Raw genomic sequence first — 115,343 nt, forward strand, 5'->3', positions numbered from 1 at the left:
AAAGTTATGCCTCGCTAGACATGATTACACAGATACCTGTGAGTGTTATCGACAGCGATTTCGAGCAGCAGGAGATTGCAGCTGCAGGAGATTGCAGCTGCAGGAGATGACGCCGAGCTGGTGGCAGCCCTGCAACAGTGGCAGCGCGAAGGCAGCGCTTGGAGCGCTGAGCAGGCCAAGATTTCTGGCGGGCAGTATATTCCGTTGCCTGATAGTGACCATTTGGTGCCGCTACAACACCCACAGGTTGTCGAACAAGCTCTGACTAAGCTGCTCAACGCCGACGGCGATGATCATTAACTACACAGCAACATCTTGATGAGGAGCTTGAGCGATCAGCTACTCGAGCTGGTATTAATGAGTCTTTAGTGTCTGGTTAGCCTTTGGTGAGCCTGTTATAATCGCCGCTTTGTTAATCATTTACGTTAATCATTTACCGAATCACAAGTAACGATAGGCTCACTACGTTCTCATGCAGTTAATTCGCGGAATACATAATATTCGCTCTATCCACCGTGGGTGTGTGCTCACTATTGGTAATTTTGATGGGGTGCACTTAGGCCATCAAGCGGTGCTGGCGCAAGTTAAACAACAGGCGCAAGAGCGCGGTGTCGCAGCCACTGTGATGACCTTTGAGCCACAGCCGCAAGAATTGTTTCAGCCGGATAAAGCACCGGCGCGCTTGACCAATCTGCGCGAAAAACATCAAGCGTTGCGAGCCCAAGGGATTGATCGCCATATTGTGATTGAGTTTAATCGTAAGTTTGCTAATTTGCCGGCGGCTGATTTTATTGAGCAGGTGTTGGTGGCAAAACTCGGTGTGAAATTTTTAGTGGTGGGTGATGATTTTCGCTTTGGCCACGGGCGCACAGGTGATTTTGCGATGTTACAGCGGGCTGGCGCTGAATTTGGATTTGCAGTGGTCGATACGCAAAGTTATCGGCAGCAGCAACAGCGAGTGAGCAGCACCGCCATTCGTCAAGCTCTCACGGTAGGTGATTTTGCAGCGGCCGAGGCCATGTTAGGTCGCCCCTTTGCTTTTGCTGGGCGGGTGGTGCATGGTGAAAAAAAAGGCCGGACGATAGGCTTTCCTACTGCTAATCTACAACTGAAGCGTTTACACTCTCCATTACGAGGTGTTTTTGCCGTGCAGGTGCAAACCAATGATGGCAAAATGCATGCTGGCGTTGCTAATATTGGGCGTAGACCGACACTTAATGGCGAGCGGGTACAGCTTGAGGTGCACTTGTTTGATTTTACCGGCGACTTGTACGGGCAACAGTTGCAGGTGGTGCCGCGGCATTTTATCCGTGCTGAACAAAAGTTCGCTGACTTTGCTGCGTTGCAGCAACAAATAGAGCGTGATGCTCGCGCTGCGCGAGAGCTTCGGCCGTGATTCGGCGGTGATTCGGCCGCGTTGCTGTTCGTGCTTCGTCCGCTTCGCTGTTCGAACAGTGCGAAGCACGGACGAATATCGAACAACGAACAGTGAACGAAGTGAACGCACGAACAACGAACAGTGAACGCACGAACAACGAATCACGAACAGTGCGAAGCACGCACGAATCACGAACAGTGAACGAAGTGAACGCACGAACAACGCTTCTCAAACCCAAAAATTGAAATAAGTCATGGGGCACAAAACACCCCGGAAAAAGGAACAGAAATAATGACCGACTATAAACACACGCTGAATCTGCCGGAAACTGAGTTTCCGATGCGCGGGAATTTGGCGCAGCGCGAGCCGCAGATGCTAGAGCAGTGGTATGCCGACGACTTGTACGGCAAGATTCGTGCCGCTAAAGCGGGTAAGCCGGTGTTTATTTTGCACGATGGCCCTCCGTATGCGAACGGCAGCATTCACATTGGTCATGCGGTTAATAAAATTTTGAAAGATATGATCGTGAAGGCGAAAACCCTTAGCGATTTTGACGCGCCTTATGTTCCTGGCTGGGATTGTCATGGCTTGCCGATTGAGCTGCAAGTAGAGAAAAAGTATGGCAAGCCGGGTAAAAAATTGACCGTTGCTGAGTTTCGGCAGCATTGTCGCGACTATGCGTTAACGCAAGTAGATGGTCAGCGTGAAGATTTTAAACGTTTGGGTGTGTTTGGTGATTGGGATAATCCTTATCTAACCATGAACCCGCAACAAGAAGCGGATAGCATTCGGGCGTTGGGCAAGATCATTGCTAATGGTCATTTACAGCAGGGCTTTAAGCCAGTGCATTGGTGTACGGACTGTGGTTCAGCCTTGGCGGAGGCCGAAGTAGAGTATCAAGATAAGCGTTCACCAGCTATCGATGTAGGCTTTGCAGCGGTTGACCAAGCCCAGTTAGTAGCGGCTTTTGATCATCCGCAAGACCACGCCGGTGAAGGCGAAGTGCAGGTGGTGATTTGGACGACCACACCTTGGACTATTCCGGCCAACCGAGCCATTTCGTTGCATCCAAGTTTGGATTATAGCTTGGTGCAGGTTGAGGCTACGGCAGAGCGGCCGGCGCTGCGCTTGGTGTTGGCTGATGATTTGGTGACCAGTGCGATGGCGCGTTGGGGTATTGAGCATTACCACAAACTTGGCTTTGCCAAGGGCCAGGCGCTAGAAAATATGTTGGTGCAACATCCGTTATTTGCGGACGTGCAGGTGCCTTTGATTTTGGGTGAGCATGTCACCACTGAATCGGGTACGGGTTGTGTACACACGGCACCAGGCCATGGTGTGGATGACTTTATTGTTGGTCAGCGCTACGGCATTGAGGTGTATAACCCAGTGGGTGACAACGGCGTCTATAAAGATGACACACCGATGTTTGCTGGTCAGCACGTGATGAAAGCTAACGACAACATCGTTGAGGCGTTAAAAGAAGCCGGCAAGTTAGTTCACCATGAGGCCTATCAGCACTCGTATCCGCATTGCTGGCGGCACAAAACCCCGATCATTTTCCGTGCTACGCCACAGTGGTTTATTAGCATGGATAAGCAAGGGCTGCGCAGCACTGCGTTAGAGCAAATTAAACAAGTACGTTGGGTGCCAGAGTGGGGCCAAAGCCGTATTGAAAGTATGGTGGAAGGTCGTCCGGACTGGTGTATCTCGCGCCAACGCACCTGGGGTAACCCGATTGCAGTGTTTGTGCGGCGTGACAACGATGAGTTGCACCCGCGTACACTGGAACTGATTGAAGAAGTCGCTAAGCGAGTAGAACAAACTGGTATCCAGGCTTGGTTTGATTTAGATGCAGCAGAGCTACTCGGTGACGAGGCAGCGGATTATCGCAAAGTAACAGATACCTTGGATGTATGGTTTGACTCGGGCGTAACGCACGAAGCCGTCTTGAATAAGACACCAGGCTTACAGTGGCCAGCTGATTTGTATCTGGAGGGTTCGGATCAGCATCGTGGTTGGTTCCAGTCGTCGTTGTTAACGGGCGTGGCTATGTATCAACAAGCGCCTTATAAGCAAGTGCTGACCCATGGTTTTACCGTAGATGGACAAGGACGGAAAATGTCCAAGTCGATCGGTAACGTGGTAGCGCCGCAAGAGGTCATGAATAAGCTAGGTGGTGACATTCTGCGCTTGTGGGTAGCGGCAACGGATTATTCCGGTGAAATGACGGTATCTGATGAAATCTTGAAGCGTGCAGCCGATAGTTATCGACGCATTCGTAATACGGCGCGTTTCTTGTTGGCTAATATCAATGAGTTTGAGCCAAGCCAACACGCGGTCGCAGCTGCTGAGATGGTTGCTATTGATAAATGGATTGTGGCGCGCGCGGTTAGTTTGCAAAATGAATTATTGGCCGCGTTAGACGATTATCAATTTCATGTGGTGGTGCAAAAGCTGATGCACTTCTGCTCAATTGAACTTGGTAGTTTCTACTTAGACGTGATTAAAGATCGTCAGTACACGGCAAAACGCGACAGTGTAGCGCGTCGTTCATGTCAGACGGCCTTGTATCATATTGCCGAAATGCTGGTACGCTGGTTAGCACCGATTTGTAGCTTTACTGCCCAAGAAATTTGGGATGCCTTGCCGCGTCAATTAGCCGATGGCGAGGCTCGTCAGCACTATGTCTTTACCGAGAGTTGGTATCGGGCTGCTGAATCTATCACAGTGACTGCGGCAGATAACGAATTGTGGCAGACCGTGTTGGCGGTTCGTGATGAAGTGAACCGTACCCTTGAGCAAGCGCGTCGCGACGAGGTCATTGGTGGTTCGTTGCAAGCTGAAGTAACGGTTTATGCGGTAGCGGATATTGCCAGCCAGTTAGCGAGCTTAGGTGATGAGTTGCGATTTGCTTTCATTACCTCTGCGGTGACTGTCGAAACCGTGACCTCTGCCCCAGCGGGTGCAGCGGCTACTGATTTAGCAGGGGTGTGGGCGCAAGTAGCGAAGGCAGCAGCACAGAAGTGTGACCGTTGTTGGCACCACCGCCCTGAAGTGGGCTCCATTGCGGCGCATCCAACCCTTTGTTCGCGCTGCGTAACTAACGTTGAAGGTGCAGGTGAGGAGCGTCATTTTGCCTAGTAAGCCGATAGATTTGCAAAAGCGGGCCAGTGGCTTACGCTTTTTGTGGTTAACCTTGCTACTTATTGTGCTGGATCAATTTACTAAGCAGTGGGTGATCCGGGTGTTTGATTTGTACGAAAGCATAGAGATAATGCCGTACTTAAATTTCACCTACGTGCGCAACATGGGTGCAGCTTTTAGTTTTTTGAGTGATCAAGGTGGTTGGCAGCGCTGGTTATTCACCGGCTTGGCTATTGCCGTGAGCTTGGTGTTATTGGTGTGGTTGCGCCGTAATCCGGTCGGGTTATGGCGGCAGAACCTCGCCTTTACGCTGATTTTAGCGGGCGCTATTGGCAATGTAATTGATCGCATCATTTATGGCTATGTTATCGATTTTATCGATGTTTATGTGAATGAATGGCATTGGCCAGCATTTAACATTGCCGACATGGCCATTACTATTGGGGCTGTATTGATGTTGCTAGAAGCGTTTTTTGAACAGCGTCAAGAGCCCGCGGGGCAGGAGTCAAAATAATGATCAGTCGTCTCCCGATCGAACACGGTCGTGAAGTGATTATGCACTTTACCATTAAGTTGAGTGATAACTCAGTTGCCGATAGCACCAAGATGACCGGTAAACCGGCTAAGTTTCGGATGGGCGATGGTTCGTTAACTGAAAATTTTGAAGCCTGTTTGGTTGGGCTCAAAGCAGGCGATGAGCGTGAGTTTACGCTCGAGGCCAAAGATGCCTTTGGCGAACCTAATCGCGACAACTATTATCAAGTGGATACCACTAAGTTTGGCGCTGAGCGACCCGAAGTAGGAATGATTTTTACGTTCCCGCAACCCGACGGCACAGAGTTGCCTGGTATTGTGCGTAGTATCAATGACCAGTTTGTGACCATTGATTTTAATCATCCGTTGGCGGGCCAGCAGGTACGATTTGCGGTTGAGATTATTGAAGTGAATCCTTAAGAACAACGCACTTGGAGTTTAAAATGAATATTGTGCTGGCGAATCCGCGTGGGTTTTGTGCTGGGGTAGATCGAGCCATTACTATTGTAGAGCGCGCGTTGGAAATTTTTGAGCCGCCGATTTATGTGCGTCACGAAGTGGTGCACAACAAATACGTGGTGGACTCGTTGCGGGCTAGTGGCGCAGTGTTTGTGGATGAATTACATGAAGTGCCAGACAACAGCATTGTGATTTTCTCTGCGCATGGGGTCTCGCAGGCGGTACGCCAAGAAGCCAAAGACCGCGGCTTGCAGGTGTTTGATGCCACTTGTCCATTGGTCACCAAAGTGCATATGGAAGTAACGCGGGCGAGCCGTAAAGGCCATGAGTGTGTGTTGATAGGTCATGCTGGGCACCCAGAAGTAGAAGGCACCATGGGCCAATACAATAACGCCAAAGGCGGTATTTATTTGGTTGAGTCTGTTGCTGATGTGGCAACCCTTGAGGTGAAAAATCCACAGCAACTCCATTACATGAGTCAAACCACCTTATCGGTAGACGATACCGCTGATGTGATTGATGCGTTGCGGGCCAAGTTTCCGGATATTCAGGGGCCGCGTAAAGATGATATTTGCTATGCCACGCAGAACCGGCAAGATGCAGTGCGTGAGTTGGCTGCCGAAGTTGATTTGTTATTGGTGGTGGGCGCGCGCAATAGCTCCAACTCAAATCGCCTGCGCGAGCTGGCTGAGAAAATGGGCACAGTATCGCATTTGATTGACGATGCCAGCTGTATCGATAAGGGCTGGTTGGATGGCGTGCAGGCGGTTGGTGTGACTGCTGGCGCTTCGGCCCCCGAGGTGTTGGTGCGTGACGTGATCAAACAGCTACAAGCTTGGGGTGGCAATCAGGTTGAAGAACGCAGTGGCCGCGAAGAGAACATTACTTTTTCTATCCCTCCTGAATTACGTGTGGTTGAAGTAAACTAACAGCTTTGCCGCTAGCCTTGTGCTAGCGGCCCAAACTCCGTGGGGGAGGTGGCAAAGATGGGATCGGGCTTTAAAGAAGACCATTGCAACCAACCTAAAGCTTCCCACCAACGCCCTTAAACTTATCAACAAACGCCGAAATCTTCTGGAATACTGTTTGCTTCTTGGTACGGTATTCCGGGTTCAGCGGGCTTAGTTTTGGTAATGTTGAATTTAGCTCGGTGCCATTTTCACTGGCGTATTCGCGGCGTAAAGATGCGGCGATGTAGCGCTTGGCAGCATCGGCGTTGAGGTTCTCTGAACGAATAAGTTCTTCGGCTTCGCGCTGCTGCTCGGCTTGAGCGAACTTGAAGAACTCATCAATGATGCCCGCTTTGTCGGGCATCTCATCTAGGTCGGTTTGGTTAATAAAGTCGACAATTAAGCTTTCTTTAGCGTGGTTACCAAGGCTGGCTCGAATCAGACGGCGAACTTCTTCAATCAAATCACCTTTGCTTTTGTTTTTCTTGTTCTGCTCGAATATCAGCTCAAGAATGTAGTCGAGGTTAATCTCCTGCGACTTCAGCAAGTCGATTTCAAACTCGATATCGTCCCAGTCAATCGTTGACTGTGCTTGGTTCTCGGCTGATTTCTCGCGGCGTATCCAGTCGCGAATATCGTTATAGGTCGAGCGATAATCCTGCACCTTGCGTTCAGGCGGTATGCGAATCGTTTGTAACGTCGCGATATCGTCGTCGCTTAAATGGTGCTCAATCTTGAATGCTTCAACAGCTTCCGCATCGCTCGTATCTATGGTCTGCAACGCTTTTAAGCTGGCAAATTCATCGTAGTTTTGCAGGATATTTTCAACACGCAAATACTCGCCAAATAACTTGGCGAAGTCTTTCTTGTCTTTCTCGAGCTCAATTTCATCGGGGTTCGGGAAGCGTTGCTCAAGCTCAGAAACTACTTCCATAAAGCCGCGTCGTGCTTGCCCTGTCACGAGGTCCGTGAAGCCCTCCATGTACTCTGTGTAGCTCTTTTCGAGCACCACGTTCTTGGTATTTTTATCACCAAACAAAGTGATGGCATCAATCGTCGCTTTCTCTAAATCACGGAAGGTCACGATATTGCCGAAAGTCTTCGTAGCATCGTAAATACGATTGGTGCGCGAATAGGCTTGAATAAGTCCGTGGTAACGCAGGTTCTTATCCACAAACAGCGTATTCAATGTCGGTGCATCAAATCCAGTGAGGAACATACCCACCACAATCAGCAAATCAATTTCTTGGCTTTTCACGCGCTTGGCAAGATCGCGGTAATAGTTTTGGAAGCCGTTACTGTCCACACCGTAGTTGGATTGGAACATGGCGTTGTAGTCTGCAATCGCGGCGCTTAAAAATTCTTTGCCGCTGCTGTTCATAGCAGACACTTCAAAGCTTTCATCCGGTATCTCACCGATGAAATCTTGCTCCTCATTCGCGGCGAACGAGAAAATGGTCGCGACACGCAGAGGTCGCTCAGCGTCTTGCTGCAGTTGTTTAAACGCCTCGTAGTAGGCTTTTGCGGCATCAACGCTGCTGACCGCGAACATGGCATTGAAACCTCGCCCGCCCGCCTTCATACGGTGCGTTTTTTGGCGAAAGTGCGTCAGTATGTAGTGGGTGATTTCCCGAATACGTTCCGGGTGTAGTAATGCCTGTTTATTTTCCGCTGCGCTAAGTTTTTTCTCGTCCTGTTCGGTCTCAATTTGACGGAACTGGGGGCGAACGTCGTTGTAGTCCACTTTGAACTTAAGCACTTTATCGTTGCGAATGGCATCAGTGATGGTGTACGAGTGCAATTCGTGGCCAAACACTGATCTAGTAGTCTCAGCGCCTAGTGCATTCTGTGGAAATATCGGCGTTCCGGTAAAACCAAACTGATAATAGCGCTTAAATTTCTTCTGTAAGTTCTTCTGCGCTTCACCAAACTGGCTGCGGTGGCATTCGTCAAAAATAAACACCACCTGCTGACGATAAACCGGTAAGTCACGCTCGGTTTTCATCAGGTTATTCAGCTTTTGAATGGTGGTCACAATGATTTTGTTGTCATCCAAACTCAAATTACGCTTAAGCCCTGAGGTACTATCCGAGCCATTCACGCTATCAGGCGAGAAACGCTGATATTCCTTCATTGTCTGGTAATCGAGATCTTTACGGTCCACCACGAAGAATACTTTGTCGATAAAATCGAGTTCGGTCGCTAAGCGTGCTGCTTTAAAGCTGGTTAATGTTTTCCCCGAGCCTGTGGTGTGCCAAATATAGCCGCCAGCATCGGTTGAACTCCATTGCTTGGCCTGAAATGCGCTCTTGATTTTCCATAAAATGCGCTCTGTGGCGGCAATTTGATAAGGCCGCATCACCAGCAAGGTGTCGCTTACATCAAACACTGAGAAGTGCAGTAATACTTTGAGCAACGTATCTTTTTGAAAGAAGGTCGCCGTGAAGTCTTTAAGGTCTTTAATCAAACCGTTGTCGGATTTCGCCCAGTTCATGGTGAAATCAAAGGTGTTCTTGTTCCGCTTCACGGTGTTAGCAAAGTAACGCGTGTCGGTACCGTTTGAAATCACAAATAGCTGCAAATATTTAAACAATGAGCTTTCTGCATTGAAGCTCTCTTTGCTGTAGCGGTGCACTTGGTTAAAGGCTTCACGAATGGCCACACCGCGTTTTTTCAGTTCAATTTGAACGAGTGGCAGGCCGTTCACCAAAATGGTGACGTCGTAACGATTCGCATGCGAACCCGTTTGTTCAAACTGCTTGATCACCTGTACTTTGTTACGTGCAATGTTCTTTTTATCGACCAGATAGATGTTTTGAATACGGCCATCATCAAACACGAAATCTTCAATGTAATCGTCGTGAATTTTGCGGGTTTTATCGGTGATGCTGTCGCTTGGTCTATCAAGGTAGGTTTCAACAAAACGCGCCCACTCGCCGTCTGAAAATTCAACGTTGTTCAACGTTTGCAACTGTACCCGCACGTTGGCAAGCATCGCCATTGGGTTATTCAGGCCGGGCACGTACTCATAGCCCTGATTCACTAAATCTTGAATCAGCTCGCGCTCTAAATCACTCTCGCTTTGATAGCTTTCAGCAACTTCATATTGCTTGGTGTACTTATCCAAAACGATAAAGTGTTTTGACTCGGCTATGGGTTTGTAGGTGGTCATTCCTTTGTTTCCTTTTTCTGCAGCAGCTTTTTCACTTCGCGGTCGAAATCTGACTCAATTTTCTGCCGCTTATTAAACTGTTCGTATTCTTGGTAGGCCTTCTGCTTAGCAATTGCGCGCGACACGCTGCCATAACCTTCCAGTATCTGGTATTCGTTAAAGGCCAAGAACTTATCCACACTGGCGGCAAAGGCTTCCATGGTAAAGGTATTGCGCCGTTCAATAATGCCCTCAATGTAATCAAAAAACGACGATACCGCGCGTTCTAGCTGTTTAATTTCCGTTTCTGATAAGTAGTTCTTAGCGATAGCCGTATCCGATTTCAGCACGCGACCTTTGGGGGCATTCTTATAAGTTGTCATTCCCATAAGCGGCTTACTTGCATCCGCTTTCAGGCTAATAATTTCAGCCGAGGTATGCCCGGTAATGGCATAGTGGAATTTATCTTGCACGTGGGCGTAGAACTGGCGCGTGGTTTCTGATTTTGGGTCGTAGTCGATACTGCACTCAGCAAAAATATCGGTGATCTGCTGATAAATACGCCGCTCGCTCGCGCGAATGGAACGAACGCGCTCGAGCAGCTCTTTAAAGTAGTCTTTGCCAAAGTACTGGCCATTTTTCAGACGCTCATCATCCATGGCAAAGCCCTTGATGATGTATTCTTTGATCAGTTGAGTGGCCCAAATACGAAACTGGGTAGCTTGTGTTGAGTTAACGCGGTAGCCGACCGATATCACGGCGTCAAGGTTGTAGTATTCAAGCTTGCGCTTAACCTCTCGACTTCCCTCTTGTTGAACTGTTTCCAAAATGGAAATAGTTGCCTCACGCTGCAGCTCACCTGATTCATAAATGTTTTCAAGGTGCTTCGATATTGCAGGAACCCCAACACCAAACAACTCCGCCATGCGCTTTTGCGTAAGCCAAATGGTTTCATCGCTTAGTAACACCTCAACTTTAATGTCGCCATTGGGCGCGGTGTATAGCAGAAATTCAGAGGTTTGGTCTTTGACACTTAGTTTATTGGTCATCGGTTGCCTCCGGCAGACACAGAGCAATATGCATCTTTTGCATATTGGTTGCATTCGTAATACGAGACTCGCCAGTATGTGCAAATTTTGCACATACTGAATATCGCCCTAACTTACCGTCTGTAAATTGGTAAATCTCACTATTGTTGGTCATCGGAAATTCCTTTTCCTTTTTTGGTTAAACTTTGAACTACCTAGGAATCCTCGGTAGTTGTCTGAGATACTTCGCTGAATATGAATCAATCGATTAACGATTTGAGCTCCTAAGAAATTCTTATAAGTTGTGGTTGGCAACTGGATTTCTTTGAGCCGAGGTGTCTCAGTCGCTCGGTAAACAACGTGTAATCGGGTTACTTTACGTTGCGACATACACATATCAAGCCACCTGCTCACCTGGTTTGGGAAAACTTAGCAGCAAATCACGGTAATACTCGTACTGCTTTTGCCGCAGCTCGATTTCTCGCGGAAGGCCCTCGGTGATTGAGTTGGTTAGGGCGTCGAATTTGTCGAGAATAGATACAATTCGTTCTTGTTCTTGCATACTTGGCACCGGTACTAGTATTTTCGCAAGGTTATCAGCATTAACTCGTCTTACTTTCGTGCCAGTTATAAATGGACGTTTTTGTTTTTGAAAATGCTCGGTCTGAAAGAAATAAGACACATATTTCGGATTTAGGCTGTGCCGGTAAATACATGCATCACTACTGACCGCAATATCCTCATTGCCAAGCCAAGCAACCGCTTTGCAAACGTCGTCATCATTTTCGCTTGTAGTTGCAATGACTAAATCGCCGCTGTGTGCTTTCTTCGCTTTCTGCGCAAATGCTTCAGAAACACAAGTTTTTGTTGTATTCGCATATGTACCATAGTGCGTATAAATTTGCCCATAGTGAATACAGCCAACGCCAGTTTCAGTGAAGTCTTTTTTCTGTAAACCACCACCGCGAATAAACTTTCCGATATCCTCAGCCCCCAAAGGCTTCCACTCCACCTCGCCGCCTTCAAAGCTGAGCAATTTATCGCGGTAGTAGTTGTATTGTTTTTTGCGTGCGGTAAGCTCGGCGGTAAGCTCGGCGGTAAGGGAGGTAAATGCGTCCAAAATTCGGACGATTTCCGCTTGGATTTGAAGCGACTTTTCTGGGTTTTCAGGGCATGGAATTGGGATTTCAATTTTCGCCATTAGTGCATTTGAACTAAGGTTTGGCTGTGCGCCGCCACCCGCAATCACATAAATTTGCTCTACTTTAGAAAGAAGATAGTGATACAAATATCTATTGTTAAGGATTTCTGCCTTGGGTAAGAACTTACCTACTCGTTGATTCAGGTACGCGGGGCTCTCGTGAGCGTAAAAGCCAATTTTCCCTGTAGTAGCACCAGACATCGCAATTAAAATATCGCCTTTGCGAATTTCATAGGAGGCTGTATTTTCCTTATAGTCAGACGGGTCAAAATACTTAACATCGGCTAGGGATATGTTTTTCCCATCGACATTAGTAATTCTAATTATCGGTAAACCAGCTTCTTTAAATAAGCTACTCTTAAATGCGAACCCGTTCTTGAAGTCGCATACTTCTCCTAGCGCCTTCCACTCAACGTCAACCCCATCAAGCAACTTCTCCATGTAGCTCAGACTACTCATCGTTCAACCTCCGCCCCCTCAATCTCCGCCACAATCGCATCTATTTCCGCACGCAATTGGTCAATCTTGGCAACGGTGGTTTTCAGCTCAGCGTTTAGCTCGGTAATGTCGACAACTTCGCGGTTGTCTTTGGCTTCGACATAGCTGCTGACGGAGAGATTGTAGTCTTTAGCAACTTCTTCGTATGGAACAGAGTGAGAAAAGTGCGGAATTTCCTCTTTGCTAGAGAATGCTGCCATTATCTGTTGAATGTGCCCCGGATCATTTGGGTCGTCGTTATCCGTAAGGGTGTTGTTGTTAGTTTCTTTCTTGAATAAACCACTGGCATCGATGAATTGCACGGAAGTATCTTGCTTATGCTTGGAGAGCACCAAAATGTTGACGGCAATCGTGGTACCAAAGAACAAGTTTGGCGCTAACGAAATCACGGTTTCAACGTAGTTGTTATCCACGAGGTACTTACGAATTTTCTGCTCAGCACCGCCGCGATAGAAAATACCGGGGAAACAAACAATGGCTGCACGGCCTTTGCTTGAAAGGTAACTGAGTGCGTGCAACACAAAGGCAAAGTCAGCTTTTGATTTGGGGGCTAGTACGCCTGCAGGGGCAAAACGCTCGTCATTAATCAACGTGGGGTCATCGCTGCCTATCCACTTCACCGAGTAGGGTGGGTTAGAAACAATGGCATCAAACGGCTTGTCATCCAAAAAATGTGGATTAGTGAGCGTGTTCCCTAACTGGATATTGAACTTATCGTAGTTGATATTGTGCAGAAACATGTTCATACGGGCAAGGTTGTAGGTGGTATGGTTAATCTCCTGCCCGAAGTAACCGTCTTCAATACGATGCACGTCGATGTGCTTCCTCGCCTGCATCAGCAAAGAACCCGAACCCGCTGCCGGGTCATAAATTTTATTGATGCTGGTTTGCCCATGTATAGCCAGTAACGCAATGAGCTTCGATACATGTTGTGGCGTGAAGAACTCGCCACCTGATTTCCCGGCATTCGCTGCGTAGTTTGAAATTAGGAATTCATAAGCATCGCCGAACAGGTCGATTTGGTTGTCTTCAAAGTTGCCGAAGTCTAACCCGGCTACACCCTTTAATACCGCCGCTAAACGTAGGTTTTTGTCTTTGACGGTATTACCCAAACGGTTGCTGGTGGTGTCGAAATCTGCGAACAAGCCTTTAATGTCATCTTCCGATGCATAGCCGTTGGCTGAATTTTCAATTTCACCAAAGATGCGGGCAAGGTCGGTGTTCAGGCTCTCGTTGTTGTTCGCGGTTTTGGCGATGTTAACGAATAACTGGCTTGGGTAAATGAAATAGCCTTTGGTTTTAATGGCATCGTCTTTGATGTCGTCAGTAATCACCGAATCATCAAGCGATGCATAGTTAATGCTTTCGTCACCGGCTTCAATGTAGCTAGCGAAGTTTTCGCTGATAAAGCGATAGAACAAGGTACCGAGTACATACTGCTTAAAATCCCAGCCGTCTACAGAGCCACGAACGTCGTTGGCAATCTGCCAAATTTGGCGTTGGAGTAGGGCGCGCTGTTGGGTACTTGTCATCATTCTTTCCCTGTTTTAGTCCATTAAATAAGCGTCAATTTTTGTCGCTTGGTTGGCTTGGAATGCTTGCCGTTGTGTGCTCAAAAGAATATCACAAGGTGATGGCGATTTGGGAGCTTTGAATGGGGTATTTGAGTAGAGAGAGAGTATGCGGTAGTCGCATGCGCGGACCACCATTTTTTCAAGTAACGCTAGTTTTTACAGCCGTTTTTATCGCAGGTGATCTTGTCGTGCGTATTCGACCAATGCGAAGGGTTTACCTTCGTATCTATGCCGCAACCCGTTTTTCCGCCTTTTTGCTCTTGATGAAGAATGAGGTTGCCGCTTGGAGGTGAATGTTTAACAGCCATCATCGTTTCCTCTTTTTGGTTTGCAGAATTGGAATATTCATTTTAGTTTAAATTTTGAGCGGGTGGGGCTGCTTTGAGCGAATTGCGGACCAACTAAAGCCCAAGTAGCAGCCCCACAATTGCTCAATTTGAAGCCTTTAATCTAAATTCTAACAAAGGTCTATTCGTTAGAAGGTTCAGCTAAATGTTCTGGGACAAAATACGCTCGGTGCTGATATAGCCAAGAAGGCAATAATGCATGAGCTAGTGCCTCATTACGCAACTGTTGATTGATATTTGGGTCAGCCACAAATTTTCGCTCTTCGAAGTCATAGTGGCCGGTTTTATCCTCTCCAGGAGTTAAAATCGCTACTCCTTTGGGTGTCATCCATGCGTAGTTATTACCAAATTGCATCATGGCACGATTAGCCGGTGGCACGCTATCATTCGAAATATCCTGACCTATCGCCGGGGTCCAAGCTGAAATGCCTGCAAGCGAGATAACCGTGGGCATTAAGTCGATCTGACTGGTAATTTCATTAATCTCTTTGGGTTGAATAGAGCCTCCCAGAATGAGTCCTGGGATGCGGAACTTTTGGATGGGAACTAATTCGTTTCCATAGACGCGCGTATCGTGATCAGCAACAATCAAAAAAATCGTATCTTCCCAGTAATTACTCGTCTTTGCTTTGTCGATAAACTTACCCAGCGCAAAGTCAGCGTATTTGACAGCGTTTTCTACCGTGTTTTTGGGCGTAGAATAGAGCTCGACTTCATCGTCCGGAAACTCGAAGGGTTCGTGGTTTGACGAAGTAAATACCAAGCTAAAAAAGGGCGTATTCTTTTTAGCTAGTTTCTCAAACCTTTTATCAGCGGTGTCAAACAGGTCCTCATCGCTCGCTCCCCAGCTACCGACAAACTTGGGGTTATCAATGTCACTCTGTCCAAGAATAGACTGGAAACCGTTACTTGCGAAAAAGCTCCCCATGTTGTCAAAGTGGGTTTCACCACCATAAAGAAATTCAGTGAAATATCCCTCACGCGACAACAGATCAGCAGCGGTATAAAAATCTTGCTGAGACAATGATAGTTTCACTGTACTCCTTCCCGGAGTGGGTAAGAAGCTGGAAATAACCGCCTCAATACCACGAACTGACCGAGTGCCTGTTGCGTAAAGCTGCTGAAACCACCACCCTTCCTTCCTAAGTTGCTGTAGGTTTGGCGTGACATTAATACCACCGAGATCTTCAACAAAAGTCGCGCCTAGGCTTTCCTCCAAAATAACGACGATATTTTTGGGCTTGTCGAAGGTCCGGGAAGCTTTATTAAAGTGCACTGTGGGGTAATCGTCAGATGGAAATGCCTTGCCTGCTAGGTGTGGCTGGTTTTTAACTGTTTTAAGAATTTTCTCTATACTGGCATCACCGTATATACGAGAGGCATTTTCCTCGTGCCTCATGCTGTAAATTGCGTATTCAAGCGAATAGGCTGAACTGATAACTAAACTATTCACCAAAGCATCCGATGTCACAGCAAAAAATGCTGGGTTCGCCGGGCGATGCGCTAAAGTTGAACGCACGCCGGCAAAAACAAGTACCATCAAAAGCGGCCAAGCAATAAGCGCCCTGCCAGCGTATTGTTTATGACCATAAGGCGCCTGGTTCAGTCGCTTAGCAAGCTTACCGAGTCCGTACAGGCAAATACTCAACACCACCGCGGTCAAAAGTAACCAGATTTTAAACCCTCCCCAAAGGGTACTTAGCACTTCCCGCGGGTACTCTAAATACTCAACAAACAGACGGTTTGGTCGCAAGTCGTATTGCATAACAAAGGCAGGCGTTGAGACCTCCATAAACGTGATATAGGAGATAGCAATAATCAACCACGCGCTTTGAACTGTTTGCCAAGCCCTCACACCCCAGCGATTTAAAAATAATGGCGCGAATAGCAATAATGGTAGCGTCAGATAACCCATCTGAACGACGTCTGCTCTGAGGCCCATTAACATCAAGTAACTGAGCTCTCCTGCCTCAGTTACGCGCTCAAACTGCCATATAAATAATAGTAAGCGACTAACACTCAGGATAATTAGACCCAGCGAAAAACCCGCTATAAGCGTCCGGTATTGGAATAGCGACGACTTCAGTTCTTTTAATAAAGGTGTATTGCTCATTAGTAGCCCAACTTAGCTCTGATAATGAACGCGATACTAAAGAACGAACCTTAAGCTGAACTTAATATTGACTGTTTACTATGCAGTTTTTATTTCTAAAGAGGTGACTATGAAACCAGGAAAAACTGGCATAGCCCGAATCATCGACGCAACGCAGTATTCCATGAAAGGGCTTAGAGCGGCGTGGCGTTTTGAAGCGGCTTTTCGACAAGAGGTACTTTTATTGTTGGTGTTGCTGCCAGTTTTAGTGATAGCAGAGCTTGAGCTTTCAGAGCGGTTGCTACTGCTTATGTCATTGCTTGGTTTACTTATCACAGAGCTACTGAACTCCGCTATTGAAGCAGTTGTCGACCGCATTGGCGCGGAATTTCACGAGCTGAGCGGTCGAGCAAAAGATATCGCGTCGGCTGCAGTGTTCATTGCTATCTGTCAGTTCATCATTGTTTGGGGCGCCGTATTGTGGCCTCTATAAAGCTCAAAACTGTTTGGAAGCGTTGGCTAAGTGTTCTGGCACTTTTCGTTGCCCTAATGGTGATAACGGAATTTCTGGAACTTAAGTTTTTAGTTGCCGACGGGTTATATCAGCTCGAAGGAGGACAGTGGTCTTTACGGCACCATTTTATCACTGAAACGATTCTTCATGACGGTATACGGAAGCTTAATCTCGCATTTGTAGTGTTTGTCCTATTCCTAACCGTGGCTCAGTTCTTACCAACCAAAAGGGACAGCAAGCGGCGCCGGTATGTATTGTTACTCTTATCGGTTTTGTTGTCTTTTGGTTTAGTGAATTACCTTAAGGCTATGCTTGGTATGGACTGTCCTTGGGATTTGCAATTATACGGAGGAGCCAAACCATATATCAGCTTATGGTCGTTCAACGACACTCATTTTGGGTCGGGTCGGTGCTTCCCTTCGGGACATTCAAGTATTGGCTTTGCCTGGATTGCTCTGTACTTTTTCTGGCGTAAAAGCAGACCTTTTCTTGCGAGAGCTTCGCTGACTCTGTCACTTTCTTCCGGCTTTGTACTTGGAGGTGTTCAACAGCTCCGGGGCGCACACTTCTTTATTGATGACATAACAACAGCATTCATCTGTTGGAGCGTTTCTTTATTTATCTTTCATATAGGTGAGCAATATGCAGCGACTGACGCTTAATTTTCCAGCTCTATTAATACTCGTTGCGGCTTGGCTTGCTCTTGGATACACGGGTCCTCTTATGAGTGCGTTGAGTGAATACGGGGTTCATGGGTTCACGCAAGTCAAACTGGTGGTGTTCATTGCTTTTTTCTATACTGTTGCGCTCGCCATCAGCCGATGCGTTAATGCTTTCAAGCCATTCGCAATATTGTTGTTTGTTCTTGCTGCTCCTGCACTTTTTTACATGTCGGAATATGGCATTATCATTGATGCAGATATGATAATTAATGCAATTGAGACCGATACGGCTGAGGCTCGCGACCAACTCTCTGGGAGTTTTTTTGAAACCTTCATAACACTTGGTGTTATCCCTTCGTTATTGCTGGCGTATATAAAACTCCCCCCTTCCAGTACGGCAACAAAAATAAAACAAGGCATTGCAGCGGCGACTTGCTTTTCAGTATTAGCGGTCGGTATCGCTTACACCAGTTATGACGACTTCGCTTCTTTATTTCGCAACCATCGAGATGTGAAGTACAGAGTCGCTCCTTTCAACGTCATATCAGCAACCGTCTCGGCTTTGAAACGAAAATTAGAGACCCCAACTCAATTTATAAGATTAGGGCAAGATGCCTTTCAGGTAAGTACGTCTGAAAAACCGAGAGTCATGGTAATCGTTTTGGGTGAGACAGCGCGAGCGGACCATTTTTCAATCAATAACTATGCTCGGCTGACAACGCCTTCACTGAATGCGCTCATGACATCAGAGCCAATATTCAGCTATAAAAGCGCTACATCGTGTGGAACGGCAACTGCTATTTCAGTGCCGTGCATGTTCAGTTTTTTAACAGCTGATAATTACTCGGATGTTGCTAGAAACTCGAGTAATGTATTAGATGTTTTAGAAACTGCCGGTATTAATGCAACATGGATAGAAAATAACTCTGGCTGCAAAGATGTCTGTAATCGAATTAAAACCGTCAAAATGAGTGAGTCCCGATGTGGGGAGTTGGAATGCTATGATGTAGATATGCTCGAACAACTCAAATCTTGGTTAAGCAATTTGCATCAGGACTCAATTATTGTGCTTCATCAAATGGGAAGTCATGGGCCTGCCTATTACGAACGGTCGCCTAACGAAATGAAACGGTTTTTACCCGAATGCAAAAGTCAAGAGCTGTCGAATTGTTCTGTGGATGAAATTACTAATGCTTATGACAACAGTTTGCTCGTCACCGACCAACTTGTAAGTCAGGTCATAAAGTTATTGAAAAGCCATACTGAACTGGACAGCAGTATGATGTATGTATCTGACCATGGTGAATCACTAGGGAATAACGGTATCTATCTGCATGGCTTGCCTAACTGGATAGCTCCAGAAGAACAACGTCACATACCCTGGATAGTATGGCCATCCGACACATTTAATGTAAGTAAACACGAAACGGGCGCTACTATCAGTCATGATAATTTTTCGCATACGATCCTGGGCTACTTTAATGTTGAAGCCTCTGTTTACAACGAACACCTTGACTTAACTAAACCTGATGGACGGTAAGCACATGCGTTTGCTACTCCTAGAAGATGATAAATATTTGGCTGAAGGAATAATCAAGGGGCTAGGCCGAATGGGATACCTGGTTGAGCTAGCGGCAAACTTGTCTCAAGCTGAGACCGCCCTTAGGACAGATCAATTTGACCTTGCAATATTTGATCTCGGACTGCCCGATGGAAATGCCGTACCACTGATTAAAAAGTTAAGGAAAGCAGGCCAAGAAATCCCGATTCTCGTACTTACAGCGTGGGATGATATTGATACTAAAGTACTGGCATTAAACGAAGGCGCCAACGACTATGTGGTTAAGCCTTTTGAATTACGCGAATTAGAAGCGCGTATTCGAGTGCAGGTTCGCAAAGCAAACCAACACTTAAACGATATTATAACCTGTGGGCAACTGACTATTGACCTATCATCGCAGGAATGCCGTTTTCGTGACAAAACAATTAATTTGACTCGGCTTGAGTGGCTGTTGCTGAAACAGTTAGCGCTGCATAAAGGAAAAATAGTGAGTAAAGAGCAATTAGCGAGTGCGTGCTATGGCTGGGGAGGCGAACATGAGAGTAATTCGCTAGAAGTACACATTCACCATTTACGCAAGAAAATCGATGGTAATCTTATCTCAACGATAAGAGGCCTAGGTTATCGCTTACAAGATGAGTCATCATGAGCCTGTGGTCACTTCGTCGCTCATTGGTTGTTGGCATCAACTTAGCCGTGGTGACTGTACTTGCCGTCACGGCTTGGGCGAGTTACAGAGATATTCTGCATGAGCTGGATGAGGTTTTTGATGCGCAACTTGCTCAGACCGCAAAGTCGCTCGCAACGTTTTATGCGCCCGCTAAAAATAAACTGTCTGTCACTCAAATAATTCCGATATCGCAATATGATGATACCGGAGAGGATAGCTACGCTGAAGAAAAAGGTCCCAGCGGCCATAAATACGAGTCTAAGATTGGCTATCAAATTTACAATGTCGACGGTAATTTGCTGGCTTCAACAAACCAGGCTCAATCATTGAACCTTAAGGGCTTAGAAGCGGGTTACCATACATTAAAGAGTGACAAAAACACGTGGTTTATCTTTAGCTACTTCGAGGAATCCAAAGGCATATGGGTTCATACTTTTCAGCGTCAGGATGTTCGAGGTGAGCTGAGTGGCTACTTGGCCTCAGAGCAACTCTATCCACTATTATTAATGTGGGTTCCAATTAGCCTAATAATACTCCTCATCGTTTATATTGTCCTAAAACCCGTAAACCGTTTTGCTGCAGACCTAAGAGCTAGGGAGTTAAATAATTTGTCGCCAGTTGAGTCCGAACTGCCTAATGAGTTGGTTCCGATCCGGCAAGCACTCAATCGGTTGTTGCATCAAATTAAAATGTTCTCGGAACGCGAAAAGCGGTTTGTCGCTGATGCTTCTCACGAACTGCGCACACCGTTAAGCGCAATCCAAGTACACGCCGAAAATGTCATTTCAGCTGATTCACTTGACGATGCCAAGCACTCTGGCAGGTCCATTTTTAACTCCGTGGAGCGAATGTCACGCCTTGTTAATCAACTGTTGTTGTTGAACCGGCTTGATAGCCTAAACTTTACTGAAAAGTTTGAGGAAGTTGAAATCAGTAAGTTGGTCTCTTTGGCGCTAAATCACTTACCAATCAATAAAGTGGAAAATCACCAATGGCACATTGATGTTTCCTCTATTCGAATAATTTGTGACGAAACTCTTATCGTTAGTGTTTTAACCAACCTGTTGTCCAATGCAATGAAATTTTCGCCGAAAGGTTCGAAAATACAGGTAGTCGCGCTCGAGACTGCTAACAGAGTCATTATCAAGGTTGCTGATGAAGGCAAGGGTGTCCCTAAAGAAACACTTGAGCGGTTGGGGGAGCGCTTCTATCGACTTCAAGAGCATAGTGCTGTATCAGGCGCTGGTTTAGGCCTGTCGATTACACAAAAGATAGTGCAACTGCACCATGGAAAAATTTCATTCAACAACTCATATCCCACGGGGCTTGAAGTGCACATAGAGTTACCTAAGTGAAACCTTGGGAAGTGCTCGTATTTTACTGTTGGTGCCTCTAACAATTAATATCATGAGGTGCTAGCGTCCGCTGTTGGCACAAAGCAGACCAAACCACCCGCTTCATCAAGTTCATCTGGCAGATTCAGAATGTTATCAACCTCGAAGTCGATATTTAAATACTCTCACAGTACTTCGTAGCATATTTATGCGGGTTTTCGTTACTCACATGGTGTCATGTCATTGAGTGGATCGGTAACTTGCGTGCTCAGATTTTCGGTTCTGCCACAGCAGCTAAAGCTTTTCTATGATGTCTTCTTGCATCTGTGACTTAAGGCTCAACTCAGCATACATCTACTTGAGCCGGCGGCTTTGTCGCCATGCTTTGCATGAACTTCAATCAATACTTTAATTATTGTTGCGTCGCTAGCGCCAGCAATCGGCTGGCGTTTTCGCATCATTCTGATCAATACTCATAGCAGCACAATCGGTGTCCAACGCCTGGGCACCTGTGGCTGTGGCCGTAAGCGTATAGGTTTCGGCGCCGATATTGCTGGCACTAAAGCTATAGAACTCGCTGCTGGGGTTGGCGCCGAGATCCGCTATGCTGGCGTAGCTACTATTTCTTAAGCGATATTCTTCTTGCGCGAGCTGTAATTTCAGCAGTTCAGTGATGGCGTCGGCGCGGCGACTTGCTCTAACATAGTCGACGTAGTTGGGGTAGGCGATGCTGCCGAGGATGCCGAGAATAGCAACGACGATCATGAGTTCGATGAGGGTGATGCCGGCCAACGTTTTTTTAACTTGCATTTATTACAACCGTCCATACTATGCTAGGTAAGATACATCATTAGTATTACACTTTTAGGCGAAACGCAATGCAGCGTGGTTTTACTTTATTAGAGCTGTTGGTGACTGTGGCCATTCTCAGCATAGTGCTGGGAATGGGGGTGCCGGCTACGCTCGATTTAGCTCGGTCGCTACGCTTGCAGGGGGCGGCACAGGATACCTATGCCTTGCTGCAGTACGCGCGATCGGATGCATTGGCGACTGGGCAGCAGCGTTTTGTGGTGTGGGACGATGAAGACGGCGCCTGGTGTGCGGCGGTAGCCGACACGGCGGACTGTGATTGTCTGGAAGAAGATTGCGCGATTGATGGCGTACTACGGCAAATCTCCAGTGCTGACTATCATCAAGTAGAACTGCTCAGTAGTACCTTTGCGGCTGGCGAATTTACCGCCTTTGATGGCATGCGAGGCTTGGCTGAAGGCAATGCGGGCACGGTCATTTATCAGTTGAGCGACAGTACCGGGGCGATGGAAAAACAAGTGCAATTGGTGGTGAGCTCGTTGGGGCGCATTCGCTATTGTCAGGTGGGCGATGTGGGGAGTTATCCGGCATGTTAAAACAACGCGGCCTGTCGCTGATTGAACTGATGATTACTATTAGTCTGGGGCTGGTGTTGATGGCTGGCTTGGCGAGTGTGTTCTCAGCCACGCTTGGTACCAATTCAAACAGTTTGCGCTTAAGTCAGTTGCATGAAGAAACCACCGCGGTGATGGATTTACTGGTAGGTGATGTGCGTCGCGCTGGGTATCGAAGCGATGCACACCTGTTAGTGACAGATGCCGAAAATGCTATTACGGCTTTTAATGAATCCGTGCTAGTGAGCGCTCACCCTGATGAAGCAGCAGCATCCTGCTTGTTGTTTGATTATGATGCGGATGCCGATGGCGTGCATGATGGTAACGTGGAGCGATTCGGCTATCGGTTACGAAACGATCAGATTCAGCGCCGCCAAGGCGGTGCCGGTTGTGATGAAAACGGATGGGAAGGTTTAACCAGTCCTGATTTGGTGCGGGTTGAACAACTGCAGTTTGTGCTGACGGAGCGCATGTTGGATGAAGTTACCGAACAGGTCGTGTTTATTGAAGCGCGGTTGAGTGTGCCTAGTGATGCCGCGCTGGATCGCGAGTTTATGACCGAGGTGGTGCTACGTAATGCGTTCTAAGCCAGTGTTGCCACCACAGCTGTTACGATATGGCTACCAAGCTGGCTATGCCACCTTGACGATCTCGGTGATGCTGTTGGCGATTTTGATTTTGGTGACCTTGTACACGGCTCGTTTTAAGGTACAAGAGCAGCGTATTATGCGTAATCATTTAGCCGCGCAAGAGGCCACTATGGTGGCCGATGCAGCGTTAGAGCGAGTTATCAGTGAGCTAGATGATGACAAGACTAACTTGGATCGAACGCTGAGTGGTACGCTAGGTGGCGCCAGTTATACCGCGACCATAAGCAGCCAACGTTTTGACGATACCCTACGTGGGGTGGTGGATATCGTTGATGTGGTGATTTCCACACGTTCGGCTGATGGGCGAGGGCAGCGTACGGTGCGCCAACAACTAGCTGTATTGCCGATCATTCGTTCCGCACCTGATACGCCAGTGGCAGTTCGTGGCTCGATGAACGTCTCTGGTAACTTTAAAGTGGCGGCGAACCCGAACGGCGGTGGTGATGGGGTGCCATTATCTATTTGGACTTCAGGTGATGTGGATATCAACGGTAGTGGCAGCACCTGTGGGCAACAAGAGTTCGAGGAAGGACGCTGTGATTCTAACCCCTTTAGTGAGCGGGGTGACCACGGTGTCGATATTTTAGATAACGACCCGAATTTTCCTGATGACTTGCTGGAGTATTTGTTTGGCGTGCCCTCGTCACAGTGGCAATCACTTAAAGCATCAGCCAGCCAGATTGTGCCTAATTGCAGCAGTCTAGATGCAGACAGCACTGGGTTTATTTGGGTAACAGGCTCTTGTGCCCCTAGAGGCTCTATTGGCAGCCCGGAGAACCCGGTAGCAATAGTGGTTGAAAGTGCCGATGTGCAGATTAACGGCAATGTGGTCATTCATGGCTTGTTGTTTGCGTTTACGCGACCGGATGACTTAAATACGTACGACTTAAAACTCAATGGTGGTGCTCGTATTGAAGGGGCGGTGATGGCAAATCGTGACCCTAAGCTCTCTAACGGGAGTTTGGAAGTACGATACAGCCAAGAAGTACTGACCAATATTGTCACCAACGATAAGTTTCGACGGTTATTTCGCATAGGAGGAAGTTGGCGTGATTTCTAGACAACAACGCGGCTTTACCTTTGTTGAGGTGCTGGTAGCGCTGGTGATTATTGCCGTAGGCGTTACCGGTTTAGTGAGTTTGCAACGTACCTTTACCCAAGGTTCGGTGCGTGCTGCTGAGCGCAGTGCCGCCTTAGAAATCGCCCAGCATCGATTGGAACTGCTTCGCTTTAATGAATACGCCGATATTGTTTCTGGCAGTGCGACTGTGGCTCGCGATGGCAAAGATTATCAAGTGGTGTGGACGGTAAGCCCGCAATATTACCACAATGGCTGGAAAACCAGTGGCGATGTAGGCTTACCCAACCCCTTGCCCAGTGAACCCGATGCCAAGGCGGCTTTGGTACAGGTGAGTTGGACCAGTCGTGGCGGTGAAGCCGATGCTGCTAGTGTCGAAGGCTGGTTAAGTAAATTTAATATGCGTGATGGCGGCTTGGTGATAACCAATCCACCGCCCCGCAGCGAACCCAAGGTGACTTATAACCCGGGCGCAGCGCCTGAGGTTATTGCTATCAAATTAACCGACGATAGCAATGCGACCTTGTTTCAAGTAAAAGAAACGACCCGGCCGACGCCTTCGGTGCTGACCAAAGATGGGCGACGTATGGTGACCTTTGATACGGTGACCTATGACCAAGCCACGCAAACCCAACGCGTCGAAGACTTTGCCACGGTGGAGTGTTTGTGCAAATTTGTGGGGATACAGGATGATGCGGGGCGTACTCCCCAACGGTTGATCTTAAAAGACGACCAATTAACGCTAGACCCCGATGGCGGCAAGTTGGTACGTAAAATGGTGGGGGCTCCAGCGGATACCAATCAACCTGAGCTGTGTGTTGAATGCTGTCGCGACCATCATGACAACGAAGAGATGGTAGCCAGTGGAAACGTCTATCGGGAAGAAAGCGCAGCGGCCCGGTTGCCGAGTGGTGACCATCGACATTTTAGAGCATCGAGTTTTATTTTGGGCACTGGATTAGCCCAAGCTAGTCTCAATGAAAACTATTTGGAAGTATGCCGGATGCGGCGTATTGACGGTTGGTATGAAGTGTATCCCGATTGGGAGATGCAAGCCGTTACTGTCTCCACCTCAGAGTACTTAGTGGATGAAACCAGTAACGAGACCTATGCCAATTATGTGCGCGCGGTGATCCGTGCCTTGGTGTTAGGCGAGGCGCTACCGGCGGCTCCTAATGATCGTGATGCGACGCTGATGAATGGTTCTTATCAGCTGATTGGGCGCGCTATTTATCTAGATAAAATGAGTGATAGCCATCTGCAGGCGGTCATTAGTGCGATTCAGAACGGTGAAGATGATTGGCTCACTAAAGTGCCCTTTTATGAGGTTAACAACACGCTGTTAGGTGATTGGGATTCGTCTAATACTGGCGTGGCCACAGTCACCAATGATGAAATAGAAACTATCGTCGATCCTGATCGTAATTATTACGGAAACTACAGTCGTGGGCGCTTAACCACGGTGGCTGGTGGCACCACCCAGGTTACAATGCTGAGCCAAGGCGGTAATACCGGAATTATCGGGCGACCACCGATTCATGTGCGAGATATTGGCCGTGATATCAGCAGTGCCATGAACATTACCGTAGAAGAGCGTAGCGGCGAGACTACTTATTTTGCTGTCTCGGGTGAGTTCCATTGTTTGTTTAACAAAGTAACTGGTAATACTGCTAGCTGGCAAGACTGTAAGAAAAACGATTACAACGGCTTAACTATTAGCGCGTCTGATTTAAATGTGACCTGTTCTTTTAGTTTTGTGGGCAAATCAGCCACCCCGATTTATTCCTGTAATGGGATTCAGCAGGGTAGCTCATTAAGCATTCAGTTTGGCTCGTCAAATCCGGGCATGGTGTTTACTCCGTCGGTGATTTCGGTATCGAATATTCAGGCTAATGACCCAGGGCAAGATATAGATATTCGTATCAACAACTGATCCAATCCACGGCTAACCTGTGGTACTATCGAGCCAATTTTAATTAACGAGATAGGCCACTAGCTGACATGTCTGTTGTGATTCAAGCTGATCAGCTGACTTCTGTGCGTGCCGGGCGCACGTTGTTTGCGCAGCTTTCGCTGCAATTGAATGCAGGCCATATTCTGCATATTGAAGGCCCTAATGGGGCCGGCAAATCAACCTTATTAAGAATCATTGCTGGGTTATTACGTCCGCAAGAGGGCCAAGTGCGACTGTTTGGCCAACCGCAGCGTGATGATCCCGAGTTATGGCAACGACAAACCCTTTTTATTGGCCATAAACCTGCGGTAAAAGCTGAGCTGACAGCGCTGGAGAACTTGCATTTTCAAGCTCAATTAGATGGCGCTGGCGCTACAGACTCTTGGCAGCTGTTAGAAACCGTTGGCTTGCTTGGCCTAGAAGATATTCCTGCGCAACAGCTATCGGCTGGGCAGCAACGCCGAATTGCGTTAGCGCGGCTATGGTATAGCCCTGCGACTTTATGGATCCTTGACGAACCCTTCACCGCCCTAGATACTCGCGGCATTGATATGCTCCATCAGCGTTTTGCTGAACACTTAGAGCGTGGTGGCGCGTTATTGCTAACCTCGCATCAGCCGTTAACTTGGTCGGGCGAGCGCTTGCAAAAATTACGGATTGAGCCCCAAGACGAGGAGTTTGTCGATGAGCTTAGTTGAGACCAACTCGCGTTGTAGTAATCAAGCATCAACCTTTGCGTTATTGCGCGTGATCATGCGCCGTGATTTAGCGGTGACCTTGCGCCGCCGTAGCGATGTGATTAACCCATTGCTGTTTGTGGTGATCGTGGTGACGCTGTTTCCATTGGCGGTAGGGCCTGGGCCGGATATTTTAGCGCGTATCGCCACCGGGGTGATTTGGGTCGCTGCTTTGTTGTCGGCTTTACTCGGCTCTGAGCGCTTATTTCGCGATGATTATTTAGATGGCTCGTTAGAACAAATGACGTTGCTGCCGGTGCCGTTGGCGGTGCTGGCATTGGGCAAAATTCTGGTGCATTGGTTGTTAAGTGGCTTGCCACTGGTGATCTTAGCGCCGCTGTGTGCGTTATTATTAAAGTTACCGTTTGAGGCGTGGGGCGTGCTGATGCTCACCCTCTTATTAGGTACTCCTATGTTGAGTGCCATGACTGCGATAGGAGCTGCGCTGACGGTTAGTTTAGGCCGCGGTGGGGCATTATTGAGCTTATTACTGCTGCCGTTGTTTATCCCTTTGTTGATATTTGCAGCGGCCGCCGTTGAAAGTACTCTAGTAGGTACGTCCGCGCTTGGCCAAGTGTTACTCTTGGCGGGGCTTATGGTTTTAACGCTGACTTTGGCACCGCTTGCGGTGGCAGCAGCAATCCGAGTGAGTGTGAACTAACAATGTGGAAATGGTTACACCCGTATGCAAAAGGTGAGGCAACCTACCGGTTGCTAGGCGCTTGGTTACCTTGGTTGGCTGGCAGTGCCTTGGTGACCTTAACGGTTGGCTTGGTGTGGGGAATGCTGTTCGCACCTAGCGATTACCAGCAGGGCGATAGCTATCGCATCATCTTTATTCATGTGCCATCAGCGATGTTCTCGATGGGCGCTTACACGGCGATGGCGATTACCGCTTTGATTGCTTTGGTGTGGCAAATTCGCACCGCGGAATGGGCCATTGCGGCCATAGCTCCGGTCGGTGCCGTGCTGACTTTTATTGCGCTCTTTACCGGTGCCGTCTGGGGTAAGCCCATGTGGGGAACTTGGTGGGAATGGGATGCGCGTTTAACCTCACAACTGATTCTACTGTTTTTGTACATCGGGGTGTTGGCACTGTACTATGCCTTTACCGATGCGCGTACTGGGGCTAAAGCGGCAAGTGTGCTGGCGTTAGTCGGGGTGGTGAACGTGCCGATCATTCATTTTTCGGTGTACTGGTGGAACAGCCTGCACCAAGGGGCCACAATCACTAAATTTGAAAAGCCGTCGATGGCCCCCGAGATGCTGATCCCATTGCTGATTAGCATTTTGGGCTTTGCGCTCTTAACCGGGGCGTTAGTCTGTCAGCGGTTACGCAACGAAATTTTGAAGCAAGAAATACATCGGCCTTGGGTTCACGCCCAACTCGACGTGGCTGAGCAGGAGCGGTAAGATGGCATTTGACAGTTGGTATGACTTTATTGATATGGGTGGCTATGGGTTTTATGTATGGCTGGCCTATGGGGTGACCTTATTAGCGCTCACGATCTTAGTGATGCATGGCTTACGCACCCGTAAACAATTGCAACAACAAGCGGTGCAGCAACAGCAACGGCAGCAGCGCTTAGCCCGACGTAAACAGCAAGAACGAGGTACCGCATGATTCCACGACGTAAGAAACGCTTAGCCTGGGTATTGGCTTTAATCATAGGGGTGGCAGCGGCGCTGAGCTTGATTTTGTTTGCGCTATCAAAAAATATTGATTTGTTTTATACCCCAACAGAAGTGCTAGAAGGCAAAGGCAAAGACCTTACCAAGCCTAGCGTAGGACAACGGATTCGGGTAGGCGGTATGGTGGTTGAGGGTTCGGTTAGTCGAGATCCTAAAACCCTAGAAGTGAGCTTCCGAGTCACCGATACTGGGCCTGAAATGACCGTGTTGTACCAAGGTATTTTGCCTGATCTGTTCCGCGAGGGGCAGGGCATTGTGGCGCAGGGCACCTTGATCGAACCTAGCGTGCTCAAAGCTACGGAAGTGCTGGCCAAGCACGACGAAGAATACATGCCGCCAGAATTGGCTGAAGCTATGAAAGGCATTAAACATGTCAACCCGAATGCACCTGACTACACCGGTGAAAAGCCCGAATCTAAAGAGCCAGAGGGTTACTAACAATGATTGCTGAATTAGGTCAAGTTTCATTAGCGTTAGCTTTGGCATTTTCCGTGTTGCTAGCGGGGTATCCGCTGTGGGGCGCGTGGAAAGGTCACAGCGGAGCTATGTTGTTGGCGCGACCCCTAGCTTACGGTCAGTTTTTGTTTACTGCGGTAGCCTATGCAGCGTTAACTTGGGGTTTTGTGGTTAACGATTTTACTATCGCTTATGTGGCGCATAACTCGAATACCGCGCTGCCCCTGATGTATCGTATTACTGCGGTGTGGGGCTCGCACGAAGGCTCATTTTTACTGTGGATGCTGATGCAAGCGGGCTGGATAGCTGCGGTGGCAATGTTCTCGCGGCGCATGCCGTTAACCATGATGGCGCGCGTGTTGGCCATTTTGGGGTTGATCAGCATTGGCTTTTACCTGTTCATGATGAGCGTATCGAATCCGTTCGATCGAGCGCTTCCTTTAATTCCCGTGGATGGTCGCGATTTAAATCCGCTGCTGCAAGATCCTGGGATGATTATTCATCCACCGTTGCTGTACATGGGTTACGTTGGTTTCTCGGTGGCTTTTGCCTTTGCCATTGCGGCACTCATCAGCGGTAAATTAGATGCCTCATGGGCGCGTTGGTCGCGACCTTGGGCTACCGCAGCTTGGTGTTTCTTAACCTTGGGTATTGCTATCGGCAGCTGGTGGGCTTATTACGAGCTTGGTTGGGGCGGCTGGTGGTTCTGGGATCCGGTCGAGAATGCCAGTTTTATGCCTTGGTTGGTTGGTACTGCCTTGATTCATAGTTTGGCAGTGACAGAAAAGCGCGGTGCCTTTAAGTCTTGGACCGTGTTACTCGCTATTTCCGCCTTTAGTTTAAGCTTGCTCGGCACCTTCTTGGTGCGCTCTGGGGTGATCGTATCGGTGCATGCTTTTGCCACCGACCCTGCTCGAGGTCTCTTTATTTTAGGCTTACTGGCGATAGTGATTGGCGGCTCGCTGCTGCTGTTTGCCTTACGTGCTGGGGCTGTAAATAGCACCACCAAATACGACGTTAACTCGCGTGAAGTGATGCTGCTAGGCAACAACATCTTGTTAGTAGCAGCTACCGCTGTGGTGCTGATCGGGACCTTACTGCCACTGGTGCACAAAGAGCTCGGTTTAGGCTCGATTTCAATCGGTGAACCCTTCTTTAATCAGATGTTCACTTATTTGATTGTACCTTTCGTGGTGTTTATGGGCTTAGGGCCATTGATGCGCTGGCGTCGCCAAGAGCTGCAACCCTTGTTAGGTAGTTTGGGTTTGGCCTTAGTATTGGCATTAGCGTTGGGCTATGTGATTCCGTGGGTGGTGGCTGATCAAGTGATGGCCATGACGGTACTAGGGTTAGTGTTAAGCTTATGGATTGTGTTGACCTTGGTGGCTGAATTACGTCAGCGGGTGCAGCAACGTGGCCAAGGCTTAGCGAGTCTTACCAAGTTAGGTCGCAGTCACTGGGGCATGGTGCTTGGCCACTTAGGCTTTGCCATTACTATTGTGGGGATTGCTGCGGTGAGCCAATACGAGATTGAGCGCGATGTACGGTTGGCACCAGGTGATCAGGTTGAGGTGGCTGGATACACCTTCCGCTTTGATTTGTTGAGCGAACAACCGGGCCCGAACTACACTACCGACCATGCAGAGTTCAGTATTTTGCGCGATGGTAAGCTGGTCAGTGAGCTGGTGACTGAAAAACGTTTCTACACCGTGCAAAAAATGAGCATGACCGAAGTTGGCCTCGATGCTGGTTTCTTGCGTGACTTGTACGTGGCCTTAGGCGAGCCACTAGGTGATGAGGCTAGCCCCGATGCTTGGGCCGTACGGATTTATGTGAAACCTATGGTTCGTTGGATCTGGCTAGGGGCCATTCTAATGGCCTTAGGCGGTGCTTTAGCGATGAGTGATAAACGTTATCGGGCCAGCCGCAAACAGCCGGCTCAAGGAGTTGCTCATGGCTGAAGCTCAAACATCTAAGTCGTCGCTACGCTGGTTGGTGTTAGCGTTACCGCTGGTAGCGTTTTTAGCCCTGACCGTGTTTTTGTTAAGGGGCTTGTTTTCAGACCCCACCGAGTTGAGTTCGGCCTTGGTGGGCAAACCTGTGCCGGCCTTTAGCTTGCCGGATATTTACGATACCTCAACGGAGCATACCGAGGCAGTCCTAAAAACCGGCGAGCCTCTGTTGTTAAACGTGTGGGCTACTTGGTGTCCAACCTGTCGAGCTGAACATGCCTTTTTGAATGAGCTAGCAGCGCAGGGTATTCCGATTGTGGGGTTAAATTACAAAGACGATTCGCGTGCTAAAGCAGTGAATTGGCTCAATACCTTAGGCGATCCTTACGTGGTTAACCTGTTTGATGAGCGGGGCATGGTCGCCATTGATTTCGGCGTGTATGGTGCGCCAGAAACCTTTTTGATTAATCATAAAGGCGAGGTGGTGTATCGCCACGTTGGCGATGTTAATGCTCGCAATTGGAGTCAGTTGTTGGCACCGATGTTCCAGCAGTTACAGCAACAGGCCAAAGCTGCAGCGGGCGAACGAGGAGGTGAGCAATCATGACCACAGGCACATTATCCATTCCACCGCACAGCTCGTGGCGACAGCTGTTCAGTAGCCTGTTCGTAAGCTTCAGCTTGGTGCTCGTGTTAGCTCTTAGTAGTCAAGCTCAGGCGCAGGTGAGTTTAGAGCAATATAAATTTGACGACCCGGCGCAAGAAAGTTTGTTTAGAGAACTAATTAACGAGCTGCGCTGCCCTAAATGTCAGAACCAAACCATTGCTGACTCAGATGCTCCGCTGGCCAAAGATTTGCGCGACCGCACTTATTTGATGGTGAAAGACGGTGCCACTAAGCAGCAGGTGGTAGATTACATGGTGGCAAGATACGGTGATTTTGCCTACTATCGGCCGCCGGTGCGCACCAGTACCTTGGTGCTTTGGTTAGGGCCGTTGGCAGTGGTGCTAGTAGGCGCAGCAGTGGTCTTGTGGCGCGTACGTTCAGGCTCTGAAGAAGCCCAATTAAGTGACGCAGAATTAGCCCAGTTGGCGCGTCTGCAAACCGAGAAGCAGGATAAATCAGAATGATTGCTCATATAGCGATGATCTTGGCCGTGGTAACGGCGGGCGGCTTATTTTTAATGGTGACCGGGCGGCGCCAACGCGAACAGCAGCGCACCCGTTTGGATGTTAATCGCGAACTCTATCAACAACGCAAATTAGAGTTGGTGGCCGAGCGCGATGACGGCTTGCTCACGATGGAGGCGTTTGCCCGTGCTAATGATGAGTTAGACAAGCGCTTTGTTACCGAAAACAGCGAGTTAGAACAAGTGGCCGACCGCCAGATGGGCAACGCCGTGTGGGTACCTGCGGTGGTGGTGATGGTGGCTGCGGTGGTCCTTTATTTTACCTTTGGTAGCTGGCAGTTGCAGCGCCAAGCGGATGAGGCCTTAGCGGCGTTGCCTGACTTAGGTCGTAAAGTGATGTCGGATCAGTCGGCGCAAACCACCCGCGAAGAACTTGAAATCTTTGCATTAGGTTTACGTCAGCGCCTCGGCCAAACGCCCGATGATAATGGTATGGTGTGGCAAATTTATGCGCGGGTGATGACTCAGTTAGGGCAGGCTGAGCAAGCGGTGGATGCCTTTGAAAAAGCCCTCGCGATTAACCCGAGCAATCAGCAGGCTCAGTTAGGTTACGCTCAGCTGTTAGTAAACTTTGGCGAAGAACAATATTTAGCCCAAGCAGCACAATTGTTGGTGCAAGTGTTGCAACAAGATCCCACGCAACAAGAAGCTTTGTCATTGTTGGGCCTGATTGCTTATCAACGCGGTGACTGGCAGCAAGCACAAACGGCGTGGCAATTGTTGCAAGACCAAATTGCCCCGGCGGATGAGCGCTATGCAGCCATTCAACAAGCACTGGACGATGTCGAACAGCGTTTAGTGGCGGCGGAGGCTAGTTTGAGTGTTACTGTCACTTTGGCGCCTGAGTTGCAAGATCAAGTGCCAGCGGGTGGCACCTTGTTCGTCTACATTACCGATCCTGATGGTAGTAGAATGCCGGCGGCTGCAGTACGTCAGCCAGTAGCGAACTTTCCGATAACGATTGAGCTATCGGATGCCAATGCCATGTTGCCGGAATTTGTGATGAGCGGATTGAACCGTTGGCAGGTAATGGCACGTATATCAAGCGATGAGCAGATTGAAGCTGCACCTGGTGATTTAGATGCCGAGCCGCTGGTATTAGAAGCTGGTTCTGCTACGTCAGTGCAGCTAGAAATTACCAAGATAGTGAACGATTAACTCGTTAAAACCAACAACATTGAGGTGATGGTGAAGAAGTACTTACTGATTGTATTGGCGGGATTAACCTTAGCAGGCTGCGCTAGCACGCCCGAAGACGAGTGGGCCGACCCACGCGATCCCTTTGAAGATTTTAACCGCGACATGTGGGATTTTAACGAGCAGCTAGATGAAGCTATTCTGTGGCCAGCCGCCAAAGCTTATGGTGAAATTCCGCAGCCGGTCCGAACCGGCTTACGCAACGTTGCCGATAACCTTGGTGAAGTGTCGTGGTTTGTGAATAATCTGCTGCAAGGTAAAGTGATGGATGCCGGTAGTACCTTTTGGCGCTTCTCGATTAACAGTACTGTGGGTGTGTTAGGTATTTTTGATGTTGCCACGCCACTCGGGATTGAGGCAAAAGAAGAAAGCTTTGGCGAGACGCTAGCGAGCTGGGGTGTTACGGAAGGCCCTTATGTGATGTTGCCAGGTTTAGGTCCGACCGTGCCTATCGATCGCGGCGGTGACGTGGTGGATGGCATGTACTTTCCGATTGATAACTTAAATGGCCCTACCAGCATCGCGCGATTACTGGTGAAGGCACTAGATACGCGGTTACGCCTGCAAGAACAACAAGCGCTGATGGAGAACTCGTTAGACCCTTACGGGTTTGTAAAAGAGGCGTATTTTCAAAATTGGCAGCATAAGGTTTATGATGGTAACCCACCGCAAACCGAAGCGGATGAGCTGGACGACGACTTTTACGACCAGTTTTAAGCAACCATTCAGCCCAGAAGCCTTGCAACATGCAAGGCTTCTGCGTTATAAAAGCCCGTCACAGTTACGTTCTGTATAACTATAACTATATTTAACCGAGGAATTTGTATGAGCCAGGCGCCTTCAAAGTCAGAACTTTGGGGTCACCCCAAGGGACTGTACGTGCTTTTTACTGCCGAAATGTGGGAACGTTTTTCCTACTACGGCATGCGTGCCCTTTTAGTGTTAACTCTCGTAGCAGCTACTGAAGCCGCAAACCCAGGTTTTGGCATGAGCGATGCTGAAGCTTTATCTTTGTACGGTACCTATACGGCGCTGGTTTATTTCACCCCCTTGATTGGTGGTTGGTTGGCCGATAACTACTTAGGCCAACGCAACTCGATTTTACTTGGTGGTATTTTAATGGCCGCAGCGCAATTTACGCTGTTTGCCGCCACACCTCACAGCCTCGACTTGTTTTATATAGGTTTGGGTATCTTGATTGCCGGTAACGGTCTGTTCAAGCCGAATATTTCTACCATCGTTGGCGATTTGTACAGCCAAGGTGATGCGCGTCGGGATAGTGCGTTCTCAATTTTCTATATGGGGATTAACTTAGGTGCTTTCTTAGCGCCATTGGTAACCTCTACTTTGGGTGAAAGCCCAGACTACGGCTGGCGTTGGGGTTATTTTGCCGCTGGCGTAGGGATGACCTTAGCAGTCGTTACCCAAGGCCTCTTCTTTCAACGTTACTTGGGCGACATCGGTAAAGTCCCTGGCGCTAAACGTGACCGCGAAGCTTCGGGCGGTGTGAAAAAGCCACTGAGCAAAGTAGAGCACGACCGTTTGCGCGTGATTTTATTCCTGTTTGTGTTTGTGACCGTGTTCTGGTTAGCGTTTGAGCAAGCCGGCGGTTTGATGAACATCTACGCCGATCGCTACACCGACCGTAGCTTTGGTGACAGCATTATTCCGGCGGGTTACTTCCAATCACTTAACCCGTTATTTATTTTGATCTTTGCGCCTATCTTCTCGGTGTTGTGGGTATGGTTGCATAAGAAAGATAAGAGCCCGGATGCACCGATTAAGATCTTTGCAGGTTTGGTGCTGACGTCAATTGGTTTTATTTTCTTGATCCTTGGCTTATTTGAAATTCAAGTCACCGGTCAAGCCAACATGATGTGGTTGGTACTGGCCTACTTATTCCATACCTTGGGTGAGCTATGTATTTCACCGGTAGGCTTGTCGTTAATGACTAAACTAGCCCCACTGCGCTTAGCTAGCTTGGTGATGGGGGTGTGGTTCTTGATGCCGGCTATTGCTAATTATTTAGCGGGTATGGTGGGTGCCTTCAGTGAGAACGCCGATAAGTACGATTTCTCAATCAACCTAGCGCAATCGATTGGCCTAGAAGCTCAATATTCTGGTCTGTTGGTGGTGTTTGGTGGGGTTGCCGTAGGCTTGTTGGTGTTCGCAGTTATCTTATGGGCTATTTCTGGCATGCTAGTGAACTGGATGCATGGTGCCGAAAAAGCTCAAGCCGCGCCGGCCGATTTAGCCGAAGGCGTTGAACAAGAGTTACAAGCAGTTGCCGAACATGAAGGTTTAGGCGAACAATCTAAAAAATAAGGACGCAATACCATGGTGAAAAAAGTCGTTATCCCGGTAGCAGGGCTAGGAACACGCATGCTGCCAGCTACCAAGGCCATTCCGAAAGAAATGTTGCCCTTGGTAGATCGACCGTTGATTCAGTTTATTGTAGAGGAGTGTGCTGCGGCAGGCTTAACGGATATCATCTTGGTGACCCATTCGAGCAAAAATTCGATTGAGAACCACTTTGATACCAGCTTTGAACTTGAAGCAACGCTTGAGCAACGGGTTAAACGACAGCTGCTGGCGGAGGTACAAGCTATATGTCCGCCAGGAGTCACCATCATGCATGTCCGCCAAGGCGTTGCCAAAGGTCTTGGCCATGCGGTGTTGTGTGCGCGTCCATTAATTGATGACCAGCCGTTTGCGGTGGTGCTGCCGGATGTTTTGGTGGATGCCCAAAGCTGTGATTTAAAACGCGATAACTTAGCCGAGATGATGCGTAACTTTAACGCCACGGGTGCAGCCCAAGTGATGGTAGAAAAAGTACCGCACGAGCTTACCAATCAGTACGGTATTGCTGATTTAAATGGTGCAGAATTAGCGCCCGGTGAGCAGGTTGCGATTAAGCAATTGGTAGAAAAGCCGCCGGTGGATGAAGCACCGTCGGATTTAGCCGTGGTGGGGCGTTACGTGTTCCCAGCGGCACTTTGGAGTCTGTTAGAGAAAACTCCAGTGGGCGCTGGCAATGAAATTCAGTTAACCGATGCCATGGCCATGTTGCTCGAGCAACAACCAGTAAATGCGTACTACATGAAAGGCCGCAGCCATGATTGTGGTAACAAGCTAGGTTATGCCCAGGCCTTTGTTGAACATGCTTTGCGTCATCCGGCGTTAGGCGACGACATGCGTGCTTGGCTGAAAACTATCGTGTAAATGGTGCAGCCACAGTAACGAGGATTACTGTGGCTGTTTCTTATAGATGACCGCTGCTGCTAATTGGTAGCGTATAAAAGCGTACCCCCAAAGATTCAGCGCTAGCCGGCTTTAATTGTTTGAGCAGGGTTAGCACGCGCTGTTTTTCTGGCTCAGTTACCATCACTTCTAGTCGTAACATACGGCGATATCCAACCACCTGTTCTAACCTATCTAGTTGACTATTCTGGCGGCTATGGCCATCAATTTCGGCGAGTGAAAAGCCACTGAGTTGCTCATCAGCTAGCAATACATCGACTACATGGGCGCGCAGTTTAGCCGGAAAAATCACGTGCAGTAGTTCATACTCGGACATGGCGACCTCGCAATAGCTTGTACATTAATGGAAGAATAAATAAGGTGGTAAAAGTAGCGGTAACCAAGCCACCAATTACGACAATCGCTAGCGGGCGTTGAATTTCTGCGCCAGGGCCAGTGGCCAAAGCTAAAGGGAGGAGACCCAGCATCGCTGTGGTCGCAGTCATCAGGATGGCGCGTAAACGATCACTGGCGCCAACGATCACCAATTGTTCTAACTGTTCATGTTGATGTTCTATCGCTTGAAAGTGAGTTAGCATGACCACACCGTTGAGTACAGCTACCCCTAATAAGGCAATAAAGCCCACCGAAGCTGGCACCGACAAATATTCGCCGGTGATAAATAATGCCAGCACACCGCCCATCAGAGCGAAGGGAATATTGGCGAAGACCAGTCCCGCTACGGCCAAAGATCGGAAGGTGGCGAATAGAATGAGTCCAATAACTAAAAGAACGACAGGGACAATCGTCAGCAGGTTATTGGTTGCTCTTGCTTGATTCTCAAATTCACCGCCAAAGTTAAGATAATACCCACTAGGTAGCTGTAACTCACTCGTGAGTTGTTGCTGTAGTTCTTCAACAAAACTAACCACGTCACGGCCGCTAACATTGGTGGTGACGACCGCAAAGCGACTGCTGTTTTCTCGCTCAATGAGGCTCGGGCCTTCGTCACTACTTATGGTTGCGAGGGCACTTAACGGCGCCCAGTTGCCGTCAGGTAAGCTGACAGGCAAGTCTTTTAATTGCTGTAAGTAACTCAGCTTGCTGCTGTCACTAGCGGCAAAGACTAACGGTGTTTTAATGCGGCCATGAATAACGTCACCCACGTGCAGACCATCAACAAACAATCGAATAAGACGTGACAGTTCTGCCGTAGTGAGATGGTAGCGCGCCGCAACATCAGGGCGTAATCGAATGTTGATGTATTCGCCCCCGTCAATCAAGGTTGTTTGTACATCGACGCTCCCGGCCACGCCAGTAGTTATCTCAGCGATCTTCTGGGCCGTGCTACTAAGAGTGCTAATGTCGTCACCAAACACCTTGATAGCTACATCGCCAGAGCTACCGGTAAGCATTTCAGCGACCCGCATTTGAATGGGTTGAGTGAAATTAAAGTTTATTCCTGGGTAGTCTAGGAGTACCTTCCGAATGGCATCAATCAATGCAGCTTTGTCACTCACTTGCCAGGTGTCACGCGGCTGTAACTGAATAAACATATCGGTTTCGTTGAGTCCCATCGCATCCATACCTAATTCATCTGAACCAATGCGAGCAACGATTTGCTTAATTTCTGGGATGTCAGCGAGTAGTCTTTGTTCTAATTGTGCATCTAAGGCCAAAGATTCAGTTAAGTTAATGCTGGGATGCTTTTCTAGCTGCACAATGAGATCGCCTTCATCCATCACAGGCATAAAGGTTTTACCCGTAAAACTGATAGCTACTGCTGCCACTGCCAGTAGTCCTACGGCGCTGATAAGCCATGCAGCAGGACGTTGGATAACTCGTGCAAGTAGGCGTTGATAATGCGCTATAAGCCATTGGATTAGGTGTGGGGTAGGTTTAGGCTTAGCGCTGATTAAGGTAACCGCCAACACTGGAATAACTGTTAATGCCACTAGCATGGAGGCTAGCATCGCAAAGACAATAGTTTGCGCGACGGGGGAAAACAGCTTGCCCTCTAGACCACTCAGAAACAAAAGTGGTGCGAACACGATAATCACTATAGCGGTACCTGAAATCACCGGCTGCGCCACGGCCAGAGTGGCCCGATAGATTCGATGAGCGCGCGGTAAATAGGCCTGTTTCTGACTTTGTGTGACGATGTTTTCAACAACGACCACAGCAGCATCTACCAGCATACCGATGGCAATAACAATGCCACCAAGACTCATGAGGTTAGCCGTAAGACCTACTTGGTCCATAGCTAAAAAGGTGATGGCTACGGCCAGTGGAATGGATAAGGCGACCACTAAAGCGGCGCGAACATCGGCTAAAAAGATGAAGAGAATTAAAATAACAAGTAGCACTGCAGCAAGTAGTGCTTCGATGATGGTGCTCACGGCAGTACTAATAAGATCCGCACGGTCGTAGAAGACATTAAGTTCGCTACCGGCCGGCAGGGTTGGCTCAAGTTGAGCCAGTTGGGCTTTAACAGCAGCAACTACCTCGTTCGTATTAGTATCTTTTAAGGCAATGATCATGGCTTGCGCCGTTTCTTCACCGTTATGGGTTACGCCACCAAAGCGCGGCAGGTAACCGTTGCTGATCTCGCCTAATTGCGCCAAGGTGATAGTTTCGCCCGTTGCCGTGGGGAGTTTCAGTTGCGCCAGGTCATATTGGTCAGCGAGTTTGCCTTCGGTACGCAGGATGAGACTGGTGGAGCCGTTATCGATGCGTCCCACGCTACCATTTAGATGATTTTGTTGCAGCCACTCAACCAGTTGCGCTAGGGATATTCCGGCTTGCTGGAGACGACCTAGATCAGGGGTGAATTGCAGCGTTGTAACAAAGCCGCCCATAGTGGTGACCTCGGCTACCCCAGACACGGTACGCAACAACGGCCGTACTTGCCAATCTAGCAGGTGCCGACGTTCGGCTAAGGTTAAATTGGGATTGCTGTAACTCAGCATAAAGATTTCACTAAGTGGGGTGCTCATTGGGGCTAAGCCACCATCAATGCCTTCGGGTAAGCTGCCCCAGACGCCGCTGAGGCGCTCGCTTACTTGTTGCCGAGCCCAGTAGATATCCACACCTTCTGCGAAATCAATGGTGATAGAAGTGATGCCATACTTGGTGGTGGAGCGCAAAATCGCCTGATTTGGAATACCTAGTAGTTCGGTTTCGATAGGTTGCGTGATTTGCGCTTCGATTTCTGCGGCGGTCATGCCCGGCGCACGAATAATGAGCTTGGCTTGGGTTGGAGAAATATCTGGGAAGGCGTCAATCGGCAGGCGCTGCCAAGCCTGCACCGCTAGCGCCAAGACAAGGGCGGTAAGAGCTAAGATAAACACCCGTTGAGTGAGCACAAAACGCAGAATGGCTGCCATCTATTACTCTCCCCCTAGCCCAATAAAGTGGCCGTAAACAGCGCCTACGGATTGCTGTAACACTTGGCTGTTAGGTGCTAGTTGGGTACTGGTGATCTGTAAGTAAGCTGCACCGTTGGCCGTGTTCATCGCTTGCTTACCAATAATGTCGACCGGTACTAGCACCAATGCTTGCTGCACTAATTGCCACACATAGGTTTGCTGTTGATGCCGGATGATACTACTGGCGGGTACGTTAAACACCGTCTGTTGATAATGCGGCGTAACGCTTAGCTGGCTGCCTAGCGGCGCTTGACAGTGAGCGGGTAAATCGGTGAGCGGAATGCTCCACCAGGTTTGGGTAAACCCCTGACTGGTTTGCTCGACATAATCGATCGCTAGTTCGCATTGCTGCCAGCTGACACTGGTTGGTTGCTTACTAAAGGTGGCCAGTTGTCCGCGTAATCTTGATGTTGCCGCAGCACTGACACTAAATAGTATCGTTTGGTTGGCGACAATGTCTATGTGTCCCGCTTGCGGAGCCGCTAAGGTGATGCTGTTGTTTGCCTTATTGATTTGAACAATATGCTGGTAAAAATGGTCGAGGTGCTCAAATGCTAACAGCGTGCTGTGGTAAGCCGCGCTGATCTCCTGCCACTGGGCGGCACTGATGGCTTGCTTTTGAAACAGCTGTTGATTGCTCTGATAGCGCTGCGCTACCACCTCTAGCTGCTGTTGTTGTGCTTTGTATTCAGTAAGAAAATGTTCGACGGCATCGCCACTTAATTGCACTACCGGTTGTTTATGGGTTACCTGTTGCCCTTGCTGCACTAGCCATTGCTGTTGTGATACTTCGAGCATATTGGCAACGGGATAACCACTTTGCACAAAGTTAGTAACTCGTGCGGTAAGCGCGGCGCCGGTATAGTGAGATTGGGGCGTCACCTGGTGATAACTTAAAGAGAGCTGTCCGAGTTCGCTAAGCTCAACTTGGTCTGCCGCTACCTGACTTGTGGTGGTGACAGCCAGAAGCAGCACGGAAACGCGGCACAGCTTTAGGCAAGCAGCTTGCTGGTGTTGATAACCCTGATTATTGAATCGATTGATAAGGCTCATAAGGGTACTCCTGCTGCTTGTTGAAGTTGGGCATAGGCTTGTTGGATTTGTTGTTTGAGTAACTGCACTTGGCGTTGCTCGGCAAATAACTGTTGCAACCTTTGTTGTGCGATATCTGGATTGATCTCTTGCCGCTGCAACAACAGAAGCAGCGCAGATTGGGCCTGCTGGCGCAACTGTTGATGTGGTTGGAGCATTTGATATTGCGCCTCTAACAGGCTTAGCTGGGCTTGTGCTTGCTGATACTGCTGGATGATCTGCTGACGACTTTGTTGATAGTCTTGTAGCCATTGTTGCTGACTTATCTGATAATTGCTTTGTTCGGTTTGGCTCAGTTGCGCCCCCAACGACAGCGGAATATCGAGCTGTAAGCCAATTTGATTTTCTGAGATGCCGGCAGTATCTATCCGTTTGAAGCGGGTGGTGACCTGCCATGGGGTATTACCGCTGAGATTTTGTTGCTGTTGTAAGTAGAGTTGTTGCTCGTGCAATTGTAGTAACGCCAACTGCGGATGCTGTTGCCATGCTGCAGCGTCGAGTTTAGTGGGGTTGGCATCTGCTAAGTTAGTTGGAATTTGGCGGGTGCCAGTGAGTTCCATAAGCTGTTGCTCAGCGGCTTGCTGATGTTGTTGGTGCTCTAACTGCAACATAGCTAATTGAGTTTGTGCCTGCTGCAATCCGTAGCGAAAATAGGTATCAGCCTCGGTGGTTTCAGCTTGCTGTTGCAATGGTGCCATTAAGCCCTGATAGGTTTGTAGTTGTTGCTGTAACAGCTGCTGCTGTTGTTGATGCTGAGCAATGGTCCAAACTAAGTTGCGTACTTGGCCACTGGCGTACCAGCGGCGTAGTTTTAGCAGCTGCTGCTGATAGTGCTGTGCTATCGACTGCCATTGCTGGTTCAGTTGGTGGCCACTCGGACTTGTAAGAGGCAATGACAGAGCCAGTTCAAGTTCATCGGTTCCTTGGTCGGCTTGGCTTTTCAGGGCCGCTATACTTACCGTAGGTGCCGCTGCTAGCCAACTAGATACCCAGGTTTCGGGACGTTGCACTAGATCCGTTTGCAGCCTGGCTTCAGCGGCGTCGGTTAAGCTACTTAAGCTAGTGTTAGCGGGTGTTTGAGCATGTGCTGTTGGGCTGAGCAAAAGCAGGTTTAGCAGCAATAGACTGATGGCTAAATCGCGCTTACCCCATGCAGGTAAATTGAGATGTTGTTGAACAAAGTTGTCGATCCACACGATAAAGCTCCTTATTACTGCAACTAGCAGTAACACTCTATGAGGGCTTGCTTAAGGAAGTCTTAAGAAAGCTTAAGCTTTGTGTGGGAATTATGCCAAGTTTGCGATAATTTGCGCTAAATCAATTCTTTTATTAGCAACTGATAAAGCATGCGGGCACAAGGGCCGGTGGTATCGCCTTTGGGTAAGGTGAGGTACATCGAGCCGCTGCGCTTGCTGCTACCAGCTAGGGTTAAGAAGCACAGGTTGTCAGCATAGCGGGTAACGTGAGGTGGCAACCAACTAAAACCTAAGCCATTTTGCACCAGCTGTAGTGATTCGTTAAAGTGATTCACCGTCCAGCGTTGTTCAGACTTAAGCCAGCCCTCTACTTCTATCGGCTTTTTGGCCGTATCACGAATCACGATTTGTAAATGTTGACTCAACTCATCGGCACTAATGGGGCCTGGCTGTTGGGCCAGTGGATGCTCTTTGCTCACCACCAAATCTAGGCGATAGCCGCTGATGGGCTCGCCCACATGACCTTTGGGGAGTTGGTGGGTGATCACAATATCTGCGCTTTGGTCTAAAATATGTTCAATGGAGCCGGTTAATACCGTGTCTTCAATGACTAAGCGAGTGCCCCGACTGAGTTGTTGAAACTCATGCAGCACAGGCACCAGTAGCTGGCGGTCAAAGACCATTTCTACGGCCAAAGTGATTTTAGTTTCCCAGCCCTGCTTGAGGTTCACCGCTAACTGTTCGAGTTCAGTTACTAGGCTAGTGAGCTGGCGTGAGCGGCGCACCATGGTTTCGCCGATGGGCGTGAGCTGAGCCTTACGGCCCACCACTTCGAGCAGTTCAACTTCGAGCGTATCTTGCAGTTTAGCCACCGCATGATTGAGCGAGCTTTGGCTTTTATTCAAGACTTGCGCGGCATGAGCGTAGCCGCCATGGTCCACTACGGCCTGTAAAATACGCCATTGTTCAAGTGTGGTTTTGGGGCGGTAGGGCGTACTCATGCAATCTCCAACGGGATGATTCGGCTAGGTGTTAGCAATAATAACGGCTCGCAGGGGGGCTGGATAGCCCTCGATGGTTTTGCTGGTATCGTGCGGATCTAAAAAATCTACTAACGACTGACCAGGCATCCATTCGGTGGCACGTTGCTCAGCTAAGCTGGTGACGTTTTCATCCACCACGCGGGCGTTTTTAAAGCCACAGCGTTCAAGCCAATGTAACAAGGCTTTGGTACTAGGAATAAACCAGACGTTGCGCATCTTGGCATAGGTTTCACCCGGTACTAAAACGGTCTGCTCATCACCTGCCACTACCAGCGTTTCTAACACTAACTGGCCACCTGGCTTGAGCTGGGCTTTAAGTTGGGTGAGAAAATCAATGGGCGAGCGCCGATGGTAAAGCACGCCCATGCTAAAGACGGTGTCAAAGGCTTTTAGTTCGGGCATATCTTCTATGCCCAGCGGGAACCAGTGTGCGCGTGCTTGTAGGTCAGTCGGCATAAAGCTGCGCACCGCCATAAACTGCGCCATAAATAGCTGGCCGGGGTCGATGCCCCAGACTTGCTCGGCGCCGCTTTCAAGCATGCGCCAGAGGTGATAACCACTGCCACAACCCACATCAAGCACCTGTTGCCCGCTTAAATCACCGATATGGGGTGCCACTCGTTGCCATTTAAAATCTGAGCGCCATTCGGTATCTATCTGCACCCCATGTAAATTGAACGGGCCCTTGCGCCATGGGGTAAGTTGCATCAGTAGCCCTTTGATGCGTTGCTGTTGGCCGTCGCTGATGCTGTCATTCAGGACGCTCACAGTGGCGCCCAAAGCTACCGCTGTAGGTTCAAGCTGTGGCAATTGTGCGACACAGCGTAACCATTTGGGTAACTCGCCATGTTGTTGCTGTTGCTGCCACTGTTGAAGTTGCGCGGGGAGGCTCGTTAACCAATGTGCCAACGGCGATTGGGCGACAGCGATTAAATCCTTGGTAAATAAAGTCATGATATCCCTTGAGCGTAGGTTAAGCGGCGGTGACTATTTAACAGCAATCAGTGCGGCAAAATTGTAACACTGAAACCACACTTGCGATTGGCTAAAGCCAACCTGCTGTAATCGCTGATGGTGAGTTTCTAAGGTATCAATGCGCATCACATTTTCGATGGCCGCACGTTTTTGTGCTATTTCGAGTTCACTGTAGCCGTTGGCGCGTTTAAATTCATGGTGAATATCTACCAACAGCTCGTTCATGCTGGGGCTATTGCTGCGAAATTTTTCACTGAGTAACAGCGCTCCGCCCGGTTTCAGGCTGTCATAGATGCGCTGTAACAAAGGCTGGCGCTGCTCTGGTGGCACGAACTGTAGGGTAAAGTTCATGGTGACGACCGAGGCATCCGACAACTCACTGTCGAGAATATCTTCACAGCGAATGCTGACCGGAACCGTGCTACGATAGCCTTGTAAATGCAGCTGGCAGCGTTCAACCATAGCGCTGGAGTTATCAATACCAATAATCTGCACTTGCTCTAAGTGGCTTACGTGCTGGCGCATGGCTAAGGTTGCCGCACCTAACGAACAGCCCAAATCGTAAAGGTTACTATGGCTTTGGGCGAAACGTTTGGTTAACTGGCCAATACCTTGCAGAATACTTTGATAGCCAGGTACCGAACGGTTAATCATGTCTGGAAACACTTCAACCACGTTTTGGTCGAAGACAAAATCACTGACTTGCGGTAAAGGTTCGGCAAAGATGGCGTCTTTTTTGCTCATGCTGATAACTCGGGCTGGCGTTTAACATGGCCGCTATTTTAGCGCATGCAGGTGCTAAACTAAATTTTTTCTCAAAAGCGGGCTAGTTGCTGACAATCAGCGCCAGTCCGTTATAATGTGCAGCTTTGTAATTTCTTAATTTGTGGTAGGGACAAACCCATGCGTAGCCATTATTGTGGACAGCTAGAAACAAGCTTAGTAGACCAACCTGTAACCCTTTGTGGATGGGTCAATAAACGCCGTGATTTAGGCGGTTTGATTTTTATCGATATGCGTGATCGCACGGGCTTAGTGCAAGTGGTGTTTGACCCGGATCAACAAGCGCTGTTTGAAACTGCGAATAAGCTTCGGCAAGAGTTTTGTATTCGTTTAACCGGCACGGTGCGGGCGCGTCCTGACAGCCAAATCAATAGATCAATGGCCACGGGTGCGGTAGAAGTGATGGCTACTGAACTGGAAATCATCAGCCGAGCAGAGCCACTGCCGATTGATTTTAACCAGCAGGTAAGCGAAGAGCAGCGCTTACGCTATCGTTATCTCGACTTACGCCGTCCGAACATGAGCCACAACTTACAATTTCGGGCTAAAGTGACCAGTGCGGTGCGCCGTTTTTTAGACGATAACGGCTTTTTGGATATAGAAACACCTATGCTAACTCGTGCCACGCCTGAGGGCGCGCGCGATTATTTGGTGCCGAGCCGTACCCATAAAGGCAAATTCTTCGCGCTGCCACAATCCCCGCAGCTGTTTAAGCAACTGCTGATGATGTCGGGTTTTGACCGCTACTATCAAATCGTGAAATGTTTCCGCGATGAAGATTTGCGTGCCGACCGTCAGCCTGAATTTACCCAAATTGATATTGAAACCTCGTTTATGAGCGCTGACCAAGTGATGGCGGTGACCGAACAGATGGTACGCGGCTTATTCCAGCAGATGTTGGATGTGGATTTAGGTGAGTTTCCACGGATGACTTGGCATGAAGCGATGCGTCGCTTTGGTAGCGACAAGCCTGATCTGCGTAACCCGCTGGAGTTGGTTGATGTTGCTGATGTGCTGCAAGAGGTTGAATTTAAAGTGTTCTCTGGCCCAGCTAATGATCCTAAAGGGCGCGTGGCTGCGTTAAAAGTGCCCGGTAAAGCAGATGCTATCTCACGTAAAGCCATTGATGAATACACCAACTTCGTGGGTATTTATGGAGCTAAAGGCTTAGCTTGGATGAAGATTAACGACCTAGCGGCCGGCCGTGAAGGCGTGCAGTCACCGGTGTTGAAGTTTATTCCTGATGCTGCTTTAACTGCGATTTTAGAGCGTACCGCAGCAGCCAATGGCGATATTATTTTCTTTGGTGCGGACAAAGCGAGCGTGGTGGCTGAAGCCATGGGCGCATTACGCTTAAAAGTAGGCCAAGATTTTGATCTGGTCAGTGATGAGTGGCGCCCGTTATGGGTGGTTGACTTCCCCATGTTTGAAGAAGCCGATGGACGCCTTTATGCGATTCATCATCCTTTTACTGCGCCAGTGAATGTCACCGCAGAAGAACTCAAAGCAAACCCAGAAGCGGCGCTGTCTAATGCCTACGATATGGTGTTGAATGGCGTTGAAGTAGGTGGTGGCTCGGTGCGTATTCATAACAATGATATGCAGCAAGCGGCGTTCGAAATCTTAGGCATTGGTAAAGCTGAAGCACAAGAAAAATTTGGCTTTTTACTCGAGGCACTTAAGTACGGTACGCCACCCCATGCGGGCTTAGCCTTTGGTTTGGACCGCTTGGTGATGTTGATGGTGGGCGCAAGCTCCATTCGTGAAGTGATTGCCTTTCCGAAAACGACCACGGCGGCTTGTGTGCTCACTGATGCCCCAGGTGTCGCTAACCCGGAAGCCTTGGCAGAGTTACATGTTGCTGTTACGGTAAAGGACAGCTAAGTTAACGTCAGACAAGTCACAGGAGCGAATCATGGCGATTATTCTGGGCATTGACCCGGGGTCTCGGTTAACGGGATATGGCCTGATTCGCCAATCTGGGCAACGGGTAAGCTATTTAGGTAGCGGCTGCATTAATGTGATGCGCAGTCTCAAAAGTAACAGCGAACCTTGTTTGGCGGATAAATTAAAGGTGATTCATGATGGCGTCTGTGAGCTGATTACTCAGTTTCAGCCGACCGAGTTCGCCATTGAACAAGTGTTTATGGCACGCAACCCTGATTCAGCCTTAAAACTTGGCCAAGCCCGTGGCGCTGCAATAGTCGCGGCAGCTTGTGCCGGCTTACCTGTGGCTGAATATGCCGCGCGTTTAGTCAAGCAGGCGGTGGTGGGTACTGGCGCCGCTGATAAAGCGCAAGTACAGCACATGGTGATGGCCATGCTGAAGCTAACCCATAAGCCGCAAGCCGATGCTGCGGATGCTCTAGCCGTGGCCTTATGCCATGCTCACACCCGCACCCAACTCATTTTAACCGCAAGGGGACGTGCGTGATTGGACAATTAACGGGTACCTTAATAGCTAAGCACCCACCGGAAATTTTGTTAGACGTGAACGGCGTTGGCTATGAAGTACAACTGCCGATGACCTGCTTTTACGAACTGCCAGAACTGGGCGAACGAGTAACCTTGATCACGCATTTTGTGGTGCGTGAAGATGCCCAATTATTGTATGGTTTTAATACTTTTGCCGAGCGCATGTTATTTCGTCAGTTGATTAAAGCCCAAGGCGTAGGCCCGAAGCTGGCCCTAACTATTATGTCGGGCATGACTGCGCATCAGTTTGTGCATGCCGTAACCCACGATGACGTTACCAGCTTAGTGAAGCTACCAGGGGTGGGCCGTAAAACGGCGGAGCGCTTAGTGGTAGAAATGCGCGACCGGTTGAAAAACTGGGGTTCAACCACTCCGGCCACGGATGCAGCGCCCATTGATTTTGGTGACTTGACCCCAACCATAAGTGCGGATTCACCGCGCGATGATGCCCTGAACGCCTTGCTGGCGCTGGGTTACAAGCTTGCGCAAGCGGAGAAAGCGGTAGCCGCGGCACTGAAAGCGGAACCCCAAGCGTCGAGCGAGCAGCTGATTCGGTTTGCGTTGAAGAATATGTAGGGAAGAGCAAAAGCGTTATTAGCTGTTGGATATTGGATATTAGATAAGACAATGGGGATGAGTGAGTAGGATGATTGAGCCAGACCGGATAAACCAGCCCCATGCTATTGCCGAAGACGAGGTTGTGGATCGTGCGATACGGCCCAAGCAGTTAGCTGATTACACCGGGCAAAAGCATGTTGTTGAGCAAATGGAGATCTTTATTCAGGCGGCCAAACAACGCTCTGAAGCCCTTGATCATGTGCTGATTTTTGGTCCGCCAGGTTTAGGGAAGACAACCCTTGCGAATATTGTCGCGAACGAACTAAACGTAAATATCCGGCAAACTTCCGGTCCGGTACTAGAAAAGGCCGGTGATCTTGCGGCATTGTTAACCAACCTGGAAGAACACGATGTGTTGTTTATTGATGAAATTCATCGCTTGAGCCCGGTGGTTGAAGAGATTTTGTACCCAGCGATGGAAGATTATCAGTTGGACATCATGATTGGCGAAGGGCCTGCTGCACGGTCTATCAAGTTAGATTTGCCGCCCTTTACCTTGATTGGTGCTACAACGCGAGCTGGCGCTTTAACCTCACCCTTGCGTGATCGGTTTGGGATTGTGCAGCGCTTGGAGTTTTACAACGTTGAAGAGCTTACTAGTATTATTAAGCGCTCAGCGAGTTACCTGAATTTACAGTTAGAGCCGCTTGGCGCGTTAGAAATTGCACGTCGTTCGCGCGGTACGCCACGGATAGCTAATCGCTTGTTACGGCGAGTACGCGATTTTGCTGAGGTTAAAAATAACGGCCATATTGATCAAGCCACGGCTGCTGCTGCCTTAGCTATGGTTGATGTGGACGAAGCCGGTTTTGACTACATGGACAAAAAATTGCTGTTGGCAATTATTGAAAAGTTCATGGGTGGCCCGGTGGGGCTCGAGAATTTAGCCGCAGCCATTGGTGAAGAGAAAGACACGATAGAAGATGTGCTGGAGCCCTATTTGATTCAGCAGGGGTATTTGCAGCGCACGCCGCGTGGACGGGTAGCTACTTTAAATGCCTATCGCCATTTCGGATTGGATAAAGAAGGGCAAGAGCGCGGTTAGCTAATAGCGTATTTGTTGTTACCAAAAAAAAGCCCGCTCAGGGAGCGGGCAAAATACAGAACAACAAGGAAGTTAAATCCAGGGAACAATAACAGGAAGAAGTGACAACCGGTCTCTTCGTATCTGGTATATGCTGCGCATTATAAAGAGGCTGGACCAGTTTTCAAACGAGAAAAATTGTGCTTCGCATTACTTTTACTAATATCAAATATTCGATGATGCTTAAAAATTAGGCTTGGTAAAATTGGTAAGACCAAAAATATCGTTTATAAATAGTATCTTAGTGATTTTTGGTCATATTTTAATGATAAAAAAATTTTTGGTGTAAAATTGAGCAAATCAACATTTCAATGGCCCATTCGTGTTTATTATGAAGACACAGATGCTGGCGGTATCGTTTATTATGCGAATTATCTCAAATTTCTTGAGCGGGCCCGTACAGAATGGTTACGCTCGCTAGGAATTGAGCAGGACACTTGGTTGGCTCATCGGGTTGGCTTTGTGGTGCGGCAGGTGCAGATGGATTTGTTGCGGCCGGCTAAATTTAATGATGAACTGATAGTGACGGTTAAGGTCGAACGGCTAGGTCGGGCATCGATTGTGTGTCACCAGCAAGTTATGCTGCAAGATGGTACGGTATTATGTGAGGCTGTGATTAAAGCAGCCTGTGTTCATTTGGGTGAGGCTGGCACTGACGTTCGTGCGGTGCCTATGCCTGCTGAAATAATTGAGGTATTAAAACGTGCAAGCTGAATTGTCTATCACCGCATTAATTTTAGAAGCCAGTGTTGTGGTGCAGTTGGTTATGCTCTTACTGCTGGCATTTTCGGTGGTTGGCTGGATGATGATTTTTCAGCGCCGCAATGTACTTAAAGCCGCTAGCGCCGAAGCTTTGGCGTTTGAGGACAGATTTTGGTCTGGCGTTGATTTAGCGCGGTTATTCCAAGAAGTGACAGCGAAAGCACAAAACGCCGGTGGCATGGAAAAATTATTTCATGCGGGCTTTAAGGAGTTTGCGCGGTTACGCAATAATCCGGCGGTAGGACAGCAGCAAATGTTGGAGGCTTCGTATCGCGCCATGCGGGTGGTGCACTCGCGTGAAGTGGATAACATGGAGCAGAATTTGAGTTGGTTGGCGACCATAGGTTCGATCAGCCCTTATGTGGGCTTGTTTGGTACCGTGTGGGGGATCATGAACGCATTTATCGGCCTGGGTGCGGTGCAGCAGGCGACCTTGGCGATGGTTGCGCCAGGTATCGCGGAAGCTTTGATTGCGACAGCGATGGGTTTGTTTGCGGCGATTCCGGCGGTGATTGCGTACAACCGTTATACTTATCAAGTGGAAAAGATTGATAACCAGTATTTGAATTTTATGGATGAATTGTTGGCTATTTTACAACGGCAAACGGCTCAATCTGCAGCTAAAGCAGGTGCGCCGGCATGATGAGCGTGGTGCGTAAGCGGCGTAAGCCGGTGGCCGAGATCAACGTGGTGCCCTACATCGATGTGATGTTGGTGCTGTTGATTATTTTTATGGTTACGGCACCGTTGATCAGTCAAGGAGTGAAAGTTGATTTGCCCAAGGCCTCAGCGGAGCCGCTTGATCCTGAGAGTGAGCCACCGATTGTGGCATCAGTGGATCAGCAGGGGCGTTATTTTCTGAGTACCCATCCGGAGCCGAATACACCGCTCGAGGTGGTGGATTTAGCGGTGATGGTTGCAGCCGAGTTGCGCATCAGCCCGGAACGTCCGGTGGTGGTTAAAGGAGATGGCGCTGTCAGCTATAATCAGGTGATTCAGTTGATGGTATTGTTGCAGAAAGCTGGTGTGAGTCAGGTTGGTTTGATGACCGATAGTTCGTTGGCTGAAACGGCGGGGGCAGGGCGATAGCATGAGTGACATCAAGCCATCGCAAGATGGAGCCAAAGGTACTTCAGCTAAGTCAACGTCAGCTGCTAAAGCCACGGCTACGCAAGCAGGAGCACGGCTGCCAGCAAAAGGCAGCGAGCTAGGTAAGCCTTTGCTGTGGTCGGTGTTAGTGCATGTGGGCGTTGTAGGTGTGTTAGCAGCGGGGATGGTGTTTCAACCCCAGCTGCCAAACACGCCCATGCAGGTGCAATTGTCGGATCCTAATCTGAGCCCAGATGAAGAAATACCGGCGCCGGATGATTTTGAGGCGGTACAGGCCGTAGCGGTAGATCAAGCCGCGGTAGAACGGCAAGTGCAGGCGATTAATGAGCGTAAGCAAGCGCAAGCGGCGGCGGAGCAGCAGCGCCAAGCAGAATTAGAACGCCGAGCGGAAGCTGCAAGAAAGGCGCGCGAACGTGAGCTACGTGAGTTGCGTGAACTAGAAGCCAAGCAAGAAGCGGAGCGACGTAAGTTAGCTGAAGAGCGAACCAAAGCACAACAAGAAAAGGCAGCGGCCGAGAAAGCGGCAGCAGACGCAGAAGCCCGTCGTAAACGCGAAGAAGCGGCAGCGGCAAAGGCTGAGCAAGAGCGTAAAGAACGAGAAGCTGAAGCGAAGCGATTAGAGCAGGAACGGCTAGAGCGTGAGCGCGAAGCAAAAGAGCGTGCTGAACGCGAACGGCAGTTGCAAGAACGGTTAGCGGCTGAGGCAGCCGAACGTGCTAAGGCACGCCAAGCGCAGATGCAAAGCGAGATTCAGCGCTTTACGGCGTTGATAACCGGGGCTATTCAGCGCAACTGGATCGTGGATGATTCGATGCGTGGTAAAGAATGTCAGCTAACCATTAGCTTGGCTCCGAGTGGCTTTGTTAAATCGGTGGACCAAGGCGTTGGCGATGAGCGGGTGTGTCAATCAGCTCGGACTGCGGTGCTAAAAGCTGGTACACTGCCGGTATCGAAAGATCCTGAAGTGTATAAGCAGATGGAAACCATTAAATTGACGGTTAGACCTAATTTGTAACACTAACGTGTAGTTGAAGAGCTTATGATGAAAAAACTGTTTGCCTGTGTTTTGACAGCGGCGCTAAGCCTGATGGTATTGACGAATTCGGCCCGAGCGGCGCTCGAAATCGTGATTACTGAAGGTATTGATAGTGCCCGGCCGATTGCGGTGGTGCCGTTTGCCTGGAAGGGCGATGGTCCGAAGCCAGAAGGATTAACCGAGGTGGTGGCTGCCGATTTAATGCGCAGCGGCAAGTTTAATCCGATTCCAGTAGCGGCAATGCCACAACGACCTAGTTCGTCGGCTGAGATTGATTATGCCGCGTGGGCTGCGCTGGGTGTCGAAGCCGTGTTGGTGGGGACGATTGAGCCTTATGCCGTAGACCGTTACACGGTTTCGTTTGAAATCGTCGATGTGTTGCGCGGACAAATTACTAGTGGCACGCAAGTGCTGCGTAATGGCCAGTTGGTTAACTCGCAAGATCATATTCTCGATGCACGTAGCAGTGTGATTGACCGCAATCAGTTTCGGCAGTACTCGCACCGCATCTCTGATGTGTTTTACGAGACTTTAACGGGGCAAAAGGGTGCATTTATGACTCGTATTGCTTATGTTACGGTGAACTATAAACTGGATAAGCCTTACGAGTTAGTGGTAGCAGACTACGATGGTTTTAATGAAAAGGTGCTGTTGCGTAGCCCTGAGCCATTAATGTCGCCGTCCTGGTCACCTGATGGTAATAAATTAGCTTATGTGAGCTTTGAGAATAAAAAGCCACAGATCTTTATTCAGGATATTTATACCCGTAGTCGTGAGCAAATCACTGATTATAGAGGCATTAACAGTCGGCCAGTATTCTCGCCCGATGGTAAGCAGTTGGCGATGGTGTTGTCGAAAGATGGCAATCCAGAATTGTATACCATGGAGCTGGCAACGAAGAAATTGAAGCGAGTTACGAATCATCATGCTATCGATACGGAGCCAAATTGGTCGCCGGATGGTAACTCGCTGATTTTTACCTCAGAAAGGGGTGGAAGACCGCAGCTTTATAGCGTAAATTTAAGTTCAGGACAGGTTCGTCGCTTAACTTTTGAAGGTGAGCAAAATTTAGGTGGAACCTATACGCCAGATGGAACGCAAGTGATTATGGTAAACCGCACGCAGGGGAATTATCATATTGCGCGGCAGGATTATCCCAATGGCAATATGCAAGTGTTAACGCAGACAGCCTTGGATGAATCGCCGAGCTTGGCACCGAATGGAAGTATGGTGATTTACAGCACCACCCATAATAACCAGCAAGTACTAGCGTTGGTATCGTTGGATGGGCGGTTTAAGGCACGGTTACCGGCTCGTGAAGGTGAAGTTAAATCGCCCTCATGGTCACCCTTTTTAAGATAGTTTTACACACACACATACACAGACAGATTTCATTTGATCGAAAGGAACGCGGATATGAACGCAAATAAAGCCCTGAAGAGTTTGTTCATTGCAGTACCTATGTTGGCATTGGCTGCTTGTAGCTCTAACCAAGCTGCTGAAGAAGCAGTAGATCAACAAACCAATCAACAGCAACAGGGTCAAGGCTCTGGTTCTGGCGTTGATGTTGGTGGCATTGAGCGCCCGAAAACGCCTGAAGAGATTCGTGCTGAAAAAGTAGCTGAATTACGTCAAGCAAACACTGTATTCTTTGCCTTTGATGATTCACGCATCAGCTCTGAGTACGCGCAAGTGTTAGCAGCTCATGCGGACTTCTTGGTTCAGAACCCAGCGGTCTCTGTTACTGTAGAAGGTCATTGTGACGAGCGTGGCACCCCAGAGTACAACATTGCTCTCGGTGAGCGTCGTGCCAAAGCGGTTGCTCAGTATCTGCAAAACTTAGGCGTAAACTCAAGCCAAATCAACACTGTGTCTTACGGTGAAGAAAAGCCTCTGATCAAAGCGTCTAACGATGATGCTTATGCTAAAAACCGTCGTGGCGTATTAGTTTACTAAGTTAGTTACTTTAACCAACGGTTAAGCCAATGCAAAAAACATTACTGGTATTGGCCTTACTGATTCCCGGCGTTCTGCATGCGCAGGCGCCGGTATCTAAGTTAGGCAGCGGTTCAGTAGAAGAGCGTTTGGCGCAGCTTGAACGAGTGATGGATGCTCGTAATGCGGCGCAAATGGCGTTGCTGGACCAGATGGGGCAGTTGCAAGACGAGGTCGCAAATCTTCGCGGTACCACTGAAGAGCATGCCTACCAAATTGAGCAGATTTTGCAGCGTCAACGTGAAATCTATCAAGAAATCGATCGTCGTTTGGCGACTAATCCACAGCCACTTCCGGTTGCTAGTGATACGAATGCCACCGCAAATTCTGGGGCGTCTGCAAGCTATTCAACTAACCTCAGCGAAAACGAAGCCTATGAGCAAGCCATTCAGTTGGTGTTGCGAGATAAGCGCTACGATGCTGCGGTGCCAGCGTTCAATGCTTTTATCGAGAATTTTCCGCAATCAAGCTATGTCCCCAACGCGCATTATTGGTTAGGGCAGTTACTCTTTGCTGAAAGCAATTATGACCAAGCTAAAGTGCATTTTACGACTGTCATGAATGACTTCAAAGATAGTAACAAGCGCGGCGATTGTATTTTGAAATTGGGTATTATTGCGCAACAGCAAGATGATACAGCTACTGCTCGCCAGTATTACAACCAAGTCATGCAAGAGTATCCAAGTAGCACCGAAGCTGGTTTGGCCAAGAAACGTCTCGATAATTTGTAAGTATTCTGTAGAAAATTCGGGAAAACGTTCGCAATTTGAGCAAACAGACCCGATTGATGCAATTTACAGTTGCAACGAGCGGCTTTTTCAGTAAACTATGCCGCCGTTGCCACTGATAAGTGTGCAGCACGACAGTGATGGGTTGTTAGCTCAGTTGGTAGAGCAGTTGACTTTTAATCAATTGGTCGCAGGTTCGAATCCTGCACAACCCACCAATCACCGTCACCCTTTCAAAGTTTTAGCGTGGGTTGTTAGCTCAGTTGGTAGAGCAGTTGACTTTTAATCAATTGGTCGCAGGTTCGAATCCTGCACAACCCACCACTATTTTCCCCCAGTCTGTTTTAGTCTATACTACCGCAACTTTTATTCATGTATTGAAGTGGTACCATGAGCATAACTGCAGAAATTCAAGCACGTGTCATTGATCAGTTGGATTATCCGTTTCCTGCTAAACCCAAACCGTTAAGCGATGCTGAAAAAGCAGCGTACACTGCCCGTATTAAAGAATTATTACGTGAGCAGAATGCGGTGTTGGTAGCACACTATTACACCGACCCAGAAATTCAAGCTTTAGCCGAAGCAACCGGCGGCTGTGTAGCTGACTCGCTAGAAATGGCGCGATTTGGTGCACAACATGAAGCCGATACGCTGATTGTGGCTGGAGTAAAGTTTATGGGCGAAACCGCGAAGATCCTGACGCCTAACAAACGTGTGTTGTTGCCTACCTTAGAGGCCACCTGTTCGTTAGACCTCGGCTGTCCCATCGATGAGTTTTCAAAGTTCTGTGATGAGCATCCAGACCGTACCGTGGTGGTCTATGCGAACACTTCGGCGGCAGTTAAAGCGCGCGCTGACTGGGTTGTTACCTCAAGTATTGCACTAGAAGTTGTGGACCACCTAGATGCCAACGGTGAAAAAATTCTGTGGGGCCCTGATAAACACTTAGGTGCTTACATTCAAAAGCAAACGGGTGCTGACATGCTGATGTGGCAGGGCGCTTGTATTGTCCATGATGAATTTAAGACAAAGAGCTTGGAAGATCTCAAACGGGTGTATCCAGAGGCTGCCATTTTGGTGCATCCAGAATCGCCCGCGGCCATCGTTGATCTAGCTGATGCTGTAGGCTCAACCTCACAGTTGATTAAAGCGAGTCAAGAACTGCCGAACGAGACCTTCATCGTCGCCACCGATCGCGGTATTTTCTATAAAATGCAGCAGTTGTCGCCACACAAGCACTTTATTGAAGCTCCTACGGCTGGCAATGGTGCTACCTGCCGTAGCTGTGCGCATTGTCCATGGATGGCAATGAATGGCTTGGTAGCTATCACGGAAGCCCTTGAAAAGGGCGGTGCTGCCCATGAGATTCACGTGGATGCGGCACTCGCGGAACGCGCGCTTCGCCCACTCAACCGCATGCTCCAGTTCAAAGGCTAATCATGATTCGTTGTTCGTTACTCGTACCATTACAGCCGAGTAACGAACAACCCCCACTAATATCTAATATCTAATAGCTAACATCACTCTTGCTCTCCCACTAATATCTAATATCTAATATCTAATATCTAATAGCTAATAGCTAATATCCAACAGCGCTCTTGCTCTCCCCCCCAATATTCATTCATCAATATAACGGATATATTTGCCATCAAGCCAATAGCTGCCTATGTTGAATTGTTAGCTATCACAATGAGGCAGGTAGTATGGCTTTTTATTCTCATGACGATGTTCGTGATAACTGTGGTTTTGGGTTGATTGCACAAATTGATGGTAAACCTAGCCACGACTTAGTCACTCGGGCGATTACCGGGTTGGCCAATATGCAGCACCGCGGCGGGATTAACGCCGACGGTAAAACGGGCGATGGTTGTGGCTTGTTGCTGCAATTGCCGGAGCAATTTTTTCGGGACTATGCAGCGCAACAAGGCTGGCACCTGAGCAAAAAGTTTGCGGTGGGCATGGTATTTCTAAGTGTTGATGAGCAGCAAGCTGCGGCACAAAAAAGTGTGCTAGAGCGAGAGTTGGCACAAGAAACACTTACCGTTGAAGGTTGGCGCGAAGTGCCCGTTGATGCTGATATTTTAGGCGAGTTAGCGCAACAAACGCGACCACAGATTGCCCAAGTTATTGTTAGTGCGCCACCGGGTTGGCGTAAAAAGGATTTAGAGCGACGGTTGTTTATGGCCCGGCGGCGGGCTGAGAATCGGTTAGCCGGCAATAGCGATTTTTATGTGTGTTCGTTGTCGTGTCTAGTGATTGTTTACAAAGGCTTGATGCTAGCCAAAGACCTTGGCCATTTTTATCTGGATTTAGCGAATCCGGCGTTAACTACGTCGAACTGTGTTTTTCATCAGCGTTTTTCTACCAATACCCAACCCCAATGGCGATTGGCGCAACCTTTCAGATTTTTAGCGCATAATGGTGAGATTAATGCCATTCGTGGCAATCGCCAGTGGGCGGCAGCACGCCAGTACAAGTTTCACTCGCCACTGTTACCTGATTTGCAGCAGGCGGCGCCGTTTGTGAATAGCGACGGTTCAGACTCGTCGGCGCTGGATAACATGCTGGAGTTGCTGTTAGCAGGGGGCATGGATTTGTTTCGGGCGCTGCGTTTATTGATTCCGCCGGCTTGGCAGGGCGATCCGACCATGGATGATGCTTTGCGAGCGTTTTACGAATTTAACTCCATGCACATGGAGCCGTGGGATGGGCCGGCTGGAATTGTCATGAGCAACGGGCGGCATGTGGCTTGTAGTTTAGATCGGAATGGGCTACGTCCGGCGCGATTTATTTTGACTGACACCGGCGTGCTTACGATCGCTTCTGAAGTAGGGATCTGGGACTACGATGAAGCTACCGTGATTGAAAAGGGACGCTTAGGTCCGGGCCAAATGTTGGCGGTAGATACTTACAATGGTCGAATTTGGCGGAGTGCTGAAATCGACCAAGATTTGCAGGCTCGTCATCCTTATCGAGATTGGTTAACCAGCCATGTGCGAATCTTGCAACCGTTTCGTGAGTGCGCGGCTGAGTTATTGGGGCAGCGCTTGTTTGATGATGCGCAGATGTTGGTGTATCACAAGTTGTTTTTGTACAACCGTGAGGAACTGCAGCAAGTGTTGGCAGTGTTAGCCAGTGATGGCCATGAGGCTACGGGTTCGATGGGTGACGACACTCCAATTGCAGTACTTTCAGCCCATCAGCGTTCATTGTACGATTATTTTCGGCAGCAGTTTGCGCAGGTCACCAACCCACCTATCGACCCTATTCGCGAACGTCATGTGATGAGTTTGGCTACCTGTTTAGGGCGTGAGCAAAATGTCTTTAGTGAGACGTCAGGTTATGCCGAGCGTGTGGTGATTGAGTCACCGGTGTTGATGTATACCGATGTGAAGCAATTACGCCAGTTACCTGCAGAAGGCTACAAGTTAGCCAAGCTAAGTTTGCAGTTTTCTGCACAGCAGGACAATTTAGAGCAAGCACTGACGCGTTTGTGTCAAGAAGCCGTACGTCTGGTGCGAGAGGAGCAGGTGGTACTGTTGCTGCTAAGCGACCGTGATATCGACCGCAACCTATTAACCATCCCCGCGGCATTGGCCGTGGGTGCCGTGCAGCAAGCGCTAGTGCGCGAAAACCTACGCTGTGATTCAAATATTTTGGTGGAAACCGCATCGGTGCGCGATGCTCATCAGATGGCGGTGTTGATTGGGTTGGGTGCGACTGCGGTGTATCCGTTCTTAGCCTATGAAAGTATTGAACAATTAGTAGAACAAGGGGTGGTTAAGGAAGAGGTGCGTACCGCCCTGACGAATTATCGCGAGGGCATCAACAAGGGTTTGCTTAAGATCATGTCGAAAATGGGCATTGCCACCGTTGCCAGTTACCGCGGTGCTTGTTTGTTTGAGGTGGTGGGACTCGCCGATGGGGTGCGCCAACGTTGCTTTGCTCATGCGCCTGCCCGCATTGGTGGTGCTGAGTTTAGTGATTTGCAGCTGCAGCTTGAACAGGTTCGCCAGCGAGCCTGGTTAGCGCATCAACCGTTACCCGCAGGGGGCCTGTTAAAGTACGTGCATGGTGGCGAATACCATGCCTATAACCCGGATGTGGTGACCAGCTTGCAACAGGCGGTAAAGACGGGTGATAGTGCAGCCTATCAGCGTTTTGCTGACCATGTTAACCAGCGTCCAATTGCCTTTATTCGTGACTTATTGCAACCCCAGCCGGTAGCCAAACCATTACCTTTAGCCGAAGTAGAACCAGCAACTGCTTTGTTTCATCGCTTTGATAGCGCCGCCATGTCGATTGGCGCGCTTAGCCCCGAAGCCCACGAGGCTTTGGCTGAGGGGATGAATAGCATCGGTGGACATTCAAATTCAGGTGAAGGTGGGGAAGATCCGCGCCGCTTTGGTACCCCTAAAAACTCACGGATTAAGCAAATTGCTTCAGGCAGATTTGGGGTAACACCACACTATTTGGTAAATGCCGATGTGCTGCAAATCAAAATTGCGCAAGGAGCAAAACCTGGTGAGGGCGGACAACTGCCCGGTGAAAAGGTATCTGCGGAGATTGCACGGCTTAGATACGCAGTGCCGGGCACGACGCTGATCTCACCACCACCGCATCATGATATTTATTCGATTGAAGATTTGGCCCAGCTGATTTTTGATTTAAAGCAGGTGAATCCTCAGGCTTTAATTAGTGTGAAATTAGTATCGTCGCCGGGCATTGGCACCATAGCTACTGGGGTGGCGAAAGCCTACGCCGATTTGATCACCGTATCTGGTTACGATGGTGGCACCGGCGCAAGCCCCTTAACTTCAGTGAAGCACGCCGGTTCGCCGTGGGAGTTAGGCTTAGCTGAAGTGCAGCAAGCCCTAGTAAGTAATAACTTACGCCACAAAGTACGAGTACAAGTAGATGGCGGCTTAAAGACAGGTTTAGACGTCATCAAAGCGGCGATTTTAGGGGCCGAAAGTTTTGGCTTTGGCACCGCGCCTATGGTGGCGTTAGGCTGTAAGTATCTGCGTATCTGTCATTTGAACAACTGTGCGACTGGGGTGGCAACTCAAGACGAAACCTTGCGTCGCGAGCATTTTAGTGGCCTACCGGAGCGGGTGGCGCAGTACTTTACCTTTGTGGCTGAAGAAGTACGTTATTGGTTAGCCCAATTAGGCGTAGCGCAGTTAACGGATCTTATTGGCCGGGTGGATTTATTGGAACGCGTGACTGGAACCACAGCCATGCAGCAACGGTTAGATGTGTCGGGGCTATTAGCCGCAGCAGGTACAGATAATGGACTGCCTCGTCATTGTACCGAGCGCAACCCGGCCGCTGACCAAGGCCAGCTTAATCAGCAGTTGTTGAGCTTAACCGAAGCTGCTATCGCCGCCGGTAGTGGCGGCCATTGGCACCTGCCGGTACGTAACTACGATCGTGCCGTAGGGGCTGCCGTAGCGGGGCAAATCGCGCGCAAATACGGCAATCAAGGGATGGCTGGTGCGCCTATCACCATTACTCTTGAGGGTTCGGTCGGGCAGAGTTTTGGCGCCTTTAATGCTGGCGGCTTGCGGCTTGAACTTACCGGTGATGCTAATGACTATGTCGGCAAAGGCATGGCTGGTGGACGGTTGGTGATAAAACCGCCACGAGTGGCGACATACGCAAGTAATCAGGCCATTATCATGGGGAACACCTGCTTGTATGGGGCTACTGGCGGCAAGTTGTTTGCCGCCGGCTGTGCCGGTGAGCGCTTTGCGGTGCGTAACTCAGGCGCAACGGCCGTGGTCGAGGGCATCGGTGACCATGGCTGCGAATACATGACTGGCGGTATTGTGGTGGTGTTAGGCCGCACTGGCATTAACTTTGGTGCTGGGATGACCGGCGGCTTTGCTTATGTGTGGGACCAAGATGGCCAGTTTAAAGCGCGGCTTAATCGTGAATTAGTAGAGCCTTGCGCAGTAGATTCGCCGATGTTGCAGGAGCATCTGCGAGGGCTCATTCATGAACATTATGAACGCACCGGCAGCGAACACGCACACCAGTTACTGCGGCGCTTAGAGCAGCATTTTAGTGAGTTTGTGATGGTGAAGCCGAAGGCCGCAGACTTAGCTGATTTGGTCGGGCATCGAGCCCGATCGACCGCTGAATTGCGCGTGGAGGTGATGTAATGAACAAGAATATTTATCAGTTTTTGGATGTTCAGCGCATCGATCCGCCGAAAAAATCTGTCCGCGAACGGCAAATTGAGTTCGTGGAAATCTATGAACCTATGGCTGAGCATCAGGTGAGTGGTCAAGCCGATCGTTGTTTAGATTGTGGTAATCCTTACTGTGAATGGCAGTGCCCGGTGCATAATTATATTCCGCAGTGGTTAGAGCTGGCACAGCAGGGGCGTATTTTCGAAGCCGCTGAGTTATGTCATCAAACCAATAGCTTACCGGAAGTTTGTGGGCGTGTGTGTCCACAAGATCGGCTCTGTGAAGGCGCTTGCACGCTGAATGATGAGTTTGGTGCGGTGACCATAGGCAGCATTGAGAAGTACATCACCGATACTGCTTTTGCACAAGGCTGGCGCCCGGACCTATCGCAGGTACAGAAGCTTGATAAGCGGGTGGCAGTGATTGGGGCCGGACCGGCTGGGTTAGCTTGTGCGGATGTGTTGGTGCGCAACGGCGTCAGTCCGGTTGTGTTTGACCGCTATCCTGAGATTGGTGGCTTACTCACGTATGGGATCCCACCTTTTAAGTTAGAAAAATCGGTGATGCAGTTACGGCGCGAAATTTTTACCGAGATGGGCATTGAGTTTCGCTTAAATACCGATATTGGTAGCGATGTGCAGTTCAGTGAGCTGTTACAACAATTTGATGCGGTATTTGTGGCACTTGGCACCTATCAAGCCCTCGACGGTAAGCTCTCAGGATTGGATGCAGAAGGTGTGCATCATGCCTTGCCGTATTTGATTGGGAATACGCAACGGTTGTTGGAGCACGCCCCGATGCCGGCCTATCCTTGGTTAAATTTGCAGGGCCAGCGCGTGGTGGTATTAGGCGGTGGTGATACGGCGATGGATTGTGTGCGGACTGCTGTGCGCCAACAGGCGGCTAGCGTGATCTGTGCTTATCGGCGCGACGAGCAAAATATGCCAGGTTCGCGGCGTGAGGTGCAAAATGCTCGAGAAGAAGGGGTGGTGTTTGAGTTTAACTTGCAACCGTTAGCGATTGAAACCGATGCGAATGGCAAGGTGAGCGGGGTGCGGATGGTGCGCACGCAACTCGGTGCGCCCGATGCGCAAGGCCGACGTCGCCCCGAAGTGGTGGCAGACTCAGAATTTGTCTTGGCAGCAGATGCCGTGGTGATTGCGTTTGGCTATCAGCCTAATCCGCCTAGTTGGCTTACTGAGCAAGGCGTAGAATTGACGGATTGGGGCACGGTTGCAACTCAAGAACAGCAAACCTACGCCTTGCAGACCAGTCATCCGCAGATTTTCGCTGGCGGTGACATGGTGCTGGGGGCCGATTTGGTGGTGACCGCAATAGCCCAAGGGCGCAAGGCTGCCTTGGGCATTTGTGATTGGCTACAACGGGCCGATTAGCGCTCGGATCTGCTAGCTAATTCAGGGTGTAACAGCTGATAGCCGGTTGCCAATAGCCGTTGATTGCTTAAGCGCTTGCTACCGCGGGCGCCGACTTTATCGCTACGCGGCAGCTCGGTAATAGCAACCCCGAGTTGTGCGGCGATGCGAGCATAGGCATCTTGCTGTAACAGCGGCTGACTATCGGTGACCAAGTAGACGTCTTCGCAATGTTCAGGATGAGCCAATAAGTGGCCAATAAAACCAGCCACGTCGTCACTGTGAATGCGGTTGGTCCAGGTAGGAGAAATAACCGCTGTACCCGCTTGAATTTGCTGGCGCAGGCGCTCCCGACCGGGGCCATAAATGCCTGAACAGCGCAACACACTTACCGTAGCGGCGCTGCCTTGAATCACTCGCTCGGCTTGCAGCAGCATCTCGCCGCTATCGCTGGTTGGCTCGGTAGCGCTTTCTTCATCGACCCACTCGCCATGGGTTTGGCCATAAACGCCGGTGCTAGACACATACAAGACACGAGGCGGCTCGGCCAATTGATTAAAGACCTGCTGTAAATGCCGACATGGCACCACGTAGGCTTGATGGTAGCCATCACGCGAGTAGTCATTTGGTGTTAGGGTGATCACTACGGCTGCCACCGGTTCATCAAACAAGGCTTTAAGTTCAGTTTCGTTGTTGGCACTGGCTGCTACTAATTCTACCCCCGCTGGCGCGGTTTTGCGTTCGGGTTGCCGGCAGACGCCAACCACCTGCCAGCCTTGTTTAACTAATAAAGGTGCGGTGCGTTGGGCGATATCGCCATAACCTATCCAAAGTAATCTCGGCTTCACTATACGGCTCCTAACCAAACGTCTAAAAATAGCATCAGTACCAAGCCTATCATTAAGCCACTGGTGGCGCGCTGATGATGGCCATGGCGGTGTGTTTCTGGGATGATTTCGTGACTGATTACAAACAACATGGCCCCGGCGGCAAAGACTAAGCCCCAAGGAAGTAACAACTGTGACAAGTTTACAAAGATGCCGCCAACCAGGCCGCCGAGAGGCTCAATAAGGCCGGTTAAAGAGGCTACTACAAAGGCTTTGAGGCGGCTGTAGCCCACCGCCAAAAGGCCAACTGCAACCGCTAAGCCTTCGGGTAGGTTTTGCAGGCCAATCCCTAATGCGAGCGAAAAGGCGCGCTCTTGGTCTCCACTACCGTAGCCTACGCCAACGGCGAGGCCTTCGGGGAAATTGTGAATAGCAATGGCAAAAACGAATAGCCAGATACCTGCTACTTTGTCGCTATCACGGCCTTCGGGGCCACTTACAAAGTGTTCATGGGGTAACAGTCGGTCAAGCAGAGCAATCGCTAGTGCTCCCATTAAAATACCAACCACAGCAATGGTAGCCGGCCAAGGACCAGGACCATAGATTTCGGTGGATATATCAATGGAGGGCACGATCAAAGAGAAAAATGAAGCGGCTAACATGACCCCAGCGGCAAAGCCAAGCAAGGTGTCATTAAAGGCTGCGGAGGGTTGTTTACCTATCAGAATGGGCAGTGCCCCGATCGCGGTAAGGCCGCCAGTTAGGGTACTGGCTACTAAGGCCATCCAAATCAATTCCATCGGCTCGCTGACTCCTACGATGCGATAACTTGTTGACTAGTATACGCCATCTGCGGGGTTGCGCTAGTAGACAAAAAAACCGCCACAAGGGCGGTTATTTTGTATCTGGCTTCGATCGAGGGATACACTCGGGCCATCCATGGCCCTCGCCCTGCGGGCAGCGCTGGCGCGCTGTGCCAAACGGCTATCCTGCCGTTTGGTCGAACCCTTAGGCTTCTCATCAAAGCCGCTCTCTCCTTCACATACAAAAAAACCGCCACAAGGGCGGTTGTTTTGTATCTGGCGGAGAGAGAGGGATTCGAACCCTCGATACGCGGTTAGCGTATACACACTTTCCAGGCGTGCTCCTTCAGCCACTCGGACACCTCTCCAGAAGTGGCGGTATGATAGGGAAAAGCTGGGGGTAAATCAACAGACTTGTGGTGATCCGGAGCGATTAACTCAGTCTTTGCACTTTTTCATACCTAAGTCGAATGGGAATATTTACTGGCTGGGCTACTCTAGGGGCATTGCAGTACAAACTTTGAGAGGCCTAGCATGAGTTACCCCCGAGAATATGAGTCATCGTTGCAACACCGCGACGCTTTTTGGTTACAGCAAGCGAAGAAGCTGCATTGGTTTAAAGAGCCGCAGCACGCTGTATCGCTCAAACCTAATGGCTGTGCGGATTGGTTTGCTGATGGTGAGCTGAATGTGTCTTTCATGGCGTTGGATTATCACGTGGATAATGGTCGTGGTGATCAATTGGCGTTGATTTATGATTCACCGGTGAGTGGCGCTAAAGCAAGCTACACCTTTCGTGAGTTGCGTGATCAGGTAGCGCTATTTGCTGGTTTGTTGAAAAAGCAGCATGTGAAGAAAGGCGACCGGGTGGTGATTTATATGCCGATGATTCCGCAGGCGGCGATTGCGATGTTGGCCTGTGCGCGGCTTGGAGCAGTGCATTCGGTAGTGTTCGGTGGATTTGCACCGCATGAATTGGCGGTGCGGATTGATGATGCGACACCCAAAGTGATAGTGACGGCGTCGTGCGGCATTGAGGTGAATCGAGTGATTCCTTATAAGCCGATGGTAGATAAAGCCATTGAGGAAGCGAACCACAAGCCGGCGCAAGTGATTGTGTGGCAGCGCCCGGAGTGTCAGGCTGAGTTGTTGCCAGAGCGTGATATTGATTGGCAGCATGGGCTGCAAGGGGTGTCGCCGGCGGAATGCACAGTGGTTGCCGCGACAGATCCGTTGTATGTGTTGTACACCTCGGGCACTACGGGTAAGCCGAAGGGGGTGGTGCGAGACACGGGTGGCTACGCGGTGGCGTTGCATTATTCGATGAATTTAGTGTACGGCTTAAAGCCCGGGCAGGTGATGTTTACGGCCTCGGATGTGGGTTGGGTTGTGGGGCATTCTTATATTGTCTATGGGCCCCTGCTGGCTGGTGTAACGACGGTGCTGTACGAGGGTAAACCCGTGCGTACGCCGGACGCTGGCGCGTTTTGGCGGGTGTGTGCAGAGTATGGTGTCAATGTCTTGTTCTCTGCTCCTACAGCGTTTCGGGCGGTGAAAAAAGAAGACCCAGAAGGACTGTTGTTAGCAGGCTACGATTTATCTAAGTTGCAACGTATTTACATGGCGGGTGAGCGGTTAGATCCGGCCACCTATGAATGGACCACAGCCATTACCGGTAAGCCGGTGTACGACCATTGGTGGCAAACGGAATCAGGCTGGCCAATTTGTGCTAACCCGGTGGGCGCGGCTGAGCATCCGATTAAACCTGGTTCAGCCACCTTGCCACTACCTGGTTATGATGTGCAAATATTGGATTATAAAGGGCAACCGGTAGGGCCTAACGAGCAAGGTGCGGTAGCGATTAAATTGCCGTTGCCGCCAGGGTGCTTAACCACTATTTGGAATAACGAAGAGCGTTTTGTCAGTGGTTATCTGAGTGAATTTGAGGGCTACTACAGTACCGGTGACGGTGGCTATAAAGACGATGATGGCTATGTGTTTATCATGGGGCGTACCGATGATGTGATAAACGTTGCCGGGCACCGTTTGTCTACCGGTGAGATGGAAGAGATTCTGGCGCAGGACAATGCCGTGGCTGAGTGCGCTGTGATTGGTGTGCATGATGAACTGAAAGGACAAGTGCCGGTGGGGCTGGTCATCACTAAAGATGGGGTACAGGTGAGTGCTGAAGAACTCACGGCTCGGTTAGTGCAGCTGGTGCGGGATGAGATTGGTGCGGTAGCTTGTCTGAAGCGGATTTTAGTGGTGCCGCGGTTACCGAAAACTCGTTCTGGCAAAATTTTACGCCGGGTATTGCGCCAATTAGCCGATGGCGAGCCGGTACAAGTGCCATCAACGATAGATGATCCTAGTTGTATTGATGAATTACGCGAACAGCTAGCGGGCTAGCTGTTCTGCGGGATTATTCATTAAAGATCCTTAGCAGCGTCATTTTCTGGACGCTGCTCGGGGTCGGTACTGGGCTCAGCGGTGGCACCAGCTTCTTGTTGCTGCTCTAATTCTTGCTGTTTCTGTAAGCCGCTGGTGCTGGCGCGGCTGTGTGGCATCACCGCATGTTCAGACCAACTACGAATATGCAGATCCCGTTGCGGGAAAGGCACTTCAATCTTGTACTCTTCAAGTGACGTATGGATTTCCCACAAGAAGGCGGCTTTAACGGCGCCAGGGCGATTAACGGCTTCGGGTTTCAGCCAGGCCACCAACTCAAAATTAAGTGAACTATCACCAAACTCTACGAACCACACTTGGGGTGGTTTATGGGTGCCATCCTGTAGGGTATGAGGCACTCGTTCTGCGGCTTCTAAGACAGCCTTTCGTACCAGTTCTTTATCGGTTCCATAGGCGACGCCAAAGGGCACATGAATACGCCGATAGGTGTCGCGCATGGTCCAATTAGTCACGCGGCCACTGACAAACTCAGAGTTTGGCACGATAATATCAATGTTGTCGTTGGTGGTGATGATGGTACTGCGAATATTGATTTCTTTCACTTCACCGGTCACGCCAGATTCGAGTTCAACAAAGTCGCCAACCTTTAGCGTTTTTTCGAACAGCAACATGATACCGGCGGTAAAGTTGCTGATCAGGTTCTGTAAACCAAAACCGACACCAATACCCAGTGCACTGGCAAAAATGGCAAACTTAGTGAGATCGATCCCGACGGAAGATATGGCCACTAAAAAACCAACCAGCATTACCACATAGTGGGTGATGCGAGTGAGGGCGTATACGGACGATTGCGCCATCGATTTACGATAGCTAGCAAAGCGCCGCAAGGCGTTTTGGAGTACTCGCGACACCACGTAGGTGATGATTAAAATGAATAGCAGTCGAGCTACAGAACCGTAGGTGATAGCGGTTTCACCTACGGTAAAGATTTCGTGCTCAAACCAATGAAAAAAACTACTTATTTGGTTTAGTAGTTGCTCCATAGGCTTAGCTCATGCGGGCTTGCAAAAATAGCGCTAACCCCAGTCGCTCAATCAGGCGCAGCTGTTGGCGCAACCAATAGGCATGGTCTTCTTCGGTATCTTTGAGAATGCCGACCAGCATGTCACGACTTACAAAGTCACCCTGTTGCTCACAAAATTGAATGACCTCACGCAGTGTTTTGGCGTTGTTGTGCTCCAGTTCTAAATCGTTAGCCAGCATAGTGGGTACGTCGGTGGCTATGGTGTGTGGTTCGCGTTGCTCTAAGTTAGGTTGTTCACCCAAAAATAAAATTCGGCGAATCAGCAGGTCTGCATGACCACGCTCATCATCCACTTCATGGTTAATTCTTTCATACAATGCATTCAAGCCCATATCTTCGTAAATGCGTGAATGGGCTGTGTATTGGTCAATGGAGGTTAACTCAAAGGCCAACAGACGATTTAACTGCGCGGCTACAGCGCTTGCATCAAAGCTCATGATCACTACTCCTAGGTTCTGTTAATCTGATAGTTTGGTTTGCAGATACATAGGCACGCCAAGTTTGCCTAGCAGATCGAGTTGGGTATCTAACCAATCTAGATAATCTTCTTGTTGTTCTAATATCTCGGTGAGCAGATCTCGGCTAACGTAGTCTTGGGCTTGTTCACAGTGTTTAATAGCGCTGCGTAGCTCAGTCACATCGGCGGCTTGCACTTGCTGATCAAGCTGCAAGGACTCTTCAGGATCTTCACCTATGTATAATTTGCCTAGGTCTTGCAGGTTAGGTAGGCCATCTAAAAACAAAATACGCTCGATGATTTTATCGGCGTGTTTCATTTCATGAATAGAGGCTTTATAGGCGGCTTGGTTGAGAGCTTCGAAGCCCCAGTTGCGATACATGCGGGCATGCAAAAAGTATTGATTAATCGCGGTAAGTTTACGCGTAAGTATGCGGTTTAGTTCAGATAAAACCTGTGGTTTGCCATGCATGGTGATACTCCTAACTGTTTCCTTTGGGTAACAGCTTAAGCGTAGCACACCTGAATTGGCAATAAAGTTTCGAATTGTTTTTGTTGTTTGCGTTCGGCAACGGCTTCTTTTAACACCGTTTTTGCGCACTGAGTACAGCAGCCACACTGGCTGCCTACACCATACTGTTGACGTAATTCGCGCATGCTAGAAAGGCCATCGTCCACCGCGCGACGGATGGTTTTATCACTGACCCCTTTGCATAAACACACGTACATACTCATCTCCTAGCAACAACTAGAGAGATGATAAACTTAATGAGAATGATTTGCAATAGCGCTATATGCTAATGATCAATAAAATGACATGTAAAGCGACTACAGTAAAGGTGAGCCTACTACGAAGCTCAAGATACCAGCCATGCTCGCTGAGTTTGCGTCGCTCGTAATTCAGCCAAAATAGGTGCAGCAGGGCTAAAATAGCCAGACTAGCTAGCTGAGTATCGCTGCACCAAGGCAAGGCTTGCCACACTAACAGTAAAAAACCGGTGACTGACGGAAACATACTCCATTGCAGGTTGCGTGATTGGTCTTGCTGTGGCTGTTGCAGGCTAAGCCCCCAGTGTACACCACCCAAGAAGCTGAAAATAATGGCGCTGTAGATAATAAAAAGTTGTATTGCTTGGGCGCCATAAATATCCAGCAGGGCCAGCAAGGTTAGCCCAATAAAGGGAATAAGCCCGGCAAAGCCTAATCGTTGAGCGGTGTACTGAGTGGTTAACTGCATGCTTTATAAGCCTGTTTTAAGTAAATAAATGGTGTAAGCCACGTAACCGCTCAAGAAAATCACACCATGCACTCGATTGATACGGTTTTGGCGCGCATTTGGACGGAACGCGAACACTAACAACAACACGGTTAATACGGCCATAACCAGCCAATCGCGACTGAGCACTAAGGGGTCTAGGTCGATCGGATGAATAGCACCGGCGATACCAACCACTACCAGCGTATTGAACATGTTTGAGCCAATCACGTTGCCCAGGGCTAAGTCATGTTCGTTTTTACGCACCGCAGCAATAGACGAAGCTAGCTCTGGCAATGAGGTGCCAATTGCGACTACGGTTAGGCCGATGACTAAATCACTCACGCCAAAAGCGGTAGCGATATCAACGGCACCCCAGACTAAGATACGTGAGCTGATGATAAGTAAGATCAAGCCAATCACGAGCCAGGTGATAGCTTTGCCCAACGGCATGGCATGAGCCTTCACTTCCGCTTCAAATTCACCTGCCATGGCATCATCACCACCGCGCATGCCTTGGTAAATGCTCCAGCCCATGTAAAGTGCAAATACTGCCAGCAGGACCCAAGCTTCAAGCGCGGTGATCACACCATCAACTAAAGGCCACGCAACTAAAAAGGTAATGGCGATAAGAATGGGCGCTTCACGTTTGAGTACTTGGCTAGCTACTGCAATGGGGGCTAACACGGCTGTTAAACCAAGAATTAATGCAATATTGGTGATGTTAGAACCAAAGGCGTTACCCAGAGCCAGGCCCGGATTACCTTGCAGTGAGGCGATGGCTGATACCACCATCTCTGGTGCTGAGGTACCAAAACCGACAATCACCATACCGATGAGCAGGGGGGGCATGCCTAAATGGTTGGCGGTGGCGGCAGCACCATCGACAAAGCGATCGGCACTCCATACCAGTAGCGCTAGTCCAATAATTACAGCAGCAATGGCAAGTAACATAGATTTCCTAAACAAGTGAACGATAAGTTGTCATAGTTTAACGTGAAATGATAATGCTTGTGAATGTGCTTGTGGTCGGTCTAGACTGAATAAAACATGAAAGGATAACAATATGACAGATAATCACTCACAGATACCGCCTCAGCGGCCTGATTTTATCATCGATAGCTGGGATTTTTCGGTAGTGCCGGCGCAGCCGGTGCATCAGAACTACCATCAACGACAACAGAGCTGGTTTCATTTTCAGCGTGATTTGCCCGGCTTGAGTGACTGGTTGTTGGCGGCTGGTATTCCGGAACCGCTGATTGATGCGGTGTTAGAAGAAGATACTCGGCCTAGGTTTGAGCGGGTTAGTGCGGGCTTCTTGTTGATTTTACGTGGGGTGAATTTGGGGCTGGGTGAGCAACCTGAAGATATGGTGAGCTTGCGAATTCTATTTTACAACGGCAACTTGTATAGCTTCAGAAAACGCCCCGTGAATGCGGTGCGGGCGCTGCAGAAAAAGCTCGAGTTGGGCCAGGGCCCCGAATCTATTGCTGATCTTTTGGTGCATTTAGTGGATGAAGCCAATAATCAATTGGAGCAACTGCTAGATACCATTGAACTCGAGATGGAAGAGCTGGAAGATGACAGCAAAGGCACTACGGCGCAACGGCAGCGGCAACTCACGGTGTTGCATCGACGCTTATTGCGATTAACTCGTTTTGTGCGCCCACAGATTGCCGCGTTAGATAAGTTAGCGGTGGATGGGCCTAAGTTATTTGAGGCTGAGTGGGTGCAATGGTTGCTGAATGAGCGCGACAATACCCAACGCGAACTTGAGAATATGGACATGCTGCTAGAGCAGGTGTGGATGTTGCGAGAGCATTTGCAGCAAGAAGTAGCAGAAAAAATGAACCGCAATACCTATTGGCTTTCAATGGTTGCGGGGGTGTTCTTACCGATCAGTTTCTTGACCGGACTGTTTGGTATTAACATTGGCGGCATGCCTGGAGTTGACGATGCCGCTGCTTTTTGGATATTCAGTGGGGCGTTACTGATTATCGCCGTGATTGAGTTTTTGCTATTACGCCGACTTCGCTTTTGGTGAGGTGGGTAACGGCTGGGCTGGTGGTGCAGTAGATACTGGTGGCGTAAACGGGCGTACCAGTGGCGCTTGATCATGAAAGCCCGGCAATTCACAATGATCTGCGGCAAACACCACCAAGTGGTCAAATTCCGGCCGTAAACCTACCTCATCGCCCACGTTCATTTGTTCGTGGGACGGGCTTAAAGTGAGGACTTCGATGCCGCTGTTAAGCTGTACGCTGTAAAGATTGTGAGCACCGCGAAAACCGCGCGCTTTAATGCGCCCGCGCAGACGCGAATTAGCATCAGGAACGATATCGTCCGGGCGCACTAAAAAACTCACTGGGGTGCCATCAGGTACGGTCAATAAGCTCGGATGCTCTAGCATGCCTAGCGGTGAGGCTAACGAGCCCGAGGCATTGACGGTACCTTGCAGCAGCACGCCATGGCCGATAAAGTCGGCCACCAGCTGATGGCGTGGCTGGTGATACAGTTGATACGGGGTTTCCCATTGCAAGAGTTCGCCCTGATACATCACCCCAGCTTTATCAGCCATGGCAAAGGCTTCTTGCTGATCGTGGGTGACGAGCAAAGCGGTGATCTGTTCTTGCTTAAGCAGCTCACGAACTTCAACGGCTAAGCGCTCTCGTAATTCTGCATCAAGACTCGAAAAAGGCTCATCAAGCAGCAGCAAACGTGGTTTTGGTGCGAGCGCCCGAGCCAAGGCAATACGTTGTTGCTGGCCACCGGAAAGCTCATGAGGATAACGTTTTTGATAGCCGGGCAAGCCAATCCGCGTCAGTAATTCATCCACGCGAGCGCGGCGCTCGGCGGCACTGGCTTTGCGCATGCCAAAACTAATATTCTCGGCCACGGTTAAATGCGGAAACAGGGCAAAGTCTTGAAACACCATGCCAATGCCACGCTGCTCTGGTGGGGTCAGCTGGTTGGCCGAAGAAACACATTCGTTGGCCATGGTAATGGTGCCTAACTGTAACCCTTGAAAACCTGCGATAGCACGCAACAAGGTAGTTTTACCGCACCCGCTGGGGCCCAATAAACAGCCGATTTCGCCGGCTTCAAGCTGCAAACTAACACCCCGAACGATGTGCTGGGCGCCAAAGCTGATGTGGATCTTATCAAGCTGTAACAGGGGCAAAATCAGACTCCTTGGTCGTGTTGGTGGGCGTTGTTAGCTGCGAATGGCGACTTTTTAGCATAGCTCGCGATAACAAAATCACCGGAATTAAACCTACCAATACCATCATCAGGGCCGGTGGGCCAGCATCGGCAAGGCGTTCATCGCCTGCCATTTCGTAGGCGCGCACGGCTAAGGTATTAAAATCAAACGGCCGCAGTACCAGCGTGGCTGGCAATTCTTTGAGTACATCGACACCGACTAAAATCAGTGCGGTAAGCACACTGGGGCGCAGTAAGGGTAAATGTATTTTACGCAACACCTGCAGCGGGCGGTAGCCCTGAATGCGGGCTGCTTCGTCCATGCTCGGACGGATCTCGGCCAAGCCGGCATTGATGGTTTGTAGCGAGACACTTAAAAAACGCACCACATAGGCAAACAGCAAGGCAAACAAGGTGCCCGAGAGTAATAAGCCCGGATTGTAGTCAAACCAGCTTTTGCTCAGTGCAATGATAGCGTGGTCTAGTTTGCTCAACACCAACAACAGGCCAACGGCAATCACCAACCCAGGAATGGCATAGCCTAAACCGGCAAAGGTCACACTCACGCGCACCGCAGGCGTAGGTAACTGGCGGCGGCCGTAACCAAGCCAAAGAGCCATGGTCACCACAATCACCGCGGCGATAAGAGCTAGCATAAAGCTGTTAAAGGTGAGCTGCCAAAAGTCAGGGTCGACCCACACTTGCCAGCGCTCTAATGACCAACTGGCCAGTTGCAGTGCCGGTAAAATAAAGCCAAACACTAGCGGTAACCAACACACCAAGCTGGCCAGCCAAGCTTTGGCGCCATGCAATTGGAAGGGTTGGGCGGGGCGACTAGAGCGTTGATCGTAACGTGCTTGGCGACGTGACCAGCGCTCTAAGAACATCAGGGCGATAACTGCTACCAGCAGCATCCCAGCCAGCTGCAGAGCACCGTTTAAATCACCTAAACCGTACCAAGTACGAAAAATACCGGTGGTAAAGGTGGTGACGCCAAAATAGGCGACGGTACCATAATCGGCGAGGGTTTCCATTAGCGCTAGGGTGGTGCCGGTCACTATAGCTGGGCGAGCCAGAGGCAACGCCAAGCGAGCAAAACACTGCCATGGGTTTAGGCCAAGACTACGTCCTGCTTCTAGCGTGGTGGCGGATTGCTGAATAAAAGTGGCTCGGGAAATCAGATAAACGTACGGAAACAGCACTAAACTCAAGACGAGGATAGCGCCGCCTAAGCTCCGAATTTGGGGGAACCAGTAATCACCGTAGCCCCAACCAAAGGTGTCGCGCAGCGTGGTTTGCACCGGACCGGCAAAATCAAGCATGCCGGTATAGGTGTAGGCGGTGATGTAGGCCGGCATGGCGAGTGGTAGTAGCAAGGCCCATGTGAGTAGGCGTTGACCAGGGAATCGACAGGCTGTAGTTAGCCAGGCGGTGCTTACGCCGAGCGTGATAACGCCAACGGCAACCCCAAGCAGTAACCATAAAGAATGCCGGATGTACTCGGGCACCACCGTTTGCCACAAGTGGCTAAGGGTAGCGTAATCACCGCCGATGAGCAGTTCTACGCCAACCCATAAAATCACTAACAACGGCAGCCCTAACAGAGCAGCCGTTGCAATCAGCGATAATTTACGCCACGCCGTGAACACGCTTAACGCCAGCCTGCACGGTTCATTAATTTAACCGCATCGGCATTGTTTTCACCTAAGAAACGCATGGACAGGTCGTCAGCTTTAAACTCGCCCCATGCTTGTAAGGTTTCGCTCCACTCTACCCCAGTTACGGCAGGGTATTCATTGTTGGTGGCGGCGTACCAAGCTTGCGATTCAGGCGACAGCAAGAACGCAATGAGTTGCTCTGCAGCGGCTTTATTTTTCGCATGTTTGGTGATGCCAATGCCACTGACGTTAACGTGGGTACCAAAGCTATCTTGATTGGGCCAGAAAATCTTCAGTTTGCTGGCGGCTTCGCGCTGCTCGGCGTCATCACCGGTCTGCATCAGGCCAAAATAGTAAGTATTGGCAACGGCTAGGTCACACATGCCTGCAGCGGCTGCTTTTAATTGGTCACGGTCACCGCCCACCGGAGGTTTTGCTAGGTTAGCAACAAGGCCTTCAGCCCATTGCTCGGTAGCCTCTGGGCCCCAGTGTTCGATTAGCGCCGCAGTTAACGATTGATTGTAAATGTTGTCTGAAGAACGGATACAGACTTTCTTGCGCCATTCTGGTTTAGCTAAGTCTTCGTACCCAGTTAATTGGCTCGGGTCAACTTTACCTTCAACATAGAAAATAGGGCGCGCCCGTAAGCTTAAGCCTACCCATAAATCATCGCTACCATGCAAATGCTCAGGCACTGCAGCTAACACAGCTGGGTCGGTCAGCGGCTGAAACACGCCTGCTTGCGCGGCACGGTGCAAGTTACCAGCATCAACGGTGAGGAATAAATCGGCCGGAGTGTTTTCGCCTTCGTTCTGTAACCGGGCCAGGAGGGCATCGCCGCCACCGGTTAATAAGCGTACTTCAATGCCAGTTTTGGCAGTAAATTGCTCTAGTGCAGGTTTAATTAGCGCTTCTTTACGCGCAGAATATACGTTAACCGTGGTAGCTTGTGCTACTGTTGCGGTTAAGCTTGCTGCAATTGCAGTCATGGTAAGTAATTTGCGGAACATGATTGAACTCATGGTGATTTACCTCGTAATGTTACGTGGATTATATAGAAAAAATAAAAGGAACGATATTGATTCGCATTAAGTAACCATTAAGAGTTATTCTCGTGCAAATGCGAATCATTATCAACAAATAATTTGTAAAATCTAGGAAAGAGACTTTCAGCCTATGTCAAATATGTCAGCACTAGCGCTCATTGGGGTGTTATCTATCTTGTGCCAATGGGGTGCATGGCGGTTAAAAATACCAGCGATTTTACCTCTGTTGTTAGTGGGATTAGCGATTGGCCCAGGTTTGGGCTGGTTAGATCCTGATGCGGTATTCGGTGATTTATTATTCCCCATTGTGTCACTTTCGGTTGCTATTATTTTATTTGAAGGCGCATTAACGCTGCGTTTTGATGAAATCCGTGGGCACGGCCGCATGGTAACTAACTTGGTTAGTATCGGCATGGTCATTACTTGGCTGATGATTGCGGCGGCGGCTTATTATCTGATTGGCTTTGGCTGGGAGATGGCGGCGCTGTTTGGGGCGTTGGTGGTGGTGACTGGCCCGACAGTGATCATGCCGATGTTACGATCGGTACGGCCGTTAGCTCGGCTGGGCAACATTTTACGTTGGGAAGGGATCATCATCGACCCGATCGGTGCCTTGTTAGCGGTGTTGGTGTATGAGTTTATTATTGCCAATCAAGGCGCCGGTATCAGCCACGCCATGCAGGCCTTTGCCACTACGTTAGGGGTAGGCTTCGCGCTGGGTTTTGCCAGCGGCAAATTACTCGGACAAGCGCTTAAATTTAGTATCTTTCCGCATTATTTGAAAAACGTCGCTACGGTAGCTGTGGTGTTAGGGGTGTTCGCCTTATCCAATGCCTTGCAACACGAGTCTGGACTGCTGACCGTGACTGTTATGGGGATGGTGATGGCGAATATGCGCGGGCTAGATTTAGATGACATCCTTGAGTTCAAAGAAACCTTAAGTGTGCTGCTTATCTCTGGGTTGTTTATTCTGTTGGCAGCTCGTTTAAATGCGGATGCCTTTAGCAGCCTAGGCATGCCGGCGGTGTTACTGTTGGTGATTATCATATTTGTGGTACGCCCAGTGAGTGTGTGGGTGTCTTCCATCGGTACCCAAACCACCTTTAAAGAGAAGATCTTGCTCAGTTGGATTGCGCCACGCGGGATTGTTGCAGCGGCGGTATCAGCGTTGTTTGCCTTAAAAATGCAAGAGGCTGGCTGGGAGCAAGCGGACGTGTTAGTTCCCTTGGTGTTCTTGGTGATTTTAAGCACTGTGGTGTTGCAAAGCTTAACCGCCAAGCCGTTGGCGCACTTTCTAACGCTGCGGGAACCGCCACCACGGGGCTTTCTCATATTTGGCGCCAATCCGCCGGCGCGGCAAATTGCCAAAGCCCTGAAGGAACATAATTTTCCGGTGTTATTAGCCGACACTAACTGGGAACACGTGAAGTTAGCACGCATGGAAAACTTGCCGGTGTACTTTGGTAACCCTACTTCAGAGCATGCTGAAAATAATATGGATCTGAATGGCATTGGCCAGGTGTTGATTCTGTCGCCATATCGGCAGTTAAACCCGGTTGTCGCGATGCACTTTATGGATTGGTTTGACGAAGACAAGATCTTTGCTCTGCAAAACTCCGAGCATGATGCGCCGGCTCGTAACCAATTACCGGAAGTGTTTCGTAAGCGCTTAAAATTGTTCGGCAAAGGGGTAAGCTTTTCTAAGTTATCAAGCTTGTCGTTTCAGGGAGCGCAGGTGAAAACCACTGCACTGACTGAGTCGTTTCACTACGATGACTATCAAGAGCGCTATGGTAACCGAGCTTTGCCGTTATTTGCCTTAGACGAACGTGGGGTATGCCATTTGTTTAGTGCGGACCAAACCTTTACGCCGGCAGCCGGTTGGCAGATTGTCGCGTTGATAAGTCCAGAGCAAGAAAAGAAGCCAGATCAAGCTTCCGCTTAACACTAAATTAACCAAGAAAACAGAAACTTACTACTTTGTTGCGAAATTGTAATTGATTTGGAAAATAAAGTTAGTTATAGTCTAACTCATGGATTGCGGGGTTACTTCACGGATTGACGTGACCCTGTTCGAACACGGATGTTCTTCCTTTCTTTTTATTCAGTGCCATTCCCTTTATACTCTTCTACTTAAATTACCGGTAAGTGAATCTTACCAGCCCAAGCTGCGGCCGCTGCCGTAGTGTCATGAGATGAATATGATGCAGTTGAACAAATCTTCCACATTGACGCATCTTGGTAGCCTAGTTGTGGCTGCGAGTTGTCTGTTGCTCAGCGGTTGTCAGCCAGCTGGCGATGCCGAACGCTTAACCAACCAAGAGCTAGCCTTAGTACAGACCCTCGACCAACAGCAGCTACCTAACCAAGATTGGGCGCTGTCGAGTGCGGTCATTCAGCTTAGTTTTTGTCGCAATCGAGTCAATGATGCCTTACTTGCCGAAGGCGAAGAACTCAATCGCTGGCGCTTGGTAGGTGAGCGCTCAGCGTTTCCGCGCCAACGTCAAGAAGGGCTAGAGCAGTTAGCAGAGCTCTACCATGACCATGGCGTGCTGTTATGGCAGCAGTGGGGGACGGTAAGTTCACAGTTATACCGCATTGCTTATCCTAGCCGATACAGCGAACCTAATGTGTTTAATGCGCTAGCCAGCTTAGGCCGCGATGAAAAAATTTGTTTCAGCTCGTTAGACGCCAGCCAAAGTGAGTAGTAACGCCTTATGACCGCTCTTCATCAACATTTACAAGCCAAACTCGAAGCCGCCTTTGCCCCTATTTACCTGCAATTGCTGAATGAAAGCGATCAGCACGGCACAGCTAGTGATGATTCTCACTATAAATTAGTGCTGGTGAGCGCTAGCTTCGTCGGGCAACGTTTATTACAGCGCCATCGGGCGGTCAACAAACTGCTGCAAGAAGAACTCGCCGGGCCAGTTCACGCGTTAGCTCTGCATCTTTACAGCCCAGACGAATGGCCGCTGCAGCAGGTTCCAGATTCACCAGCCTGTCGCGGCGGCAGTAAGCTCGACAACTAATCAGATCACTTGATGGGTGCAGCTCGGTTAAACTACCCGGATCAAAGCACCAGCTTGTTGATTATGGCTAACTCAAGCCTAGACCCTAGCTTAAAGGATAGTAGCAATGATTATTCAACCTAAAATTCGTGGTTTTATTTGTACTAACGCCCATCCAGTCGGCTGTGCAGCTCATGTACAACAACAAATTGATTTTATAAAACAACAACCTAAATTAGCGCAAGTGCCACAGCGGGTGTTAGTGATCGGCTGTTCTACCGGTTATGGTTTGGCCTCGCGTATTGCTGCTGCCTACGGTGCTGGCGCCAAAACCTTAGGTGTGTGTTTTGAAAAAGAGCCGAGCGAAAAACGCACCGCGACTGCAGGTTGGTATAACACGGCAGCATTTCATCAAGCAGCTAAGGCTGATGGTCTTTATGCCCATACCATCAACGGTGATGCTTTCTCGAATGAAATCAAAGCACAAGTTATTGAACAAATTAAGCAAGACTTCGGTCAGGTTGATTTGGTGATCTACAGCTTGGCTTCGCCGAAGCGTAAAGATCCGGTTACAGGTGAAGTTTATAGCTCAACGTTGAAGCCTATTGGTGACAGCTATACCACCAAAACCTACCACACCGACAAAGACCAAGTGACTGAAATCACTTTAGATCCTGCTACTGATGACGAAATTGCGCAAACCATCAAAGTGATGGGTGGCGAAGATTGGGAACTTTGGTTGGCAGCCCTGCACGATGCTGGCGTATTAGCACCTAATGCAAAAACCACGGCCTACACCTATATTGGTAAAAAGCTGACCTGGCCAATTTACGGTCATGCCACCATTGGTAAAGCTAAAGAGGACTTGGACCGTGCGGCAGCTGCGATGCGTACGCGCTATACCGATCTTAATCTAGAAGCCTACGTATCTTCATTAAAGGCCCTAGTGACTCAAGCTAGCTCAGCAATTCCTGTCATGCCGCTATATATCTCGTTGATTTATGGGGTGATGAAGCAAGAGGGTACCCACGAGGGATGTATTGAACAAATATATCGATTGTTCAACGAAGCCCTTTACAGCGACGACCGGTTATTGGATGAAGCTGGCCGCTTATTTATGAATGGCTGGGAAACCAATGATGCAACGCAAGCTAAGGTTGAAGCTCTTTGGCATCAAGTGAATCAAGAAAATTTCCATCAATTGGCTGACTACGCAGGTTATCACAGTGATTTCTTGAAGTTGTTTGGTTTTGGGATTGATGGCGTTGATTATGATGCGGATGTCGATCCTATGGTTGGGTTTGATTGAAGGGCAACAGCAAAGCTCGGTTAGCTTTTAGAGAGGAGCTATTGGTTGGCTTTTTCGGTGACCGAAATACGACTAACGAATAACGACTATCGATTGGTTTTTACATTTGTTTTGTAATCCAAAAGTGCTAAAATGCCGGCCCTAGGTGAAAATGGACAGAATTTGGTCAGTCGCGGCGTGCGGAGAAATGCGTACGGCGTGGCTGGAATGAGATTAATCTTCCCTAACGAGTAGTGCAAACGCGTATGATTACGATCAAAAAAGGGCTAAATATCCCAATCTCGGGAATGCCCCAACAAGCTATTGATGATGGTCAAGCCATCACCACCGTTGCCGTACTGGGTGAAGAGTATGTGGGGATGCGCCCAACCATGCAGGTTAAGGTTGAGGACCGCGTCAAAAAAGGCCAGGTACTTTTCGAAGATAAGAAAAACCCAGGAATTAAATTCACTGCACCAGCTGCTGGCGTTGTAAAAGACGTGATGCGTGGCGCCAAACGTGTGTTACAAGCCGTTATTATTGAAATTGACGGTGATGAGCAAGAAACGTTTGCCAGCTACGACAGTAAAGACTTAGCTAGTTTGCCGCGCGACCAAGTGGTTGAGCAATTGAACAATGCGGGTCAATGGGTAGCCTTACGTACGCGACCTTTTAGTCGTTCGCCGAAGCTAGACGCAGAGCCTACTGCGATCTTCGTGAATGCGATGGACACCAATCCGTTAGCGGCCGACCCAGCTGTAATCATCAGCCAAGAGCAACAAGCCTTTATCGACGGTCTGAACCTGTTAACCACGTTAACCAAAGGTAAGGTGTTTGTGGCGAAAGCTGCTGATGCAAAAGTTGATGTGGGTCATGCTAAGGTTCAATTAGAGACCTTTGCTGGTCCGCATCCTGCTGGTCTGGTAGGTACTCATATTCATTTCTTACAGCCGGTATCTATGGCCAAGCAGGTTTGGCACATCGGTTATCAAGACGTGATTGCCTACGGTAAATTATTCACCACCGGCCAGGTTTACACCGACCGTGTGGTTGCTTTAGCCGGCCCTGGTACGAAAAAACCTCGGTTATTGCGTACTCGGATGGGCGCAAACTTGCGTGAACTAACCAAAGGTGAGTTGGCGCAGGGTAAAAACCGGATTATTTCTGGCTCAGTACTAAACGGTCACAAAGTTGACGATGCTCATCAGTGGTTAGGTCGTTTCCATACCCAAGTGAGTGTGTTGCCTGAGGGTGATCAGAAAGAATTCTTTGGTTGGATCAAGCCTGGTTCAAACCAACACTCAGTTACGCGTGCATACTTGGGTCATTTGTCACCTAAAAAGTTGTTTGCGATGACGACTACCACCAACGGTTCAGATCGTTCAATGGTGCCAATCGGCAACTATGAGCGCGTGATGCCGCTTGATATTTTACCAACGATTTTGCTACGTGACTTGCTCTCTGGCGATACTGAACAGGCGCAAAAGTTAGGCTGTTTAGAACTCGACGAAGAGGATTTAGCGCTCTGTTCTTATGTTTGCCCAGGCAAATATGAGTACGGTCCGGTGTTACGTAACATGTTGACCGAAATTGAGAAAGAGGGCTAATCATGGGCTTGAAACATTTTCTTGAGAAAATTGAGCCAAACTTCGAGAAAGGCGGCAAGTACGAGAAGTTCTATGCCTTATACGAAGCAGCGGCAACTATTTTCTATACGCCAGGTAAAGTGACCAAAGGCATTACCCACGTTAAAGATAGCGTTGACCTAAAACGCATCATGATTTTGGTGTGGATGATGACTTTCCCAGCGATGTTCTGGGGTATGTACAACATCGGTAACCAAGCGGCATTAGCCTTAACTGACGGTTATCAGTTAGCTGATATCTGGCAAGTAGGTATTTTTACTGCCTTAGGTGGTGATCTAGCTACCGCTGGCTGGGCCGGTAAACTGTTCTATGGCGCCTGCTTCTTTGTACCTGTGTACGCGACAACCTTTATTGTGGGTGGTTTCTGGGAAGTTTTATTTGCTTCTGTACGTAAGCACGAAATCAACGAAGGCTTCTTCGTCACGTCAGTTCTGTTTGCCTTAACCTTGCCCGCAACCATGCCGTTATGGCAAGTAGCCTTAGGTATTACCTTTGGTGTGGTGATTGGTAAAGAAGTGTTTGGCGGTACTGGCCGTAACTTCTTGAACCCAGCCTTAACCGGTCGTGCATTCTTGTACTTTGCCTTCCCAGCGTCTATCTCTGGTGAGCAAGTATGGACTGCAGTTGACGGCTACTCTGGCGCTACTTTGCTAAGCCAAGCAACTCAGGGCACTGATTACATTGCTAATATGGATTTATGGATGGATGCCTTCTTAGGTAATATCCAAGGTTCAATGGGCGAAGTATCTACCCTGATGATTCTGATTGGCGGTTTAGCACTGATTTACTTCCGTATTGCCTCATGGCGCATCGTATCAGGTGTGTTTGTAGGTATGGTCGCGTTGTCATTATTGTTCAACGTGATTGGCAGTGACAGCAACCCGATGTTTGCTATGCCTTGGTACTGGCACCTGGTGGTAGGTGGTTTTGCCTTCGGTATGATGTTTATGGCAACGGACCCAGTGTCAGCCTCATTCACCAACAAAGGTAAGTTTTATTATGGCTTCTTAATTGGTGCCATGACGGTACTTATCCGAGTGGTAAACCCTGCGTATCCAGAAGGTATTATGTTAGCGATTTTATTCTCTAACGTATTTGCCCCGCTGTTTGACCACTTTGTTGTTCAATCAAACATTAAACGGAGACTGGCACGCAATGGCTAATAAAAATGAATCACTAGGCAAAACGCTGTTTGTGGTTATCGCCCTCTGTTTAGTGTGCGCGATAATCGTGGCAGGTTCTGCGGTTGGCTTGAAGCCTTTACAACAGAAGAACGCTGCGCTAGACATGCAACGTAACGTGTTAGATGCTGCAGGTTTATTAACCCCAGAAACTAACGTTATCGAGCTGTTTGAGCAGCGCGTAGAGACGCGTTTATTCAACCTTAATACGCTCGAAGAAGTTGAATCTGTAGACGGCAAAAATGCCACGGACTACGATCCTATCGCGTCTGCTAAAAAAGCAGGTTTGGGCACTAAATTAGATAAAGCTGATGACGAAGCTGGTATCGGTTCTCGTGAAGATGTAGCTAAAGTCTATTTTATCAATGATGCCCAAGGCGAGTTAGAGACAGTCGTTGTGTTTGTTCGCGGCTACGGCTTGTGGGGTACCATGTACGGCTTCATGGCAGTGGCACCTGACATGAACACCATCAAAGGTATCAACTACTACGAGCACACTGAAACTCCAGGGTTAGGTGGCGAAATCCAGAATCCAAACTGGGCTGCCAGCTGGCAGGGTAAAGAAATCTACGCCGACGGCGAGGTTGCTCTTAACGTGACGAAAAACGTGACTGACCAAGCTCATGACGTAGATGCACTGTCTGGTGCAACCTTAACCAGCAACGGTGTTGAAAACACCATGCAGTTCTGGTTTAGCGACAAGGCTTACGGCCCGCTATTTGACAAAATTCGCAAAGGGGAGCTGAACTAATGGCGAGTGCAAAAGAAGTCAAAGAGGTTCTGTTTGGACCGATTTTTGCCAATAACCCAATTGCCTTACAAATCTTAGGTATTTGCTCGGCGTTGGCAGTAACGTCAAAAATGGAAAATACTTTGGTTATGTGTATTGCACTAACCTTAGTAACGGCATTTTCTAACTTGTTTATCTCAATTATCCGTAACCACATTCCTTCGAGTGTACGGATTATTGTGCAAATGACGATCATTGCCAGCTTGGTTATCGTGGTTGACCAAATCCTGCGTGCTTACGCCTACAGCATCGCCAAAGAACTGTCGGTATTCGTTGGTTTGATTATTACCAACTGTATCGTGATGGGCCGTGCTGAAGCCTATGCGATGAAGAGTACTCCAGGCTTATCGTTCTTGGACGGTATTGGTAACGGCTTAGGTTACTCGGTGGTGTTGTTAACCGTGGGCTTTATTCGTGAGCTGTTCGGATCAGGTAGCCTGTTCGGTTATCAGATCATGCAGCTAGCTTCTGAAGGCGGCTGGTATCAGCCGATCGGTTTGTTGGTATTGCCACCAAGTGCGTTCTTTATTATCGGTGGTTTTATTTGGGTACTGCGTACCTTCCGTACCGAACAAGTAGAGCCGAAGGAATAAGGAGCAGACCATGGAAGCTTATATCAGTTTATTTATTAAATCGATTTTCGTTGAAAACTTAGCGTTATCGTTCTTCCTAGGTATGTGTACTTTCTTGGCAGTATCAAAGAAAGTAACCACAGCTTTTGGTTTGGGCGTTGCAGTAATCGTTGTACTGGGCATTTCAGTACCGGTGAATAACTTGGTTTACCACAACATTTTGGCGCCGGGTGCGTTAGATTGGGCTGGTTTCCCTGATGCAGACTTGAGTTTCTTGCGTTTCTTAACCTTTATCGGCGTTATTGCAGCGTTGGTACAGATTTTGGAAATGGCATTAGACAAATACGTACCAGCTTTGTACAACGCGTTAGGTATCTTCTTACCTTTGATTACCGTGAACTGCGCTATCTTTGGTGGTGTGTCCTTCATGGTTGAGCGTGATTATAACTTCACTGAAAGTGTGGTTTACGGTATCGGTAGCGGTATCGGCTGGGCCCTTGCCATTGTTGCCTTGGCAGCAGTGCGTGAGAAACTGAAATACGCCGATGTACCAGATGGTTTACGCGGTTTAGGTATTACCTTTATTTCAGTTGGTCTGATTGGATTGGGCTTTATGTCATTCTCTGGCGTATCCCTGTAACAAGCACCGGTAACGATAACAACGGATTAACAAGAGGTACGAGTCGATGCAAGGGCAAGATTTAACACTTATAGCGCTCGGCGTAGGCATGTTTACCTTGATTGTATTAATTTTAGTGGCGGTGATCATGGTCGCCAAATCAAAATTAGTGCCTCAGGGTGATGTCGAGATTTTAATTAATGATGACGAAGACAAGAAGATTACCACGCAGCCAGGTACTAAATTATTAGGCGCCTTAGCTAATGCTGGTATCTTCGTATCGTCAGCTTGTGGTGGTGGTGGTTCATGTGGCCAATGCCGCGTGATTATCAAAGAGGGTGGCGGTGATATTCTGCCTACCGAACGTGATCACATTAACCGCAAAGAAGCTCGTGAAGGCTGCCGTTTATCGTGTCAGGTAAACGTGAAGCAAGATATGAAAATCGAGCTTCCAGAAGAAGTGTTTGGTATTCGCAAGTGGGATTGTACGGTTAAGTCTAACAACAACGTAGCCACCTTCATCAAAGAGTTTGTGGTGCAGTTGCCAGAAGGCGAAGAAGTACCTTTCCGCGCCGGTGGTTATATTCAGATCGAATGTCCACCGCATCACGTGAAATTTAAAGACTTCGAGATTGAAGATAAATTCCGTGGTGACTGGGAACACTTTGGCTTCTTTAACTTAGAATCTAAAGTTGACGAAGAGACCATTCGTGCTTACTCGATGGCGAACTACCCAGATGAGAAAGGCATTATCATGTTGAACGTGCGTATCGCTACGCCTCCGCCACGTGATATGAGCTTACCGCCAGGCAAAATGTCATCGTACATTTTCAGCTTGAAAGCTGGCGACAAAGTAACGATTTCTGGTCCATTTGGTGAATTCTTTGCTAAGGACACCAAAGCAGAAATGGTGTTTGTTGGTGGTGGTGCTGGTATGGCGCCGATGCGTTCACACATCTTTGACCAATTACGTCGTCTGAAAACCGACCGTAAGATGACTTTCTGGTACGGTGCACGTTCTAAGAAAGAAATGTTCTACGTGGAAGATTTCGACATGTTGGCGCGTGAAAACGACAACTTTGAATGGCATGTGGCCTTGTCTGACCCACAACCAGAAGATAACTGGGAAGGTTACACCGGCTTTATCCATAACGTGTTGTACGAAAACTATCTGAAGGATCATGATGCGCCTGAAGATTGTGAGTTCTACATGTGTGGACCACCGATGATGAACGCAGCAGTTATTAAAATGCTCAAAGATTTGGGCGTAGAAGATGAAAACATCCTATTGGATGACTTTGGTGGCTAAGCTTGGCTTAGCCCCTTTAATAGCCTGATTTAAAGGTGGAAAAGAGCCTGATGAAAACAACCAGTTCATCAATGCTACGAGTTTGGCTAGCCCTAGTGGGGCTAGCCTTTTTCGTTTCTTGTACCCATGCGCCGCAACAATTGGCGGTGTCTGGTAAGACGATGGGGACGACCTATCACATCTCTTATGTTACGGCGAATCCGCAGCATAGCCCTGAACAAGTGAAGCAACGAGTGGATGCGGTGCTGGAGCAAATCAACAGCCAGATGTCGACTTACGACCCGCAATCGGAACTATCGTTGTTTAATAGCCGTCAAACGACAGAGCCGGTGGTTATTTCGCGGTCGTTAGAAACTGTGATTCGACGCGCGCTAGAAATTGCCAACGAAACCGATGGCGTACTTGATGTTACGGTCGGGCCATTAGTTAATCTATGGGGCTTTGGGCCACTGGCTAAGCCAGAGCGTAAGCCCACAGAGGCCGAGCTGCAAGCTATGATAGATGAGGTGGGGTATCAGCATGTTCATGTTGAGAACCACCAGTTACGTAAAGCTAAGCCCGAGATTCATATTGATTTATCGACCATTGCCAAGGGCTATGGCGTGGATCGCGTCGCAGTATTGTTGGAGCAGATGGAAATCACCAATTATCTCGTTGAGATTGGTGGTGAGATGCGTACGCGTGGCACTAAGCCTGGTAATCAACCTTGGCGCATTGCGATAGAAAAGCCGGTCACCAGCGAGCGCAGTGTGCAACGGGTGATTGAGCCGGGCGATGCGGGAATCGCAACTTCTGGTGATTATCGTAATTACTACGAAGAAGATGGTGTGCGTTATTCACACATTATCGATCCTCGTACCGGCTATCCTATTCAACATAATTTGGTGTCGGTTACCGTGGTAGCGCCCACCAGTATGGATGCTGACGCCTATGCGACAGCATTGACGGTGATGGGGCCAGAACAAGCGTTAGCCTTTGCCGAGCAAAAGGGCTTGGCGGTGTTACTGATTAGCCGCGAGGCCGAAGGCTTTAAAGAAGAAAGTAGTACTGCATTTAAGCAGTATCAGCAGTAACCGAAGGGGGTTAGTATGGGAATGTTTTTAGCAGTATTCGGCATCATGCTAGTAGTGGTGTTAGCCATGTCGGTTGGGTTTATTGCCCAGCGTAAAACCATTTCGGGAAGTTGTGGTGGTATTTCTGCCTTGGGTATGGATAAAGCTTGTGACTGCAAAGATCCGTGTGACGAGCGCAAGGCTAAGATAGCTGCCGAAGAAAAGGCCGCCGCAAAACGTGCAGCCAAAGAAAAACTTTGGCAAGATAACCGTATAGATTCGTAAAGGTGCAAGTTTTAAAACCTAATTAAGGGAGTAGTACCATGGTAACACCGGTTCAGATTAAGCCGAAAACGGCGGAAATTTACCTCGATTGCAACGCAACGACGCCGGTGTTACCGCAAATTGCTCAGGCCGTTCGGCACGTGATGGAGCATGTCTTTGGTAACCCCAGTAGTAGCCATATCACTGGGCTGCAAGCACGCTATATTCTTGATAGTACCCGCCGTCTAGGACGCCAGCTAGTGGGCGCAGGGCTTGGCCGTTTTATCTTCACCAGCGGTGCTACCGAAGGCATTCAAACAGCGGTGTTATCGGCCCTCACCCATGCTAGAAATACCGACCATGGTCAGCGTCGTTGGCTGTTATACGGAGCTACTGAGCACAAAGCGGTGCCGCAAGCGCTTGAGCACTGGAATAATATTTTACGTTTGAATGCCGAGCTCAAAGCTATTCCGGTTAACCGTCAAGGTCTGTTAGATCTAGACTTTATTGCCGAGCATGTAGGCGCAGCCCACATGATTTGTACCATGGCTGCCAACAACGAAACTGGTGTACAACAAGATTTAGCCCAGTTAGAACAAGTGATCCGTAGCAATAACCCAACCATTCCTTGGATGGTGGATTGCGTGCAGGCCTTGGGTAAGTTAAAGCTAGAATTAGCACAAACCAGCATTGATTATGCCCCTTTTAGTGGCCACAAGTTGTACGGCCCCAAAGGCATCGGCTTTTTATACGTGCGCCAAGCAGCGCCATTTACGCCCCTGATTATTGGTGGTGGACAAGAGCAAGGACAGCGGTCTGGAACGGAGAACCTACCGGGCATTGCCGCTTTACATGCGCTGTTTGAGTTATTGCTTAATGATCAACAGCAAGTTTTTAAATCGACCGCAACCCTTTGTGAGTATCGGGACCAATTGTTGGCTGCGTTAAAACAAGCGTTTCCTACCCTCGAGCTGAACCACGATTTGGATTTAAGCTTACCTACCACGCTTAACTTTTCGGTACGTGGCATGGCGTCTCGCGACATCATGGATGTATTTGATGCGGCTAACATTCGAGTCAGTTCAGGTTCTGCCTGCAGCTCAGGTGTCACTCGTAGCTTTGTGCTAGATGCCATGGGCCTTGAAGATTGGCGCTCATGTTCAGCGATTCGATTATCCTTTGGGCCAGCCACCGAAGCTGCCACCATCAAGGCCGCGTGTGAGCGGATTCAAACGGCGGCTCATGCCTTACGCCAGTCATGCTTATTGATTGCAGATACCAGTGAAGATATTGATTCTAATCTGGATGGTGTGGTGCAACTAAGGTTTGGCAATCAGTGCTGCTATTTATTGATTGATAAAGCCGCTAAAGAGATGGTGGTCATCGACCCTTTACCCGAGTTGGCTGAGCGTATTGAACGTTTGGTGGCTTGCCAGCATTATTGTGTGAAAGCGGTACTCACCACTGAGCCACAGCCGGCTAATAGCCCTGCAGCTATGTTGGCTCAGTTACTGAGTTGTGAGGTAGCGCAAGCGGACCTTGATGCCGTGGGTTGGCCGCAGGCATACAACGGTGGCTGTGATGTGCCGTTGGGTTGCGCCGCCACGGTAGAGGGCTGCTTAGCTGTAGGACAGCGCCGCCTGTTTCGCGTAGGCACGCGCCAACCGGTGTATTTGTTAAGCTCGCCGCTTACTACGGACGCTCCTGCAGAAGTAGACTTTGCCTTTATCGGTGACATTCAGCAGCCAGAACTGATTCGATCGATGGTTCATGACAACACCTTGTTGTTAAGCCGGGCCGATGATGATTTTCGTATCACTCAGCGCTGGTGCGAATTAGCTGGTCATTGCGTTAACTGTGAGTTAGTGGATGTTGACCTAGAAGCCCAGCAAGAGTGGCTCAGCAAGCCTGATGCCTTGGTGATTGATGTACGTGAGCAGCAAGAATTTGCAGTGAGTGATTTGGGTTTAGCGGCCGAGGTAATCAACGTGCCGTTAACGCGTTTGGCGCAGTTCATTTATGAGCACCGTGAAAGCTATCAGCAGCGGCCGATTGTCTGTGTCTGTCGCTCTGGGCATCGCAGTGCTGTGGCAGCTCGGGTGCTGGCTCGGCTTGGGTTTAGCCAAGTGAGCCATTTAAATGGCGGCACCGCCTTGTTACTGGCCAGCTAAAGTTAAGTTGGCTAGCGCGAGGGTTGCTTCAGAATAGGTTACTCGGTAAAAGTAACTTTTGCGAGGTAGCCGTCTTTACCCACCAGATAACAGCTGTTAGTGCTGCAGGCGCTATTCCAAATATTTGCTTCAGCGAGGGTCTGCCAGGTATCTCTGCTGCTATTGAGTAAAGCCGCACCGGTTGGGTTGGTGACCAGAATACTGCCATCATTGCGCACCGTTAGGCTATACAAGGCACCGCTCAATGGTGGTTCGGTTAAGGCGGTAAACTGGTCGTCTTTATACTCTACCAAGCGTGGTTTCGCATCGGCATGGTTCAAGCTGCCGCCAGCCAACAGGATATGCTTTTCGCTAAACGGCCAAACACTGGCAATACCAGCACTCGGACCTGCCGGTAAAGGCGTATCGATAGCTTTAAAGCGAATGCCAAAATTACGTTTAACCAGCAAGCGGGCAGTGTTGCCGTTGGCAGTACCAATTGCCCAAATGCCATTGTTGTGACGTAAACAGCCACCACTTGCAGCTAGGCCACCTTCATCGGAAAGCGGTTGGGTATCAACCATGTTGCTGGCGGAAAGCCAGTTGCGACCGTCTACACTGCGCACCATGTTCCAACGGTTTTCTACCGTGTCACCATAAACCCAAGCTTCGTTGGTGGCGGATAACGCCATACAATTGAGAAATTGATTACCGCCCGCGCGATAGCGCAATTGCCAATTACGGCCACCGTTGCTGGTGTAATAGATACGCGAATCGCCATTATTGCCAATGCTTAACGCATACGCATGGTTGGCATCGAGGGCCTCAATATCACGAAATTGGAGGTTCTGGGTGGCCGGCTGAAAATACTCCCAGGTTACGCCAGCATCACTACTGCGAGCAATATGCGAGTTCGAACCGCTTAGCCAAATCACATCAGGGTTAGGAACACTAACACCAATCCAATTCACGTCAGCTTTCGTGGGAATCAGGGTCAGGCTTGCTGCCAAAGTAAGTGCGCTTAACATCATGAATAACTTAACCTATTGTTCTGTAGCATCAATTGTCGCTGACCTTAGCAGCAATTCGTGCTCGGGTATCAGGCGTTAGTGGTTACCATAGCACGGAACTGGGTTAGGAGTTCAATCGTAACTTTTGCAACCTTAACGCATTTAATACGACGGAGACTGAACTTAACGCCATAGCGCCACCGGCTAACCAAGGAGCGAGTAGGCCAGAGGCCGCAATCGGTATTCCTAACGTGTTATACGCAAAGGCCCAAAATAAGTTTTGTCGGATGTTACCCACGGTTTTTTCGCTAATCTCTAAGGCGTGTAGCAACGAGCGTAAATCGGCCCGCATCAGGGCAATATCCGCGGTTTCTAGAGCAACGTCGGTACCTGTGCCCATGGCAATGCCAACGTTAGCAGTCGCCAAAGCCGGCGCATCATTAATACCATCACCCACCATGGCCACGATGTCGCCCTGTTGCTGCAACTCAGCAACGGCAGCTGCTTTGTGTTCAGGTAAAACATTAGCGCGGACCTCGGTGATCCCAACTTGGGCCGCAATGGCAGCGGCAGTACGCTGGTTGTCACCAGTTAACATCACCACTTTTAAGCCGCGCTGTTGTAGTGCTGCAATAGCCTCTGCTGCATGCTCACGCACGGTATCTGCTACGGCGACAATACCTACTAGCTGTTTATCCCAGCTAATTAACATGGCAGTTTTGCCTTGCTCTTCTAATTCTTGTTGGCGCGCACTCCAAGCGTCACTTTCAATATTGTGCTCGCGCATTAAACGCAAGTTACCAATCTGTAAGTGATGGCTGGTTGATGGTTGCTCAGCGTCAGTATCAGTGTGCACAAGTTGCACTTGCGCTGATACACCGCGCCCGGTATGGGCGGTGAAATCTGTTAATTGCACCATCTTGGCGGTGCTAGAATCAACCTCAATACCAGTTGCAATAGCTTGCGCTAGTGGGTGCTCAGATTGTGTCTCAAGCGCTTGAACTGCAGCGCGCAACTGCTCTGGCGTGAGTTCTTGGATGCCTTTGAGATCGATTTCTAAATCCGTAAGAGTGGGGGTACCAGCGGTGATAGTGCCCGTTTTGTCCAGTACCACAGTGGTGACACTATGGGTGATTTCTAACACATCACTTTGCTTGAACAAGATGCCCATTTGCGCGGCGCGGCCAGAGCCCGCCATAATCGATGTTGGCGTGGCTAAACCTAGGGCGCAAGGGCAGGCAATCACTAAGACGGCAACAGTCGCCTCTAGCGCACTGCGATAATCGCCTGGTGCCAGCCATAACAGCCAGACCAAGAACGTCATTAAAGCAATAACTAAGACCACAGGTACAAAGATGGCCGAAACTTTATCGGCAAGCCGTTGAATGGGCGCTTTGGAGTTTTGTGCTTGCTCTACAATAGCGATGATTTGTGCCAGCGCCGAGTCTTTTCCTAGCTTGCTGACTTTAGCTTTAACAAAGCCTTGTTTGTTAATAGAGCCGGCCACCAAGGTATCGCCGGGTTGCTTGTCGGCGGGCACACTTTCACCGGTAAGCATGGCTTCGTCAACGCTGGTGGTGCCTTCAATCACTACGCTGTCAGCCGGGATCTGTTGGCCGGGTTTAATGTGAATGATATCCCCGACCACCAGCTCAGCAATGGGCGCCAGCTTGGCTGAACCATCGGCTTGCTGGCGTAGGGCATGCTTAGGTTGTAGTTGCAGCAACTGCTTAATGGCCGCCGAAGATTGGCCTTTGGCACGAGCTTCAAACCATTTGCCGAGCAAAATAAGCGTGATAAGTACTGCACTGGTTTCAAAGTAGAGCCCTTGATGAGCTGCCATAGCGCCTTCGGTGAGCGCTAAGTAGACGCTGTAAAAATAGGCCGCTGAGGTGCCTAACGCGACCAACACATCCATATTAGCAGCACCGGCGCGCAGGGCGGTGTAGCTACCCTTGTAAAACTGCCAGCCAATAATAAACTGCACGGGTGTAGCCAGCGCCATCTGTACCCATGGGTTCATCAACCAAGCCGGCACATAGTTGCCGGCAGTAAAACTAAAGTGGCCCACCATGGTGTACAGCAGCGGCGCCGATAACAGAGCGGCGGCAACAAACTTGTACCATTGCTGACGCTGTGCTCGCTGTCGTGGGTCGGCCGCGGGAGTTGCGCTTTGATGGTCAATCAGGGCTGCATCAAACCCAGCTTGCTGTACTGCAGCTACTAGCCCGTCTGCGGTTTTATTGGTACTAGTAACTGCGGCTACTTCATTAGCAAAGTTAACATTCACCGAGGTAACCCCTGGTACCGCTTGCAGCGCACGTTCGATACTACGAGCGCAGCCGGCGCAACTCATGCCACTTAGTTGTAACTGAAAGGTCTGGGTTGCCATAGGAATCTCCTGCAAATTGGTTAAAGTTAACTCATGCTAGTGCTGTTGTTACTGAGCATTCACCGACTGGTTGGTGATACCTATACTATCGTCGGCCATGAAGTAAACATAAGTTGGCATGAGCTGCTCAGCAGTTTTGAGTTTGCTGGCATCTTCAGCCGGATAAGCTTTTGAGCGCATGGTGGTGCGGGTCGCGCCCGGATTAATCACATTAACCCGAACGTGGGTGCCTTCATACTCATCGGCCATCACTTGGGCTAAACCTTCGGTAGCAAATTTGCTCACTGCATATGGGCCCCAAAACGCGCGGCCTTGGCGACCAACACCAGACGAAGTAAAGACAATGCTCGGCTGTGCAGCGCGTTTTAACGCTGGCATCAAGGCTTGAGTAAGCATGAACTGGGCGGTGACATTGATTTGCATGATCTCGTTCCAAGAATCATGATCGATGTGCTCAAACGGCGACAATACACCCAAGACGCCAGCGTTGTGGAGCAAACCATCTAGTTTGCCAAATTGCTCAACGATAGTAGCATTTAAGCCTTGATAGTGAGTTTTTGTGGCGCCTTTTAAATCCAACGGCACAATGGCGGGCTCTGGACCACCAGCGGCAATAATCTCATCATACACAGCTTCAAGTTTTTTGACCGTGCGGCCCAATAAAATAACGGTAGCACCACAGCTTGCAAAGGTTTTTGCCGCAGTACGGCCAATGCCGTCGCCGGCCCCGGTCACAAGAATGGTTTTACCTGCTAAAGTATCTTTGTTGAACGAGTAATTATGCATTGCAGTCATTTTATGCTTACACTTATGTTGATGTAGAAAGCTGCAAGTGTACTGTTTTTTGCTATGATTCTCAGCAGCTGGATAGAATATTATTAAAAATACTTTTAAGTTTGGCCGTAGCAGTGTATAAAATTTTGTTAATTGATATGTCTTGTCGTACCAGTTTAAAAAGGCGATGATAGGCAAGACGAATAAAAAGCATCTGCAGGTGCTCAATACATAACAACACGAACAAGGATTGGGGAAGCCTCATGAAAAAACTCTTGCTTGTAACAGCGATCGGTAGCGCACTCAGCTTAGTTGGCTGCGGTGGTGGCGATGACGCACCAGAGTCGGTCGTTACAGAATACCAAGTAGCAGCAACACGCGCTGTATTTGACCCATCTAATGGGCAGGTACCGGTGCCGTCGAATATTTTATTAAGTGGTACTGTTGATGGTACGTTAAATATCCCAGTCGCAGATCCTACTGATGGTGGTAACCCGCAAGTAGCTATCAACGGTTTGGACGGTTGGGGGACTCACTCCACGTTAACCTTTAGCTTCTCGTTACCGAAAGATGCCAATGGCAATGACGTGACCGTGGATAGCAGCTCACTAGAAGCGCCAGGTGCGGTGCGGATGTTTGAAGCCGTGATGGGCGGGACTGCGGTGAACGAAACTTGTGCTGCAGCTAACCCTGCTGCTACCTGTGCCGTTGCTGCTGAATTAACCTATGGCGTGGATTATATCGTACGTGCCACCGGCCCAGCTGGTGTTGCCGTGATTCCACTAAAACCATGGAAACCAAAAACCGGTTATTTAGCTATTTTAACCGATAACATCACCGACTCCTTGGGCCGCTCCGTGAAGCCGTCACAAACTTACGGTTTGATGAAACGCAACGTTGAAACCGATCCTGTCTCAGGGGATGCTTCTGCGCTGAGCTTGCAAGGTTTGATTAACAGCCATGAAAACGCATTGGCGGCCGCTGGTGTGGATAAAGACAGCATCATTTATGCGTCAAGTTTTACCACCCAGTCTACTGATGATGCCTTCCATATGGTGAAAACCATGATGGCGGCACAGTTTGCACAGTCTGCCCAAGTAGGCTTGCCGAGCCCGAACATTTTAGGCGCACCTTTGGGTGTGAGCGTTGCTGATTTCCTCGTTAGCAATGGTATGTTGGAGCCCGATCCAACGAGCCTAGCTTACTTAGCCGCAACTGCTGCTAACATGTATCAAGCCCAAGTGAGCTTGCCTTATTTTTCACCGTTACCCACGGCTGAAAATCCACAAGCGCCACTGCAAGGTCGCTGGCAGGCAAAATGTGATAGCGGTGTTTCTGTCTTAGGCGCTATTCAAGCCGGTGCAATCGACCCAATGAACACCCCTAGTATCAATCCAGCATGGTTGGCTGGTGGTGCTAGTACCTTCATCCCAGCTTGGGTACAACAGTGTTTGTTGGCAACAGACCCAGCAGTCATTGCCAGCATGGACTTCCCTGGCGTAGATACTGAACGCCATGTCACCAAATACAACCCAGTACCTGCGGTGCAAGGTAATCAGACTATTGGTGCCATAGTGACTGTACCTAACCCAGCGGCGGCGGCTCCAGTTCGTGCAGCCTTAGGTTTAGGTGAGTTGACCATGCCAGAAGGCGGTTGGCCAGTAGTGATTTTCCAACACGGTATTACCGCAGATAAAGGCAGTGCCTTAGGGATTGCTGGTACCTTAGCCGTAGCAGGTTTTGCTACCGTAGCTATCGACCATCCGCTGCATGGTGATCGTGGCTTCGGTCCGATCAACGCAACCAGCGGCAAAGGCCCAGCAACTGCGTACATGAACTTGGGTAGCTTGTTAACTACGCGTGATAACTTACGCCAATCGATCTCTGATATGTTAGGTTTACGCTTAAGCTTAAATGCTAACAACTTAGGCATTGATGGTACTAACGCTTACTTCGTTGGTCACTCGCTAGGTGCTATCACTGGTACACCATTTACGGCATTAGCTAATTCACCGCTAAGCGGCGACCTTGCCCCTTATTCTTCATGGTTTGAAGTACAAGGCAGCAGCTTGATGGCACCGGGTGCTAGTATCGCGAACTTCTTGTTAGGTTCACCGAGCTTTGGCCCAGTAATTAAGAGCCAGTTGTTGTATTCACAAAGCCCTGATTTTGCTGCGGCAGTGAATGCAGCGGCAGAAGGTGCTGGTATTGCGCCAACAGATCCACAGTTCCAAGGCTTGTTAATTCAAGTGTATAACGGTTTCTGGGGACAGTTGAGTGCAGCTGAGCAAGCTGAAATTAACGGTGTGTTTGAGCAATTTGCCTTTGCCGCACAAACCGTGGTTGATTCAGCCGACCCAATTAACTACGCAGCGGCAGTACGTGCTACTGAAAGCCCAATTCACTTGATTGAAGTGGTAGGTAACGGTAGTGATGTATTACCAGACCAAGTTGTGCCTAACACAGTTGCTGGTAAGCCATTAGCTGGTACTGAAGCACTGATCAGTGCGCTCCAGTTAGCTACCATTACTGAAACCACGGTAGGTGCCGATGGTTCATCAGTATCTGGTGCGGTGCGCTTTACCGCCGGTGACCACGGCTCTATCGTTAGCCCAGCAGCTTCGGCTGAGGCAACCTTAGAGATGCAAACCCAAGCAGCTTTCTGGTTTGCTAACGGTACTAGCGTATTGCCAATTTCAGATCCGTCTGTGATTAAGCAATAAGCGTCATCTGTTTATGCCGAAGGCCGCTGCAACTCAGCGGCCTTTTTGTTATCTGAAGGAGTATGACAATCATGTGGGATTTTTTACTAGATGTGGCTAGTTTTGTCGCCAAAGCGGCGGTGATTGCCTTTGTCGCATTGCTGATCATTGGCGCCATTGCCCAAGCTGTACAAAAGCAAAAGCCACGTAAAGGGCAACTGTTGGTAGATAAGCTGTCGGAGGATTTACGCGATGGCGTGCAGCAATTGCAGTTAGATCTGTTAGATAAGAAGCAACGTAAAAAGGTTAAGAAAGATTTAAAGAAGCAGCACAAGCAGCAGGCCGGCGAGCCGCGTAAGCGCTTATTTGTGATTGACTTTAATGGTTCTATGGATGCGCGAGAAGTGGATTCTTTAAAGCGTGAAGTAAACGCTATCGTGTCGGTTGCGCAACCGGGCGAACAAGTATTGGTTCGCCTAGAAAGTGGCGGTGGCGTGGTGCACGGTTACGGATTAGGCGCAGCCCAGTTACAGCGCCTGCGTGAGGCGGAACTTGAAGTGATTGTCAGTGTCGACAAAGTAGCGGCCAGCGGTGGTTATATGATGGCGGCCGTTGCGCATAAGATCCAAGCAGCCCCCTTTGCTATCATTGGCTCGATTGGGGTGTTGGCGCAAATGCCGAACTTTCATCGTTGGCTAAAAAAGCATGACGTGGATTTTGAACAAGTCACTGCTGGCGAATACAAACGTACCCTGACTATTTTTGGTGAGAATACCGATGCTGGGCGCGACAAATTTAAAGATGAATTAGAAAATATTCATCGTCAATTCAAAGCCCATATTAGCCAGTATCGGCCGCAAATTGATATTGAAAAAGTAGCTACCGGCGAGTATTGGACTGCCCAAGAAGCGATAAATTATGGCTTAGTTGACGAGTTAACTACCAGCGATGGTTGGTTACTAGCGCATCGTGATAGTCACGATATGTTCTTGGTGCGCTATGTTACTAAGAAAAACCTAGGCGAGCGCATGGGGCGCAACGTCAATGCCTTGTTGTTGCAACTTAAAAACTTGGTGGGGCGGCAAGGTTAAGTCAAAAGGTTAAGTAACAAAGGTTAAGTAATAAAGGTAAGTTAAAAGCAAAAGAGGTGACCATGAAAGACCGCGATGAATTTGAGCTGTTTCGCCGTGAAATGACAGGTGTCACCCCGTTAGCGGGTGCTGATGTAGCGGACGTGAAAACTGCGTTTACGCCTACGTTGGCGCAATTAGAGCGGCGTAAAGCAGCCGAAGCGCAGTTGGAAGAGGATATTAATTTTCTCTCAACGGAATATGTTGAGCTGGTGGAGCCCCTTGATCTCATTAGCTTTCAGCGCAACGGTGTGCAGCACGGCGTGTATAAAAGATTGCGCTTAGGGCAGTACCCGATTGAGGCGAGTTTAAATTTACACGAGCATACTCTAAAGCAGGCGCGCCAAGCATTGTTCGAGTTTGTGCAAGACTGTCATCGCAGTGGCGTGCGCTCTGGGCTGATTATTCATGGACAAGGCAAGCACAGTAAGCCGCATCCGGCATTAATCAAAAGCTATGTGAATAAATGGCTACGTGAACTTGAGCCAGTGATGGCGTTTCATAGTGCGCAACGTCATCATGGCGGTACCGGCGCTGTTTATATTATGCTGCGCAAGAATGCTGAGCAAAAGCAACTTAACCGAGAGCGACATCAGCGCCGCTAGTGTCTCAGAAGTGCTGCAGAAGTGCTGCAAAAGAGCCACTAACGTGCCGCACAAGCGTGCATTAGGGCGTCTTATAAGCTCACTAGGGCGCTAAGATGCAAAAGGAGTAGGGAATGGTAGGAGTAACAATAGTACGAGCAACAATGGCGCGCTGGCTTACAGTGGCGCTAGTAAGTACTGGATTAGGTGTTGGGCTAACTGGTGGCGGCGCCTTAGCGGCTGAGCAAACTTGGTCAGAACGCTTGGCGCAAGAGCTACAACAGCGCGCTGATACTCACTTTGATGCAGATTTTAGCTATGCCGAGTTAGATCTCAACACTCTGTTGGGTGAAATCAGCGCTCGGGAGATTAGTTTATCCAGCCGTGTTAACGAGTTGGATGCGGGTCTTAACCAAGTTCTGCGTGCCGGTCGTTTGTTGGTCCGTGGCGATTGGCTGACGCAACAACGCAACCATCTACAGGTAGACGAAGTGATTGTTGCTGATGCCCAGCTAACCATCGCTTATTATGGTAAAGGCCAGTCTAATCTGCATGCGCTCTTGACCGCCGCCAAGCAGCAACAGCGCTTACAAAGAGCATCAACGGCGCTGGTATGGAGCGTGCAGCAGGCCCAGCTTGAAAATGTGGTGGTGAACCTATTTGATCAAGGGCAGCCCCTATTAAGCGTGCGGATTGCAAGTTTGCGTTTGCCTGAGCTAAGTGCCGATGATACCGCGGATACTTACATCGCAAAATTACTATGGCCGATTGTGGAACAGGTGATGGAGCAGAGTTTACGTGGTGAATCTGATGCAGTGGTTGATGTCGCTAAACTGACGGGTTTTATTTGGCGTGAAATTAGATGAACGCAGCGGTTTAAAGAACCAGCGCAGCACGTCTGACTAGCAGCTTGTGCGCTGGCAAGTTTGAGTGATGCAGCTGAACCAGCTCAGCTGCAACCGGCGTTTGCTATCAGGACAGATTACGCTCGTCGATGTCGGCCTTGGCATCGTTAAACACATCTTCATCCAAGGCTCCTTCGCTTTTGGCCACTATCACCGATACCATGGCATCACCAGTGACGTTGACCGCGGTACGAGTCATATCGAGGAGCCGGTCGACACCAATAATCAAGCCAATTCCTTCTACCGGTAAGCCTACTTGGCCCAACACCATGGCCAGCATGATCATCCCTACGCCCGGCACGCCAGCGGTTCCGACCGAGGCTAAGGTTGCGGTGAGTACTACCATCAGGTAATCAGCCATGCTTAGGTCAACTAAATAAACCTGCGCAATAAAGACAGTGGCTACCCCTTGCATGATGGCGGTGCCATCCATGTTAATGGTCGCACCAAGAGGTACCGTGAACGAGCCGACACTGTTGTGTACGCCCAGGCGTTTGGTGACAGTTTCAAGGGTTACTGGCATGGTCGCGTTAGAGCTGGCGGTACTGAAGCCAAAAATCTGCACCTCACGCATTTTCTTCAAGAAAGTTAGCGGGCTCATGCCAGCTAATCCTTTCAGAATAATCGGATAGGTGATCAGCATGTGGATAAAGAGTACTGCTAGCACCAATAAGAAATATTTAGCTAAGCTGAAGATGGTCTCAAACGAGGTTTCTGCGAACAGTTTGGCCATCAGCGCAAACACCCCGTACGGAGCTATGTTCATCAGAATAATGACCAACTTCATGATGATTTCGTTAAAGTCTTCGAATAAGGTTTTAACTCGTTCACCCGGCTTGCCTACCAACGCCATGGCAATACCAAACAGCAGGGCAAAGACAATGATTTGCAACATGTTGCCGTTAGCGAACGCATTAAAGGGGTTGGTTGGGAAGAGATCAATAATCACTTGAGCCAGCGACGGAGCCGCTTTCGGCTCGTAGGTCGCATTGGTGTCTAGCTCAATGCCGGTGCCCGGCTGCACTAACACAGCCAACGAAATGGCTAAGGTGATGGCTATGGCGGTGGTGATTAAATAAAGACCGACAGCTTTGCCGCCTAAACGTCCCAATTTGCTAGGATCACTGAGTGAGCAAGTGCCTACCACTAACGAGACAAACACCAAAGGCACGACCAGCATCTGTAGCGAGCTGATAAAGATTTGCCCCACCACAAAGAACAATCCTTTTGATAAATAACCTTCGACCAGGGTGCTGTCTGGGAACAGTGCCTTTAGCAAAATGCCGACAATAATACCGGCAAACATGCCAATCACGATGCGGCTGGTAAGACTCAGCTTCTTGTTGTTCTCACTCATAGGAGGAATCCTGCATGTCAATCGAGATAAAAGTTGCGCTATTGTGCGCAATTAAGTGCCGTTAGCCTAGCAGAATTTATCGCACAGCTGTACCGTTTTGGTGCAAATGGCCCCGCTAACCTTGTTGCTGCTGAGCTGGTAAGGACATGTTGGTGACATATTGTTGTCATGAGGCTGACATGTGTTTGCCATGTCGCTGACATGTTGCTGACATGTTGCTGACATAGTACCGTCACGTTAACCAGCTACCTTAAGCCTCTAAAGCTGCACCTATCACCTAGGTTTCGGCCCTGCCAAAAGTGAGACGCTTATGATTCAGGTAGAACAAGTAGCTGCAACGACATTGCCCGCGGTGTATCAGCACCAGTTGCTGCAACGACCGCTGCTTTGGTGCTTACGCGGATTACTCTGCGAACAACACATACAAGAGTTTGAGCGCCGCTATCCGGCGGTACAGGGGCTTGAATTTGTTGAGCAGGTACTAGATTTTTTTAACTTTACTTATACCGCTAGAGATAACGAGCTCGATCATATTCCTAGCGATGGCCGGGTCGTTATTGTTGCTAATCATCCGATTGGCTCGCTGGATGGTTTGGCGTTATTAAAGTTAGTGAGCGCCCAGCGTGGCGATGTGAAAATTCTGGCCAACGATATGCTCGGGGCGATCGGACCACTGCAAGAGCTGATGTTTCCGGTGCGGGTGTTTAGGTCAGGCAGCAATGGCAGCGCTGGCGAGCGTGAGCGGCTAAAAAAAGTCTATCAGCACCTACAAGATGAAGGTGCTTTGATTGTATTTCCGGCCGGTGAAGTGTCGCGTTTACGCCCGCAAGGAGTGCGTGACGGCCATTGGCAAACTGGCTTTTTGAAACTAGCGCTGCGCTGTCAGGCACCAGTACTGCCGGTTTTTATTGGTGCGCATAATTCGCCTTGGTTTTATGGCGCCTCCATGTTGTATAAGCCACTTGCTACCTTGTTACTGGTGCAAGAGATGGTACGGCAGCGCTCTGGTCATATTAATTTTCGTATCGGTGAGTTGATCCCGTTAAGCTCCTTTGCTGGGGATCAACTTAGTTTACCCATGCGGGCAAAGCTGTTTCGAAAGCATGTGTATCGATTGGGTCAAGACCGTCCCGGCTTGCTGAAAAGTCAGCGTCCGATCGCTCGTAGCGAAGCGCGCGAACGCTTACAACAAGCCCTACAAGATTGCGAATGCCTTGGTGAAACTGCCGATGGTAAATCCATTTACTTGTATCGCTATCAGGGCAACTCGCCGATCATGCGTGAGCTAGGACGCCTGCGCGAGGTCGCCTTTAGAGCGGTAGATGAGGGCACAGGTAAGCGTCGTGATTTGGATAATTTTGATACTTGGTATTTGCATTTAATTCTATGGGACCCACAGGATCTTGAAATTGCAGGAGCTTATCGGTTAGGTGATACCAAGGCGATTCTAGCTCAGCATGGGGTGGCAGGGCTCTATAGCCAGACCTTATTTGAGTATCAGCCGCAATTGTTGCCGTTGTTGGAGCAAGGCTTAGAGCTAGGCCGTAGCTTCGTACAGCCGCGTTATTGGGGCAAACGTAGTTTGGATTATTTATGGCAAGGGATTGGCGCTTTGTTGCGACGTCATCCTGAATATCGCTATTTGTTTGGGCCTGTGACCATGAGCGCCAGTTTGCCCAAGCTAGCCCAAGATGCCATGGTGCAGTTTTTTGCCGAACAATTTCCGGACCCTGATGGCTTAGCGGTGCCGCGCGCTCCTTATCAAGCCCTTGAACGTCCGCTACCGCCGCCCAGCGGGGATTATTTGCAAGATTTCACCCATTTAAAGCATCATTTGGCGCACCAGGGCGTCGCTATCCCAACCTTGTACAAACAATATGCGGACCTTTGTGAACCGGGTGGGGTAAGGTTTATTGGCTTTAATGTGGATGCTGACTTTGCGGATGCTGTGGATGGCTTGGTGTGGGTGGATATTACGCGATTAAAACCGGGAAAAAAGGCGCGGTACTTATCTGGTTCTAGTCAATAACCAGTAAATAAATCCGCGCCAGTTACTTCAATATCAAGCTTACTTTCAACATTTACTACAGGGGATTACATGTACTGCGGGCCAAAACCATTGGTCCATACGATGGCCGAAGTTACCATCAAAATAACCAAGAGAATCAATCCGGCAGTGACTACTGAGCTGGCATAGATAAAGCCACGCTCTTCAGGGATGTGCATTAAAATAGGTACCCCTGAATACAGCAGATACACTGAATAGGCGATACCCGCTAAAAAGGCCATGGTGACGAACCACAATTCTGGATACAATGCAGCCACCCCAGACATAATAGCCGGAGTTGCCGTGTAGGCAGCAAGCTCAAGAGATTGCGTGAAGGTAGGCTCAGCACCAAAGGTTTTTGCCATCCAGTGCACCAAATAAGCTAACGCAAACACCGCAGCAATAATGCCTGCATACATGGCTACGGCCATGGTGACAGCGCTACTTTGGGTGAGATAGGTCAGCTCTCGGGCGCCGATGCTCCAGCCCAGATGCGCAGATGCATAATAGGCAGCGGCACAAGGGATAAGTGCAATTAAAAGAATGTGCGTGAGTGAAAAAGTGATGCTTTCGTGCCGTTGGTCGATGGTTTTCCATTCATCAACCGGATGTGCGTATAGTCCCCAAATATGATTTAAAATCATGATATACCTCAACTTCTGTTGTTATTCTGTGGTTTTATAATTGCCCTTGACGCTTTTTTATGCGCCTTGACTTAAATATTGGTCGGTTTTTCGGCATAGTCAAGGAAATTGCATGATTTAACCCTAAAAAAAGTAGTGAAATTAAACGAGGTCTTTGTTTGGACGAATTATTGCAACCCATTCGCGGTTTTTTACACTGTGCCACGCCGGCTGCTTGGCTAGCTCAGGCCAAGCGCCCTGAGCAGTTGCCGGTGTTGTTGCTCGACCATCTTGTGTGTGAGCTGAAGGCAGCGCAATCAGCGATGTTTTTAATTCGCCGTTATGCCGTTGATGAAGCCAGCGGTGAGGCGTTGCTGCAATGGTTGAAGCCCTATGAGGATTTTACTTATCGTAAGCAAGGCGATTGGCGCAGTTTAGCTAATCGGCCCTTGAAAAAATCGATGATACCGGCGGCCCGCTCAGCTTATGGACAAGAATTGATTGATAAGATGGTGTTGCTGATTAAAGAAGAACTGCATCATTTTTATCAAGTGTTAGAAGTGATGGAGCGGCATCAGGTAGCCTACGATACCATTGGCTCGAGCCGTTATGCTCGCGGGCTGCTACGGCATGTGCGTACTTACGAGCCAGAGGCGTTAATAGACAAGCTGATTTGTGGGGCCTATATTGAGGCACGCTCGTGTGAACGCTTTGCTTGCATAGCGCCCTATTTGCCAGCTGATATTGGTGATTTCTATATCTCGCTATTGCGTTCAGAAGCTCGGCATTATCAAGATTATCTGAGCTTGGCTGCTGCCATTGCTGGGCAAGACATCAGTGCACGGGTGCAATTCTTTGGCGAACGCGAGGCTGAATTGATTTTAACCGCCGACGAAGATTTTAAATTTCATAGCGGGGTACCGGCCGCCAGTTAGCGCAGAGGTGCAGTGTGCAATTGCAACCCTTGTGCGGTCACTGCTAACCAGCTGCCTTGTTGATACCAATCACCAAGCACAATGCGTTGTGCGAGGGCTTGGTTGGCTAGTGCCACCTGATGGATATTGGGGCGATGGGTATGCCCATGAATCAACCATTGCACTTGGTGCTGCTGCATCGCCTCGACCACGGCGCACTGGTTGACGTCCATGATCTTAAGCTGAGCATCGGTGAGAGGTTTCTGGGTGGCGCTATTGGCGCGCAATTTGTTGGCAATCCGCATGCGCCAAGCCAACGGCAATCGCAGTAACAGCTTGGTGAGCCAAGGGTGACGAATGATCCGCCGGAACCGTTGATAGCTAACATCGTCGGTACAGAGGCTATCGCCATGCATGATTAAGGTTCGACAGCCATACAAATCAATCACGCTTGCCTCTGGCAACAAAGTAACGCCAGTGCGTGTGGCAAAGCTTGGGCCGATGAGAAAATCGCGATTGCCGGCAATAAAATAAACGGCAACCCCCTGCTGAGTTAGTTGAGCCAATGCCGCTTGAATGCTCTGAGCGAAGTCACTGTTATCGTCATCGCCTATCCAAGCATCAAATAAGTCACCCAAAATATAGAGGGCATCTGCATTGGGTGCTTGCTGGCGCAAGAACTGCAGAAACAGCGCGGTAATATCGGGCCGCGCTGGACTCAAATGAAGATCAGCAATAAACCAGGTGGTGGCTGCCATCAGTAATCGAACTTACTCAGCGATAGACACGCTTTGAATCACCACGTCGTCAACCGGCACATCTTGGTGAAAACCAGCGTGCGAGGTACGAACTTGTTCAATCGCATGAACCACATCCATGCCGGCGACAACTTCACCAAACACACAGTAACCCCAACCACCCATGCTTTCATTGCGGAAGTTCAAGAAGTCATTATCAGCAACGTTAATAAAAAACTGAGCGGTGGCTGAATGTGGATCTTGAGTACGCGCCATGGCGATGGTGCCTTTGTTATTTTTAACGCCATTGTTAGCTTCGTTGGCAACGGCGTCATGGGTAGGCTTTTGCACCATTTCTAGGTTAAAACCACCGCCTTGAATCATAAAACCTTTGATAACACGATGAAACAAGGTGTTGTTGTAGAAGTCTTCGCGCACGTAAGTGAGGAAGTTTGCAACGGTTTTAGGGGCTTTATCAGCAAACAAGGTGAGGGTGATATCACCGTGGTTGGTGTGCAGGGTTACCTGAGGATTGGCAGACATGAGCTACTCCAAACTAAATAAATAAACGAAACAGCAAAAAGGATCGCTGCTTTTCGGAAAAATTAACCCGCGCAGTTTAGCATTGTTTGTGGCAAGGCTGCACCTTGCGTTATGATATCAAGCTAGCATTTTTAAATTTATTTGGCCTTATACAGGAGCAGCCGTACATGTTGAAAGTTTTTAATACCTTAACCCGCCAAAAAGAGGAGTTTAAGCCCATTACTCCAGGTAAGGTAAAGCTGTACGTGTGCGGTGTAACTATTTATGACTACTGTCACATTGGCCACGCGCGCACCTATGTTGCCTTTGATGTGATTGTCAGATACCTACGAGCCCGCGGCTTTGAGGTGACTTACGTGCGCAATATCACCGATGTGGATGATAAAATCATCCGCCGCGCGCAAGAAAATAACGAAGCTATTGCGGATGTCACCGAACGTTACACGCAAGCCATGCATGATGACTTTGATGCACTGAACTTGTTGCGCCCAGATATTGAGCCGACGGTGACCGGCCACATGCAAGATATCATTGTGATGATTGAGCGTTTAATCGCTGACGGCCATGCCTACGTAGCTAACGATGGTGATGTGCTGTTTGATGTCAGTACCTTCAAAGAATACGGCCAACTGAGTCGGCAAAACTTAGAACAGCTGCAAGCTGGCGCGCGGGTAGATGTCGCCGATAATAAACAAGATCCTTTAGATTTTGTGTTGTGGAAACAAGCGAAAGCGAATGAGCCAAGCTGGCAGTCGCCTTGGGGGGCTGGGCGTCCGGGCTGGCATATTGAATGCTCAGCCATGAATAAACGCCATTTAGGCGAGCACTTTGATATTCATGGCGGCGGTTCTGATTTGATTTTCCCACATCATGAAAACGAAGTAGCGCAAAGCTGCTGTGCCAATCATAGCCCTTATGTGAATTACTGGATGCATAGTGGTATGGTGCAAGTAGATGAAGTGAAAATGTCGAAATCGTTGGGTAACTTTTTTACCATTCGCGATGTGTTGGCGCAGTTTGACGCCGAGACGGTACGATATTTCTTGTTATCGAGCCATTATCGCTCGCAATTGAACTATTCTAAAGACAACTTGGAGCAGGCGCGGGCCAGTTTAGAACGTCTGTATACAGCTTTACGTGATGCGCCAGAAGTAGCTGCTTCAGAGCCTGCTGCGGCAGACTTGCATGATCGCTTTTATGCAGCGATGGACGATGACTTTAATGCCCCAGAAGCCTTAGCCGTATTATTTGAATTAGCGCGCGAAGTAAACCGTGCGCTCACTGCTGGCGACAGCGCAGCGGCTGGAGCCTATGCCGCACAACTACGACAACTGGGCCAGTTGTTGGGCTTATTGACACAAACCCCAGCTGCCTTTTTGCAAGGTGCTGATGCCGACGTGGCGGAAATTGAAGCTTTGATTGCCGAGCGTTACGCGGCCCGGGCGGCTAAAGATTGGGCCAGAGCTGATGCCGCCCGCGACAAGTTGGCAGCCATGCAGATTGAATTAGAAGATACCGCCACCGGCACCCGCTGGCGTCGCGGTTAACTCACTCACAGATAACGAGGTACCTTATGGGATTTCCTACAGCGCAAGTGTTAGATAATTATCATGCGGCGATGACCGGCGATTTTGACGCAGTGATTGTGGTGGGCGATTTTGCGCAAGACTTACCAGAAGACTTTGCCGACTTTATTGAACAAGCGGCGCAATTGGACAAACGGGTTGGCAAGCAAGCCTTGTTAGTCGCTGCTGAGGTGCCGGGTGGACGCTTAATTTTGGCACCGACCGGGTCGTTGGAGCGGGATTATGATGACGTACGCGTGATTGCCGAAGCTGCAGGTACTGGGGCGCGTATTGCCCAGCAAGCGGGTAGCAGCAAACCTTTATTAGTGGTGTTTGGGGTGCCTCAGCAAGCGCGTTATGGGCAAGCTGAAGCGGTAGCCTACTGGGGTGCTTGCCAGGCTTTGTATGAGCCGTTAGAGGCGCGTGAAGCACTCGGTGAGGCTGAGTTAGAAACCGTCAGCAGCATTGGTATTGTCGGTGCTCTAGATGCCAGTTGGTTAGAAGCCGTAGAGGCGGGCAAGCGAGTTGCCCGTGACCTGTGTGGAACCGAGCCTGAGCGGATGGCACCGCCGAAGTTTGCCGAATACTGTCAGCAGGCTTTTGCCCACAGTCCGGTGCGGGTAACTGTGATTGATGACGTGCAACAATTGCAACATGAATACCCGTTGTTAATGGCCGTAGCCCGAGCTTCACTTGGGGTGGAGCGCCATTTACCGTGCGTGGTTCGGCTTGAATACAAAGCACCACAGCCAGAGCAAACCTTACTGATGGCTGGTAAGGGTATCGTTTATGACACCGGTGGTGCGGATGTCAAAACCGGTGGCCATATGGCTGGCATGAGCCGTGATAAAGGTGGCGCTGCAGGTGTGGCTGGGTTTATGAAAACCGTCGCCTTGATGCGTCCAGACACCGTGAGTGTGGTAGCTGAGTTAGGCGTGGTGCGCAACAGCATTGGCGCGGAAGCTTTTGTTGCTGATGAAATCATCACCGGTCACAGTGGCGTACGAGTGCGCATTGGTAATACTGATGCTGAGGGCCGTTTGTTACTCGCCGATTTGTTGTCTCATCTGCGCAGTGAAGCGCATCAATACACCAATCCACAACTCTTTAGTGTGGCGACCTTAACCGGCCATGCAGCCTTAGCGAAGGGGCCTTACACGGCGTTGATCCCGAATGGTCCAGCGCGCGTAAATGCTATCACGGATAATTTATGGGAAGCCGGCGAAGTATACGGTGACCCGAGTGAAATTTCTTGGTCTCGGCGCGAAGATTTTAAATTTGTCGCACCGCGGACTAAGGCCGATGACATTTTATCAAGTAACAATGGCCCGTCAGCAACCACCGCACGTGGGCACCAATTCCCGATGGCATTTTTAACCATTGCCGCGGGTTTAGATAAACACGGTAGTGACTGCAACAAACCGCTCCCTTATGTGCATGTCGATATTGCTGGGAGTGGGGTAGAAGGCGGCGATTGGCAACATGGTAAGCCTACGGCGACGCCAGTGGCTAGTTTTGCTGGTTGTTACTTGCACCGTTAATAGCTAACTTTGAGGACAGTAACATGCGTGGATTTAAACTGGTTCAGTTAAAACAGACGGCGTGGGCCGCATTGGTCTTGCTTGTTGCAGCACCAGCGTGGGCACAGGCTAACCTTGCTGAGGTTGAGGTTAAAGCCACGCAAGTTGCAGGCAATGTGTATATGCTCACGGGTATGGGCGGCAACATCGGCGTTTATGTGGGTGATGATGGCGTGGTCATGATCGATGCCCAGTACCAAGGGTTAGCAGACAAGATCACTGCGGCGATTGCGGCCGTGACCGAGCAACCGATTAAAACTCTAGTAAATACCCATTTTCATGGTGACCATACTGGTGGTAATGCTCCGTTCGCTCGCAACGGGGTGATGGTTGTGGCTCATGAGAATGTCAAAACACGATTAGCGGCAAACGATAAATTTGACCGTGATGGCCTGCCTAAAGTGACTTTTAGCGATGGCTTAGAAGTGAAGGCTGGTAGCCAGAGCGTGCGGCTGCAGCATTATCCAAACGGTCATACTGATGGCGATGTGGTGGTATGGTTTCCGCAAGCAAATGTCATTCACGCCGGTGATTTATTCTTTGTCGATCGCTTTCCGTTTATCGATTTAAACGCGGGCGGCAACGTACAAGGCTTTATTGATAATGTGCGGGCGGTGATTGCCGAACTAGATACACAAACCCAGATTATTCCGGGCCATGGTCGTTTATCTAAACGAGCAGATTGGTTGCGCCTAGTGCACATGATTGAGGCGACGCGCGAAGAAGTACTTACGTTGAAGCAGCAAGGCATGAGTGTTGAGCAAGTGATCGAGCATGGCTTAAGCGAGCAATGGCAGGCTTGGTCATGGAGCTTTATTAACGAAGAGCGCTGGATTCGTACCCTATATCAGTAAGGTTGGATTGCGCTACAACAATAAAAAGCCGCTACAGTGGTACTGTCAGCGGCTTTTTTGTCAGTTATAGCGTTAGTGAATGGAAGCGCCAACCTTACATGATTGGAGTTTCGATCTCGATCGCATCCAACTGTGCTTTCGTTTTGCCGTGGGGCTGTGGCGTACGGCTGGTTGGGTCGATGTGAACAAATACAATGTCATCGGCGACGCAAATATTCTGTTTGGTTTGCTTATTACGCACCACACAGGTGACGGTTACAGAGGTTTTACCCACCTTTTTGACACCTAACCCAAATTCAACCACATCGCCCTGATACGCAGAGGTTTCAAAGCTGATGGCGCCAATGTGTTTCGTTACTAAGCTTTTGGCATCTAGCTGGCAGGCCGCATAGATATAAGCTTCTTCGTCAATCCATTCGAGAATACGACCACCGAATAACGAGCCGGCAAAATTCAAATCATTAGGCATAACCAAACGACGAGATAAAAAGCGCATGAACACCCACTCCTTTGTGGAACTGTCAGTGATACTTAGAGTACAACCTGTACGGTTACTTAGTATAACTTATTGTAAGTGTCTGGCAAAAAAGTCTGCGATCATTTGGTAGCGATGAATACTGGTCTCGCGGCCGCTTAAACCGTGTGCCTTACCGGGGTATGCCATCATCTCAAAGGGCAGCATCTGTTGTTGTAGCTGCCAAGTGAGCAATGCCGTATGGCTGTACAACACGTTGTCGTCCGCCATGCCGTGATAAATCAGCAGGGGCCGTTGTAACTGCTTCGCATAGGTCATCACATTTGCCGCCCGATAACCATCTGGATTATCTTGCGGGGTGCCCATGTAGCGCTCGGTATAATGAGTGTCATAAAGTGCCCAGTCGGTGACCGGAGCACCGGCTACAGCGGCCGCAAATTGTTGCTGCGCCCGTAAAATAAGGTGCAACGCCATATAGCCACCGTAACTGTGACCAAATACGCCAATGCGCTCACCGTCCACATAGCTCTGTTGTGCAAGCCATTGCGCTCCCAACTGTTGATCGGCAACCTCAAGTTGAGCTAGTTGTCGATAAATGCCGGTTTCGAACTGGCGGCCACGGTTGCCACTACCGCGATTGTCTAAGGCAAAGACCACAAAGCCTTGGCGCACTAGGTATTGGGTAAAATAGTCACCCCAGCTGTTGGTTACCCGCTGAGCACGCGGGCCACCGTAAACCATAACGACAGCCGGATAACGACGGTTATCGGCCATCATGGGTGGTTTGTGTACGCGATAATAGAGGGTCTGGCCATCGGCGGCAGTGAGTTCACCAAATTCTGGATAGCTCCATTGCTCGATATAGGGTGCCAAGGGATGTTCGGCATTGATTTTATTCTCGTGCAGCCAGACGATGCGCTCACCGGTGGGGCCATGTAAACTTACTTGAGGTGGTTGCTTGGCACTGGAAAAATAGCTGATATAGCTGCGTCCGTTGCCGGCAAACACCACTTGATGCATGCCGCGGCGCTGACTGAGTTGACTCGGTTGGCCAGGATTATTGGTATTCAAGCTGGCGCGGTAGAGATGACGTTCTAGAGGGGTTTGTTTGCGCCCAGTAAAATAAACCACCCCAGTGATTTCATCCACATGACTTACTTCATCGACATTCCAATCGCCACTGGTGAGTTGGCGAATCAAACTGCCATCCAAACGGTACAAGTAAAGATGCTTGAAGCCACTACGTTCAGAGGCCCAAACCAAGTGACGAGCATCTTCCATAAAGTGCAAATCATCATGCAGATTCACCCATTGTGCGCTGGTCTCTTGCAGCACCAGTTGGGGCGCACCTGTTGTGTTAATGTCCTGCACATAAAGATTCAGTTGTTGCTGCAGGCGGTTCTGCCACTGATAGCTCAGCCGTTTGCTGTCGGGCACCCAGTTAACTCGGGCTAAGTAGCCGCTGCCATGGCGTTTCGGCAAGTTAAACCATTGTGGCTTGAGTGGCTGCGAGAGTTGCTGCGAGAGTTGCTCAGCAGACTCTTGCGACAGCTCGGTGGGTAAACTTAATACCCCTAAATCAACCAATGCATTGGTTTGTCCTGCCGCAGGGTAGGGTTGTTGTACCAAGGTGCTTTGGTTGGCATGAATATCCACTCGAGTTTGAATCGGCACCTGGCTCAAATCGACCCGAGTTAAGGCAATATGGCGCTCATCGGGGCTCCACCAATAGCCCGTCATGCGTTTCATTTCTTCTTGGGCGACAAACTCAGCCGTTGCAAATTGCTCAGTGGCACTGCTTCTTTCAGTTAACTGTAACGTGCGCTGTTGGGCGAGATCAATTAACCAGAGGTTATAATCATGAACGAAGCTGATGTAATTGCCAAGCGGAGAAAAGCGCACATCTGTAGCAAAGTAATCCGCATTGGTGAGCTGCTGCGTGTGACCGCTGGCGATGTCGTATAAATACAACTGTCCCTGCAAAGGAAAGAGCAGTGACTGGCTATCTGGCGACCATTGATAATCAACAATACCGCTGGCGCTGATGCGCATGCGTTCACGGCGCGCCTGCTCTTCAGCAGAGAGATTAATATCACTGGCAGTGAGATCAGCTGCTTGAACTAAGCGTTGATGTTTATTTTCGCGTACTTGGTACAACCACAAATCGTAAACGTTCGGAGCATCAGCAGAGCCAGCCAAATAACTGACCCACTCACCAGAGGGGGAGATTTGAATACGCTGCGGGGCAGTGGTGGTTAGGCTAGGAGCAGAAAAAATGCGTTCGATATCAAATTCAGCAGTGTCCGCCCGCGCCGTGGCCGACACAAAAGCGGTGAAGAAGAGGCTTAACGTTAAAATCGTAATGCTAATCGCAGTGGGCATGCCTGCTAGGTTCCTGTGTTAAATTTTACTTGTAGCATTAAGTAATATTTAAGCAGTGTATCAAAGCAGGCCGCCAACTGAGTTAAGGTGCGGTAAAGTGCGCCTTGTGTGCGCTAGAATTCACCACGTATACCAATACTAAAATTACGTCCACGAATGGGAGCGTCATCTTTGAGGTACGAGCTATGCACAAAACCGAGTTCGTCGGTTAGGTTCTCGGCCTTTAGGTATAGGGTGATGCCATGCTGCTGTAACGCCACCGGAAATAAATTAAGCTGGGCATTGAGTAAGCCATAGCTAGGCGTGGTAGTTTCGTACGCAGTGATTCGGGTTTGTCTGTTGTACCAGGTGTAGCCTAACTTGGCTTCCCATTGGTCGGCTTGATAACGCCCCTCCGCACCTAAACGTTGGGCTGGAATGCGCGGCAGGTTGTCGCCACCATCACGGGCGCGGCCACGAATGTAATCGCTAAAAGCAGTGAACTCAACCTGTTCGGTGACTTCCCAGCGGCTACTTAGTTCGTAGCCGTAAAGTTCAACATCACGTTGCTGATAGGCGACGATGGGCAAAGCACCGCCATGATCATGGTCATGAGCTTCGCCTGGTTGTTCGGCATGTTCGTCGTGTTCATGGTGGTGAGCAATGTCGCTGCTAACAAAGCCGCTGTAGGCATTAAATACATAATCATCAATGCGGTTATAGAACATGGTCCAGTCTAAATGGAAACTGGCTAAGTTTAGGTGCAAGCCAAGATCGATGTTGTTGGATTGTTCTTTGCGCGGTGCCTTTGTTGCTGGTTCAATATGCAGATAGTGCTCGCTTACCGCATCGAGTTGATAGGTTAAGCCAAGCTCGTAGGTACGAGTTGCCAAGTGCTGACCATTGGCAAATAGCTCATTGGCCGACGGAGCCCGTTGGGCATGACTGAGGTTTGCTGAGAGCTGAACTCCTGGCTGCAGCTGGTAAGTTAAGCCTAATGATGCGGATACCGGTTGGAATGAGTACTCATTGACACTCACATCCTCGTAACGCACCCCAGTTTGCCAGGTGACTTGGTTAATTTCGCGCTCCAGCAGCCAAAACAAGCCATGTCGCTCGGTGGTTGAAGCTGGAGTATAGGCTTCGGCACCAAAAGCGCTCTGTTGCTGGTCAAAATAATGATAGCCAAAGGCACCCTGCCAGCCTGCCAGCGGCTCATGATTTGCGGTTAAACGCAATTCATGCTGTTCGTTGGTGAAGGTGGTGGAGGGCAGTTGATCTTCAATTTCTTGATGTTGATAATCAGTAAAACCGTAGCGAAGTTCTACTTTTTCAATGCCTTGTAAGCTAGGCGTGAGCCAGCCACCGTGTACTTGGATACGGTTCTGCCAAAGATCAGCGAAGGGGCCGACCTCGGCATGCACCTCAGCCTCGTGCTCGTGTTCATGCTCATCGGCGTGCTCATCAGCATGGTCATCTTGGTGGGCATGGTCATGCCCAGGAATACCATATTGCTGCTCTAAACGTCCGTAAGAAACGCCAAAGTAGCCTTGGTCAAACAGATAACTGACGCCAAGGTTTACCCCTTCAGCATCCACAAAGCTGTTGTTGATGCGAGTGAGGCTTTCACCCTCGTCATTGGTAAAGCTTGGAACATCGTAGTCATCGCTACGACGAATAAAGGCATCAGCGTGCCATACGGTATTTTTATGATCAGCATTAAAACCGACGGTAGCATCGCGCAAGTTACTGGCGGTATTAAGGTTCACGCCATAAAAGCCGCGACTGCCGCCGACAAAATCTTGCGCAATGCGCTGGTCAACAACGTTAACCACGCCTCCGATGGCACCACTACCGTACAACAAGGTGGCGGGACCACGAAAAATTTCGACTTGCTCAGCTACCGAGGTCTCGGTAGTGACCGCATGGTCCGGTGAGCCGCGTGAGACATCGGCACTATCTAAGCCGTTTTGGGCGATTTTAACCCGCGGACCATCAAGGCCACGAATGATCGGGCTACTGGCAACTCCAGCAAAATGAGTGGCGTTGATACCAGGCTCATGCATGAGGGTGTCGCCCAGCGTGTGAGCTTGATTTTCACGCAGTTCATCGCCAGCCATAACGCTGATGGGTTGCGCCGATTCTAAGGCAGTACGAGCCAACGGGCTACTGGTGATAACAATCACTTCAGTGTCTTGATGCTGATGCTGTGCTGCTTCTGTGGTGCTTTCGGTGGCTGTGGTTGCGCCTTGGTCTTGGGCCAGAGCGTTGCTACTAAAGCCAGTAACCACAACACCTGCAAGCAAGCTTGATACCATCAAGCTGAGTGGTTTTATGGATGTTTTGATAGGTTTCTGTGACCTAGCAAGGGGCGCTTGAACAACAGGCATTGATACTTTCTCCACAGTCATAATGAGGTAAGCTATGTAATGTTATAATGTAACAATAACACGGGTTTTTGCACGAGGCAATAGGGTCATTCCTACCCAGTGTGGTTGCTTAGGCTATTGTTGCCAGTAGTCTTTATCGCTAAACTGTGATGCGAAAAATAACAAATACACCATGAATGGAACCCTTTATGCGCTTAATTTCGATGTTTGGCTTGACGCTGATCGCGGCAAGCTTGGTCGGTTGCAATGATGTGACCGACACCGAGGCTAGCAATAACAGCACTGTTGCGGCAGTGACTGCCAATGCCAGTACTTTGCAAGCCCACTTAGAATTTTTAGCTAGTGATGAACTTGAGGGCCGCGATACCGGCAGTCAGGGGCATGAAATTGCAGCTAAATACATTGCCACCGAGTTTAAGCAGTTGGGCCTAGAACCGGCTGGGGATGATGGCACTTATTTTCAGCGCATTAAATTCAGACGGAGCTACTTAGAAGAAAACTCAGCCACTTTCACCGTGCGCAACGGCGATACCGAAATTGAGTTTGATTATCCTAAGCAGTTTATTACCGGGCCCAGCGCCTACACCGAGCAGGATGATGTGACTGCGCCGCTGGTGTTTGTTGGTTATGGTTTGGTATCCGAAGCGTTTGGTTTAAACGATTATGCTGGGGTGGATGTTAACGGCAAAATTGTGGTGATGCTTACCGGCCGTCCAGCCGATTTACCAAGCGAAGAAGGTGCCCACCTGAATAGCAGCAAAACAAAATTTGCAGCTGAGCGCGGAGCGGTAGGCATTATCACGCTGCATAGCCCAGAGCGCGAAAAAGTAAGGCCTTTTGAAGTAGGGGCTATGTATCAACGGGCGCCTACAGTGCGCTGGTTGCAGCCAAATGGTGAACCCAATGTGGCCTACAAAAATATTGCCGCGGGTGCCTATTTGCATCACGAAGCAGCAGCGCCATTATTTGCTAAGGCTCCGCAGAGCTTAACAGATATTTTTGCGGCAGCTGAAGCAGGCGAGCCGGTGCCTAGTTTTGAATTAGGTTTTGAAGCACAGCTTACACGCGCCTCTCGCCACGAAGAAATTAGCAGCCCGAATGTTGCGGCGGTATTACCGGGTAGCGATCCACAGTTAAAACATGAGTACGTGCTCTACACCGCACATTCAGATCATATTGGTATCACCAAAGATCTAAGCCAAGACGACCACAT

102 protein-coding genes and 3 tRNA genes (1 of these 105 running past the window's edge) are annotated in these 115,343 nt (G+C 49.3%); 68 read left to right on the top strand and 37 right to left on the bottom strand.

Annotated elements, in window-relative coordinates; all coding sequences use genetic code 11:
* Window positions 1-75: 75 nt before the first annotated feature.
* The 6 genes from ACQ661_RS03045 (at window position 76) to ispH (ending at window position 6,447) form a co-directional block, all read left to right on the top strand.
* A complete protein-coding gene (locus ACQ661_RS03045) occupies window positions 76-300 on the top strand; it encodes a hypothetical protein (RefSeq protein WP_431667578.1) in 225 nt (74 codons plus the stop codon).
* A 172-nt stretch (window positions 301-472) separates the two neighbouring features.
* On the top strand, window positions 473-1,396 hold the full coding sequence (gene ribF, locus ACQ661_RS03050; protein WP_110076088.1) for a bifunctional riboflavin kinase/FAD synthetase: 924 nt from the start codon (window positions 473-475) through the stop codon (window positions 1,394-1,396).
* Between the two features lie 273 nt (window positions 1,397-1,669).
* Complete coding sequence (gene ileS / locus ACQ661_RS03055; RefSeq protein ID WP_431667579.1) at window positions 1,670-4,522, top strand: isoleucine--tRNA ligase; 2,853 nt, start codon at window positions 1,670-1,672, stop codon at window positions 4,520-4,522.
* Between the two features lie 7 nt (window positions 4,523-4,529).
* On the top strand, window positions 4,530-5,039 hold the full coding sequence (gene lspA, locus ACQ661_RS03060; protein WP_110076100.1) for a signal peptidase II: 510 nt from the start codon (window positions 4,530-4,532) through the stop codon (window positions 5,037-5,039).
* Complete coding sequence (fkpB, locus tag ACQ661_RS03065; protein ID WP_153825940.1) at window positions 5,039-5,479, top strand: FKBP-type peptidyl-prolyl cis-trans isomerase; 441 nt, start codon at window positions 5,039-5,041, stop codon at window positions 5,477-5,479. Before lspA ends, fkpB begins: the two co-directional genes overlap by 1 nt.
* Window positions 5,480-5,502: 23 nt before the next feature.
* Complete coding sequence (gene ispH / locus ACQ661_RS03070) at window positions 5,503-6,447, top strand: 4-hydroxy-3-methylbut-2-enyl diphosphate reductase (RefSeq protein WP_313932527.1); 945 nt, start codon at window positions 5,503-5,505, stop codon at window positions 6,445-6,447.
* A 94-nt stretch (window positions 6,448-6,541) separates the two neighbouring features.
* Here the strand turns inward: ispH and ACQ661_RS03075 are convergent, their stop codons facing one another.
* The 7 genes from ACQ661_RS03075 to ACQ661_RS03105 form a co-directional block, all read right to left on the bottom strand.
* Entirely contained in the window at window positions 6,542-9,640 is a 3,099-nt protein-coding gene (locus ACQ661_RS03075; protein WP_431667581.1) for a type I restriction endonuclease subunit R, read from the bottom strand.
* The gene (gene rhuM, locus ACQ661_RS03080) at window positions 9,637-10,668 is read right to left on the bottom strand and encodes a RhuM family protein (protein ID WP_431667583.1); all 1,032 of its coding nucleotides are present in this window, start codon (window positions 10,666-10,668) and stop codon (window positions 9,637-9,639) included. Before rhuM ends, ACQ661_RS03075 begins: the two co-directional genes overlap by 4 nt.
* A complete protein-coding gene (locus ACQ661_RS03085) occupies window positions 10,658-10,822 on the bottom strand; it encodes a hypothetical protein (protein ID WP_431667585.1) in 165 nt (54 codons plus the stop codon). Before ACQ661_RS03085 ends, rhuM begins: the two co-directional genes overlap by 11 nt.
* A gap of 222 nt (window positions 10,823-11,044) precedes the next feature.
* Window positions 11,045-12,307 carry a restriction endonuclease subunit S gene (locus ACQ661_RS03090; RefSeq protein ID WP_431667587.1) on the bottom strand — a complete coding sequence of 421 codons (1,263 nt, stop codon included), beginning with the start codon at window positions 12,305-12,307 and terminating at the stop codon, window positions 11,045-11,047.
* On the bottom strand, window positions 12,304-13,878 hold the full coding sequence (locus ACQ661_RS03095) for a type I restriction-modification system subunit M (RefSeq protein WP_431667713.1): 1,575 nt from the start codon (window positions 13,876-13,878) through the stop codon (window positions 12,304-12,306). Before ACQ661_RS03095 ends, ACQ661_RS03090 begins: the two co-directional genes overlap by 4 nt.
* 191 nt (window positions 13,879-14,069) lie before the next feature.
* Window positions 14,070-14,231 carry a hypothetical protein gene (locus ACQ661_RS03100; protein ID WP_431667589.1) on the bottom strand — a complete coding sequence of 54 codons (162 nt, stop codon included), beginning with the start codon at window positions 14,229-14,231 and terminating at the stop codon, window positions 14,070-14,072.
* A gap of 157 nt (window positions 14,232-14,388) precedes the next feature.
* A complete protein-coding gene (locus tag ACQ661_RS03105) occupies window positions 14,389-16,380 on the bottom strand; it encodes an LTA synthase family protein (protein ID WP_313932523.1) in 1,992 nt (663 codons plus the stop codon).
* A gap of 109 nt (window positions 16,381-16,489) precedes the next feature.
* On the opposite strand from ACQ661_RS03105, the gene ACQ661_RS03110 reads away from it, so the two are divergent.
* From ACQ661_RS03110 to ACQ661_RS03130, 5 genes are read left to right on the top strand one after another with little or no spacing between them, the layout of a single operon-like run.
* Window positions 16,490-16,852 (top strand): diacylglycerol kinase, encoded by a 363-nt coding sequence (locus ACQ661_RS03110; RefSeq protein WP_431667590.1) that lies wholly within the window; start codon window positions 16,490-16,492, stop codon window positions 16,850-16,852.
* Window positions 16,840-17,535: a phosphatase PAP2 family protein gene (locus ACQ661_RS03115; RefSeq protein WP_431667592.1), complete on the top strand. Its 696-nt coding sequence runs from the start codon at window positions 16,840-16,842 to the stop codon at window positions 17,533-17,535. Before ACQ661_RS03110 ends, ACQ661_RS03115 begins: the two co-directional genes overlap by 13 nt.
* Window positions 17,516-19,075: a phosphoethanolamine transferase gene (locus tag ACQ661_RS03120; protein ID WP_313932520.1), complete on the top strand. Its 1,560-nt coding sequence runs from the start codon at window positions 17,516-17,518 to the stop codon at window positions 19,073-19,075. The genes ACQ661_RS03115 and ACQ661_RS03120 overlap by 20 nt, the downstream gene beginning before the upstream one ends.
* 4 nt (window positions 19,076-19,079) lie before the next feature.
* The gene (locus ACQ661_RS03125; protein ID WP_431667594.1) at window positions 19,080-19,745 is read left to right on the top strand and encodes a response regulator; all 666 of its coding nucleotides are present in this window, start codon (window positions 19,080-19,082) and stop codon (window positions 19,743-19,745) included.
* Complete coding sequence (locus ACQ661_RS03130) at window positions 19,742-21,121, top strand: ATP-binding protein (protein ID WP_153825932.1); 1,380 nt, start codon at window positions 19,742-19,744, stop codon at window positions 21,119-21,121. Before ACQ661_RS03125 ends, ACQ661_RS03130 begins: the two co-directional genes overlap by 4 nt.
* A gap of 405 nt (window positions 21,122-21,526) precedes the next feature.
* Here ACQ661_RS03130 and ACQ661_RS03135 read toward each other — a convergent pair whose 3' ends face one another.
* Complete coding sequence (locus ACQ661_RS03135; protein WP_110074941.1) at window positions 21,527-21,910, bottom strand: type IV pilin protein; 384 nt, start codon at window positions 21,908-21,910, stop codon at window positions 21,527-21,529.
* Between the two features lie 68 nt (window positions 21,911-21,978).
* On the opposite strand from ACQ661_RS03135, the gene ACQ661_RS03140 reads away from it, so the two are divergent.
* The 16 genes from ACQ661_RS03140 (at window position 21,979) to galU (ending at window position 36,652) form a co-directional block, all read left to right on the top strand.
* Window positions 21,979-22,506, top strand: coding sequence for a GspH/FimT family pseudopilin (locus ACQ661_RS03140; protein WP_153825930.1), 528 nt, complete (start codon window positions 21,979-21,981; stop codon window positions 22,504-22,506).
* Window positions 22,500-23,111, top strand: a complete 612-nt coding sequence (locus ACQ661_RS03145; RefSeq protein WP_110074939.1) for a prepilin-type N-terminal cleavage/methylation domain-containing protein — start codon at window positions 22,500-22,502, stop codon at window positions 23,109-23,111. The genes ACQ661_RS03140 and ACQ661_RS03145 overlap by 7 nt, the downstream gene beginning before the upstream one ends.
* Complete coding sequence (locus ACQ661_RS03150; protein ID WP_431667597.1) at window positions 23,101-24,234, top strand: pilus assembly PilX N-terminal domain-containing protein; 1,134 nt, start codon at window positions 23,101-23,103, stop codon at window positions 24,232-24,234. The genes ACQ661_RS03145 and ACQ661_RS03150 overlap by 11 nt, the downstream gene beginning before the upstream one ends.
* Window positions 24,224-26,185, top strand: a complete 1,962-nt coding sequence (locus ACQ661_RS03155; protein ID WP_431667598.1) for a type IV pilus modification PilV family protein — start codon at window positions 24,224-24,226, stop codon at window positions 26,183-26,185. Before ACQ661_RS03150 ends, ACQ661_RS03155 begins: the two co-directional genes overlap by 11 nt.
* A gap of 68 nt (window positions 26,186-26,253) precedes the next feature.
* Window positions 26,254-26,904, top strand: coding sequence for a cytochrome c biogenesis heme-transporting ATPase CcmA (gene ccmA / locus ACQ661_RS03160; protein WP_313932517.1), 651 nt, complete (start codon window positions 26,254-26,256; stop codon window positions 26,902-26,904).
* 55 nt (window positions 26,905-26,959) lie between these two features.
* Window positions 26,960-27,604, top strand: a complete 645-nt coding sequence (gene ccmB, locus ACQ661_RS03165) for a heme exporter protein CcmB (RefSeq protein WP_228759452.1) — start codon at window positions 26,960-26,962, stop codon at window positions 27,602-27,604.
* 2 nt (window positions 27,605-27,606) lie between these two features.
* Window positions 27,607-28,356, top strand: coding sequence for a heme ABC transporter permease (locus tag ACQ661_RS03170; RefSeq protein ID WP_313932516.1), 750 nt, complete (start codon window positions 27,607-27,609; stop codon window positions 28,354-28,356).
* 1 nt (window position 28,357) lies between these two features.
* The gene (gene ccmD, locus ACQ661_RS03175; RefSeq protein ID WP_153825925.1) at window positions 28,358-28,567 is read left to right on the top strand and encodes a heme exporter protein CcmD; all 210 of its coding nucleotides are present in this window, start codon (window positions 28,358-28,360) and stop codon (window positions 28,565-28,567) included.
* Window positions 28,564-29,073: a cytochrome c maturation protein CcmE gene (gene ccmE, locus ACQ661_RS03180; protein ID WP_313932515.1), complete on the top strand. Its 510-nt coding sequence runs from the start codon at window positions 28,564-28,566 to the stop codon at window positions 29,071-29,073. Before ccmD ends, ccmE begins: the two co-directional genes overlap by 4 nt.
* Window positions 29,074-29,075: 2 nt before the next feature.
* Window positions 29,076-31,052, top strand: a complete 1,977-nt coding sequence (locus tag ACQ661_RS03185) for a heme lyase CcmF/NrfE family subunit (protein WP_431667601.1) — start codon at window positions 29,076-29,078, stop codon at window positions 31,050-31,052.
* Window positions 31,045-31,650: a DsbE family thiol:disulfide interchange protein gene (locus tag ACQ661_RS03190; RefSeq protein ID WP_313932513.1), complete on the top strand. Its 606-nt coding sequence runs from the start codon at window positions 31,045-31,047 to the stop codon at window positions 31,648-31,650. The genes ACQ661_RS03185 and ACQ661_RS03190 overlap by 8 nt, the downstream gene beginning before the upstream one ends.
* Entirely contained in the window at window positions 31,647-32,174 is a 528-nt protein-coding gene (locus ACQ661_RS03195) for a cytochrome c-type biogenesis protein (protein ID WP_431667602.1), read from the top strand. The genes ACQ661_RS03190 and ACQ661_RS03195 overlap by 4 nt, the downstream gene beginning before the upstream one ends.
* A complete protein-coding gene (ccmI, locus tag ACQ661_RS03200) occupies window positions 32,171-33,391 on the top strand; it encodes a c-type cytochrome biogenesis protein CcmI (RefSeq protein WP_431667603.1) in 1,221 nt (406 codons plus the stop codon). The genes ACQ661_RS03195 and ccmI overlap by 4 nt, the downstream gene beginning before the upstream one ends.
* A gap of 27 nt (window positions 33,392-33,418) precedes the next feature.
* On the top strand, window positions 33,419-34,147 hold the full coding sequence (locus ACQ661_RS03205; protein WP_153825920.1) for an MlaA family lipoprotein: 729 nt from the start codon (window positions 33,419-33,421) through the stop codon (window positions 34,145-34,147).
* A 108-nt stretch (window positions 34,148-34,255) separates the two neighbouring features.
* Complete coding sequence (locus tag ACQ661_RS03210; protein WP_431667604.1) at window positions 34,256-35,755, top strand: peptide MFS transporter; 1,500 nt, start codon at window positions 34,256-34,258, stop codon at window positions 35,753-35,755.
* 12 nt (window positions 35,756-35,767) lie between these two features.
* A complete protein-coding gene (gene galU / locus ACQ661_RS03215) occupies window positions 35,768-36,652 on the top strand; it encodes a UTP--glucose-1-phosphate uridylyltransferase GalU (RefSeq protein ID WP_431667606.1) in 885 nt (294 codons plus the stop codon).
* 40 nt (window positions 36,653-36,692) lie between these two features.
* Here galU and ACQ661_RS03220 read toward each other — a convergent pair whose 3' ends face one another.
* The 7 genes from ACQ661_RS03220 to cmoA form a co-directional block, all read right to left on the bottom strand.
* The gene (locus ACQ661_RS03220) at window positions 36,693-37,007 is read right to left on the bottom strand and encodes a DUF3240 family protein (protein ID WP_153825918.1); all 315 of its coding nucleotides are present in this window, start codon (window positions 37,005-37,007) and stop codon (window positions 36,693-36,695) included.
* Window positions 36,994-40,056 (bottom strand): efflux RND transporter permease subunit, encoded by a 3,063-nt coding sequence (locus ACQ661_RS03225; RefSeq protein ID WP_431667608.1) that lies wholly within the window; start codon window positions 40,054-40,056, stop codon window positions 36,994-36,996. The genes ACQ661_RS03220 and ACQ661_RS03225 overlap by 14 nt, the downstream gene beginning before the upstream one ends.
* Window positions 40,057-40,059: 3 nt before the next feature.
* The gene (locus tag ACQ661_RS03230) at window positions 40,060-41,151 is read right to left on the bottom strand and encodes a hypothetical protein (RefSeq protein WP_431667609.1); all 1,092 of its coding nucleotides are present in this window, start codon (window positions 41,149-41,151) and stop codon (window positions 40,060-40,062) included.
* Window positions 41,148-42,386 (bottom strand): hypothetical protein, encoded by a 1,239-nt coding sequence (locus ACQ661_RS03235; protein WP_431667611.1) that lies wholly within the window; start codon window positions 42,384-42,386, stop codon window positions 41,148-41,150. The genes ACQ661_RS03230 and ACQ661_RS03235 overlap by 4 nt, the downstream gene beginning before the upstream one ends.
* A 116-nt stretch (window positions 42,387-42,502) precedes the next feature.
* Window positions 42,503-43,387, bottom strand: a complete 885-nt coding sequence (locus tag ACQ661_RS03240) for a LysR family transcriptional regulator (RefSeq protein WP_431667613.1) — start codon at window positions 43,385-43,387, stop codon at window positions 42,503-42,505.
* A 24-nt stretch (window positions 43,388-43,411) separates the two neighbouring features.
* Window positions 43,412-44,383 (bottom strand): tRNA 5-methoxyuridine(34)/uridine 5-oxyacetic acid(34) synthase CmoB, encoded by a 972-nt coding sequence (gene cmoB / locus ACQ661_RS03245; protein ID WP_431667615.1) that lies wholly within the window; start codon window positions 44,381-44,383, stop codon window positions 43,412-43,414.
* 33 nt (window positions 44,384-44,416) lie between these two features.
* On the bottom strand, window positions 44,417-45,148 hold the full coding sequence (gene cmoA, locus ACQ661_RS03250; RefSeq protein WP_313932503.1) for a carboxy-S-adenosyl-L-methionine synthase CmoA: 732 nt from the start codon (window positions 45,146-45,148) through the stop codon (window positions 44,417-44,419).
* 159 nt (window positions 45,149-45,307) lie between these two features.
* On the opposite strand from cmoA, the gene aspS reads away from it, so the two are divergent.
* From aspS to ACQ661_RS03330, 16 genes are all read left to right on the top strand, one after another.
* Entirely contained in the window at window positions 45,308-47,071 is a 1,764-nt protein-coding gene (aspS, locus tag ACQ661_RS03255) for an aspartate--tRNA ligase (RefSeq protein WP_431667617.1), read from the top strand.
* A gap of 31 nt (window positions 47,072-47,102) precedes the next feature.
* Window positions 47,103-47,621: a crossover junction endodeoxyribonuclease RuvC gene (gene ruvC, locus ACQ661_RS03260; protein ID WP_313932501.1), complete on the top strand. Its 519-nt coding sequence runs from the start codon at window positions 47,103-47,105 to the stop codon at window positions 47,619-47,621.
* On the top strand, window positions 47,618-48,238 hold the full coding sequence (ruvA, locus tag ACQ661_RS03265; protein ID WP_110074916.1) for a Holliday junction branch migration protein RuvA: 621 nt from the start codon (window positions 47,618-47,620) through the stop codon (window positions 48,236-48,238). The genes ruvC and ruvA overlap by 4 nt, the downstream gene beginning before the upstream one ends.
* A gap of 70 nt (window positions 48,239-48,308) precedes the next feature.
* Entirely contained in the window at window positions 48,309-49,325 is a 1,017-nt protein-coding gene (gene ruvB, locus ACQ661_RS03270; protein ID WP_153825999.1) for a Holliday junction branch migration DNA helicase RuvB, read from the top strand.
* 330 nt (window positions 49,326-49,655) lie between these two features.
* Window positions 49,656-50,078: a tol-pal system-associated acyl-CoA thioesterase gene (gene ybgC, locus ACQ661_RS03275; protein WP_110074914.1), complete on the top strand. Its 423-nt coding sequence runs from the start codon at window positions 49,656-49,658 to the stop codon at window positions 50,076-50,078.
* The gene (gene tolQ / locus ACQ661_RS03280) at window positions 50,068-50,769 is read left to right on the top strand and encodes a protein TolQ (RefSeq protein WP_110074913.1); all 702 of its coding nucleotides are present in this window, start codon (window positions 50,068-50,070) and stop codon (window positions 50,767-50,769) included. The genes ybgC and tolQ overlap by 11 nt, the downstream gene beginning before the upstream one ends.
* The gene (tolR, locus tag ACQ661_RS03285) at window positions 50,766-51,215 is read left to right on the top strand and encodes a protein TolR (RefSeq protein WP_110074912.1); all 450 of its coding nucleotides are present in this window, start codon (window positions 50,766-50,768) and stop codon (window positions 51,213-51,215) included. The genes tolQ and tolR overlap by 4 nt, the downstream gene beginning before the upstream one ends.
* 1 nt (window position 51,216) lies before the next feature.
* Window positions 51,217-52,251 carry a cell envelope integrity protein TolA gene (gene tolA / locus ACQ661_RS03290; RefSeq protein WP_110074911.1) on the top strand — a complete coding sequence of 345 codons (1,035 nt, stop codon included), beginning with the start codon at window positions 51,217-51,219 and terminating at the stop codon, window positions 52,249-52,251.
* A 72-nt stretch (window positions 52,252-52,323) separates the two neighbouring features.
* Window positions 52,324-53,634, top strand: a complete 1,311-nt coding sequence (tolB, locus tag ACQ661_RS03295) for a Tol-Pal system beta propeller repeat protein TolB (RefSeq protein WP_369744178.1) — start codon at window positions 52,324-52,326, stop codon at window positions 53,632-53,634.
* 54 nt (window positions 53,635-53,688) lie between these two features.
* The gene (gene pal / locus ACQ661_RS03300; RefSeq protein WP_431667619.1) at window positions 53,689-54,228 is read left to right on the top strand and encodes a peptidoglycan-associated lipoprotein Pal; all 540 of its coding nucleotides are present in this window, start codon (window positions 53,689-53,691) and stop codon (window positions 54,226-54,228) included.
* A gap of 29 nt (window positions 54,229-54,257) precedes the next feature.
* Entirely contained in the window at window positions 54,258-54,998 is a 741-nt protein-coding gene (gene ybgF, locus ACQ661_RS03305) for a tol-pal system protein YbgF (RefSeq protein WP_431667620.1), read from the top strand.
* Window positions 54,999-55,137: 139 nt separating this feature from the next.
* Window positions 55,138-55,213, top strand: a tRNA-Lys gene (locus ACQ661_RS03310).
* A 30-nt stretch (window positions 55,214-55,243) separates the two neighbouring features.
* Window positions 55,244-55,319: transfer RNA gene (locus ACQ661_RS03315), tRNA-Lys, on the top strand.
* Window positions 55,320-55,385: 66 nt separating this feature from the next.
* Window positions 55,386-56,432 carry a quinolinate synthase NadA gene (gene nadA, locus ACQ661_RS03320; RefSeq protein ID WP_431667621.1) on the top strand — a complete coding sequence of 349 codons (1,047 nt, stop codon included), beginning with the start codon at window positions 55,386-55,388 and terminating at the stop codon, window positions 56,430-56,432.
* Between the two features lie 266 nt (window positions 56,433-56,698).
* Entirely contained in the window at window positions 56,699-61,162 is a 4,464-nt protein-coding gene (gene gltB, locus ACQ661_RS03325) for a glutamate synthase large subunit (RefSeq protein WP_431667622.1), read from the top strand.
* The gene (locus tag ACQ661_RS03330; protein WP_431667623.1) at window positions 61,162-62,586 is read left to right on the top strand and encodes an FAD-dependent oxidoreductase; all 1,425 of its coding nucleotides are present in this window, start codon (window positions 61,162-61,164) and stop codon (window positions 62,584-62,586) included. The genes gltB and ACQ661_RS03330 overlap by 1 nt, the downstream gene beginning before the upstream one ends.
* On the opposite strand, the gene ACQ661_RS03335 is transcribed toward ACQ661_RS03330, so the two are convergent.
* The 3 genes from ACQ661_RS03335 to ACQ661_RS03345 all read right to left on the bottom strand — a co-directional run bounded on the left by ACQ661_RS03335 (window position 62,583) and on the right by ACQ661_RS03345 (window position 64,563).
* The gene (locus ACQ661_RS03335) at window positions 62,583-63,413 is read right to left on the bottom strand and encodes an SDR family oxidoreductase (RefSeq protein WP_431667624.1); all 831 of its coding nucleotides are present in this window, start codon (window positions 63,411-63,413) and stop codon (window positions 62,583-62,585) included. The two genes, ACQ661_RS03330 and ACQ661_RS03335, sit on opposite strands and share 4 nt — an antisense overlap.
* On the bottom strand, window positions 63,413-64,192 hold the full coding sequence (locus ACQ661_RS03340; protein ID WP_431667625.1) for a ZIP family metal transporter: 780 nt from the start codon (window positions 64,190-64,192) through the stop codon (window positions 63,413-63,415). Before ACQ661_RS03340 ends, ACQ661_RS03335 begins: the two co-directional genes overlap by 1 nt.
* A gap of 280 nt (window positions 64,193-64,472) precedes the next feature.
* A tRNA-Ser gene (locus ACQ661_RS03345) sits at window positions 64,473-64,563 on the bottom strand.
* Between the two features lie 166 nt (window positions 64,564-64,729).
* Here ACQ661_RS03345 and ACQ661_RS03350 point away from each other — a divergent pair.
* Window positions 64,730-66,604, top strand: coding sequence for an acetate--CoA ligase (locus tag ACQ661_RS03350; protein WP_431667626.1), 1,875 nt, complete (start codon window positions 64,730-64,732; stop codon window positions 66,602-66,604).
* Window positions 66,605-66,624: 20 nt separating this feature from the next.
* On the opposite strand, the gene ACQ661_RS03355 is transcribed toward ACQ661_RS03350, so the two are convergent.
* The 6 genes from ACQ661_RS03355 to ACQ661_RS03380 all read right to left on the bottom strand — a co-directional run bounded on the left by ACQ661_RS03355 (window position 66,625) and on the right by ACQ661_RS03380 (window position 70,354).
* On the bottom strand, window positions 66,625-67,647 hold the full coding sequence (locus ACQ661_RS03355) for a mechanosensitive ion channel family protein (protein WP_313932492.1): 1,023 nt from the start codon (window positions 67,645-67,647) through the stop codon (window positions 66,625-66,627).
* A gap of 4 nt (window positions 67,648-67,651) precedes the next feature.
* Entirely contained in the window at window positions 67,652-68,125 is a 474-nt protein-coding gene (gene bfr / locus ACQ661_RS03360) for a bacterioferritin (RefSeq protein ID WP_153825863.1), read from the bottom strand.
* Between the two features lie 21 nt (window positions 68,126-68,146).
* Window positions 68,147-68,617 carry a bacterioferritin gene (bfr, locus tag ACQ661_RS03365; protein WP_110074899.1) on the bottom strand — a complete coding sequence of 157 codons (471 nt, stop codon included), beginning with the start codon at window positions 68,615-68,617 and terminating at the stop codon, window positions 68,147-68,149.
* Window positions 68,618-68,652: 35 nt separating this feature from the next.
* A complete protein-coding gene (locus ACQ661_RS03370; protein ID WP_110074898.1) occupies window positions 68,653-68,874 on the bottom strand; it encodes a bacterioferritin-associated ferredoxin in 222 nt (73 codons plus the stop codon).
* A 61-nt stretch (window positions 68,875-68,935) separates the two neighbouring features.
* Window positions 68,936-69,382 carry a DUF3429 domain-containing protein gene (locus ACQ661_RS03375; RefSeq protein ID WP_153825862.1) on the bottom strand — a complete coding sequence of 149 codons (447 nt, stop codon included), beginning with the start codon at window positions 69,380-69,382 and terminating at the stop codon, window positions 68,936-68,938.
* 3 nt (window positions 69,383-69,385) lie between these two features.
* Window positions 69,386-70,354, bottom strand: a complete 969-nt coding sequence (locus tag ACQ661_RS03380; protein ID WP_313932491.1) for a calcium/sodium antiporter — start codon at window positions 70,352-70,354, stop codon at window positions 69,386-69,388.
* 112 nt (window positions 70,355-70,466) lie between these two features.
* On the opposite strand from ACQ661_RS03380, the gene ACQ661_RS03385 reads away from it, so the two are divergent.
* Window positions 70,467-71,444, top strand: coding sequence for a CorA family divalent cation transporter (locus tag ACQ661_RS03385; protein ID WP_313932490.1), 978 nt, complete (start codon window positions 70,467-70,469; stop codon window positions 71,442-71,444).
* On the opposite strand, the gene ACQ661_RS03390 is transcribed toward ACQ661_RS03385, so the two are convergent.
* From ACQ661_RS03390 to ACQ661_RS03400, 3 genes are read right to left on the bottom strand one after another with little or no spacing between them, the layout of a single operon-like run.
* Window positions 71,421-72,575, bottom strand: coding sequence for an ABC transporter ATP-binding protein (locus tag ACQ661_RS03390; protein WP_313932566.1), 1,155 nt, complete (start codon window positions 72,573-72,575; stop codon window positions 71,421-71,423). The genes ACQ661_RS03385 and ACQ661_RS03390 overlap by 24 nt on opposite strands.
* Window positions 72,562-74,250, bottom strand: coding sequence for an ABC transporter permease (locus tag ACQ661_RS03395; protein ID WP_431667628.1), 1,689 nt, complete (start codon window positions 74,248-74,250; stop codon window positions 72,562-72,564). Before ACQ661_RS03395 ends, ACQ661_RS03390 begins: the two co-directional genes overlap by 14 nt.
* A gap of 2 nt (window positions 74,251-74,252) precedes the next feature.
* A complete protein-coding gene (locus ACQ661_RS03400) occupies window positions 74,253-75,281 on the bottom strand; it encodes a Fe(3+) ABC transporter substrate-binding protein (protein WP_202912488.1) in 1,029 nt (342 codons plus the stop codon).
* Between the two features lie 154 nt (window positions 75,282-75,435).
* Between ACQ661_RS03400 and ACQ661_RS03405 the strand changes: the two genes are divergently transcribed.
* From ACQ661_RS03405 to ACQ661_RS03465, 13 genes are all read left to right on the top strand, one after another.
* The gene (locus ACQ661_RS03405) at window positions 75,436-77,250 is read left to right on the top strand and encodes a cation:proton antiporter (RefSeq protein WP_153825857.1); all 1,815 of its coding nucleotides are present in this window, start codon (window positions 75,436-75,438) and stop codon (window positions 77,248-77,250) included.
* A 256-nt stretch (window positions 77,251-77,506) separates the two neighbouring features.
* Window positions 77,507-78,013 (top strand): hypothetical protein, encoded by a 507-nt coding sequence (locus ACQ661_RS03410; RefSeq protein WP_431667631.1) that lies wholly within the window; start codon window positions 77,507-77,509, stop codon window positions 78,011-78,013.
* Window positions 78,014-78,022: 9 nt separating this feature from the next.
* Complete coding sequence (locus ACQ661_RS03415; protein ID WP_431667633.1) at window positions 78,023-78,337, top strand: BolA family protein; 315 nt, start codon at window positions 78,023-78,025, stop codon at window positions 78,335-78,337.
* A gap of 106 nt (window positions 78,338-78,443) precedes the next feature.
* On the top strand, window positions 78,444-79,625 hold the full coding sequence (gene fabV, locus ACQ661_RS03420; protein ID WP_431667634.1) for an enoyl-ACP reductase FabV: 1,182 nt from the start codon (window positions 78,444-78,446) through the stop codon (window positions 79,623-79,625).
* A 245-nt stretch (window positions 79,626-79,870) separates the two neighbouring features.
* Window positions 79,871-81,211, top strand: a complete 1,341-nt coding sequence (locus tag ACQ661_RS03425) for a Na(+)-translocating NADH-quinone reductase subunit A (protein WP_153825854.1) — start codon at window positions 79,871-79,873, stop codon at window positions 81,209-81,211.
* A gap of 2 nt (window positions 81,212-81,213) precedes the next feature.
* Window positions 81,214-82,413 carry an NADH:ubiquinone reductase (Na(+)-transporting) subunit B gene (locus tag ACQ661_RS03430; RefSeq protein WP_153825853.1) on the top strand — a complete coding sequence of 400 codons (1,200 nt, stop codon included), beginning with the start codon at window positions 81,214-81,216 and terminating at the stop codon, window positions 82,411-82,413.
* The gene (locus tag ACQ661_RS03435; RefSeq protein WP_153825852.1) at window positions 82,406-83,182 is read left to right on the top strand and encodes a Na(+)-translocating NADH-quinone reductase subunit C; all 777 of its coding nucleotides are present in this window, start codon (window positions 82,406-82,408) and stop codon (window positions 83,180-83,182) included. Before ACQ661_RS03430 ends, ACQ661_RS03435 begins: the two co-directional genes overlap by 8 nt.
* Window positions 83,182-83,814: an NADH:ubiquinone reductase (Na(+)-transporting) subunit D gene (locus tag ACQ661_RS03440; RefSeq protein ID WP_153825851.1), complete on the top strand. Its 633-nt coding sequence runs from the start codon at window positions 83,182-83,184 to the stop codon at window positions 83,812-83,814. The genes ACQ661_RS03435 and ACQ661_RS03440 overlap by 1 nt, the downstream gene beginning before the upstream one ends.
* 10 nt (window positions 83,815-83,824) lie before the next feature.
* Complete coding sequence (nqrE, locus tag ACQ661_RS03445; protein ID WP_153825850.1) at window positions 83,825-84,433, top strand: NADH:ubiquinone reductase (Na(+)-transporting) subunit E; 609 nt, start codon at window positions 83,825-83,827, stop codon at window positions 84,431-84,433.
* 46 nt (window positions 84,434-84,479) lie between these two features.
* Window positions 84,480-85,721 carry an NADH:ubiquinone reductase (Na(+)-transporting) subunit F gene (nqrF, locus tag ACQ661_RS03450; protein ID WP_153825849.1) on the top strand — a complete coding sequence of 414 codons (1,242 nt, stop codon included), beginning with the start codon at window positions 84,480-84,482 and terminating at the stop codon, window positions 85,719-85,721.
* 50 nt (window positions 85,722-85,771) lie between these two features.
* Window positions 85,772-86,794 carry an FAD:protein FMN transferase gene (locus tag ACQ661_RS03455; protein ID WP_431667636.1) on the top strand — a complete coding sequence of 341 codons (1,023 nt, stop codon included), beginning with the start codon at window positions 85,772-85,774 and terminating at the stop codon, window positions 86,792-86,794.
* Window positions 86,795-86,809: 15 nt separating this feature from the next.
* On the top strand, window positions 86,810-87,058 hold the full coding sequence (gene nqrM, locus ACQ661_RS03460) for a (Na+)-NQR maturation NqrM (protein WP_431667638.1): 249 nt from the start codon (window positions 86,810-86,812) through the stop codon (window positions 87,056-87,058).
* A 38-nt stretch (window positions 87,059-87,096) separates the two neighbouring features.
* On the top strand, window positions 87,097-89,208 hold the full coding sequence (locus ACQ661_RS03465; RefSeq protein WP_431667639.1) for an aminotransferase class V-fold PLP-dependent enzyme: 2,112 nt from the start codon (window positions 87,097-87,099) through the stop codon (window positions 89,206-89,208).
* A gap of 38 nt (window positions 89,209-89,246) precedes the next feature.
* On the opposite strand, the gene ACQ661_RS03470 is transcribed toward ACQ661_RS03465, so the two are convergent.
* The 3 genes from ACQ661_RS03470 to ACQ661_RS03480 all read right to left on the bottom strand — a co-directional run bounded on the left by ACQ661_RS03470 (window position 89,247) and on the right by ACQ661_RS03480 (window position 93,375).
* A complete protein-coding gene (locus ACQ661_RS03470; RefSeq protein WP_431667640.1) occupies window positions 89,247-90,218 on the bottom strand; it encodes a WD40/YVTN/BNR-like repeat-containing protein in 972 nt (323 codons plus the stop codon).
* A gap of 103 nt (window positions 90,219-90,321) precedes the next feature.
* On the bottom strand, window positions 90,322-92,589 hold the full coding sequence (locus tag ACQ661_RS03475; RefSeq protein ID WP_431667643.1) for a heavy metal translocating P-type ATPase: 2,268 nt from the start codon (window positions 92,587-92,589) through the stop codon (window positions 90,322-90,324).
* 48 nt (window positions 92,590-92,637) lie between these two features.
* Complete coding sequence (locus ACQ661_RS03480; protein WP_431667714.1) at window positions 92,638-93,375, bottom strand: YciK family oxidoreductase; 738 nt, start codon at window positions 93,373-93,375, stop codon at window positions 92,638-92,640.
* Window positions 93,376-93,626: 251 nt separating this feature from the next.
* Between ACQ661_RS03480 and ACQ661_RS03485 the strand changes: the two genes are divergently transcribed.
* The 4 genes from ACQ661_RS03485 (at window position 93,627) to ACQ661_RS03500 (ending at window position 98,645) form a co-directional block, all read left to right on the top strand.
* Window positions 93,627-96,086, top strand: coding sequence for a VolA/Pla-1 family phospholipase (locus tag ACQ661_RS03485; protein WP_431667645.1), 2,460 nt, complete (start codon window positions 93,627-93,629; stop codon window positions 96,084-96,086).
* 71 nt (window positions 96,087-96,157) lie between these two features.
* Entirely contained in the window at window positions 96,158-97,156 is a 999-nt protein-coding gene (gene sohB / locus ACQ661_RS03490; protein ID WP_431667646.1) for a protease SohB, read from the top strand.
* A 62-nt stretch (window positions 97,157-97,218) separates the two neighbouring features.
* On the top strand, window positions 97,219-97,800 hold the full coding sequence (gene smrA / locus ACQ661_RS03495; RefSeq protein ID WP_181394874.1) for a DNA endonuclease SmrA: 582 nt from the start codon (window positions 97,219-97,221) through the stop codon (window positions 97,798-97,800).
* 113 nt (window positions 97,801-97,913) lie between these two features.
* Window positions 97,914-98,645: a hypothetical protein gene (locus tag ACQ661_RS03500; protein ID WP_153825840.1), complete on the top strand. Its 732-nt coding sequence runs from the start codon at window positions 97,914-97,916 to the stop codon at window positions 98,643-98,645.
* Window positions 98,646-98,751: 106 nt separating this feature from the next.
* Here ACQ661_RS03500 and ACQ661_RS03505 read toward each other — a convergent pair whose 3' ends face one another.
* A complete protein-coding gene (locus tag ACQ661_RS03505; RefSeq protein ID WP_110074872.1) occupies window positions 98,752-100,041 on the bottom strand; it encodes a dicarboxylate/amino acid:cation symporter in 1,290 nt (429 codons plus the stop codon).
* A 310-nt stretch (window positions 100,042-100,351) separates the two neighbouring features.
* Here ACQ661_RS03505 and ACQ661_RS03510 point away from each other — a divergent pair, with 310 nt between their 5' ends.
* On the top strand, window positions 100,352-102,070 hold the full coding sequence (locus ACQ661_RS03510) for a GNAT family N-acyltransferase (protein ID WP_431667647.1): 1,719 nt from the start codon (window positions 100,352-100,354) through the stop codon (window positions 102,068-102,070).
* Between the two features lie 65 nt (window positions 102,071-102,135).
* Here the strand turns inward: ACQ661_RS03510 and ACQ661_RS03515 are convergent, their stop codons facing one another.
* The gene (locus ACQ661_RS03515; protein ID WP_153825838.1) at window positions 102,136-102,732 is read right to left on the bottom strand and encodes a Yip1 family protein; all 597 of its coding nucleotides are present in this window, start codon (window positions 102,730-102,732) and stop codon (window positions 102,136-102,138) included.
* A gap of 158 nt (window positions 102,733-102,890) precedes the next feature.
* Here ACQ661_RS03515 and miaE point away from each other — a divergent pair, with 158 nt between their 5' ends.
* Entirely contained in the window at window positions 102,891-103,646 is a 756-nt protein-coding gene (gene miaE, locus ACQ661_RS03520; protein ID WP_153825837.1) for a tRNA isopentenyl-2-thiomethyl-A-37 hydroxylase MiaE, read from the top strand.
* Here the strand turns inward: miaE and lpxH are convergent.
* Together lpxH and ACQ661_RS03530 are read right to left on the bottom strand one after the other, a co-directional pair.
* On the bottom strand, window positions 103,643-104,383 hold the full coding sequence (lpxH, locus tag ACQ661_RS03525) for a UDP-2,3-diacylglucosamine diphosphatase (protein ID WP_431667648.1): 741 nt from the start codon (window positions 104,381-104,383) through the stop codon (window positions 103,643-103,645). The two genes, miaE and lpxH, sit on opposite strands and share 4 nt — an antisense overlap.
* A gap of 12 nt (window positions 104,384-104,395) precedes the next feature.
* Window positions 104,396-104,905, bottom strand: a complete 510-nt coding sequence (locus ACQ661_RS03530; RefSeq protein WP_110074867.1) for a peptidylprolyl isomerase — start codon at window positions 104,903-104,905, stop codon at window positions 104,396-104,398.
* Between the two features lie 167 nt (window positions 104,906-105,072).
* On the opposite strand from ACQ661_RS03530, the gene cysS reads away from it, so the two are divergent.
* Genes cysS through ACQ661_RS03545 form a run of 3 tightly spaced genes read left to right on the top strand, consistent with a single transcriptional unit; the run spans window position 105,073 to window position 108,904 of the window.
* Entirely contained in the window at window positions 105,073-106,452 is a 1,380-nt protein-coding gene (gene cysS, locus ACQ661_RS03535) for a cysteine--tRNA ligase (protein WP_431667649.1), read from the top strand.
* 26 nt (window positions 106,453-106,478) lie between these two features.
* The gene (locus ACQ661_RS03540) at window positions 106,479-108,011 is read left to right on the top strand and encodes a leucyl aminopeptidase family protein (protein WP_431667650.1); all 1,533 of its coding nucleotides are present in this window, start codon (window positions 106,479-106,481) and stop codon (window positions 108,009-108,011) included.
* 23 nt (window positions 108,012-108,034) lie between these two features.
* Entirely contained in the window at window positions 108,035-108,904 is an 870-nt protein-coding gene (locus tag ACQ661_RS03545) for an MBL fold metallo-hydrolase (RefSeq protein ID WP_431667651.1), read from the top strand.
* A gap of 94 nt (window positions 108,905-108,998) precedes the next feature.
* On the opposite strand, the gene ACQ661_RS03550 is transcribed toward ACQ661_RS03545, so the two are convergent.
* From ACQ661_RS03550 to ACQ661_RS03560, 3 genes are all read right to left on the bottom strand, one after another.
* The gene (locus tag ACQ661_RS03550) at window positions 108,999-109,400 is read right to left on the bottom strand and encodes an acyl-CoA thioesterase (RefSeq protein ID WP_313932471.1); all 402 of its coding nucleotides are present in this window, start codon (window positions 109,398-109,400) and stop codon (window positions 108,999-109,001) included.
* Window positions 109,401-109,469: 69 nt separating this feature from the next.
* Window positions 109,470-111,761, bottom strand: coding sequence for a S9 family peptidase (locus ACQ661_RS03555; protein WP_431667652.1), 2,292 nt, complete (start codon window positions 111,759-111,761; stop codon window positions 109,470-109,472).
* Between the two features lie 113 nt (window positions 111,762-111,874).
* Window positions 111,875-114,046, bottom strand: a complete 2,172-nt coding sequence (locus ACQ661_RS03560) for a TonB-dependent receptor (RefSeq protein ID WP_431667654.1) — start codon at window positions 114,044-114,046, stop codon at window positions 111,875-111,877.
* 272 nt (window positions 114,047-114,318) lie between these two features.
* On the opposite strand from ACQ661_RS03560, the gene ACQ661_RS03565 reads away from it, so the two are divergent.
* A protein-coding gene (locus tag ACQ661_RS03565) for a M28 family metallopeptidase (protein ID WP_431667655.1) crosses the window boundary here: on the top strand, window positions 114,319-115,343 show its 5' portion. Its footprint extends 625 nt past the window's final position; only the first 1,025 of its 1,650 coding nucleotides appear in the window; the start codon lies at window positions 114,319-114,321; its stop codon lies beyond the right edge, outside the window.

This window comes from Pseudidiomarina sp. WS423, assembly GCF_050750165.1.
Classification (GTDB): Bacteria; Pseudomonadota; Gammaproteobacteria; order Enterobacterales; family Alteromonadaceae; genus Pseudidiomarina; species Pseudidiomarina fusca.

What these genes read in the sequence shown, in the direction of transcription:
- lpxH (WP_431667648.1), bottom strand. Translation starts at nt 104,383, where the DNA reads ATGGCAGCCACCACCTGGTTTATTGCTGATCTTCATTTGAGTCCAGCG.
- ACQ661_RS03510 (WP_431667647.1), top strand. Translation starts at nt 100,352, where the DNA reads ATGATTCAGGTAGAACAAGTAGCTGCAACGACATTGCCCGCGGTGTAT.
- rhuM (WP_431667583.1), bottom strand. Translation starts at nt 10,668, where the DNA reads ATGACCAATAAACTAAGTGTCAAAGACCAAACCTCTGAATTTCTGCTA.
- tolA (WP_110074911.1), top strand. Translation starts at nt 51,217, where the DNA reads ATGAGTGACATCAAGCCATCGCAAGATGGAGCCAAAGGTACTTCAGCT.
- sohB (WP_431667646.1), top strand. Translation starts at nt 96,158, where the DNA reads ATGTGGGATTTTTTACTAGATGTGGCTAGTTTTGTCGCCAAAGCGGCG.
- ACQ661_RS03350 (WP_431667626.1), top strand. Translation starts at nt 64,730, where the DNA reads ATGAGTTACCCCCGAGAATATGAGTCATCGTTGCAACACCGCGACGCT.
- aspS (WP_431667617.1), top strand. Translation starts at nt 45,308, where the DNA reads ATGCGTAGCCATTATTGTGGACAGCTAGAAACAAGCTTAGTAGACCAA.
- ACQ661_RS03485 (WP_431667645.1), top strand. Translation starts at nt 93,627, where the DNA reads ATGAAAAAACTCTTGCTTGTAACAGCGATCGGTAGCGCACTCAGCTTA.
- smrA (WP_181394874.1), top strand. Translation starts at nt 97,219, where the DNA reads ATGAAAGACCGCGATGAATTTGAGCTGTTTCGCCGTGAAATGACAGGT.
- ACQ661_RS03475 (WP_431667643.1), bottom strand. Translation starts at nt 92,589, where the DNA reads ATGGCAACCCAGACCTTTCAGTTACAACTAAGTGGCATGAGTTGCGCC.
- bfr (WP_110074899.1), bottom strand. Translation starts at nt 68,617, where the DNA reads ATGCATGGCAAACCACAGGTTTTATCTGAACTAAACCGCATACTTACG.
- ACQ661_RS03220 (WP_153825918.1), bottom strand. Translation starts at nt 37,007, where the DNA reads ATGTCCGAGTATGAACTACTGCACGTGATTTTTCCGGCTAAACTGCGC.
- ACQ661_RS03530 (WP_110074867.1), bottom strand. Translation starts at nt 104,905, where the DNA reads ATGTCTGCCAATCCTCAGGTAACCCTGCACACCAACCACGGTGATATC.
- ACQ661_RS03385 (WP_313932490.1), top strand. Translation starts at nt 70,467, where the DNA reads ATGACAGATAATCACTCACAGATACCGCCTCAGCGGCCTGATTTTATC.
- nqrE (WP_153825850.1), top strand. Translation starts at nt 83,825, where the DNA reads ATGGAAGCTTATATCAGTTTATTTATTAAATCGATTTTCGTTGAAAAC.
- ACQ661_RS03355 (WP_313932492.1), bottom strand. Translation starts at nt 67,647, where the DNA reads ATGGAGCAACTACTAAACCAAATAAGTAGTTTTTTTCATTGGTTTGAG.
- ACQ661_RS03185 (WP_431667601.1), top strand. Translation starts at nt 29,076, where the DNA reads ATGATTGCTGAATTAGGTCAAGTTTCATTAGCGTTAGCTTTGGCATTT.
- ruvB (WP_153825999.1), top strand. Translation starts at nt 48,309, where the DNA reads ATGATTGAGCCAGACCGGATAAACCAGCCCCATGCTATTGCCGAAGAC.
- ACQ661_RS03150 (WP_431667597.1), top strand. Translation starts at nt 23,101, where the DNA reads ATGCGTTCTAAGCCAGTGTTGCCACCACAGCTGTTACGATATGGCTAC.
- fkpB (WP_153825940.1), top strand. Translation starts at nt 5,039, where the DNA reads ATGATCAGTCGTCTCCCGATCGAACACGGTCGTGAAGTGATTATGCAC.
- ACQ661_RS03225 (WP_431667608.1), bottom strand. Translation starts at nt 40,056, where the DNA reads ATGGCAGCCATTCTGCGTTTTGTGCTCACTCAACGGGTGTTTATCTTA.
- ACQ661_RS03240 (WP_431667613.1), bottom strand. Translation starts at nt 43,387, where the DNA reads ATGAGTACGCCCTACCGCCCCAAAACCACACTTGAACAATGGCGTATT.
- ileS (WP_431667579.1), top strand. Translation starts at nt 1,670, where the DNA reads ATGACCGACTATAAACACACGCTGAATCTGCCGGAAACTGAGTTTCCG.
- ACQ661_RS03505 (WP_110074872.1), bottom strand. Translation starts at nt 100,041, where the DNA reads ATGAGTGAGAACAACAAGAAGCTGAGTCTTACCAGCCGCATCGTGATT.
- ACQ661_RS03430 (WP_153825853.1), top strand. Translation starts at nt 81,214, where the DNA reads ATGGGCTTGAAACATTTTCTTGAGAAAATTGAGCCAAACTTCGAGAAA.
- tolR (WP_110074912.1), top strand. Translation starts at nt 50,766, where the DNA reads ATGATGAGCGTGGTGCGTAAGCGGCGTAAGCCGGTGGCCGAGATCAAC.
- ACQ661_RS03130 (WP_153825932.1), top strand. Translation starts at nt 19,742, where the DNA reads ATGAGCCTGTGGTCACTTCGTCGCTCATTGGTTGTTGGCATCAACTTA.
- ACQ661_RS03545 (WP_431667651.1), top strand. Translation starts at nt 108,035, where the DNA reads ATGCGTGGATTTAAACTGGTTCAGTTAAAACAGACGGCGTGGGCCGCA.
- ACQ661_RS03440 (WP_153825851.1), top strand. Translation starts at nt 83,182, where the DNA reads ATGGCGAGTGCAAAAGAAGTCAAAGAGGTTCTGTTTGGACCGATTTTT.
- ACQ661_RS03470 (WP_431667640.1), bottom strand. Translation starts at nt 90,218, where the DNA reads ATGATGTTAAGCGCACTTACTTTGGCAGCAAGCCTGACCCTGATTCCC.
- ACQ661_RS03190 (WP_313932513.1), top strand. Translation starts at nt 31,045, where the DNA reads ATGGCTGAAGCTCAAACATCTAAGTCGTCGCTACGCTGGTTGGTGTTA.
- nadA (WP_431667621.1), top strand. Translation starts at nt 55,386, where the DNA reads ATGAGCATAACTGCAGAAATTCAAGCACGTGTCATTGATCAGTTGGAT.
- ACQ661_RS03375 (WP_153825862.1), bottom strand. Translation starts at nt 69,382, where the DNA reads ATGCAGTTAACCACTCAGTACACCGCTCAACGATTAGGCTTTGCCGGG.
- galU (WP_431667606.1), top strand. Translation starts at nt 35,768, where the DNA reads ATGGTGAAAAAAGTCGTTATCCCGGTAGCAGGGCTAGGAACACGCATG.
- bfr (WP_153825863.1), bottom strand. Translation starts at nt 68,125, where the DNA reads ATGAGCTTTGATGCAAGCGCTGTAGCCGCGCAGTTAAATCGTCTGTTG.
- ACQ661_RS03550 (WP_313932471.1), bottom strand. Translation starts at nt 109,400, where the DNA reads ATGCGCTTTTTATCTCGTCGTTTGGTTATGCCTAATGATTTGAATTTT.
- ispH (WP_313932527.1), top strand. Translation starts at nt 5,503, where the DNA reads ATGAATATTGTGCTGGCGAATCCGCGTGGGTTTTGTGCTGGGGTAGAT.
- gltB (WP_431667622.1), top strand. Translation starts at nt 56,699, where the DNA reads ATGGCTTTTTATTCTCATGACGATGTTCGTGATAACTGTGGTTTTGGG.
- ACQ661_RS03340 (WP_431667625.1), bottom strand. Translation starts at nt 64,192, where the DNA reads ATGGAATTGATTTGGATGGCCTTAGTAGCCAGTACCCTAACTGGCGGC.
- cmoB (WP_431667615.1), bottom strand. Translation starts at nt 44,383, where the DNA reads ATGACTTTATTTACCAAGGATTTAATCGCTGTCGCCCAATCGCCGTTG.
- ACQ661_RS03540 (WP_431667650.1), top strand. Translation starts at nt 106,479, where the DNA reads ATGGGATTTCCTACAGCGCAAGTGTTAGATAATTATCATGCGGCGATG.
- ACQ661_RS03370 (WP_110074898.1), bottom strand. Translation starts at nt 68,874, where the DNA reads ATGTACGTGTGTTTATGCAAAGGGGTCAGTGATAAAACCATCCGTCGC.
- ccmE (WP_313932515.1), top strand. Translation starts at nt 28,564, where the DNA reads ATGATTCCACGACGTAAGAAACGCTTAGCCTGGGTATTGGCTTTAATC.
- ACQ661_RS03110 (WP_431667590.1), top strand. Translation starts at nt 16,490, where the DNA reads ATGAAACCAGGAAAAACTGGCATAGCCCGAATCATCGACGCAACGCAG.
- nqrF (WP_153825849.1), top strand. Translation starts at nt 84,480, where the DNA reads ATGCAAGGGCAAGATTTAACACTTATAGCGCTCGGCGTAGGCATGTTT.
- ACQ661_RS03105 (WP_313932523.1), bottom strand. Translation starts at nt 16,380, where the DNA reads ATGAGCAATACACCTTTATTAAAAGAACTGAAGTCGTCGCTATTCCAA.
- ACQ661_RS03410 (WP_431667631.1), top strand. Translation starts at nt 77,507, where the DNA reads ATGATGCAGTTGAACAAATCTTCCACATTGACGCATCTTGGTAGCCTA.
- ACQ661_RS03120 (WP_313932520.1), top strand. Translation starts at nt 17,516, where the DNA reads ATGCAGCGACTGACGCTTAATTTTCCAGCTCTATTAATACTCGTTGCG.
- nqrM (WP_431667638.1), top strand. Translation starts at nt 86,810, where the DNA reads ATGGGAATGTTTTTAGCAGTATTCGGCATCATGCTAGTAGTGGTGTTA.
- cysS (WP_431667649.1), top strand. Translation starts at nt 105,073, where the DNA reads ATGTTGAAAGTTTTTAATACCTTAACCCGCCAAAAAGAGGAGTTTAAG.
- ccmA (WP_313932517.1), top strand. Translation starts at nt 26,254, where the DNA reads ATGTCTGTTGTGATTCAAGCTGATCAGCTGACTTCTGTGCGTGCCGGG.
- ACQ661_RS03090 (WP_431667587.1), bottom strand. Translation starts at nt 12,307, where the DNA reads ATGAGTAGTCTGAGCTACATGGAGAAGTTGCTTGATGGGGTTGACGTT.
- ACQ661_RS03205 (WP_153825920.1), top strand. Translation starts at nt 33,419, where the DNA reads ATGGTGAAGAAGTACTTACTGATTGTATTGGCGGGATTAACCTTAGCA.
- ACQ661_RS03515 (WP_153825838.1), bottom strand. Translation starts at nt 102,732, where the DNA reads ATGATTTTAAATCATATTTGGGGACTATACGCACATCCGGTTGATGAA.
- fabV (WP_431667634.1), top strand. Translation starts at nt 78,444, where the DNA reads ATGATTATTCAACCTAAAATTCGTGGTTTTATTTGTACTAACGCCCAT.
- ACQ661_RS03330 (WP_431667623.1), top strand. Translation starts at nt 61,162, where the DNA reads ATGAACAAGAATATTTATCAGTTTTTGGATGTTCAGCGCATCGATCCG.
- ruvC (WP_313932501.1), top strand. Translation starts at nt 47,103, where the DNA reads ATGGCGATTATTCTGGGCATTGACCCGGGGTCTCGGTTAACGGGATAT.
- ACQ661_RS03140 (WP_153825930.1), top strand. Translation starts at nt 21,979, where the DNA reads ATGCAGCGTGGTTTTACTTTATTAGAGCTGTTGGTGACTGTGGCCATT.
- ACQ661_RS03100 (WP_431667589.1), bottom strand. Translation starts at nt 14,231, where the DNA reads ATGATGGCTGTTAAACATTCACCTCCAAGCGGCAACCTCATTCTTCAT.
- ACQ661_RS03400 (WP_202912488.1), bottom strand. Translation starts at nt 75,281, where the DNA reads ATGAGTTCAATCATGTTCCGCAAATTACTTACCATGACTGCAATTGCA.
- ACQ661_RS03170 (WP_313932516.1), top strand. Translation starts at nt 27,607, where the DNA reads ATGTGGAAATGGTTACACCCGTATGCAAAAGGTGAGGCAACCTACCGG.
- ccmD (WP_153825925.1), top strand. Translation starts at nt 28,358, where the DNA reads ATGGCATTTGACAGTTGGTATGACTTTATTGATATGGGTGGCTATGGG.
- ACQ661_RS03425 (WP_153825854.1), top strand. Translation starts at nt 79,871, where the DNA reads ATGATTACGATCAAAAAAGGGCTAAATATCCCAATCTCGGGAATGCCC.
- ribF (WP_110076088.1), top strand. Translation starts at nt 473, where the DNA reads ATGCAGTTAATTCGCGGAATACATAATATTCGCTCTATCCACCGTGGG.
- ACQ661_RS03455 (WP_431667636.1), top strand. Translation starts at nt 85,772, where the DNA reads ATGAAAACAACCAGTTCATCAATGCTACGAGTTTGGCTAGCCCTAGTG.
- cmoA (WP_313932503.1), bottom strand. Translation starts at nt 45,148, where the DNA reads ATGAGCAAAAAAGACGCCATCTTTGCCGAACCTTTACCGCAAGTCAGT.
- ACQ661_RS03555 (WP_431667652.1), bottom strand. Translation starts at nt 111,761, where the DNA reads ATGCCCACTGCGATTAGCATTACGATTTTAACGTTAAGCCTCTTCTTC.
- pal (WP_431667619.1), top strand. Translation starts at nt 53,689, where the DNA reads ATGAACGCAAATAAAGCCCTGAAGAGTTTGTTCATTGCAGTACCTATG.
- ACQ661_RS03145 (WP_110074939.1), top strand. Translation starts at nt 22,500, where the DNA reads ATGTTAAAACAACGCGGCCTGTCGCTGATTGAACTGATGATTACTATT.
- ACQ661_RS03230 (WP_431667609.1), bottom strand. Translation starts at nt 41,151, where the DNA reads ATGAGCCTTATCAATCGATTCAATAATCAGGGTTATCAACACCAGCAA.
- ccmI (WP_431667603.1), top strand. Translation starts at nt 32,171, where the DNA reads ATGATTGCTCATATAGCGATGATCTTGGCCGTGGTAACGGCGGGCGGC.
- ACQ661_RS03405 (WP_153825857.1), top strand. Translation starts at nt 75,436, where the DNA reads ATGTCAAATATGTCAGCACTAGCGCTCATTGGGGTGTTATCTATCTTG.
- ACQ661_RS03125 (WP_431667594.1), top strand. Translation starts at nt 19,080, where the DNA reads ATGCGTTTGCTACTCCTAGAAGATGATAAATATTTGGCTGAAGGAATA.
- ACQ661_RS03465 (WP_431667639.1), top strand. Translation starts at nt 87,097, where the DNA reads ATGGTAACACCGGTTCAGATTAAGCCGAAAACGGCGGAAATTTACCTC.
- ACQ661_RS03210 (WP_431667604.1), top strand. Translation starts at nt 34,256, where the DNA reads ATGAGCCAGGCGCCTTCAAAGTCAGAACTTTGGGGTCACCCCAAGGGA.
- ybgF (WP_431667620.1), top strand. Translation starts at nt 54,258, where the DNA reads ATGCAAAAAACATTACTGGTATTGGCCTTACTGATTCCCGGCGTTCTG.
- ACQ661_RS03435 (WP_153825852.1), top strand. Translation starts at nt 82,406, where the DNA reads ATGGCTAATAAAAATGAATCACTAGGCAAAACGCTGTTTGTGGTTATC.
- ACQ661_RS03075 (WP_431667581.1), bottom strand. Translation starts at nt 9,640, where the DNA reads ATGACCACCTACAAACCCATAGCCGAGTCAAAACACTTTATCGTTTTG.
- ACQ661_RS03380 (WP_313932491.1), bottom strand. Translation starts at nt 70,354, where the DNA reads ATGTTACTTGCCATTGCTGCTGTAATTATTGGACTAGCGCTACTGGTA.
- ACQ661_RS03135 (WP_110074941.1), bottom strand. Translation starts at nt 21,910, where the DNA reads ATGCAAGTTAAAAAAACGTTGGCCGGCATCACCCTCATCGAACTCATG.
- tolB (WP_369744178.1), top strand. Translation starts at nt 52,324, where the DNA reads ATGGTATTGACGAATTCGGCCCGAGCGGCGCTCGAAATCGTGATTACT.
- ACQ661_RS03095 (WP_431667713.1), bottom strand. Translation starts at nt 13,878, where the DNA reads ATGACAAGTACCCAACAGCGCGCCCTACTCCAACGCCAAATTTGGCAG.
- ccmB (WP_228759452.1), top strand. Translation starts at nt 26,960, where the DNA reads ATGCGCCGTGATTTAGCGGTGACCTTGCGCCGCCGTAGCGATGTGATT.
- ACQ661_RS03500 (WP_153825840.1), top strand. Translation starts at nt 97,914, where the DNA reads ATGGTAGGAGTAACAATAGTACGAGCAACAATGGCGCGCTGGCTTACA.
- ACQ661_RS03415 (WP_431667633.1), top strand. Translation starts at nt 78,023, where the DNA reads ATGACCGCTCTTCATCAACATTTACAAGCCAAACTCGAAGCCGCCTTT.
- ACQ661_RS03195 (WP_431667602.1), top strand. Translation starts at nt 31,647, where the DNA reads ATGACCACAGGCACATTATCCATTCCACCGCACAGCTCGTGGCGACAG.
- ACQ661_RS03085 (WP_431667585.1), bottom strand. Translation starts at nt 10,822, where the DNA reads ATGACCAACAATAGTGAGATTTACCAATTTACAGACGGTAAGTTAGGG.
- ACQ661_RS03480 (WP_431667714.1), bottom strand. Translation starts at nt 93,375, where the DNA reads ATGCATAATTACTCGTTCAACAAAGATACTTTAGCAGGTAAAACCATT.